Raw genomic sequence first — 114,691 nt, 5'->3', positions numbered from 1 at the left:
ATGTCCTCGCGGACCCGCGGCCCGGCGGCCCTCGCCGCCCTCGTCGCCCTCTTCACGGCCGGCTACCTCGCCCCGTACCTGCTGCCGACCGTCGTCGGCCGGCTCTCCGCCGGACTCGGCCTGACCCCCGCGCAGGCGGGTCTGGCCGGCTCCGCGCTGCTGCTCGGCTCCTCCTCGGCCGGCTTCACGCTGGCCGCGCGCGGGGACCGGATCGCACCGCGCACGGCGGCCCGCGCCGGCCTGCTCGCGATGGCGGTCGGCTACGGCTCCGCCGCCGCGACCGGCCTCGTACCGCTGGTGGTCGCGGGCGCGGTCCTCGGCGGCGTCGGCTCGGGCACGGCGACCGCGGTGGCGGCGGCCGGCATCGCCGGGCAGCGGGACCCGCACCGGGCCTCCACACTGGGCCTGCTGACGGTCTCGGCCACGGCGGGCGCCCTCTATCTGACCCTGCCGCACCTGGGCGGCGGCCATGCGGCGCCCCTGCTGGCGATCGCGTGCGCGGCGGCCCTGGTGTGGCCGCTGACGGGCCGGTTGCCGGGCACCACGCGCGCGCGGGACGGGCGGACGGCGCGGGGAACCGCGCGGGACGGGCGCGCTGCGCGGGGAACCGCGCCGACCGGCCCCCTGCCGTACCGGCGGGCCGGGGCCGTGCTCGCCGGGGGCATCCTGTGCTGGTCCCTCGCGCAGAACGCCCTGTGGGGCGTGAGCGGCCGCATCGGGCTCACCCAGGCCGGACTCTCCGAGGTCACCGTCGGCGCGGTCTTCGCGGCGGCGCTCGGCGCCGGGCTCGCCGGGGTCACGGCGGCGGGGGCGCTCGGCTCGCGCCTGGGCCGCGCGGTGCCGATCGGGGTGGGCACCGTCCTCATCGCGGCCTGCGTGCTGCTGAGTTCGGCCGCCGGGAGCCTCGCCTCCTTCGCGACCGGCGAGATCCTCTGGAACGCGGTCTACCCGGTCGTCCTGTCCTACCTGCTCGGCCTCGCCGCCTCCCTCGACCCGCGCGGCCGCTGGGCCGTCCTCGTCGGCTCCGCCTCCTCCCTCGGCGTGGCCTGCGGCCCGGTCGTCGGCAGCCTCCTCTCGGAGCACGCCGGATACCCGGGTATGGGCGTCGTCCTGTGCGCCCTGCTCGTCCTCGTCGCGGTCCCCATGACCGCGGTGGCCCGCCACGCCTCGGGCCGCCCCCTGGTCCCCGGCTCCGTCCGCCGCCGCGGCGGCGCCCCCGCCGCCGTCCTCGCCGGCACGGCCTCGGCGACTCCGGCGCTGGTTCCGCAGATGGGCGCTCCGGAACAGGAGGTCACCCCGATCCCCGTGCCGGCGGGGCGCCGCCGCCTTTCGAAGTCGGCGTACCGCTTGGCGCGGCCGAGCAGCAGGGGCTAGGGGCTTCCTTCCCCCGCCCCGCCCCTTCCCGTAACCGGGGCTCCGCCCCGGACCCCGCGCCTCACACGCCGGCGGGGCTGAACGTTTCGGGAAGGGGCGGGGTCGGGGGAAGGTCCGCCGCAGGCGCCTACGCCCCGCCACCACCGAACTCGTACGCCTCCACCTCCGCGAGGTACCGCGCCCGACGCGGCTCGTCGTCCTCCAGGAACGACGCCCGGAAGGAGTTCCGGGCGAGCTCGCGGAGCTCCTCCGCCTCCAGCGACAGCGCCTCCCGCACCCCGTCGAAGTTGTCGCCCACGTAGCCGCCGAAGTAGGCGGGGTCGTCGGAGTTGACGGTGACGAGAAGACCCGCCGCCATCATCGTGCGCAGCGGATGGTCGGCGAGGGTGTCGATGACCCGCAGCCGGACGTTCGACAGGGGGCAGAGGGTGAGCGGGACCCGCTCGCGGGCCAGCCGGTCGACGAGCTCCGGGTCCTCCATGCAGCGCAGCCCGTGGTCGATCCGCTCCACGCCCAGCACGTCCAGGGCCTCGCGGACGTAGGCGGCGGGGCCCTCCTCGCCCGCGTGGGCGACGCGGCGCAGGCCGAGCCGGGCGGCCTCCTCGTACACCTCGCGGAACTTGGCCGGCGGGTGGCCGACCTCGGCCGAGTCCAGGCCGACGCCGGTGATCCGGTCCAGGTACGGCTTCGCGGCCTCCAGGGTCGCGAGGGCCGACTCCGCGGACTCGTCGCGCAGGAAGCACAGGATGAGCCGCGTCGAGATCCCGTACCGCTCCTCGGCGCGGTCGAGGGAGGCGCCGAGGCCCTCGATCACGGTGCCGATCGGGACGCCGCGGGCGGTGTGCGCCTGCGGGTCGAAGAAGATCTCGGCGTGCCGGACGCCCTGGGCCGCGGCCCGCTCCAGATAGGCGTCGGCGAGCTCCGTGAAGTCGTCGGCGGTGCGCAGGACCGCCATCAGGCCGTAGTAGAGGTCCAGGAACGACTGGAGGTCGCTGAAACGGTACGCCTCGCGCAGGGCGGCGGTGTCCGCGTACGGCAGGGTGACGCCGTTGCGCGCGGCGAGCGCGAAGGCCAGCTCGGGTTCGAGGGTGCCTTCGATGTGGAGGTGCAGTTCGGCCTTGGGCACGGGCATGGGTGGTGCTCTATCTCTTCGGTACGGGGACCCTCATGAGGTCCTGGGCAATGCTCAGCTCGCCGTCGAACCCGGCGTCCCGCGCCTGCCGCTCGAACGCGGCGGGATCGGAGTAGCGCTGCGAGAAGTGGGTGAGGACGAGGTGCCGCACCCCCGCGTCCCGTGCGACCGCCGCGGCCTGTCCGGCCGTCAGATGGCCGTGGTCGGTGGCGAGGCGGACGTCCTCGTCGAGGAACGTCGACTCGATGACGAGCATGTCGGCGCCCTCCGCGAGCGCGTGCACGCCGTCGCAGAGGCGGGTGTCCATGACGAAGGCGAAGCGCTGTCCGCGCCGGACCTCGCTGACCTCGTCGAGCGTGACGCCGTCCAGGACGCCGTCGCGCTGGATCCGGCCCACGTCGGGCCCCTTGATGCCGTGCGCGGCGAGCCTCTCGGGCAGGATGCGGCGCCCGTCGGGCTCGATGAGCCGGTAGCCGTACGACTCCACGGGGTGGGAGAGCCGGCGCGCGTCGAGGGTGTACTCCCCGGTGACGGCCAGCGGCCCGTCGGCGGCGACGGGCGCCTCGGCCAGCTTCACCGTCTCGCGGTACGCCGTGGCGTACCGCAGGCGCTCGAAGAAGTGCTGCCCGCTCGCCGGGTAGTGGGCGGTGACCGGGTGCGGGACCTGGTCGAGGTTGATCCGCTGGATCACCCCGGCCAGGCCGAGCGAGTGGTCGCCGTGGAAGTGCGTGACGCAGATCCGGTCGATGTCGTGCGCGGCGACCCCGGCCCGCAGCATCTGGCGCTGGGTGCCCTCGCCGGGGTCGAAGAGGATGCCCTGGCCGTCCCAGCGCAGCAGATAGCCGTTGTGGTTGCGGTGCCGGGTCGGGACCTGGCTGGCGGTGCCGAGGACGACGAGTTCGCGTACGGACACGGGTTATCCGGGGGGCCAGTTGAGGCCGCGGCCGCCCAGCACGTGCGCGTGGGCGTGGAAGACGGTCTGGCCCGCGCCCGCGCCGGTGTTGAAGACGATCCTGAAGCCGTGGCCGTCGACCTTCTCCTGGGCGGCGACCTCGCCGGCCTCGCGCAGCACGTCGGCGGCGACGGTCGGCGCGGCGGCGGCCAGGGAGGCGGCGTCCGGGTAGTGCAGGCGCGGGATCACGAGCACGTGGGTGGGCGCCTGCGGGTTGATGTCACGGAACGCGACGGTGGTCTCGGTCTCGCGCACGATCGTCGCCGGCACCTCCCCTTCCGCGATCTTGCAGAACAGGCAGTCGCTCTGCGGCTCTCCGGCCATGGCCCGGGCCTCCTCGCCTCTGTCGGTCGGTACACGGGCATGCTATCGGCCGCCCCCGGCTCCGCCGCCTCCCCGGTCAGTCCTTCGGGGCGCGCCGGTTGAGAGCCGAGCGGCTCACCCAGTACGTGATGATCACGGCCCAGAACAGCGGTGTCCCGAACCCGCTCACCACGCCCGAGTCGAAGAACCACAGGACGAGCGAGGCGAGCGAGTAGAGGCCGAGGAGCCCGACGGCCCCGGCCATGAACAGCACGGGCCGGCAGTTGCGCGCCACGAGCAGCAGGGGCCGGCGCAGCCGCGGCGGCACCCGGCGGGCCATCCACACCGCCCAGCCGGTCCAGGCGCCGAGGAGCACGGCCCCGCCGGCCAGGAGCGGTCCGGCCGCGTCGGACCAGGTCGCGCCGTCGGGGATCCAGGCGATGGCGACGGCGGAGGCGATGAAGCCGAGCAGGGCCACCCAGCGGGCCCCGGCCGCGGTGTTCCACGCCATGGCCTCCAGGTTGTAGCGGGCCTTGCGGTCCTGGAGGTCGAGCGCGGCGGAGGCGACGAAGCCCTCGGCGGCCTGGGTCCAGGCACCGCGCCGGAACCAGCGGCGCCGCAGCCGCAGCAGCGACAGGTTGTTGTGGGCCTCGCTGCTCTGCGGGTTGAGCCGCAGCGTCGTCTCGTACGCCCGCTGCGCGGTGACCCGGTCGCCCCGGCGCTGGGCGGTCAGGCCCACCAGGAAGTGGGCCGCGTCCTCCTCGGGGGCCAGGGCGACGGCGGCCCGGGCCGCCTCGTACGCCTCGACGGTGCGCCCCGGTGTGCGGGCGTGCTCGCCGTGCTCCGCGAGGGCGGTGCCGAGCGCGTAGTGGGTGCCCCAGTACTGCGGGGCGAGGGCGACGGCGTGCCGGGCGGATGCCTCGGCCTCCGGGAACCGCTTGGCGGCGAGGAGGATGTGGACCCGCATCAGCCAGCCCCCGAGCAGCTCGGGCTCGGCCCGCAGCGCCTGGTCCACGGCGGTCAGGGCGGCGGGCCCGTCGCCGTTGCGGTGGTGGCAGCGGGCCAGCAGCACGAGGGCCTCGGCATCGTCGGGATCGGTCGCCAGGTACTGGGCGACGAGGGCCCCGGCCTGTGCGTACCGCCCGGTGTCGTACAGCGCCTCGGCGCGCAGCAGCGCGGTCGGGCCGCCCTGGCCGGTCACAGCTTGCGCTTCCGCTTGAGGTGGGCCAGGAGGTCGTCGTACAGGCCGCCCTCGTTGGCGAACATGGCGACGTTCCGGGCCGCGGCGAACCACGGCTCCGTCGACGGCTTGATCTGCTTGGCCGCGCCGAGCAGGTCCTTGGTGGTGATCAGCCGTACGGAGCCGGTGCGGGCGGAGTCGAGGAGCGCGACCTCGGCGGCCGACTCGCAGACGTGCGCGAGGTCGGCGCCGGAGAAGTCCTCGGTGGCCTTCACGAGCTTGCCGAGGTCGACGGCCTCGATGGGGCGCTCGCGCAGGTGGTAGCGGAGGATCGCCTCCCGGGCGGTGGCGTCCGGCGGCAGGACCAGCAGCGTGCGGTCGAGGCGGCCGGGCCGCCGCAGCGCGATGTCCACGTCCCAGGGCACGTTGGTGGCGGCGAGCACGAAGACACCCTCGTTGCCGGCGCCGCTCGCGATGCCGTCGAGCTCGGTGAGGAGCTGGTTGACGACATTGCGCAGGCCGCTGGAGTGCGTGCGGGAACGCTTGGCGCCGAGGGCGTCCAGCTCGTCGAGGAAGACGACGCAGGGGGCCTGGCGTCGGGCCGTCTCGAAGATGTCGTGGATGTTCTTCTCGGAGGCCCCGATCCACATGTCGAGGACGTCGGAGAGCGAGACGGTGAGGAAGTTCGCGCCCAGCTCGCCCGCGACGGCCCGCGCGATGAACGTCTTGCCGCAGCCGGGCGGCCCGTAGAGCAGCAGGCCGCCGCGGAGCGACTTGCCGTACAGCTTGCGCAGTTCGGGGTTGCGCATCGGCGCCAGGAAGGCGGCCTCCAGGCGGTCCTTGACCTCCTCCATGCCGCCCACGTCGGCGAGGCGCACGGCCCCCGGCGCGTCGACGTCCCACGCGGCGGCGTCCCCCACCGGCCCGTCGGCGCCCACGGCCTGCGGCTCCTCCAGGAAACGCGGCCCGACGAGGTCCTGGACCTGCTGCTCGGCGGCGGCCCAGTCGAAGGAGCCGTGATCGTTCCCGGCCGGCTCGGGCGCACCCTCCGCGGACGCGGGCACCTGCTCCGAGGAGGCCGGGGCGGGCGCGGGTCCCGGCTCCACGGCGGGGGCGGGCGCGGGCCGCGGGGGTTCCGCGGCGGGCGCGGGCCGCGGGGGTTCCGTCGGCGGCATCCCCATCGCCCGCATCATCAGCGCACGCGCGTCCGCGTCCCCCGGTGCGTGCTGGAGCGCGACCGCCGCCTCCGCGACGGCCTCGTCGTTGCGCCTCTCGGAGAGGAGGAGTTCGGCGAAGTGGAGGCGCAGGGGCACGTCGCCCGGGGCGGCGGCCACGGCGGCGCGCAGACTGCGGATCAGGGGGGACTCGTCGGCCATGCGGCCAGCCTAAGGATTCCCCGGGGGCCGCTGTCCACCGGGTTCGGCGGGGCGCGGCGCGCAGGGTGCGCGGCATGAGACGGGAGAGCGCGCCGCGCAGGCTGACCGTGGACGGCACCGCGTGGCTCCGGCACGTCCGGCACCGGCACCCCGGCTGCCGGACGGTGCTCTCGCTGCGCCGTGCGGAGCACCGCCACGCGCAGCTCCGGCCGGTCTTCCGGGACGGTCCGGGCCGCATCGTGGCCGGATACCCGTTCGGCCTGGGCGACGTGGCCTCGACCGGCGGCGCCGTCCTCGACCTCGACCGGCCGGGCGTCGTCCGCCGGTTCCTGGAGGAGGCCGCCGCCCGCAGCCTCCTCCCCACCACCCACGGCGTCCGCGAGGAGAACGCCTGGCCCCTCTACGACACCCTGACGGGGCCGGTCAGGGCTCAGCTCCAGCGGCCCGTGCGGCCGAGGACCAGGGCCGTCGCGGCCGTGCCCGCCGTGGAGGTGCGCAGCACGCTGCGGCCGAGCCGGTACGGCTTCGCGCCGGCCGCCTCGAACACGGCGAGCTCCTCGGGCGAGACGCCGCCCTCGGGTCCGACGACCAGCACGATCGAGCCCTTCTCCGGCAGTCCGGCGGTGGCGAGCGCCCCGCTGGGGTGGTCGCGGTCCTCGTGCAGGACGGCCGCGAAGTCGGCGCCCGCGAGAAGCGCGGCGACCTGCTTCGTACTCATCAGGTCGGCGACCTCGGGGAAACGGGTGCGGCGCGACTGCTTGCCGGCCTCGCGCGCGGTGGACCGCCACTTGCCGAGGGCCTTGAGGCCGCGGTCGCCCTTCCACTGGGTGATGCAGCGGGACGCCGCCCACGGCACGATCGCGTCCACGCCGGTCTCCGTCATCGTCTCGACGGCCAGCTCGCCCCGGTCGCCCTTGGGGAGCGCCTGGACGACGGTGATGCGCGGCTCCTCCGGGGCGTCCTCGTGCACGGACGAGGTCTCCACGGTCAGCCGGTCCTTGCCCTCCACGGCGGACACGACGCAGTCGGCCCAGCGGCCCCGGCCGTCGGTCAGGACGACGTCCTCCCCCGGCTGCAGCCGCTTCACGGAGACGGCGTGCCGCCCCTCGGACCCGTCCAGGACGAACAGCCTGGTGTCGGGGAGGGTGTCGACGACGAAGACGGGTGCGGTCATGGGGCGCTCCTGTGAGCCAGCTCGGAGAGGGCGGTGTCGAGTTCGGCGGCCAGCACCTCGACCAGCTGCCCGGCGGGGAGTTCGCGGGCGAGCCGGTGGCCCTGGCCGGCCCACAGGGCCATGCCCTGGGCGTCGCCCGCGGCGGCGGCGGCCTTGCGGATCGGGGCGGTGAGGTGGTGGATCTCGGGGTAGGCGGCGGGGGCGTACGGCCCGTGCTCGCGCATGAAGCGGTTGACGAGGCCGCGCGCCGGGCGTCCGGAGAAGGCCCGGGTGAGGGCGGTCCGGGTGAACAGCGGATCGGTCAGGGCCCGCTTGTGCAGCGGGTGGGCGCCCGATTCGGGGCAGCCGAGGAAGGCGGTGCCGAGCTGGGCGGCGTCGGCCCCGGCGGCGAGGACGGCGGCGATCTGCCCGCCGCGCATGATCCCGCCGGCGGCGACGACCGGCAGCGCGACGCGCTCGCGGACCTGGGCGACGAGGGCGAGCAGCCCGGTGCCGGGGGCGCCCTCGTCGGCGGGGTCGTCGCGGTAGGTGCCCTGGTGACCGCCGGCCTCGATGCCCTGGACGCAGACGGCGTCGGCGCCGGCCCGCTGGGCGGTGAGCGCCTCATCGGCGGAGGTGACGGTGACGATCGTGTACGTGCCGACGCGGGCGAAGGAGGCGAGGACCTCGGGCTCGGGGCAGCCGAACGTGAAGGAGACGACGCGGACCGGGTCCTCCCGGAGGATCGCCAGTTTGGCGTCGTAGCCGTCGTCGCGGCTGTCGTCGGTCTCGCCGAGCGGGGTCTCGTACCAGGTGGCCTCGCCCGCGAGCTGGTGGCGGTAGACCTCGACGGCGGCGGGGTCGGCGGGCCGCCCGTTCTGCGGCATGAAGAGGTTGACGCCGAAGGGGCGTGCGGTGAGCCCGCGTACCTGCTTGATCTCCTGGTACAGGCCACCGGCCGTCTTGTAACCGCCGGCCAGGAAGCCGAGCGCCCCGGCCTCGCAGACGGCTCCGACGAGCTCGGGACAGGAGGCGCCACCCGCCATGGGGGCCTGCACGATCGGGAACCGAGAGAGATCGTTCAGTGCGGTGGTGGACATATGGGCATCGTGTCATGCCCCTGCTTGCGGGCCGAATCCGTACGTCAGGTCCCGGAAGGAACGGTTCCGGAAACCGGGGAGGGGCGGAGCGGCCCTTCCGGAAACGGGAAAGGGGGGCGGAACCGCTCCTCCGGAAACGGGAAAGGGGCGGGCCGGCTCACCGCCGCCCCGCCCCTTCCCGTCGTCTCCGGATCCGGTCAGGTCCGCCCGTTGAAGGCGTCCTTCAGCCGCGAGAACAGCCCCTGCTGCCCCGGCTGGAACTGACCGGTCGGCCGCTCCTCGCCGCGCAGCTTGGCCAGTTCCCGCAGCAGCCGCTCCTGCTCCGCGTCCAGCTTGCCGGGGGTCTGCACCTCGACGTGCACGATCAGGTCGCCCCGGCCGTTGCCCCGCAGGTGCGTGACGCCGCGGCCGTGCAGCGGGATCGACTGCCCGGACTGCGTGCCCGGGCGGATGTCGATCCCCTCCAGGCCGTCCAGCGTCTGCAGCTGCACCTTGGTGCCGAGCGCGGCCGCCGTCATCGGGATGGTGACCGTGCAGTGCAGGTCGTCACCACGCCGCTGGAACGTGTCGTGCGGCGTCTCGTGGATCTCGACGTACAGGTCGCCGGCGGGGCCGCCACCGGGGCCGACCTCGCCCTCGCCCGCGAGCTGGATGCGGGTGCCGTTGTCGACACCGGCCGGGATCTTGACGGTGAGGGTGCGGCGGGACCGGACCCGGCCGTCGCCGGCGCACTCGGGGCACGGCGTCGGGACGACGGTGCCGAAGCCCTGACACTGCGGGCAGGGACGGGAGGTCATGACCTGGCCCAGGAAGGACCGGGTGACCTGGGAGACCTCGCCACGGCCGCGGCACATGTCACAGGTCTGCGCGGAGGTGCCGGGAGCGGCGCCCTCGCCCGAGCAGGTCGTGCAGACGACCGCCGTGTCGACCTGGATGTCCTTGGTGGTGCCGAAGGCCGCCTCGTTGAGGTCGATCTCCAGACGGATCATGGCGTCCTGGCCCCGGCGGGTCCGCGAGCGCGGGCCGCGCTGCGAGGCCGTGCCGAAGAAGGCGTCCATGATGTCGGAGAAGTTGCCGAAGCCACCGGCGCCGAAGCCGCCCGCGCCGCCTCCGCCGGAGGCCGACAGCGGGTCGCCGCCCAGGTCGTAGACCTGCTTCTTCTGCGGGTCCGACAGGACCTCGTAGGCGGCGTTGATCTCCTTGAAGCGTTCCTGCGTCTTCGGATCGGGATTGACGTCCGGGTGCAGCTCGCGGGCGAGCCTCCGGAAAGCCTTCTTGATCTCGTCCTGGGACGCGTCGCGGCGCACGCCGAGTACGGCGTAGTAGTCCGTGGCCACTTACGACTCCGCCAGGATCTGTCCGACGTAACGTGCCACTGCGCGTACCGCTCCCATCGTTCCGGGGTAGTCCATGCGGGTCGGTCCGACCACGCCGAGTTTGGCGACTGCCTCGCCGCCCGAACCGTAGCCGACCGAGACGACGGACGTGGAGCTCAGCCCCTCGTGGGCGTTCTCGTGCCCGATGCGTACGGTCATGCCCGATTCCTTGGCCTCGCCCAGCAGCTTGAGGAGCACGACCTGCTCCTCCAGGGCTTCCAGGACCGGCCTGATCATCAGGGGAAAGTCGTGTCCGAAGCGGGTGAGATTGGCGGTGCCGCCGATCATCAGCCGCTCCTCGTGCTCCTCGACGAGGGTCTCCAGGAGGGTCGCGAGCACGGTGGAGACCGTGGCGCGGTCCTCGAGCTCCTCGAAGGACTCGGGAAGGTCCTGCACCAGCTGCGGCACGTCGGCGAACCGGCGGCCGACGACCCGGCTGTTGAGCCGGGCCCGCAGGTCGGCGAGCGAGGTCTCGCCGAACGGCGCGGGGCAGTCGATGACCCGCTGCTCGACCCGGCCGGTGTCCGTGATGAGGACCAGCATCAGGCGGGCCGGGGCCAGCGAGAGCAGCTCCACGTGCCGGACGGTCGAACGGGTCAGCGACGGGTACTGGACGACGGCGACCTGACGGGTCAGCTGGGCGAGCAGCCGGACCGTACGGCCGACGACGTCGTCCAGGTCGACCGCGCCGTCGAGGAAGTTGTGGATGGCGCGCCGCTCGGGCGTCGACAGCGGCTTGACGCCGGCCAGCCGGTCGACGAAGAGCCGGTAACCCTTGTCCGTCGGGATGCGGCCCGCGCTGGTGTGAGGCTGGGCGATGTAGCCCTCCTCCTCCAGGACCGCCATGTCGTTTCGCACGGTGGCGGGCGAGACGCCGAGCTTGTGCCGCTCGGTGAGCGCCTTGGAGCCGACCGGCTCCTCCGTCCCGACGTAGTCCTGGACGATGGCGCGCAGCACCTCGAGTCTGCGTTCGCTGAGCATCGTGCGCACCTCCAGCTGTCGTCGTCGTTACGGTTGCTCCGCTTTTGGCACTCACCCGGTCCGAGTGCCAGCGATCCCCGGTCAGTGTACGGCGGCGGGCATCGCTCCTGGCAAGGAGGCGGTCCCCCCACCGGCTAGCGTCGCGGCATGAACGCGGATTGGGAAGCGCACGGATGGGAGCGTCTCGCGGACGGGGTGGGCCGGCGACGGCTGCCCGGCTGGGACGCCACGGTCGGACTGGTCCTGGGGGAACGGGGCGTGTTGCTGTACGACACGGGCTCCTCGCTCGCGGAGGGCGCGGAGCTGCGGGGACAGATCGCGGCCCTCACCGGCGGCCGGAGAGTGACACACATCGCACTCAGCCATCCGCACTTCGACCATGTTCTCGGCACGGCGGCCTTCGCCGGGGCGGAGGTCTTCGGGGCGGTCGGCTCGGACGTCCTCCTCGCCCAGGACCGGGAGCGGGAGGCGCTGCGCGGGGACGCGGTGGCGCAGGGGCTCGACCCGGCGGCGGCCGCGGAGGCGGTGGACGTCCTGGTGGCGCCGCGCCACGTGGTCTTCGGCGAGTGGACGCTCGACCTGGGCGGCCGGCAGGTCCTCCTGGCGAACGTGGGCCCCGGCCACTCGGGCCACGACCTGGCCCTGTGCGTCCCCGGCGACCGCGAGGTCGTCTTCTGCGGAGACCTGGTCGAGGAGTCGGGCGAGCCCCAGGCGGGCCCGGACGCGCTCCCGTCCCGCTGGCCGGACGCCCTGGACCGGCTGCTCGGCCTCGGCGGCCCGGACGCGCTGTACGTACCGGGGCACGGCGCGGTGGTCGACGCCGCGTTCGTGCGACGCCAGCGCGAGGAACTGGCACAGCGCTTCGAGGTGTCATAACGTCGCCCGAATGCGCAGCTACGACCCGGACCTGACGCCCTCCTGGAAGAAGCCGAAGGCCGTGCCCGAGATCCCGGCGGACCCCGACCTCGTCGTCGAGGAGGTGACGACGGGCTTCTGCGGGGCGGTGATCCGCAGTGAGGCCGGCACGGTGACCCTGGAGGACCGCTTCGGCAAGCACCGGGTCTTCCCGATGGAGCCGCGCGGCTTCCTCCTGGAGGGCCGGGTCGTCACCCTCGTCCGCCCGTCCGCCGCCCCGGCCCGCCCCACCCGTACGGCCTCGGGCTCCGTCGCGGTGCCGGGCGCACGCGCGCGCGTGGCCCGCGCGGGCCGGATCTACGTCGAGGGCCGCCACGACGCCGAGCTCGTCGAACGCGTCTGGGGCGACGACCTGCGCATCGAAGGCGTCGTCGTGGAGTACCTGGAGGGCGTCGACGACCTCCCGTCCATCGTCGCCGAGTTCGGCCCGGCCCCCGACGCCCGCCTCGGCGTCCTCGTCGACCACCTGGTCCCCGGCTCCAAGGAGTCCCGGATCGCCGCCCAGGTGACCTCCCCCGACGTCCTGATCGTCGGCCACCCCTACATCGACATCTGGGAGGCCGTGAAGCCCGCCTCCCTCGGCATCCCCGCCTGGCCCTCCGTCCCCCGCGGCCAGGACTGGAAGACCGGCGTCTGCCACGCCCTCGGCTGGCCCTCCGACAACACCGGCGCCGTCTGGCAGGCCATCCTCAAGCGCGTCCACTCCTACAAGGACCTCCAACCGGAACTCCTCGGCGCCGTAGAACACCTCATCGACCACGTAACAGCCCCATAGCCCGGCCCATCGCGGCCAATCGCCCCCCTGGCCCGGTCCCCACCCACCCCCGGCCGGCCGGTCCGGGCCCACCCCGTTGTGGGCATTCGTTCCGCCGGGGCGGTCCCCACCCCCGGCCGGCCCACCCCGTTGTGGGCAATCGTTCCGCAGGGGCGGTCCCCACCCACCCCTGGCCAGCCCACCCCGTTGTGGGCAATCGTTCCGCAGGGGCGGAACGGGTGGGCACAACGGAACGGCGCCCGTTGCCGGGCCTAGGCTTCCGCACTCGCACCCGCACCCGCACCCGCACCAGGGCATGCCACGGCACAGCACGGCGCTCTGCGGGTGAGGGCCAAGGCACAGGGGGGCGGCGGCGCAGCCAACGCCGCGCCCCTAATCCACCAGGTCCCGCACCACCGCATCCGCCAGCAACCGCCCCCGCAACGTCAGCACCGCCCGCCCCTCCCCGTACGGCCCCGCCGCCAGCAGCCCGTCCTCCAGCGCCTTCCGCGACGCCGCGAGTCCGTCCGGCCGCAGCAGCTCCAACGGGCACCCGTCCCGCAGCCGCAGCTCCAGCAGCACCCGCTCCACCCGCCGGTCCTCGTCCGACAGCAGCTCCCGCCCGGCACCGGGCGACTTCCCGCCGGCCAGCGCCGCCGCGTACGCACCGGGATGCTTGACGTTCCACCACCGCACGCCCCCGACGTGCGAGTGCGCCCCCGGCCCCGCGCCCCACCAGTCCGCGCCGCGCCAGTACAGCTCGTTGTGGAGGCAGCGCCCGGCCTCCGAGGTGGCCCAGTTGGACACCTCGTACCAGCTGAAGCCCGCCTCCTCGAAGGCCGCGTCCGCGATCAGGTACCGGTCGGCGTGCACGTCGTCGTCGGTCATCGGCACCTCGCCGCGCCGGATGCGCCGGGCCAGCTGTGTGCCCTCCTCGACGATCAGGGCGTACGCGCTGACGTGGTCGGGCCCCGCGCCGATGGCCGCGTCCAGGGACGCCCGCCAGTCGTCGTCGGACTCCCCGGGCGTGCCGTAGATCAGGTCCAGGTTGACGTGGTCGAAGCCGGCGGCCCGCGCCTCGGCGACGCACGCCTCGGGGCGGCCGGGGGTGTGGGTCCGGTCGAGGATCTTCAGGACGTGCTGCCTGGCGCTCTGCATGCCGAAGGAGATCCGGTTGAAGCCGCCCTCGCGCAGTTCGGCCAGGTACGCCGGGTTCACGGACTCCGGGTTGGCCTCCGTCGTCACCTCGGCGTCGTCGGCGAGCCCGAACTCGTCGCGGATCGCCCCCAGCATCCGTACGAGGTCCCCGGCGGCGAGCAGCGTGGGCGTGCCGCCGCCGACGAACACGGTCCGTACCGGCCGCGGGTCGTCCCCGAGGACCTTCCGGGCGAGCCGGACCTCCTCGACGACCTGCTCGGCGTAGTTGTCACGGGAGGCGAGCACACCGCCCGTACCGCGCAGCTCGCTCGCCGTGTACGTGTTGAAGTCGCAGTAGCCGCACCGCGTGGCGCAGTACGGCACGTGCAGGTAGAACCCGAGCGGCCGCTCCCCCGCCCCTTCCAGGGCGTGCGGGGGCAGCGCCCCGTCGTCGGGTACGGGCTCACCATCGGGCAGTACGGAAGGCATGAGCCCCATTGTCCCGTACTGCCCGGGGTGCCGGTCGGGTGCCGCCGGTCAGGACTCGCGCGAGCCCGTGTACATCTCCTCGATGAGGCCCTTGTACTCGCGCTCGACGACCGGCCGCTTCAGCTTGAGCGACGGGGTGAGCTCGCCGTGCTCGATGTCGAGGTCGCGGGGCAGCAGCCGGAACTTCTTGATCGTCTGCCAGCGCTGGAGGCCCTCGTTGAGGCGGTCGACGTAGCCCTGGATCAGCTTCTCGGTCCGCGGGTCGGCGACGATCTCGGCGTACGCCTTGCCGCCGAGGCCGTGCTCGGCGGCCCAGCCGAGGAGGGCGGGCTCGTCGAGGGCGATCAGGGCGGTGCAGAAGTTCCGGTCGGCGCCGTGGACGAGGATGTTCGAGACGAACGGGCAGACGGCCTTGAACTGGCCTTCGACCTCGGCCGGCGCGATGTACTTGCCGCCGGACGTCTTGATCAGGTCCTTCTTGCGGTCGGTGATCCGGAGGTAGCCGTCGGCGGACAGCTCGCCGATGTCGCCGGTGTGGAACCAGCCGTCGGACTCCAGGACCTCGGCGGTCTTCTCCGGCAGGCCGTGGTAGCCCTCCATGATGCCGGGGCCGCGCAGCAGGATCTCGCCGTCGTCGGCGATGCGGACCTCGGTGCCGGGGAGCGGCTTGCCGACGGTGCCCGTGCGGTACGCCTCGCCCGGGTTGACGAAGGAGGCAGCGGAGGACTCGGTGAGGCCGTACCCCTCCAGGACGTGGATGCCGGCGCCGGCGAAGAAGTAGCCGATGTCGGGGGCGAGCGCGGCGGAGCCGGAGACGCAGGCGCGCAGGTTGCCGCCGAACGCCTCGCGGATCTTGCCGTAGACGAGGGCGTCGGCGACCTTGTGCTTCGCCGTGAGGCCGAAGGGCGCGGAGGCGGTTCCGGTGCGGCGGAAGTTGTCCTGGGTGGCCTTGGCGTACTCGCGGGCGACGTCGGCGGCCCACTGGAAGATCTTGTACTTGGCGCCGCCGCCGGCGCGGGCCTTGGCGGCGACCCCGTTGTAGACCTTCTCGAAGATGCGCGGCACGGCGGCCATGTAGGTCGGCTGGACCACCGGCAGGTTCTCGATGATCTTGTCGACGCGGCCGTCGACGGCTGTGACGTGCCCGACCTCGATCTGGCCCGAGGTGAGGACCTTGCCGAAGACGTGGGCCAGGGGCAGCCACAGGTACTGGACGTCGTCGCTGGTGACGAGGCCGGTCGCGGCGATGGCCTTGGCCATGTACGACCAGTTGTCGTGCGGGAGGCGGACGCCCTTGGGGCGGCCGGTGGTGCCCGACGTGTAGATGAGGGTGGCGAGCTGGGTGGAGGTGATCGCCCCGACCCGCTCCTTGACGGCCTCGGGGTGCTCCGCCAGGTACGCCCGGCCGCGGGCCTCCAGCTCGGCGAGGGTGAGGACCCACTCGCCGTCGCTCTCGACGCCGGTGGCATCGACGACGACCACGTGACGCAGGTTCGGGAGGTCGGCGCGGCGCTCCACCGCCTTGGCGAGCTGCGCCGCGTCCTCGGCGATGAGGACCCTGGACTCGGAGTCCGAGAGGATGAACGCCGACTCCTCGGCGTTCGTCTGCGGGTAGATCGTGGTGGTCGCGGCGCCCGCGCACATCACGCCGAGGTCGGCGAGGATCCACTCGACCCGGGTGGAGGAGGCGAGGGCGACCCGCTCCTCGGACTGCACGCCGAGGTCGACGAGGCCGGCGGCGATCGCGTAGACCCGCTCGGCGGCCTGGCCCCAGCTGAGCGACTTCCAGTCGTCGGGACCGGCGCCGGAGGCGGCCACGGGATAGCGGTATGCCTCCGCGTCCGGGGTCCGCTCGACGCGCTCAAGGAAGAGCGCAGCCACGGAGGGCGGCCGGTTCTCGATCAGGGTCTGTGTGTCGCTCACGACGTCCTCCGGGCGGCGGCGGTGCCTTCTGGCGGTGCGTACTACGTAACCAAGGCGGTGCGTAACTACGTAACTAACTGGTGAGTAACCTTCAAGTCGGGATCAGAGTAAAGGCCCGGGGACCGGCGCGTAAGGGCTAGCAGGACGTCGCTTCATAACGAACGGGTCCACGCGCCGTCGGCGCGTGGACCCGTTCGATGCACAGCACAGCCAGGTGCCGTCCTGCCCGCTACTTCTTCTTGCCGGAGGACTCGTCGCTCGACAGGACGGCGATGAACGCCTCCTGCGGCACCTCCACCGAACCGACCATCTTCATGCGCTTCTTGCCTTCCTTCTGCTTCTCCAGCAGCTTCCGCTTCCGGGAGATGTCACCGCCGTAGCACTTGGCGAGGACGTCCTTGCGGATGGCGCGGATGGTCTCGCGGGCGATCACCCGGGAGCCGATCGCGGCCTGGATCGGCACCTCGAACGCCTGCCGCGGGATGAGCTCGCGCAGCTTGGCGACGAGCCGCACGCCGTAGGCGTACGCGGCGTCCTTGTGGGTGACGGCGGAGAACGCGTCCACCTTGTCGCCGTGCAGCAGGATGTCGACCTTGACCAGGCTGGACGCCTGCTCGCCGGTGGGCTCGTAGTCGAGGGAGGCGTAACCGCGCGTCTTGGACTTCAGCTGGTCGAAGAAGTCGAAGACGATCTCGGCGAGGGGCAGGGTGTAGCGGATCTCCACCCGGTCCTCGGAGAGGTAGTCCATGCCGATGAGCGTGCCGCGACGCGTCTGGCAGAGCTCCATGATCGCGCCGATGAACTCGCTCGGGGCGAGGATCGTGGCGCGCACGACGGGCTCGTACACGTCGTCGATCTTGCCCTCGGGGAACTCGCTCGGGTTCGTGACCGTGTGCTCGCTGCCGTCCTCCATGACCACGCGGTAGACCACGTTGGGGGCGGTGGCGATCAGGTCGAGGCCGAACTCGCGCTCCAGGCGCTCGCGGATCACGTCGAGGTGCAGCAGGCCGAGGAAGCCGACGCGGAAGCCGAAGCCGAGCGCGGCGGACGTCTCCGGCTCGTACACCAGCGCGGCGTCGTTCAGCTGGAGCTTGTCGAGGGCCTCGCGGAGGTCCGGGTACTCCGAGCCGTCCAGCGGGTACAGACCCGAGAACACCATCGGCTTCGGGTCCTTGTAACCGCCCAGCGCCTCGGTCGCACCCTTGTTCAGGGAGGTGATCGTGTCACCGACCTTGGACTGGCGGACGTCCTTCACGCCGGTGATCAGGTAGCCGACCTCGCCGACGCCGAGACCGTCGGACGCCGTCATCTCGGGAGACGAGACGCCGATCTCCAGCAGCTCGTGCGTGGCGCCCGTCGACATCATCTTGATGCGCTCGCGCTTGTTGAGCTGGCCGTCGACGACTCGGACGTACGTCACGACGCCCCGGTACGAGTCGTACACGGAGTCGAAGATCATCGCGCGCGCGGGGGCGTCGGCGACACCGACCGGGGCGGGAACGTCCCGAACGACCCGGTCGAGCAGCGCATCGACACCGACACCGGTCTTCGCGGAGACCTTGAGGACGTCCTCCGGCTGGCAGCCGATGAGGTTGGCCAGCTCCTCGGAGAACTTCTCCGGCTGGGCGGCCGGCAGGTCGATCTTGTTCAGGACCGGAACGATCGTGAGGTCGTTCTCCATCGCCAGGTAGAGGTTGGCGAGCGTCTGCGCCTCGATGCCCTGCGCCGCGTCGACCAGCAGGACCGTGCCCTCACAGGCCGCGAGCGAACGCGAGACCTCGTAGGTGAAGTCGACGTGCCCGGGGGTGTCGATCATGTTCAGGATGTGCGTCCGACCCTCACCCTGCCCGTCGGTGGGCGCCCAGGGCAGCCGGACCGCCTGGGACTTGATCGTGATGCCGCGCTCCCGCTCGATGTCCATGCGGTCGAGGTACTGGGCACGCATCTGCCGCTGGTCGACCACACCGGTCAGCTGGAGCATCCGGTCGGCGAGCGTGGACTTGCCGTGGTCGATGTGCGCGATGATGCAGAAGTTGCGGATCAGAGCCGGGTCGGTACGGCTCGGCTCGGGCACGTTGGTAGGAGTCGCGGGCACGCAGGGTCTCGTCTCGGGGCGATGTCGGATCGATACGTAGGCTCCATGGTCCCATGCCCGTCGCCCGGCGCCCGGTTTGGGCGGCCCCGAGAGTGACTGGTAGTGTGGACAGCTGTGTCTCGTGTGCCCTCTCAGCTCCCGAGATCACATCCAGAAGGAACATCGAACCTGTAAAGGCTCTTTTCGTGGCGAACATCAAGTCCCAGATCAAGCGGAACAAGACCAACGAGAAGGCGCGCCTGCGCAACAAGGCCGTCAAGTCGTCGCTCAAGACCGCGATCCGCAAGGCCCGCGAGGCTGTCGCCGCCGGTGACGTCGAGAAGGCCGTCGTGGCTTCTCGCGCCGCCTCCCGCGCGCTCGACAAGGCTGTCTCGAAGGGTGTCATCCACAAGAACGCCGCCGCCAACAAGAAGTCGGCGCTGGCCACCAAGGTTGGCGCCCTCCAGGGCTGAGCTCTGATGTAACCGGTCGTACGGGACCCAGCGGGCCCTCTCTCCCGCTCCCGCCGACCACCCGGACTCGCACGCGGACGCGTTCGCCACGCGGGTGCGAGCCCACCCTCAACACGCCGAAGGCCCCGCCGCCTCCTCCCCAGGAGCCGCCGGGGCCTTCGCCGTCCCCCCCACCCCCACCGGCCACACATTCCGGGAAGGTGCGGCGCGAAGCTACCGGACGGGGCCCGGGGCGCAGCACGGAAGCCGCCCACCGCAGGGGGCACGACCGAAGGCCCGGCGCGGCGCGAAGCTGCCGCACGGGGGCCCGGGGGCGCAGCCCCCGATAACCCCCTGCCTTCACCCCCACTAGCCCCCGGCAGGGTTTCGGGAAGGGGCGGGGTGGGGGCCCATGCTCTGACCCCAGATGACAACGCACCGCACCGCACAGTCACCGCCCCGCGCGCCACAAAGCCGCAGCAGGCCCGTGGCGCGGCGCCACGCATCACGGAGGGTGCGGCGCGCGAAGCCGCTGCAAGGGGACCGGGGCGCGGCCCCGGATACCCCACCCGCCAGCCCCCGGCAGGGTCCCGCGTCGCCCTCAGCCCCGGCTCAGCCGCGCCGCCCGAGCCACCGCGACGACCGCTTTCTCGAGGGCGTACTCGGGGTCGTCGCCGCCGCCCTTGACCCCCGCGTCGGCCTCGGCGATCGCGCGCAAGGCGAGGGAGACGCCGTCGGGGGTCCAGCCCCGCATCTGCTGGCGGACGCGGTCGATCTTCCAGGGCGGCATGCCCAGCTCGCGCGCGAGGTCGGCGGGCCGGCCGCCGCGTGCGGAGGAGAGCTTGCCGATGGCACGTACGCCCTGGGCGAGGGCGCTGGTGATGAGGACCGGCGCGACGCCGGTCGAGAGGGACCAGCGCAGGGCTTCGAGGGCCTCGGCGGCGCGTCCTTCGACGGCGCGGTCGGCGACGTTGAAGGAGGAGGCTTCGGCGCGGCCGGTGTAGTACCGCCCGACGACGGCCTCGTCGATGGTGCCGTCGACGTCGGACGTGAGCTGCGCGACCGCGGACGCGAGCTCCCGCAGGTCGCTGCCGATGGAGTCGACGAGGGCCTGGCATGCCTCGGGCGTGGCGGAACGCCCGAGCGTGCGGAACTCCTGACGGACGAAGGTCAGCCGTTCGGCCGGTTTCGTCGTCTTGGGGCAGGCGACCTCCCGCGCGCCAACCTTGCGCGCGGCGTCGAGGAGGCCCTTGCCCTTGGCGCCGCCCGCGTGGAGCAGGACGAGGGAGATGTCCTCGATGGGGTCGCCGAGATATGCCTTGATGTCCTTGACGGCGTCGGCGGACAGATCCTGCGCGTTCCGCACGACCAGCACCTTGCGCTCGGCGAAGAGCGAGGGGCTGGTGAGTTCGATCAGCGTCCCGGGCTGGAGCTGGTCGGAGGTGAGGTCGCGCACGTCGGTGTCGGCGTCGGCAGCGCGGGCGGCCGCCACCACCTCCTGGACGACGCGGTCGAGGAGCAGGTCCTCCTGCCCCACCGCGAGCGTCACGGGGCCGAGGAGGTCGTCGGGGGAAGTCTTTCTGGTGGCCATCGCGATCCAGCATCCCATGGGCCACTGACAGCGATGCCCGAGAATGGCGGGGTGACTGAACGACACGTACTGGTACTCCCCGACCGCGACGCCGCCGAGGAGGTCGCGGGCGAACTCCCCGACCGTTTCGGCGTCCCCGAGGTGCCGCAGCTCGTGCGGGACGCCCTGGCCGGGGAGGACGACGCCGAGGACGCCCAGTGGCTGGTGGTCGTGGAGGACCCGGACGGCCGACTCGACCCGGCGGCGCTGGACGCGCTGGCCGCCGAGTACGAGGGGTGGCTGGAGGCCCCGTAGGAGCCGGCCCCGGAGGTGGCCGAGGCCGGAGCTAGCCGGGGCCGGAGCTAGCCGGGGCCGGAGCTAGCGAGGACGGCAGTGGCCGGGCCGGAAGCAGCCAGGCCGGAGACAGCAAGGACAGCCGTGGCGAAGGCGGCGGTGGCAAGGGCGGCCGCCACGCGGTGGCGGAGGGCGCCGCGCCGCCTCAACCCTGCCGTGTCGTGGGGACGATCTGGATGTCGAGGTCGATGCTGATGCTGGACCCGACGGCCGCGATCCCGCGGGCGAGCAGCGTCTGCCAGGTGAGGGTGAAGTCCTCGCGGTGCAGTTCGGTGGTGGCCCGGCAGGCGCCCCGTGTCTCGCCTTCCAGGCCGCTGCCGAGGCCCAGGTACTGGGTGTCCAGCGTCACCGTGCGGCTCACCCCGTGGAGGGTGAGGGCTCCGGTGACGGCCCAGCGGCTGCCGCCCCGGTGGGTGAACCGCTCGCTGAAGAACTCGAGCGTCGGGTAGGCGCCGATGTCGAGGAAGTCGCCGGAGCACAGGTGGTCGTCGCGCATCTGGACCCCGGTGTCGATGGAGGCCGCGTCGATGACGACGTGCATCGCCGAGTCCTCCATGCGGTCGGCGATCCGCACCGCGCCGGCGAAGCTGTTGAACCGGCCGTGGATCCGGGCCAGCCCGATGTGGCGGGCGGTGAAGCCGATCTGCGAGTGCGTCGGGTCGATCTCCCAGTCGCCCGGCGCAGGCAGCTGGGGCGGCGGGGCCACCTGGAGCAGGACGTCGCCGAGGCCGGTGTGGCCGCCCTCGGCGACGACGGCGGAACCGTGGTGGGGCGTGTACCCCTCGGCGGTGACGGCGAGGCGGTAGTCGCCCGCGGGCACGGTCGCGAGCACCGTGCCGTACGGGTCGGTCTCCCCCGCCAGGACCTTGCGCCCCACGGCGTCGCTGACGACGAACTCGGCCTGACGGACGGGCTCGTGCACGGGGTCGAGCACCCGGCAGCTCAGTACTCCCGCCGTGGGCGGGACGGCGACGGCGGCGAGCGGTCCGCCCCGCGCGACGCCCGCCGCACGCTTCCCGAAGAGACGATCCAACATTCCTCACGCACCCCCGTGCGACTCGTTCATCATGCAACGAAGTCGCATTCGATCACCGTTGGGGGGTTCGAGGCAAACGGGGCAAGTGTTACCGAGGGTCCGAATTAGGAATTCCGCTTCTCCTGGATTCCTCCCCGTACGACCGGGAGCACGTCCAGCACGATGCCGAACAGGTCCCGGTACGCGTCCCGCACCTCCGCCTCGCTCTCCAGCTCCTTGTCGACGCGCTCCCCGTGGACGCGGGTGATCAGCTTCGGGTCGCTGAGGGTGACCCGGCCGTCCTCGGTCAGCAGGGAGCAGATGAGCGAACGCGGAAAGTGCGAGTCGGGCGAGGTCCGGTGGTACCAGGCCCCGGCCGTGAAGTCGGCGAGCTCGCGCGGCCGGGTCTCCAGGCGGTACTGCGGCTTCCCGTCCCGCAGCACGTCGAGGTCGCCGTCTGCGGCCTCCACGATCCGGAAGACACCGCCCGGGTCCTCCTGGTCGTCGCGCTCGTCGAAGGCCAGCGGGAAGTGGCTGTGGTCGCCGAACCCGACGTCGGCCAGCCACCGTTCCCCGTCGGCGGTCTCCACCAGCGACGCCATGTGGTCGTACGGGATGCCGGGCCTCCCCTGCGGGTCGATGACCCGCGCCTGGAGCAGCGACACCCGGTATCCGAGGCCCCGGAGGAGGACGGCGAACGTCGTGTTGATCTCGTAGCAGAAGCCGCCCCTGCCGGCGCCGACCACCTTGTCGAGCAGCGCCTTCTCGTCCAGGACGATGTCCTCGCCGAGGTGGATCGACAGGTTCTCGAAGGGCACGCTCCGCAGGTGCCTGAGGTGCAGTTCCCGCAGTGCGGCGGCGTCGGCCCGCTCCGGCCGCTCCGCGCCGATGCGCCGCAGGTAGGCGTCGACGGTGGACGGTGTGGGCACGAAGGGCTCGGGCGGGGCGGGCCGGGTCGGCTCTGCCGTCGGCGTCGGTCGTGTCGGTGGCATCGGTGCTGTCGTCATACCGGCAGTCTGCCGGTCGAGGCCGGCCGCTAGCCAACGGGTACCGACTCCCCTTCCCTCGTGGGGAGTTCCCGCATCCTCGGCAGCGGCGAGGGCAGCAGCCACAGGACGGCGAAGACGGCGCCCGCGGTGGCGATCCACAGTGTGGGACGCAGCCCGATGGCGGTGCCGAGCAGACCGCCGACGAGCGCGCCGAGCGGACGGAATCCGTGGTTGAGCGTCCGGTACGCGCCCATGACCCGCGCTCGCACGGCGTCCGGTATCAGCGCCATCTGGAACGACCCCGCGGAGATGTCCGCGAGCATCACGCCGACGCATGAGAGGAACTCCGCGGCGAACATGACGGCCACCACCAGGGGAAGCGGTCCGTCGGCCAGCGGTATCAGGAGCAGCGGCAGCGTGAAGCCGAGGAAGCCGACGACGAGCGTGGCCCCGACGCCGATCCTCCGGACGACCGCGCCGCCGCACGCCGCGCCGAGCAGGCCGCCCACGGCCCCGGCCCCGAGTATCAGGCCCAGCAGGCCCGCGCCGATGCCGAGTTCGGTGGTCGCGTAGAGCACGAAGAGGGTGTGGAACATGTAGTTGAAGAACTGGATGGTGCCGGACGCGGCGAACAGCGCGCGCATCGAGGGCTCCCTGAGCACCCAGCGCAGCCCCTCCGTGAAGTGCCCCTTGGCCACGGGGGCCGGCGGGGGTTCGACGGGCCTGATCCGGGCCAGGTACCCGGCGGACACCAGGTAGGTGAGGGCGTCCGCGACCAGGGCGAAGGGTGCGGTGAGCACCTGCACGAGGAGGCCGCCGATTCCGGGACCGGCCAGCCACGCCATCGAACGGCTGCCGTTGACCAGCGCGTTCGCCTGCACATATCCCTCGGTGGGGACGAGCGCCACGAGAAGCGTGGCGTTGCAGACCTCGAAGAGCACGGTGAGCGCGCCGATACCGAAGGCCACCACGTACAGCTGGCCGAGCGTCAGCGCGTCGAGGGCGTAGGCCACGGGAAGGGTCAGCACCAGCGCCGCCCGGCCGAGGTCGGCCGCGATCATGGCGCGTCTGCGGCGGGCCTGGCGGTCGGCCCAGGCGCCGAGCGGCAGGTTGAACAGGAGGGCGGGCAGCAGTTCGGCCGTCTTGAGCCAGCCCATCGCGGCGGCGTCGGCGCCGAGGATCAGGACGGCGGCGAGCGGGATGGCGATGAGCGAGATCTGGTCCCCGGCGAGGGAGACGGTCTGGCCGGTCCAGTAGCGGCGGAAGGTCCGCTCGCGGAGCAATGCCGGTACGCGTTCCACGAGGGCCATCTCCCTCACTCCTGTTCGCTGTCGGGGATTTCCTGGTCCAGGTAGGCGATCCGCAGGATGCTGATCTGCCGTGCGCCCTCGGGCCTGAGGGACGGGTCGGACTGGCGTGCCTCGTAGGGCCGGAGCAGCGCGTCCATCCGCTCTCCGAGGCCGGCCAGCTCCTCGGGGGTGAGGTAGAGCAGGGAGTCGCCGAACTGTTCGGCCTCCCGCCACTCCTTCGGCACCCGGTGACGGTTCTCCATCGCCCGCGTGACCCGCTCGAAGTAGCGCTCGGCGACGGCCGCGCTCAGCGCGTCGGCGGCTTCCGCGACCGTCGCGTCCTCGCTGTACTCGGGCCACTCCGTGTACCGCGCCGTGGCCCTCCAGGGCTTCTCCCGCCCCCGCCCGCCCGGCGCCTCCTCCACGAGCCCGTACTTGGCGAGTATCCGCAGGTGGTACGAGCAGCTGGCGACGGATTCACCGGTCAGCTCGGCCGCCCGGGTGGCGGTGAAGGGTCCGCTGCCGCGCAGCAGTCCCACCAGGGTCATCCGCAGGGGATGGGCGTAGGCCCGCAGGGCGCGGGGGTCGGTCAGTCGGATGCTGCGGGGCTGCTCGCCCCCGGACTCGCTGATCTCCGGCATGATGAAAAGATATCTTTAGAAAGACTCCTTTACAAGCCCCCTCACCCCCTCCTCACCCGCCTCTTCACCGGCTTCCTCGCCCACTTCCCCACCGGACTCCTCACCGGACTCCTCACCGACCTCTTCACCAGCCTCTCGGCACGGCCACGAGCCCCCTCCCCGCTCCCGCCACCGCGATCGCCCCGTCCCGGTCCGTCCGGAGCACCCGCGCGCCGCCCGCCCGCAGCGCCCGCACCGTCCGGGGCGAGGGATGCCCGTACGGGTTGTCCCGTCCTGCCGAAACCAGCGCGAGCCGCGGCCGTACCGCGCCCAACAGCCCCGGGTCCTGGTGCGCGGATCCGTGGTGCGCGACCTTGAGCACGTCCACCGGAGCCAAGCCGGGATGGGCGCGCAACAACTCACGCTGCGACGGCGGCTCCAGGTCGCCGAGGAGCAGCAGACTCACCCCTCCCCCGGTCCGGACGAGCAGCGTGACACTGGCATCGTTCGGCCCCGTCCGCGACGCGCCTGAGGCGGCCGCCGCTTCATCCGCCGGAGGCCAGAGCACCCGCCACTCCAGAGCCCCCACCCGCCGCTCCTCCCCCGGCCCCGCCCGGACCAGGGGCACCCGCGCCGCTGCGGCCGTCCGCCGCACGAACGCCGCCTGCCCCGGCGGCTCTTCGAGCCCCGTGGTCTGGATCGCCCCCACCGAACGCCCCCGCAGCACGCCCGACAGCCCGGCCACGTGGTCCGCGTGGAAGTGGGTGAGAACCAGCAACGGCACCCGTATCACCCCGAGTTCCCGCAGACAGCGGTCCACCGCCACGGGGTCGGGACCCGCGTCCACCACCACCGCGGCGTCCCCGCCCGCCGCGAGCACCGTCGCGTCCCCCTGCCCCACCTGACACATCGCGAACACCCACCCGGGCGGCGGCCACCCGGTGGCCCACCGGGCCAGCGGCGCCGGCCGCACCACCACGACCAGGAGCAGCGCGGCGAGGAGCACGGCGACAGGCCCCCGGTACCGCAGCCTGCGCGCCCCGAGCACCACCAGGGCCGTGAGCAGCGCGAGGAAGAGACCACCCCACCACCCGCCGGGCCAGGCCAGCTCGGCCCCCGGCAACGCGGCCCCGCCACGGGCCACCCGCGCGATCCACCCGGCCGGCCACCCCGCCACCCACGCCAAGCCCTCCGCGCCCGTCGCCCACACCGGCGCGAGGGCGAGCGTGGCGAACCCGAAGACCGTCGCGGGCGCGACCGCCAGCTCGGCGAACAGGTTCGCCGGGATCGCGACCAGGCTCACGCGTCCGGCGAAGACCACCACGACCGGAGCGCACACCGCCTGCGCGGCCAGCGCCGCCGCCAGCGCCTCCGCGAGCCGGCCGGGCACCCGGCGCCGCCGCAGCGCCTCGCTCCACCGCGGGGCGACCGTCAGCAGGGATCCGGTGGCCAGGACGGAGAGCAGGAATCCGTAACTCCGCGCGAGCCAGGGATCGTAGAGCACCAGGAGGAGGACGGCGGCGGCCAGCGCGGGGATCAGCGATCTCCTGCGGCCGGTACCGATCGCGAGCAGCGCGACACCTCCGCAGGCCGCGGCGCGCAGCACGCTCGGATCGGGCCGGCAGACGATCACGAAGGCGAGCGTCAGCGCTCCCCCGGCCAGCGAGGTGACCCGCAGCGACATCCCGAGCCGGGGCGCGAGCCCGCCCCGCTCCACCTGGTGCGCCCGCCCGGGACGCCCGATGAGCAGCAGCAGGACGATCGACAGATTGCTGCCGGAGACCGCCAACAGGTGCGTGAGATCGACGGCTTCGAAGGCGTCCCGCAGTTCGGGGCCGATCCGGGAGGTGTCCCCGACGACCAGGCCGGGCAGCAGGGCCCGCGGGTCCGGACCGAGCCCCTCGGTCGCCGTCCGCAGACCGGCGCGCAGGTCCCCCGCCGCCCGTTGCAGCGCGCTCGGTGGGCCGACGATCCGCGGCGGTCCCGCCCTGTCGACCTTCAGCACCGCGGCGAACGGTTCTCCGGGCCGCAGCGGCGGGGCGAGCCGGGCGCCGACCCGCAGCCGGGTCGAGGGGAGCAGCCTCAGCCATTCCTCCCGTCCCTCGCCCGACGGCACGATCAGCAGGACCGGCGCCCGGGTCCGGTGGACCGAGCCGTCCGACCGCTCGACCCGGGTCACCTCGCCGTCCAGGACGACCGAGACCGGCGCCATCGCGTTGCCCCGCACCCGGGGCCTGGTGAGCCGCGGATCGGACGTCACCGTCACCTCGGCCTGCGCCCGCCCGTACTCCCGCGCCACCGCCGGTACGGGCCCTCGCCGCAGATCCGCCGCGTGCAGCCCCGCCGACGTGGCCCCGGCCGCCGCGCACAGCAGCACCCCGGCGCACGCGGTCGCCCGCAGCCGCCACCCCGGCGAGACCCGCCGCCCCCGGCCCGCACCCGCCGCCGGCGCCCTCCTGGCCGCCGGCGCCCCACCGACCCGCCTCTCCGACACCGGAACCGGCACCGGCACCGGCACCGAGACCGACACCCACACGAACGCGGCGCCCACCAGGCAGACCACGACTCCCGCCACGGTCCACCACCCCGTGGCCCCCACGGCCCAGGCGGCCGCCGCCCAGGCCGCCCCCGCGAGCGGAACGAGCCGGAGATCCGGCGGTCCGTCCTCCCCCGGACCCGCGTCCCGCCTCATGGCCGGACCAGCGGTTCGAGGTCGGCGAACCGGCGTTCACCGATGCCGTTGACCTCCCGCAGCTCGGCGACGGACCGGAAGCCGCCGTGTTCGGCGCGATGGTCGACGATGTGCCGGGCGAGAACGGGACCGACCCCCGGGAGCGTGTCGAGCTGCTCCGCCGTGGCCGTGCTGAGGCTCAGCGGCACCCCCGGCCCACCACCACCGCCGCCACCTCCGGCACCGGCACCGGCACCAGAGCCGCCCGATGGCATCCCCGGCAGCCCCACGAGCACCTGTTCGCCGTCGAACAGGACACGGGCCCGGTTGAGTCCGGTGAGGTCGGCGCCGGGACGCACCCCGCCCGCGGCCCGCAGGGCGTCCGCCACCCGCGAGCCCGCCGGCAGGGTCAGCACCCCGGGCCTGAGTACCTTGCCGCCCACGTCGACGACCACCTTCGCCCCGGACGCCGCCGGCGCCTCCCCGGGGCCCGGCCTCGCCCCCGGCCGGGTCCGCCCGGCGGGTGCGGCGGGTGGCTTCGCCGCCACACGGGCGGCACGGACGAGCTCGGGTGCACGGACCGGCTCCGGCCGCCCCGTCCAGAAGTACCCGCCCGCCAGACCCACGGCGACGACGAGGAGCACCGTCAGCGCGGCCAGCGCCCTCGGTTCGAGCCCGCATCTCGTCTGCACCCAGACCGGCGTCCGCTCACGGACGGCGGCCACCAGCCGGGCTCCTACCCCGGGCGGCGAGCCACGCTCCGGCGCCGCCGGTTCCTCGCGCAGCACCGGTGGCGCCCAGGTCCCCGGCCCCGGGGGCACGAGGGACGGCACCGCTGCCGGTGCCGGTGCCGGTGCCGCCGCCGCCGCCGGGAACATGGCCTCACCGCGCCGCCGTACGGCAGCCCCGGGCCCTGCGGCGACCCGTCCGACCCGGGCGTGCCCCCGGGCCCGGCCGGGCCCCGTACCGCGTCCGCCGGGGCGGCCGCGTCCGTCAGATCCCGGCGGCCTCCCGGGGCCGCTGGTCGACGTGCCGGTGGAGCCCGCGGTCCCCGGGGCGGTCGATGCGATGCGTGTGCGAAGAGTCATGATCGTGACGGTAGGAGTCACGACCGGGCCGTGCCGGGCTCACTCTTGTTTCGTGGACGGAGCACCCGCTGTGGACAACTCCGTCACCCTTCCGGGGGGGGCGGCTTGGCTCAGCGCGGCGAGACGACCACCGCGAGGAGTCCGGGGCCCGTGTGCGCGCCGATGACCGCGCCCACCTCGCTGACCTGGAGTTCCTCGACCCCCGGCACTCGTTCCCTGAGCCGGTCCGCGAGGGCGGCGGCTCGCTCCGGTGCGGAGAGATGGTGCACGGCGATGTCGACGGGGCCGGAGCCGGCGCGCTCCACGGCGATCTCCTCCAGGCGTGCGATGGCCTTCGAGGCCGTCCGCACCTTCTCCCGGAGTTCGATGCGCCCCTTGTCGAGTTCGAGGAGCGGCTTGACCGCGAGCGCGGACCCGAGCAGCGCCTGCGCGGTGCCGATGCGTCCGCCCCTGCGCAGATAGTCGAGGGTGTCGACGTAGAAGTAGGCCGAGGTTCCCGCCGCGCGCTTCTCGGCCGCCGCGACCGCCTCGTCGAGCGAGCCGCCCGCCTCGGCGACCTGCGCCGCCGCCAGGGCGCAGAAGCCCAGCGCCATGCCCATCATGCGGGTGTCGACCACCCGCACGGGAAGGGGGGCGTTCTTCGCCGCAAGGACGGCGGCGTCGTACGTTCCCGAGACCTCGGCGGAGAGGTGGAGCGAGACGACGCCCGTCGCCCCGGCCTCTGCGGCCTCGCGGAACGCGGCGGCGAAGACCTCGGGGTTCGGGCGCGACGTGGTGACGGGCCGCCTCTTCTGCAGGGCCTCGGCGAGGGCCACGGCCGAGATCTCGGTGCCCTCCTCCAGGGCGCGGTCGCCGATGACGACGGTCAGCGGGACCGTGGTGATCGCGTGCCGCTCCCTCGTCTGGCGTGGCAGATAGGCCGTGGAATCGGTGACGATCGCGACATGCCGGGACATGAGCGGGAGGTTACCCGCCGAGGCCGCCGCACGGCAGCCCGGCCCCCCTCGCCGCACGGGCCGCCGTTCCGTCAGGTGGTCGTCTCCGGCCTGGCCGACTTCTCCCAGGGGTAGGCGGTCCGCCGGGGATCGGGCGCGGTGATCGCCGACGGCTCGCTCCCGGACGCCGGCCCGGGAGCCCCGCCGTGCGTGGCGGCACCGGGAGCGGCCCCCGGCGCGGCGGCCTCCGGCTCGGTCCAGTGGCGCAGGGCGCCCGCCTCGACGTCGATCTGGGCGCTGAGCGCCGACAGGTCGTCCTCGGCGAACCTGACGGCCCGGTCCCGGGCCGCGCGGCGCAGCGCGTCGGCCGAGCCGGTGATCCGCTCGGTCCGCGCGGCGAGTTCGGGGAGCTGCCCGGCGACCCAGGCCCGGTCGGGCTCCCGCTCCAGACGCTTGAGGTCCCCGTCCAGTTCGAGGCCGTGTGCGCTGAGCCGGTGGAAGAGGTCCAGCGACTCCTTCAGCGAGGCGTCCTCGACGGCACCCGCCTGCAGCGCCTCCTGGGTGGCCCGCATCGAGGTGCGCAGCGCGAGTCTCAGCCGGGCCAGCTCGCTCGGCACCCCGGCCTGGCCGAAGCTCTTGGCCCGCAGCGTCGTGTCCTCGACCGTGCGCCGGGCCTGGTCCAGGGTGCGGTCGACCCCGCGCTTGGCGGCCTTCGCGACCTTCACGGTGGCATAGACCCCGAGCGCCACGAAGGCGAAGAAGAGCAGCGCCATGATCGTGATAATCGTGGCTTCCATGTGCGCCCCTCCGGCGTCTGTCGAATCCCCACGGCTGTGGTTCTTCCACGGTAAACGGAACAGGCAGGCCAGGGGTTCCATTGGAACCCCCAACCTGCCCGTAGGGGAAACCCCTATGTGCCGCTAGCCGGCGACGATGTTGACCAGCTTCGGCGCGCGCACGATCACCTTGCGGATCTCCGCGCCGCCCAGCGCCGCGACGACGTGCGGGTCGGCGAGCGCCAGCGTCTCCAGCTCCGCGTCCGTGATCGACGGGGAGACCTCCAGGCGGGCCTTGACCTTGCCCTTGATCTGCACGACGCAGGTCACGGTCTCGTCGACGACGTACGCCGGGTCGGCGACCGGGAAGTCCTGGTGGACGACCGAGCCGGGGTGGCCCAGCCGGCGCCACAGCTCCTCGGAGATGTGCGGGGCCAGCGGGGCGACCAGCAGGACCAGCTGCTCGGCGACCGGCCGGGAGATCGCACCGCCGGACTTGGTCAGGTGGTTGTTCAGCTCGGTGATCTTGGCGATGGCGGTGTTGAAGCGCATCGCCGCCATGTCCTGCGAGACACCGTCGATCGCCTTGTGCAGGGCGCGCAGCGTGTCCTCGTCGGGCGCGTCGTCGACGACCGTGACCTCGCCGGTCGACTCGTCGACGATGTTGCGCCACAGGCGCTGCAGCAGGCGGTACTGGCCGATGACCGCGCGGGTGTCCCAGGGACGCGAGACGTCCAGCGGGCCCATCGCCATCTCGTACAGGCGCAGCGTGTCGGCACCGTACTCGGCGCAGATCTCGTCGGGCGTCACCGCGTTCTTCAGGGACTTGCCCATCTTGCCCAGGACGCGGCTGACCTTCTCGCCCTGGTACCAGAAGCCGCCGTCGCGCTCCTCGACCTCGGCCGCCGGCACGGCGATCCCGCGCGCGTCCCGGTAGACGAACGCCTGGATCATGCCCTGGTTGTACAGCTTGTGGAACGGCTCGGCCGAGGAGACGTGGCCCAGGTCGAACAGCATCTTGGACCAGAAGCGCGCGTACAGCAGGTGCAGCACGGCGTGCTCGGCGCCGCCGACGTACAGGTCGACGCCACCGGTCGGCATGCCCTCGCGCGGGCCCATCCAGTACTGCTCGACGGCGGGGTCGACCAGCTGCTCGGAGTTGTGCGGGTCCAGGTAGCGCAGCTCGTACCAGCAGGAGCCGGCCCAGTTGGGCATGGTGTTGGTCTCGCGGCGGTAGCGTCGCGGGCCGGCGCCGTCGCCCAGGTCCAGGGTGACGTTGACCCAGTCCTCGTTGCGGGACAGCGGGGTCTCCGGCCGGGTGTCGGCGTCGTCCGGGTCGAAGGTGCGCGGCGAGTAGTCCTCGACCTCGGGCAGCTCCAGCGGCAGCATCGACTCGGGCAGCGAGTGGGCGACGCCGTCCTCGTCGTAGACGATCGGGAAGGGCTCGCCCCAGTACCGCTGGCGGCTGAACAGCCAGTCGCGCAGCCGGAAGTTGACGGTGCCCTCGCCGATGCCGCGGTCGGCCAGCCAGGCGGTGATCTTCGCCTTGGCGTCGACGACGCCCAGGCCGTCCAGGGAGATCTCGTCGTTGGCGGAGTTGACCAGCTTGGCCTCGTAGGAGGCGAAGGCGTCGTCCCACGCGGCCGGGTCGGTGCCGCGGTCGTCGGAGGGCTCGACGACGCAGCGCATCGGCAGCTCGAAGGCGCGCGCGAACGCGAAGTCGCGGGTGTCGTGCGCCGGGACGGCCATGATGGCGCCGGTGCCGTAGCCCATCAGCACGTAGTCGGCGATGAAGACCGGGACCTGCTCGCCGCTGACCGGGTTGGTCGCGTACGCGCCGGTGAAGACGCCGGTCTTGTCCTTGGCCTCGGCCTGGCGCTCGACGTCGGACTTGGAGGCGGCCTGCTTGCGGTAGGCGTCGACGGCCTCGGACGGGGTGGCGTGTCCGCCGGTCCACACGTCGTGGGTGCCCTCGGGCCAGGCGGCCGGGACGATCTTCTCGATCAGGTCGTGCTCGGGGGCCAGGACCATGTAGGTGGCGCCGAACAGGGTGTCCTGGCGGGTGGTGAAGACGGTGATCGCGCCGGTGTCGCCGACCTGGAAGTCGACGCGGGCGCCCTCGGAGCGGCCGATCCAGTTCCGCTGCTGCAGCTTGATGGCCTCGGGCCAGTCCAGCCCGTCCAGGTCGTCCAGCAGGCGGTCCGCGTAGGCGGTGATCCGCATGTTCCACTGGCGCAGCTTGGACTTGAAGACGGGGAAGTTGCCGCGCTCGGAGCGTCCGTCGGCGGTGACCTCCTCGTTGGCCAGGACCGTGCCCAGGCCGGGGCACCAGTTGACGGGCGCCTCGGAGGAGTACGCCAGGCGGTACTCGCCCAGGACGTCGGAGCGCTCGGTGGCGGTCAGCTCGCTCCACGCGCGCGTGGAGCCGGGGACCTCACGCGTGCCGTTCTCGAACTGCTCGATCAGCTCGGCGATCGGACGGGCCTTGCGGGCCTCGTCGTCGTACCAGGAGTTGAAGATCTGCAGGAAGATCCACTGGGTCCACTTGTAGTACCCCGGGTCGATCGTGGCGAACGACCGGCGCTTGTCGTGGCCCAGGCCCAGCCGGCGCAGCTGGACCTTCATGTTCTCCATGTTGGCCTCGGTGGACACGCGCGGGTGCGTGCCCGTCTGCACGGCGTACTGCTCGGCCGGCAGGCCGAAGGCGTCGAAGCCCAGGGTGTGCAGCACGTTGTGGCCGGTCATGCGCGCGTGGCGGGCGAAGACGTCCGTGGCGATGTAGCCCAGCGGGTGGCCGACGTGCAGGCCCGCACCCGAGGGGTACGGGAACATGTCCATGATGAACTTCTTGGGCCGGGCGGCGACCGCGGGGTCGCCCGCCAGGTCACCGGTGGGGTTCGGCGCCTCGTAGGTGCCCTCGGCGTCCCAGAAGTCCTGCCAGCGTGCCTCGATGTCGGCGGCCATGGCTGCCGTGTAGCGATGCGGGGCCACCGTCTCGGCGGCCGTATTGATCTCGGTCATGGTCCTTGAAGCTCCATCGATCGTCTCTGCCCACGGCCACTGACTGCCCGAAATGAAAAATCCCCTCGCACAGGAGGGGATGCCGCGCCGACTCCGACGGGTTGTCTGTCATCCGTCGGGACTGGTCAGCGCGGCTCGGTAAGCAGGAGGCGTACGGCACGCATGGCGTCAGGGTACCGCAGGGCCCGCACGGGCCGCACCGGCGTTCCAGGGACGGGCGGGCCGGGGAAACGAAGAAGCGGGCCACCCGATCCGGGTGACCCGCTTTCTCTTCTGTGGAGCTAAGGAGAATTGAACTCCTGACCTCCTGCATGCCATGCAGGCGCTCTACCAACTGAGCTATAGCCCCTTGTTGTTTTCCGTCTCCGTTTCGGTTTCCCTCGCGGCGACAGACAGAACATTAACCGGCTCCCGGCCAGATCTCCAAATCCATTCCTCCGACCCCTCTGACCTGCCGGGTAGGGTCGCCGACTGTGTCCGTCTCCGTGCTCTCGAAAACCCGCGCCCGGCCGTGGCCCCTGGTCACCGCCGCGGCGGTCTGCCTGCTCTCGTTCGCGGCCTTCTGGGTGGCGCAACGCCTCGCCCACGTGAACATGCTCGACGTCATGGTCTACCGGGCCGAGGGCGAGACCGTGCGGGCGGGCGGCGACCTCTACGCGATGCGGGCCACGTCCGCGAACCTCGGCATGACCTACCCGCCCTTCGCGGCGCTGCTGTTCGTCCCGCTGACCCTGGTGGGCGTCCCGCTGATGCGGACGCTCACCACCGCGGGCAACCTGCTCCTGGTCGTCGCCCTGGTCCAGTTGTCGCTCCAGCTGGTCCGCCCGTCGCTGTCCCGTACGGACCTGTGGCGTACGACCCTGTGGGTCGCCGCCGCCGTCGTCTGGTGCGAGCCGGTGTGGACGACGCTGCGGTACGGCCAGATCAACCTGCTCATAGCGGTGGCGGTGCTCTGGGACCTCACCCGCCGCGAGGGAAGCCGCTGGGCCGGCCTGGGCATCGGCCTGGCGACCGCGGTGAAACTCACACCGGGGCTCTTCGTGGTCCTGCTGTTCGCCGCCGGCCTGCTGCTGTGGCGCCGGGACCGGGGCTGGAACCAGTGGCTGCGCACGGCGGTGACGGCGACCGGGGTGTTCCTGGGAACGACGCTGGCCGTGGCGCTGGCGCTGCCGGCGGACTCGAAGCGGTTCTGGACGCAGACGCTGTTCGAGACCGGCCGGGTCGGCTTCGCCGAGGAGACGGCCAACCAGTCCATCCGCGGGGTCCTGGCCCGGCTGATGCACACCGACGACCCGGGCATGTGGTGGGCGGTGGCGGCGGCCGTCCTGGGCGGCGCGGCGATGGTCCTCGCGGTCCGGGCCGCGGTGCGGGGCGACAAGGCGGTGGCCGTGATCGTCTGCGCGTTCACGGCCCTGATGATCAGCCCGATCTCGTGGTCCCACCACTGGGTCTGGTGCGTGCCGCTGCTGATCCTGCTGGCGGACCGCGCCACGCGCGCGTGGCCGGTGACCGGGGCGGTCGCCCTGGTCTTCGTCTCGTTCGCCCTGTGGTGGGTTCCGCACGACCCGGGCCGCCCCGAACTGGACCAGAACGCGGGGCAGATGCTGCTCTCCGCGGTCTATCCGCTGACGGCGACGGCGCTGCTGGTGGGGTACGCGGTAACGCTGCGGCGTCAGGCCGTGGCGAAGGAGTAGAACCGCTTGAGGGTGCAGTGCTCGTCCAGGAGCCGGCCGTAGATCGGCTCACCCTCCAGCTCGCGGTACGTCTCGATCGGGTCGCCTTTTATGATCAGCGCCCGCGCGCACTCCTCGCACCAGTACTGGAACCCGGTGTTGACGGGGTCCATGTCCCGCACGATGGGCGTGCCGCTGCCGCACCAGTCGCACTTCCGCCTGTGCGCACCCACTCAATCAGCTCCAGCCGTGGCCGCAGGCCGTGCACCCATAGGACACCCCGCCGTTGTCGCGGAGCACTCGGGTCACCCTCCCGTCCGGAGCCTCGTCCCCCTCCGGCCGTCCGATTCTGCCATGGCCCCGCAAGAGGGTCAGCGTGCTCGGCGCGGCAGTCCCGCGGAGGCGGCGCCCACGGCCGAGGCTGTGGCCAGGGCGAGGGTGGTCACCCACAGCGCGTCGGCGGAACCCTGTGCTCCGGGGCCGCCGAGCCGGCCGAGGAACAGGGTGCCGAACGTGGCGACGCCGATGAGCTGGCCGAGCTGTGTGACGGTGGCGAGCAGTCCGCTGGCGTCGGCCGCGTCCTCGGCCCGTACGGTGGCCAGCGCGCCGGTCAGGGCCGGACTGAAGGCCAGCGAGATGCCCGCGCCCAGCGCCCCCAGGGCCGGGTAGAGCCCCCAGCCGCCCGAGGTGCCGTCCCCGAGCAGCCCGCCGACGGCGAGGGCGGCCGCGGCCGCGATCAGGAAGCCGCCCGGGACCAGCGTCCGGTGCAGCCGGGCCGGCCAGCGCCGCCAGGTCAGCCCGACGGCGCCGAAGACCACGGCGGCGGGACCGAAGGTGAGTCCGGCCCGCAGGGCGCTGTGGCCGAGCCCACCCTGGAGGTGCAGGGTGAGGGTGAACAGGAAGCCCGCGTTGACGCCCATCGCCACGGTGATCCACAGGACGGCCCGCCCCATGCCGGGGATGCGCAGCACCCGCGGGGCGATGAGCGGCGCGCCGCCGCGGCGCGCGAGCCCCGACTCGTAGGCGCCGAAGACCGCGAGGAGCACCAGGGACCCGCCCAGGGAGAGCCAGGACCACAGCGGCCAGTCCTGCTCCTGGTCGAGGACCAGGGGGACGGTCAGCAGGGACACGGCGGCGGCGAGCAGGAGCAGGCCCGGCAGGTCGAGGGCACGCGCCCGCGTGGGGCCGCCCCGGGCGTCGCGGGGCAGGACGCGGGCGCCGAGGACGAGCAGGGCGAGGCCGATGGGGACGTTGACGAGGAAGACCGGCCGCCAGCCGGTGCCGAAGAGGTCGGCGCTCACCAGGACGCCGCCGACGACCTGCCCGGCGGCGGCGCCGGTGGCCAGGACCGCGGAGTAGGCGCTGAGGGCCCGGACCCGGTGCTCGCCGGTGAAGTTGCGCTGGATGAGGCTGAGCACCTGCGGGATCATCAGGGCCGAGCCGGCGCCCTGGACGAGCCGGAACGCGATCAACTGGCCGGTTCCCGCGGCGAGTCCGCAGGCCAGCGAGGCCGCGGTGAAGAGCGCGAGGCCGCCGAGGTACATCCGCCGGTGCCCGAGCAGGTCGCCGAGGCGGGCTCCGGTGATCAGCAACACCGCGTAGGCGATGGTGTATCCGGCGATGACGAGCTGGAGGGCGGCGCCGGAAGCGTCGAGTTCGGCGCGCATGGTGGGGGCGGCGACGTTGACGATGAAGACGTCGAGGAGTGCCATGAACTGGGCGGCGAGCACCACGCCGAGCAGTACTCCGGGGCGGTTGTCGGTGCCACGGTCTTTACTGAGTACGGGACGTGTCGTGGTCGGGGTCATGCGACGAGCGTGACGGCGATCCGATACGGGTAACGAGAGCCCGCTGATGCTGGTACTGACAGCACCTGGCAACGGCGGGACGGGGACTCGACCATGGGGGTGTGACGATGGTGGCAGCAGTACCGACGCAGCGGCGCCGACGGCCGGAACTGGCCGCGTTCCTGCGCAGCCGCCGGGCCAGGGTGACGCCGGAGGACGTGGGCATGCCCCCGGGCCTGCGCCGCCGCACCCCCGGGCTGCGCCGCGAGGAGGTCGCCCAGCTCTCCGGGGTCGGCGTCACCTGGTACACCTGGCTGGAACAGGGCCGGCCGATCAACGCCTCCGCGCAGGTGCTCGACGCGGTGGCCCGCACGCTCCGGCTCGACCGGCCCGAGCGCGAGCATCTCTACCACCTCGCCGAGGTGCCGTACGCGCCGGACCGGGCGGCCGCGGACGCCGAGGTGGTCAGCCCGGAGATCCAGGGGATCCTCGACGCCCTGGACCCGCACCCCGCCGTGCTCTACAACGCGCGGTACGACGTACTCGCGACCAACGCCGTGTACGAGCGGCTCCTGATGCAGGACGGACAGGGCCTGGACACCGGCCCGTTCGGCATACGCAACGTGCTGTGGGCGCTGTTCAGCGTGCCGGACCCCAAGTGTCCCGTGGTCGACCGGAAGAGGGAGCTGCCGCTGATGGTGGCCCAGCTGCGCGGCGCGTACGGACGCCATGTGGGCGAGCCCGCCTGGGAGGAGTTCGTACGGCGCCTCGCGGAGGCCAGTACCGAGTTCGCCCGGCTCTGGCGGAGCGGTGACGTGGTCCCGCCGGGGACCCGGGTGAAGACCTTCCGTCACGAGCGGGTGGGCGAGGTCCGGTTGACCTCGGTCTCCCTCTCCGTCAACGGGATGCCGGAGTGCCGGATCGTGGCCTACACGCCGAACGACGAGGAGAGCCGCCGAGGGATCGAGTCCCTGAGCCAGGGGGCATGACGACGAATCCCGCCCCCTTGCGGGGACGGGATCCGGTGATTGTGGAGCTAAGGAGAATTGAACTCCTGACCTCCTGCATGCCATGCAGGCGCTCTACCAACTGAGCTATAGCCCCTCGTGTTCTTCGTGTTCTTCGCGCTCTGCGCTGCGAACAAGAAGAACTCTAGCCTGTGACCTGCCGGAAAGTGAAATCCGGGTCCGTCAGGCAGGCCGCGGGCCTCAGTCGTCGTCGCCGAGGACCGGCTCGGGCAGCGTGCCGGCGTTGTGCTCGGTCAGGCGCCAGCCGCGCGCGCCCTCGCCGAGGACCGACCAGCAGCAGTTCGAGAGGCCGCCCAGGCTCTCCCAGTGCTGCGCCTCCAGCCCCAGAAGCCGGCCGATGGTGGTGCGGATCGTGCCGCCGTGGCTCACCACGACGAGGGTGCCGTCCTCGGGCAGCTTGTCCGCGTGGCCCAGGACAACCGGGGCGGCCCGGTCGGCCACCTCGGTCTCCAGCTCGCCGCCGCCCCGGCGCACGGGCTCGCCGCGCTTCCAGGCGGCGTACTGCTCGCCGTACCGCGCCACGATCTCGTCGTGGGTCAGCCCCTGCCACTCCCCCGCGTACGTCTCGCGCAGCGCGGAGTCGTGGACGACGGTGTGGCCGGTGAGCGTGGCGAGCTCGGCGGCGGTGGCCGCCGCCCGCTTCAGGTCGGAGGCCACGATGGCATCCGGCTTCAGCGAGGCGAGCAGCCGCGCGGCGCGGCGTGCCTGAGCGACGCCGGTCTCCGTCAGCTCGATGTCGGTCGAGCCCTGGAAACGGCGCTCCAGGTTCCAGGAGGTCTGGCCGTGGCGCCAGAGGACGATACGGCGGCCGCTGCCGCCCTTGGTGGTGCTCAGCTCAGCTCACCGTCCACCTCGTCGGGCAGACCGGCGGCGTGGTCGGAGAGGTCGACACCGGTCAGCTCGGCGTGCTCGGCACCCTTGCCCCGGGTCTTCTGCGCGTCCTCGGGGAGGGTCAGCTCGGGGCAGTCCTTCCAGAGGCGCTCCAGAGCGTAGAAAACGCGCTCCTCGCTGTGCTGGACGTGGACGACGATGTCGACGTAGTCCAGCAGGATCCAGCGCGCGTCGCGGTCGCCCTCACGGCGGACCGGCTTGGCGCCGAGCTCCTTGTTCAGACGCTCCTCGATCTCGTCGACGATCGACTTGACCTGGCGGTCGTTGGGCGCGGAGGCGAGCAGGAAGGCGTCGGTGATCGACAGCACGTCGCTGACGTCGTACGCGATGATGTCGTGCGCGAGTCGGTCTGCGGCCGCCTGTGCGGCGGCGTTGACGAGCTCGATGGAACGGTCCGTGGCGGTCACAAGCAGGCTTTCGTCGGCGGTCAAGTACCCCTCCAGGGTCTCACGGACCGCCGACGACCCCGCCAGCGAATTCCCGGGCGTCGTTACGAGGCGCCCGGGACCTTGTAGTCCTGGCCGAGGATCACGGCGACCGCGGCCCCTCCGACCAGCTTGCCCTTGGTGACCGAGCCCGTCGGCAGCCCCAGCGTCTTGGCCACCTCGACCGCCGTGGCCTTCTGGGCGTCGTCACCGTAGAGGACCTGCGACTTCTCCTGGGTGCCGGCCGTGGTGCCGCCCACGAAGGCGTAGCCGCCGTTGATCAGGACGACCCGGGCGGCCTCCGTGGCGTTCTTGCCGGAACCGTCCCGGACCGACACCCGGGGCACGTCGCCCGCCGCCGGCGGGGTGACCTTTCCGCCGAGGATGTCCTTCACCACACTGGCGCTCGCGGCCTCGGTCAGTGTTCCGTCCTGCCCGACCGGGAGCAGGGCCGTCTTGTAATCGCCGATCTTGGCGTGCTCGGCGAGCTTGGCCAGGGAGGCCGCGAGGTCCTTCTCCGGAAGCGAGGGGTCGAGGATCTGCTGGAGGGTCTCGACGGTGACCGTGGCGACCTCGGGGTCGGAGGAGATCTTCCGCAGCACGCCGTACATGACCTGGCCGAAGCGCTGGAGCTGCTTGGCCTCGGCCTCGCCGGGCGCCCGGTAGGTGGCGTAGGCGACGGCGGCGCGGCCGTTCAGGGTCTGCTTCTCGCCCTTCCTGACCAGCGGCTCGGCGCCCTTCTTCGTGTCGGGCACGTCCGTGTCGGTGTCCGTCTCGATGCTGCTGACGGCCTCGACGAGGTTTTCCAGGAAGGGGGTGTCCAGCCGCCAGGTGCCGGTGATCTTCGTGCCGAGGAGGTTGTCGATCGCCTCCCGGGTGCCGCCGGAGCCGTCGTCCTCGACCGACTTGCCGAGGGTGGTCGCGGCCCCCTCGTCGTCGGCGACCACGATGGAGTTGGGGAGCAGGATCGTGGTGCCCTGGCGGGTGGTCGTGTTGTCCACCAGGAGAGCGGTGGACGTGCCGCCGCTCTTGATGTCGTGGAGGTGGACGACGATCGCGTCGCGCTTCTGCGGGCCGGTCGCGGTGCCGCCCTTCTGCTCCGGGGCGGACGTCCCGGGCAGCTTGCCGGCCGACCAGAGGTAGCCGACGCCGCCGACGGCGGCGAGCACGAGGACGACGACGAGCGCGACGACACGGTTGCGGCCGCGGCGCTTGGCCTCCTCGCGCCGCTCCGAACGGCTCTCGGTGAACTTGAGCCAGTCGATGACGTCCTCGGAGTCCTCGTCGGGCTCCTCGATGAACGAGAACTGCTCGGTGCGGTACTCCCGGTCGTCCTCGGCCTGCCGTGACGGCGCGGGCCGCTCGGAGGCGGGACGCTGGCCGGGGACGCCGGCCGGGGCGGCGACGGGCGCCGCCGGAGGCACGGGGGCGGCCGGGGCGGCCTGCGCCGGGGCGGGCTCGGCCTGGGCGGCCCACTGCTGCCCGGTGTCGTAGGACGGGTAGGCGTAGCCCTGCTGCCCGTACGGGTCGTGCCGCGCCTCGTACTGCGGGTCGTACGGGGGCTGCTGAACCTGCGGCTGCTGGGCCTGCTGCTGGGCGTAGGGGTCGTAGCCGTACGACTGCGGGGGTTGCTGCTGCTGGGGTTGCTGCTGCTGACCCGCGTACGGGTCGTAGTGCTGCGCGGGCTGCTGGTACACCGGCTGCCCGTACTCGTCGTAGCCGATGATCTGCGGCTGCGGATAGTACGGGTCGTACGGATGCTGCTGATCGTTCACCGGTGCCCCTCCCCGAAGCTCACTCGCCGCGGTACAACTGGCGCTTGTCGATGTAGCGCACCACGCCGTCCGGCACCAGGTACCAGACGGGATCGCCCTGCGCGACCCTCGCCCGGCAGTCGGTGGAGGAGATGGCGAGCGCGGGAACCTCGACCAGCGAGACCCCGCCCTTGGGCAGTCCGTCGTCGGTGAGGTCGTGGCCCGGCCGGGTGACGCCGATGAAGTGGGCGAGCGAGAAGAGCTCCTCGGCGTCGCGCCAGGTGAGGATCTGCGCCAGCGCGTCGGCCCCGGTGATGAAGAAGAGGTCCGAGTCGCTGTTGAGAGAGCGCAGGTCCCGCAGGGTGTCGATGGTGTACGTCGCGCCGCCGCGGTCGATGTCGATGCGGCTGACCGAGAACTGCGGGTTGGACGCCGTGGCGATGACGGTCATCAGGTACCGGTCCTCGGCCGCCGAGACCGCCTTGTGGCCCTTCTGCCACGGCTCCCCGGTCGGTACGAACACCACCTCGTCCAGGTGGAACAGGGCGGCCACCTCGCTCGCCGCCACCAGGTGTCCGTGGTGGATCGGGTCGAAGGTTCCGCCCATCACGCCGACTCGGCGCTTCCCGCGCCCGCCAGTAGGCACTTCCTGCTCTCCCATGCGTGCAGAGCCTACTGGCACGGCAGCGGGCACCTGATCGGTGGTCGCCGGATCAGCGGTCGCGGTTGAAGCGCGTGGTGATCCACAGCAGCAGGAGCAGGGCGCCGAAGGCACCGAAGCCGGTGAGGTAGGGGCTGAGGCTGTCGTGGTTGCCGCCGTGCTCGGCGCCCTCGGCGAGCGTGACCAGGTTGGCGGCGGTGCTGTGGAGGCTCATCTTCAGCAGACCTATCGATCGGGGATGGGAGCGGAGACTTCGCGCACATCGTATGCGGGCCGTCCGGACCGGCTCACGCCGACTCAGGCGTTGGCGTCACGGTCCATGTCGCGGTCCGTGCCGCCGCTCGCGCCGCGGCCGGCCTCGTCGGCGGCGTCCGTGTCGTCGGTGCGGTAGCCGCGCAGCAGGAACCAGGCGAGCAGGACGCCTCCCACGATCGAGACGAGCAGCACGATCCGCAGCGTGTCGCCCGGCCCCTGGGCGGCGGCGTCGGCGAGCAGGGCGGCGGCTGCGTCGGTGGTGTCCGGCATGTCGGTCGTGCTCCTAGGTCGTCCTCGGTGCCCGAGTTATCCACAGGCCCCGGCACACGGTAACGCCAGCGCCTAGGGTGGGTTCCGTCAGGGGGACGAGCATCGACTCGTACGAACAGGGGGCATCCATGACCGGAAGCGACCAGGGGAACGTGCCGAGCAGGCAGCGGAAGCGGTTCCCCGGCATCTCCTCACGGGCCTACGAACATCCGGCGGACCGCTCGGCCCTGGTGGCCCTGCGCAAGCTCAGCGGTTTCGACACCGTCTTCAAGGCGCTCAGCGCGCTGCTGCCCGAGCGCAGCCTGCGGCTGCTCTTCCTCTCGGACTCCGTCCGGGTGAGCGACGCGCAGTTCAGCCACCTCAACGACATGCTGCGGGACGCCTGTTACATCCTGGACCTGGAGAAGGTCCCGCCGATGTACGTGGCGCAGGACCCGAAGCCGAACGCGATGTGCATCGGCCTCGACGAGCCGATCATCGTGCTCACCACCGGCCTGGTGGAGCTCCTCGACGAGGAGGAGATGCGGGCGGTCGTCGGCCACGAGGTCGGGCACGCGCTCTCCGGCCACTCCGTCTACCGCACGATCCTGCTCTTCCTCACCGGCCTGGCCGTGAAGGTCGCCTGGATTCCGCTGGGGAACGTCGCGATCATGGCGATCGTGACGGCGCTGCGCGAGTGGTTCCGCAAGTCGGAGCTCTCCGCCGACCGGGCCGGCCTGCTCGTCGGGCAGGACGTCCAGGCGTCGATGCGCGGTCTGATGAAGATCGCCGGCGGCAACCACCTGCACGAGATGAACGTGGACGCGTTCCTCGCCCAGGCCGACGAGTACGAGAAGGCCGGGGACCTGCGGGACTCGGTCCTGAAGATCCTCAACGTGCTGCCGCGCTCGCACCCGTTCACCACCGTCCGGGCGGCGGAGCTGAAGAAGTGGTCGGAGAACCGCGACTTCCAGCGGATCATGGACGGCCACTATCCGAAGCGCTCGGAGGACAAGGACACCTCGGTCACGGACTCCTTCCGCGAGTCGGCCGGGCACTACGCCGAGACGGTGCGGACCAGCAAGGATCCGCTGCTGAAGCTGGTCGGGGACATAGCCGGCGGCGCCGGTGATCTGGCGGGCGACCTGGGCGGCCGGCTCCGCAACCGCTTCGGCACGGGCGGCCAGGGGCCGAAGAAGCCGGACGCAGGCCCGGACGCAGGCCCGGAAGCCGGGGACGGCGGCGGAGACGCCGGCGACGCGGGCACCGCGGGCGGTCAGAGCGCGGGCTGAGCGCTCGGCGCGAGGGCGCCGCAGAGCGCCGGGGCGGCGGGCCGGGCCGTGGCGTACGGGTCGGTGACCGCCGGTCCGCCGCCCGTGTCGGCCACCCGCGCCCCGGCCAGGAGCGGCTTCAGGGAGCCGGTGGTGTCGGCGCCGCACGCCTGCGGGCCGGCCTCCACCGTGCTGGTCAGCAGCTCGGCCCGGTGCATGCGCAGGTCGTCCCGGTCGAAGCGGAAGTGCACCTGGCGGTGGACGGTGAACAGCGACGCCGCGGCAACCGGCCCCGCGCCCTGGACGGCCGGGCGGAGCGCGTAGGTGTACGTGTGGTCCGCCGTGACCTCCAGCGTGTCGGGGCCGGTCTCCTCGAAGCGGAGGGTGCCCTGCACACGGGCGCCGGGGTCGGCGAGGACGACCTGCCGGGGGTCGAAGCGGACGAGCCAGCCGGCGAGGGCGTGGCGGCCGTCGTCGGCGGGCGACTCGACACTCCGGTCGAACTGCTCCAGCTGGTCCGGGTCGAGCAGCAGCCGTGCGGGCCGGACGGTCGCGCCGGACAGGACGTCGGGCTCCAGGGAGGACGCCACCAGATAGTCCTTGGCGATGCTGAGTGCGGTGACGACCTGGCTCTCGGCGAAGTGGGAGGTGCGCCCGGCGACGGGCAGGTTGATACCGGCGGCCCCGGTGCGGTACTCGGCGGCCGGACTGCGGGCGAAGAGCCGGGCGGGCGCGCCGCCGGGGACGGTCCCCTGGGGGGCGAGCGGGACCACCGTGGTCCGCAGCGGCTCGGCCCGCTGGTCGACGAGCGGCTGGTACGGATTGCGTACGCCCAGGTAGATGGCGGTGCCGAAGGCGAGGAGGATCAGCAGGACCAGCAGGACGGCTTGGCGGGAGCCGGTACGGCGCTCCCAGGGCGAGGGGCGGCTCCGGACGGCCCGGGCGTGCTCGCCCATCCGTTCCTGGGCCGAGAACTCCTGGAGGCGGGCAGCCCGGACGAACGCCTCGTCGAAGACGACGGATCGGTACTCGTCCTCACCACCGCCGGGGAACCCCTGGGGCGTCCCCTCAGGCGGGTCGCCACGCCCTGCCATACCTTCAGGGTAGGTCCGCGGGGGCTTCGGTAAACGCCGAGGTACACGACAAGTTCCGAAGAATTCCGCCGTCGGGGTGTACGGGGGCGGCGGGACCCGGGCCGGGGCAAGGCCGCAGCCGGGCCGGGGCATGGCCGCGGCTCTACTCGGAAGCGGCCGACCGGACCGTGGGCGCGTGGGCGGCGGGCGGGGCCGGGAGCGGTTTGGGCGTGTCGACGCCGGTGGTGGCCGGCGGCGGGACCTGGTCGTCATGGTTGGCGGCCGCGCCCCGGTAGACGGCGCTGAAGGCCAGGGCGACCATGCCGATCCCCATGACGAGGGCGAGGATCCAGGCGACCGGCCGGTGCCAGCGGGCGCTGCCCCGGTAGGGGCGCAGGGCGCCTCCGTGGCGCCCGTAGGGGCTGGCGTCGTCGCCGACGTCGTCGGGTTCGTAGGTGTGGCCGACGGGGTCGCGGCCGTCCTCGTAGGGGTCGTCGTCGCCCGCTCCGACGCCGGCGCGGGCGCGGGCCGCCTCGGCCTCCGCACGGGCCTGTGCGGCGGCCAGGAGCCGCTCCACGGCCGTGGGCTCGTGGATGGTGGCGGCCCGTACGAAGTCCTCGTCGAACACCACGTCGGCGTAGACCTCGTCGGCGCCTCCGCGGTCGACACGGTCCTCGGGGTCCCCGCCGTCCTGGAACGGCCTGCCCCCCACGTCGTCCGGCACGGATTCAGAGTAGACCCGCGAGGGGGTTTTGGGCAGGGAGAGTGCGAACCCTCCCCGCACGTACCGAAAGGAGGTGTTACCGCACGTGACCGTCACCCGTGACGATGTACTTGGTCGAGGTCAGCTCGGGAAGGCCCATGGGGCCCCGGGCGTGCAGCTTCTGGGTGGAGATGCCGATCTCGGCGCCGAAGCCGAACTGCCCGCCGTCCGTGAAGCGGGTGGAGGCGTTCACGGTGACCGTGGTCGAGTCGACCAGCTGGGTGAAGCGGCGGGCCGCGGCCTGCGAGGTGGTGACGATCGCCTCGGTGTGGCCGGAGGACCACATGCGGATGTGCTCCACGGCCTTGTCGAGGGAGTCGACGACGGCGGCGGCGATGTCGTACGAGAGGTACTCGGTCTCCCAGTCCTCGGGGGTGGCCGGTACGACGGTGGCCTTGGAGCCCTCGGAGAGGGCGAGGACGCGCTCGTCGGCGTGGACGGTGACACCGGCCTCGGCGAGGGCGGCGAGCGCCCTGGGCAGGAAGGCCGCGGCGACGTCCTGGTGGACGAGGAGGGTCTCGGCGGCGTTGCAGACGCTGACCCGCTGGGCCTTGGAGTTGATCAGGATGTCGACGGCCATGCCGAGGTCGGTCTGGGCGTCGACGTAGACGTGGCAGTTGCCGGTTCCGGTCTCGATGACCGGGACGGTGGACTCCTCGACGACGGTCCGGATGAGGGAGGCGCCGCCGCGCGGGATGAGCACGTCGACGAGACCGCGGGCGCGCATCAGCTCGCGGACCGATTCACGGGACTCGCCGGGGACGAGCTGGATGGCGTCGGCGGGCAGTCCGGCGCCGCCGACGGCGTCGCGCAGGACGGTCACCAGGGCGGTGTTGGAGGCGTACGCGGAGGACGAGCCGCGGAGCAGGACGGCGTTGCCGGACTTGAGGCAGAGGGCGGCGGCGTCGACCGTGACGTTGGGGCGGGCCTCGTAGATGATGCCGACGACGCCGAGCGGGACGCGGACCTGGCGCAGGTCGATGCCGTTGGGGAGCGTCGAGCCGCGGACGACCTCGCCGACGGGGTCGGGCAGCGCGGCGACGTCGCGGACGTCGGCGGCGATGGCCCGGACGCGCTCCGGGGTGAGGGTGAGCCGGTCGACGATGGCCTCGCTGGTCCCGGCTTCGCGGGCCTTGGCGATGTCCTCGGCGTTGGCCTCGACGATCTCGGCGGTGCGGACTTCGAGAGCGTCCGCGATCGCCAGCAGGGCGTCGTCCTTGGCCGCGCGCGGGAGTGGCGCGATTTCGGCGGCGGCACCACGGGCCCGGTAGGCGGCCCGGGCGACCGGGGAGAGGTTGTCGAGGGGCGTGAGCGAGGTCATGCCCGCAGGGTACTGGCACCCCTGCGGACATCCCTCACGTATCCCGCACTCCGAGACGTACCCCGGCACGGGGACGCGCCCGGTCTCCGGGCCGTCCCCCGGTCGCTCAGTAGGGGTGGACGCCGACCGGGGCGGCCGGCGGCGGGCCGTAGCCCTCCGCGATCCGCTGGTGGTAGGTCTCGCGGTCGATGACCTCGAGTCCGACGATCTCCCAGGGGGGCAGCTTGGCGGTCTGCCGGTGCTCGCCCCAGAGGCGCAGGGCGACGGCCGCGGCGTCGTGCAGGTCGCGGGCCTCCTCCCAGTACCGGATCTCGGCGTGGTCGTTGGCGTAGCGGCTGGTCAGCAGGAAGGGGTGGTCGTGGGCCAGCTGTTCGAGCCCGCGTCGCACTTCCTTCAGCGGCGACTCCACCCCCGACACGCTGAGGGTGATGTGCCAGAGCTTGGACTCGGGCTGTTCCTTGACGCGTGCGTCACGTGCCTCGCGTGCCTCACGTGTCTCGGTGGTGGTCTCGGTCTTCCTGTCCGTTGACCTGTCCCGTGCCTCGTCGAAGTCGGCTCCGGCCTCGACACTGGTCAGGGCGCGTTCGGCAGTCCCGCGGGGCGGTGCCCCTGGGCGCGCTCGTCTCACCGGCGGCCTCCTGTGTGATGCGTGTGGTGCTGTACCCCGCCTTGTCTTACCCCCGAGACAAAGTTGACCAGTCCGAGGCGGTACATGGGGCGGTTTTGGTAAACGTCCCTTCCGGATGGCCAGACTTTCAGCCGTTTCGGCGTGGACGGTCGACCGGGTGTGCCGCGGTCAGCCGATGACGACCAGATCGTCGCGGTGCACGACCTCGCGCTCGTACTCGGGGCCGAGTTCCCCGGCCAGTTCGGGGGTGGACCGGCCGAGCATCCGGGGGAGTTCCTTGGCGTCGAAGTTGACGAGGCCGCGGGCGACGGCCCGGCCGGCGGTGTCGCGCAGCTCGACGGGGTCACCGGCGACGAAGTCGCCCTCGACGGCCGCGACACCGGCCGCGAGCAGGGACTTCTTGCCTTCGACCACGGCGCGTACGGCTCCGTCGTCCAGGGTCAGGGAGCCCTGCGGGGTGGAGGCGTGGGCGAGCCAGAGGAGCCGGTCGGCGGAGCGGCGGCCGGTGCGGTGGAAGTAGGTGCCGGTGTCGCGGCCGGAGAGGGCGTCGGCGGCGCGGCTCGCGGAGGTGAGGACGACGGGGATGCCGGCGGCGGCGGCGATGCGGGCGGCCTCGACCTTGGTGACCATGCCGCCGGTCCCGACGCCCGCCTTGCCCGCCGAGCCGATCTCGACGTGGGCGATCGACTCGGGGCCGGTGACCTGCGCGATCCTCGACGTGCCGGGCTTGGCCGGGTCCCCGTCGTACAGCCCGTCGACGTCGGAGAGGAGGACGAGCAGGTCGGCTCGGACGAGGTGGGCGACGAGCGCGGCGAGCCGGTCGTTGTCGCCGAAGCGGATCTCGTCCGTGGCGACGGTGTCGTTCTCGTTGACGACGGGCAGCGCGCCCATCGCGAGGAGCTGGTCGAGGGTCCGGTACGCGTTGCGGTAGTGGGCGCGGCGGCTGGTGTCGTCGGTGGTGAGGAGGACCTGGCCGACGCGGACGCCGTAGCGGGCGAAGGAGGCGGTGTAGCGGGCGACGAGGAGGCCCTGGCCGACGCTGGCGGCGGCCTGCTGGCGGGCGAGGCCCTTGGGGCGGCGGGTGAGGCCGAGGGGGGCGAGGCCGGCGGCGATGGCGCCGGAGGAGACGAGGACGATCTCCTTCTCGCCGCCGCTGCGGACCTTGGCGAGCACGTCGACGAGGGCGTCGACGCGGTCGGCGTCGAGACCTCCGGAGGCGGTGGTGAGCGAGGAGGAGCCGACCTTGACGACGATCCTGCGGGCCTCCGTCACGTACTGCCTCGACACGTCCGTCTGCCCCGACACGTCCGTCTGTCCCGTCACCTGCGTCGCCACCTGCGTCGTCCTCACTCGGCCTCACGGCCTCACCCGGCTGTCCCACCGCCGCGTGCTCCCCGCCGCGGCTGCCAGGCAATCTACGCGAGCCGGGAGGGCTGCCGCTCGTCCGTTTCGCTCCCTGGACCGGGCCTCCCGGGGCCGTGTCCGGCGCTCCGGGGCACCAGGATCCGCTGGGAGATCAGGTAGGTGAAGGGGATCGCGACGACGGCGGCGACGAGTGGCGCGATCCTGTCGTCCATCCCCGCCCAGGTGACGAGCGCGTAGAGCCCGACGCTCTGCACCAGGTAGTTGGTGACGTTGGTGAGGGGGAAGAGGGCGAACTTCTTCCAGGTGGGGCGGGTGCGGTAGGTGAAGTAGGTGTTGAGGAAGAAGGAGCCGACCATGCTGAGGAGGAAGGCGAGGGAGTACGCGGCGAAGTACGGCATCCACGGGTGCAGCAGGAGGTAGCACCCGAAGAACGTGCCGGTGTTGACCCCGCCGACCAGGGCGAAGCGGAGTATCTGCGCGAGGCGCGCACGGCGTGACGGGCGGGACCCGGCACCGCCTCCCCCACGGGAATCGGCACCGCCTCCCCCGCCGGACCCTGCGCCTTCTCCCCCGCCGGACCCTGCGCCGCCTCCCCCGCCGCCCCGGGCCGTCATCAGCGCTCCCGGTCGGCGGTGACGACGCGGATCCGCTCGGCGGCGGCGCGCTCGGCGGCCGCGCGCCCGAAGGAGCGGTGGGTCTCCTTCACGAGGAAGTGCGGCCGGCGCTTGGTCTCGTAGTAGATGCGTCCGATGTACTCGCCGATCAGTCCCAGCATCACCATCTGCACGCCGCCGAGTCCCACGATGATCGCGACCAGGGTGACGTAACCGGGCGCGGTGACGCCCTGGGTGAGGGCGGCGGCGGTCACCCAGACCGCGTAGAGGACGGCGAGGCCGCTGAGCATCATGCCCAGCCAGAGGGCGATGCGCAGGGGGCGGTTGTTGAAGGAGATCAGCCCGTCCATGCCGTAGTTGAGCAGGGAGCTGAACTTCCACTTCGTCTCGCCGCCCTCGCGTGCGGCGTTCTGGTAGTCGAAGGTGACGGTGTCGAAGCCGATCCAGGAGAACAGGCCCTTGGAGAAGCGGTTGTACTCGGGCAGCGAGAGCAGCGCGTCGACGGCGGGGCGGGAGAGCAGCCGGAAGTCTCCGACGCCGTCGGTGAGTTCCACGTCGACCCAGCGGTTGACGGCCCGGTAGTACACGCGGCTGAGCGCCGAGCGGAGCTTCTTGTCGCCCTCGCGGGTGCGCCGCGCCATGACCTGGTCGTGGCCCTGGTGGTAGAGGTCGAGCATGCGGGCGAGCAGTTCGGGCGGGTGCTGGAGATCGGCGTCCATGATCACCACGGCGTCGCCGGTGGACTTGCGGAGGCCCGCGAGCATGGCCGCCTCCTTGCCGAAGTTGCGGCTGAAGGAGGCGTACTGGGTGCGGTGCGGGTGCCGGGCGGCGATCTCGCGCAGTTTGCCCAGGGTTCCGTCGGAGCTGCCGTCGTCCACGTAACAGATCTCGTAGCCGACCGGGAGGCCGTCGAGCACCTGGCGCATGCGCGCGTCGAACCGCTCGACGACGTCCTCCTCGTTGAAGCAGGGGACGACGACGGAAAGCCTGGTCATGGAACGGTCACTCCAGTGGGAGGGGCGAGAGTACGTCCTGAAGGACCGCCACCGGACTCTCCTGCGGGCAGCTCGGCCACGGTACGGAGCGGTGGTGACCACCGGGCGTCGCCCGAGTGACTGCTCCCGGTCGGCATGTCGTCCATGCGACAAAGCATGCGGGGAAGATAGTGATATACGTGGCATTTTCACCCATTCGTCACCCATTGAGACGACATGCCACGGACCCTGGCCAGCTGGAGCGATGACCGGTGAGTAGGACGACCATCTCGGAGCACGGTGACGCACGGATGCGGGACGAAGGGGAGGGCGCCGATCCCGCCGCGGACGCCCCCGGCGGGAGCGGAGGCGGTGACGCGGGCGGCGGGAACGGAGCGGACGGCCTGCGGCGGGCACTGACCTGGACCGGGCTCGTCGTCGCCGCCGGCGCCGCGGCCCTGCTCGCCGTCGGCGCCTTCCTCGGGCTCTACGTCCGCCCCACGTCGGACGACTGGTGCGCGCTGTGGAAGACGCGGGACATGGGAGCCCTGGGGATCGCCTCGGACTTCTACCGCACCCAGAACGGGCGGGTCACCAACGCCCTGGCGACCGGTGTCCTCTACACCGACGACATGCGGGGCCCGAAGCTGCTGCCCGCCCTCCTGGTGGTCGCGCTCTGCGCCGCCCTCTTCCTCCTCGGCCGCGCGGCCCTGCGCGCGCTGCGCCTGCCCGCGCCGCCGGCCGCCCTGCTCGCGGCCGCCGCCGCGCTGCTCGCCGCGCTGCTGTTCTTCGCGGGCACCCGCCCCTACCAGGTGCTGCTCTGGGCGCCGGCGACCATCTCGCACACCCTGCCGAGCCTGATCGGGCTCTGGGTGGTGCTCGGAGCCGTCCGGGCCGCGCGCAGCGCGCGCCGGTGGGCCAGGACGGCCGCGCTGGCCGGCGCGCTCCTGGCCGGCGTGGCGCTCGGCATGCTCAGCGAACCGTTCACCCTGGTCGCCGGCGTGTTCGCGGTCGCCGTCGGTCTGCTCTGCCTGCCCCGGTTCGGCTGGGCGAGGGACCGGTTCGTGTCGACGTGGTGCGCGGCGGCCTGCCTCGGGCTCGGCGTGGGCCTCACCCTGCTGTACACGTCGCCGGGCGCCCGGTGGCGGCGCGCCCAGCACCCGCAGGCCCCGATGTCGGCGGACGAGGTCGGCGAGACGTTCCACGACTGGTGGCGCGTCTGGCAGACCGCCGGCGGCCAGTGGGCGTACGCGGGAGCCCTCGCCGTCGGCGGGCTCGTGGGTCTCGGCCTGGCCCTCGCCCGCGGCCGCGCGCACGACCGCGGCCGCCCCGGCCCGCTCCCCCGGCCCCGGCGCCGGCCCCGGGTGGCCGGGGTCGCGGCCTTCCTGCCGCTGCCGCTGGTCGCCCTCGCGAGCCTGGCCGTGGTCTACGGCCTGCGCAGCGGGTACGGCGTGACCGGCTGGACCTACGCCCGCACCTGGGTGAGCTTCCTCGTCCCACTCCTGCTGACGCTCTGCGCGTACGGCACCTGGCTCGGTCTGGCGATCGGCCGCCGCCTCGCCGGCGGGCTCGGCGCCGGGATCGCGGCGGTCGCCGTGGCGGGAGTGGTGGCCGTCGCCTCCACCGTCGCCCTGGTGCCCGCGGTGCGGACCCTGACGACCACGACCGTGGCGCGGAGCCTCGCCTGGGACGCGCAGAACGCCCGCGTCCGCTCCGAGGTGGCGGCCGGCGCCCGGAAGGTGACGTATCACCCTCTGCCGATCGGGTACCTGGCCGAGCCGTTCTTCACTCCCGCGTACCCGCGGGACTGGGTGGCCCAGTGTGTCTCCCGTTACTACGGCGTGGAGCGGATCGAGCGCCCGTAGGGGGTCCCCCACGCGGGTGTGTTCCTGATCACCCCGCGCGGCGGAGTTTGTGGCGGTCTGCGGTAAATTCTGGCTGCATGTCCCGCCATCCGTGACATCACGCCCGCATGGGCGACTTCTCACCCGCCCCGCGGGTTGCAGGGAATTCCCTTCCGAACCAGTAACGATAGGGAAACAGGCCCCTCCGGAGCGGCCGGAGCCTCGGCCGAACGGGTTGCGAATACCAGGTAGCTTGGGTGTGTCTGAAGGAATGAAAAGTGGATCGAGGTGCCAGTGCCTGACGTCTCAGTGATCGTCATCGCCTACAACGACGCGGAGCGTCTTCCGGCGGCAGTCCAGTCCGTACTGGATCAAACCCTGAAGAGCGTCGAAGTGGTGATCGTCGACGACTGCAGCAGCGACGACACCTTCGCGGTCGCACAGAGTCTGGCAGCTGCGCACCCCGACCTGGTCCGTGCGTACCAGCTGCCCGAGAACAGCGGCGCGGGCGGTGAGCCCCGCAACGTCGGCATCGGCCACGCGCGGGGCCGCTACGTCATGTTCCTGGACAGCGACGACGTCCTGGAGCTCAACGCCTGCCTCAACATGGTCTCGGCCGCCGACGAGACCCAGGCCGACATGGTCTCCGGGCTCTGCGTGCGCCTCCACAAGGACACCGCCAACGAGAAGCGCGACGAGTGGTACTCCTGGATCTACCGCCAGACGCGCACCCTGGACTCGGTCGCCGAGCTGCCCGACCTCTTCGTCTGGGACACGCTCTCGACCAACAAGTGCTACCGCCGTGAGTTCCTCCTCGAGAACGACCTCCGCTTCCCGAAGGGCATGTTCTACGAGGACCTGATGTTCATCGCCGAGGCGTACCTCGCGGCGAAGAAGATCACCCTCATCCCGAACCAGGTGTACTTCTGGCACGTCCACCAGAACGCCCAGGTCAAGTCGGTGACCAACCGCCGGCACGAGATGACGAACTACATCCACCGGCTGGAGATCCACCGCCGGATCGACGCCCTGCTCGACGAGCACGGCATGGACGAGCTCCGCCGGGCCAAGGACGTCAAGTTCCTCAAGCACGACCTGGTCCTCCACCTCCGCGACCTGCCGTTCCGCGACGAGTCCTTCCGCCAGGAGTTCGCCGAGCTCTCCCGCGACTACCTCCAGGGCCTGGACCGCGAGGCGTACGCGAAGGCGCAGAAGATCCAGGCGATCTGCGGCTTCCTCCTGGAGAAGGGCGACTGGGACAACCTGCTGCCCGCCGTCGACACCCTGCTCCACCGCGACAAGGTGTCCACGCCGCTCTTCGAGCAGGACGACCGCGTCTACTGGTGCGCCGAGCACCTCGACGACGAGTTCGGCCGCAGCGTCCTGGACGTCACCGAGCTCGGCTACCACACCAAGCCGATCAACAAGCTCTTCCTGCGCAACGAGCTGACCTCGTACGAGGAGTCCGGCGGCACCGTCCGGCTCACCGGCCGGATCACCAACCCGCTCGGCGTGATCCCGCCCGGGGCACGGCTCGCCGGCCGCCTGGAGTTCAAGGCCCGCCGGCGCAGCCTGCAGACCTTCGTCTTCCCCGTGCAGACGGTCCGCCACGAGGGCCGGAGCATCCACTGGGAGGCCGAGGTCGACCTGAGCTCCGGCCTGCGCCCGCTCGGCATCATCGACTCCGTCTGGGACGTCCGGCTCGACCTCGACGTCGACGGGAAGCGCACCCGGACCCGGCTGACCGTCGGGGACCCCGACCTCGGCGGCGACCCGTTCCCGATCAAGCCCCGCCTGACCCGGCTGGTGGCCGACCGCATAGAGCCGCACGCCACCGTCAAGGGCCACCTCGCCTTCCGCCTGGTGTCCAGTCGGCAGAACGGCGACCGCATCGAGGAACTGATCCTGCGCGGTGTGCGCGGCACGCCCGGCAAGCTGGCCAAGTCCGGCTATCGCAAGGCCAAGGAGCTGCGCAAGACGCTCAAGTCCGACGACACGAAGCTGCGCCTGTACCACGACGTGTACAGCCGGCTGCCCGTGAAGAAGCGGACCGTCGTCTTCGAGAGCCACCTCGGCAAGCAGTACAGCGACAGCCCCCGCGCGATCTACGAGGAGATGCTCCGGCAGGGCCTCGACTTCGAGGCGATCTGGTCGTACACGGGGACGCCGACCGGCTTCCCCAAGGGCGTCGAGCTGGTCCGCCGCTGGTCGCTGCCGTACCTGAAGGCGCTGGCCCGGGCCGAGTTCTGGGTGGACAACCAGAGCTACCCGCTCCGCCTCGACAAGCGCCCCGAGACGACGTACATCCAGACCTGGCACGGCTCCGCGCTGAAGAAGATGGGCTTCGATCAGCCCTCCCTCAAGGCCAAGACCCGCCAGCAGCAGGCGGCGGACCAGAAGTACCTGGACCGCTTCGACCACTTCCTGGTGCGCTCCGAGCACGACGTGCGGACGCTGGCCAAGGCGTTCAACCTCGAGGACCGGGTGCTGCTGCGCTCCGGCTACCCGCGCAACGACGCGCTCGTCCAGACGCGTCAGCGCGAGCAGGAGACCGGCGACCGCGTGCGCGGACCGCTCGCCGCCGAGCTGGGCATCCCGCAGGACAAGAAGATCCTGCTGTACGCCCCCACGTTCCGTACGTCGGGCGCCAAGGCGAGCCACTTCGAGCTGCCGTTCGACGTGGAGGCGTTCGCCGAGGAGTTCGGCGACCGCTACGTCCTCCTGGTGCGCGCGCACTACCTCAACCACGTGGTGCTGCCGCCGAGCGTCGAGGGCAAGGTCATCGACGTCTCCAAGCACCACGACGTGATGCCGTTCATGGAGCTCGCCGACGCGCTGATCACGGACTACTCCTCCGTGATGTTCGACTACGCGCTGCTCGACCGGCCGATGCTCTTCTTCACGTACGACTACGAGAACTACGTCCACGAGGGCCGGGGCACCTACTTCGACCTGCTCGAGAAGGCTCCCGGTCCCGTCTTCCGCACGGAGGACGAGTTCCGTGAGGAGCTGCGGAACCTGGACGCGCAGGACCGGCAGTACGCCGACGTCCGCAAGTGCTTCGTCGCCGAGTTCGGCGAGTACGACCAGGGCACCGCCGCCAAGAGCATCGTCGATCAGTTCTTCTCGTCCCGGTGGAGCCGTTGATGACCAAGCCGACCAGCACCCTGACGACCGAACCCGCGACGGAGCGGAACACCACCGTCGCGCGGGACGTCTTCCTCGTCTCCAACAGCGTCGACGAACTGGGCGGCATCACCAGCTGGTCCCACCAGGTCGCCCGGCTGTTCGCGGAGCGCGGTCACACCGTCCACGTCGTGGGTGTCGTCCCGGCCCCCGAAGGCCGGCGCGCCGACCTCGGCGACGACCTGCCGTACACGACCACCACGCTGTACGACGTCCACCCGCCGAGCCTGAAGGCGCTCCGCGGCCTCAAGGGCAAGCTCGACCTGGCCGAGCGCCGGCGCCGGGCCGCCCGCGAGGCGGGCATGGCCGAGCAGGCCGCGAAGCTCACCCGGATGTTCCGGGCCGCCCGGCCCGGCGCCGTCGTCATCGTGACGCAGGTCTGGGCCATGGAGTGGGTCGCGCTCGCGGACACCTCCGGGCTGCGGGTCGTCGGCATGAGCCACGAGTCCTTCCAGACCTGCCGCGCGTCCTCCCGCTTCCAGCGCGTCAAGAAGTACTACCAGGACGTCGACCGGATGCTCGCGCTGACCCGCGAGGACGCCGACCTGTGGATCCGGCAGCGCTTCGACAACGTGGCCTCCATGCCGAACCCGCTCCCCTTCTTCCCCGAGGAGCCGTCGCAGCGGACCGCCAAGCAGGTGGTCAGCATCGGTCGACTGCACGAGGAGAAGGGCGTCGACATGCTCCTCGACGCCTGGTCCGAGGTCGCCCCGCGCCACCCCGACTGGACCCTGCGCGTCTACGGCTCCGGCGAGGAGGAGCAGGCGCTCAAGCGGCAGGCCGAGGAGCTGGGGCTCGGCAACTCGGTGGAGTGGATGGGCCGCACCAGCGACGTGCCCGGGGTGCTGCGGGAGAGCTCGCTCTTCGCGCTGTCCTCGCGGGGCGAGGGCTTCCCGCTGGCGCTCATGGAGGCCATGGCCACGGCCGTGCCGTGTGTCGCCTTCGATGTCGCTCCCGGTGTCCGCGAGATCATCACGGACGGCGAGAACGGCCTCGTCGTGGCGCCCGGCAACACCAGCGAGTTCGCGCGCAGGCTCGACGAGCTGATCTCGGACAAGGAGCTGCGCGACCGTATGGGCGAGCGCGCCCGCGTCGACATCCAGCGGTACTCGACCGACGAGATCATGGCCCGCTGGGAGAGCCTCTTCACCCTGCTCAACCGCTGACCGCCGGGTCGCGGGACGCACAGACGAGAAACGCTCGGCCGGGATGTCCCGGCCGAGCGTTCTTCGTATGAGCGGTGAGCGGTGCGCCGTGGGTACCGGTCACCGGCCCGTGCCGGTCAGCGGCCGGCGGGCACCCCGCGGTGGGCGACCCAGCCCTCCCAGGCCGAGGAGATCATGGAGCGGACGTCGTGGCGGGCCTGCCAGCCCAGCTCCGACTCGATCCGGTCGGCCGCGGCGACGACCCGGGCGGGGTCGCCGGGACGGCGCGGGGTGACGAGGGGCTCGGCGGAGTGACCGGTGATCTCGTTGATCAGCTCGACCATCTCGGTCACGGAGACGCCCTCGCCGCGGCCGATGTTGACCGTCAGGTCGCGCGGCTCGCCGGCCTCGGCCCACTCCGCGAGCTTCCGGGCTGCGACCAGGTGCGCCTCGGCCAGGTCCTCGACGTGGATGTAGTCGCGGATGCAGGTGCCGTCGGGCGTGTCGTAGTCGTCGCCGAAGATCCGCGGGGACTCCCCGGCGTCGAGACGCTCGAAGACCATCGGCACCAGGTTGTAGACACCGGTGTCGGCGAGCTCGGGGGTCGCCGCGCCGGCCACGTTGAAGTACCGCAGGCAGGCCGTCGAGATGCCGTGCGCCCGGCCGGCGGCACGCACCACCCACTCGCCCGCGAGCTTCGTCTCGCCGTACGGGCTGAGCGGCAGGCACGGGGTCTCCTCGGTGACGAGGACGACGTCGGGCATGCCGTAGACGGCGGCCGAGGAGGAGAAGAGGAAGTTGCGCACGCCCGCGGCGGCGACCGCCTCCAGGAGGACCGTGAGGCCGGTGATGTTCTCGCGGTAGTAGTGCAGCGGCAGCTCGACGGACTCGCCGACCTGCTTCTTCGCGGCGAGGTGGACGACACCGGTGACGCCGTGCTCGGCGATCGTCCGGTCCAGGACCTCACGGTCGAGCGTGGAGCCGACCACCAGGGGCACGCCTTCGGGCACCCGCTTCTCGTCACCCGTGGACAGGTCGTCGAGGACGACGACCCGCTCGCCCGCCTGCGTCATCGCGCGGACCACGTGAGAGCCGATGTATCCGGCGCCGCCGGTGATCAGATAAGTCATAGTGCCCCAAACCCTTTCACTGAGAACTGCGGGCAAGCCGACGGAGCCGGGCTCTGACCGCCCGGAACCCGTCCCGGGCACCGGGTGCGATCCGTACCGCGAGCGAGCCGTTCGCCGTGGCGTACTGCTGCACCAGGAGTACACCGTACCGGCTGCTCGGAAGCACGGAGCGCCGCTGCGAGCCGTCCGGCGGGCGCAGCGAGGTGGTGAACGACTCACCGTTCGCGCACGTCACCGTGGCGCCGACGTCCCACAGCTGGACGCCCTGGCGGCCGCGCCGGCGGCCGGTGCCGGCGAGTCCGGAGAACCGGACCGGGACCCGGGCCGACCAGCCGGAGCCGTCCGCGTCCGTCACGGCGCGCAGTTCGACCCGTTCGGTACGGGCCGGCTCGTCGTCGCCGCGCGGCAGGAACGACAGCTCGGCGGTGCGGGGGGCCGCCTCGGCGAGCCGCCCGTACAGGTCCCGGACCGTGAAGTGCAGTTCGCCGCCACCGCCGGTGCGCAGGACGGCGTCCACGACGAGCGGCAGCTCGCCGAGCGGCAGTTCGTCCATGCCGTCGAGACGGGCCTCCGGCAGGTCCTCGGACCACACGGCGGCGGTACGGGTGCCGGCGTACGGCGGCAGGAGCCGGGCCGGGTTGGCGGCGAGCCGGGACAGCCGCAGCAGGTCGCGCGGCTCCTTCGCGGCCAGCAGGAACCGGGCGATCCAGCGGGCCGGAGCGACGGCGGCGGCGATCTCCGCCTCCTCGAAGCCCGCCAGGTGGTCGCGGGTGGCCGCCCACCAGTCGGCGCGGTGGCCGGCGTCGCGCAGCCGCACGTCCCGGGCGTACATCCGCAGGTCGTGTTCGAGGAACTTGGTGCGGCAGGCGGCGGCCAGCTCGGCGCGTCCCGCCTCGGCGAAGGTCTCGACGGCCGCGCGGTGGGCGGCGATCCGGGCCTGCCAGTTGGAGACGCCGCCGCGGTCGAGGGAGATCGACAGCTGGGCGGCGGCCCGGCGGACGTGCCAGACGTAGACGGTGTCCGGGATCACCGCGACGCGGGGGGCGGCGGCGTACACCCGGGAGGTGAAGAGGAAGTCCTCGTAGACGAACCGGCCGTCGGGGAAGCGGATGTCGTGCTCGGCGAGGAAGGCGCGGTCGTAGACCTTGTTGACGCAGAGGGTGTCGTGGAGCAGCGGGCGCAGGTCCTCGGGGGTCTCCAGCACGGCCGGCTCCCGGTAGAGCCCGGGCTGCCAGCGGACGTCCCGGCCCTCGGGGAGCTCACGCCGTACGCAGACGCCGACGGCGACCGGGGTGCGGTGCCGTTCCGCGGCGGCCACCAGGGCCTCGGCGGCGCCGCCCGGCAGGATGTCGTCGCTGTCCAGGAACATGACGTACGGGGCGGTGGCCGCCCGGACGCCGTCGTTGCGCGGAGTGCCGCAGCCGCCGCTGTTCTCCGTACGGTGCACCACCCTCACCCGGGGGTGCAGGGCGGCCAGCTCGTCGAGAACCCGCGCCGTCCCGTCGCGCGAACGGTCGTCGACCGCCACGACCTCCGCCACCACGGGCCCCTGGTCGAGCGCCGACCTGATGGCCTCACCCACCAACGTCTCGTCGTTGTAGGCGATGACGACGACACTGAGCCTGCCGGCGGTCTCGGGCAGCGGAACGGTACTCACCCCAGGATCCTACGGGAGCCCCCCGACCCCCCTGACGAGGGCCGAGGAGCTTCCCGGACCCGCTAGAAGGGTTCGAACTCGTCGTACTCGCGCTCGGGGTCGTGGCGCTCCGCGTCGCGGTCACGGCGGCGCTGGGCGGCGGGGCGGGGCGCTTCGAGGCGGTGGTCCTCGCCGCGGCGGCCGAGCATCTCGGCGCCGGCCATCATGGTGGGCTCCCAGTCGAAGACGACCGCGTTGTCCTCGGAGCCGATGGCGACACCGTCGCCGGCCCGGGCACCGGCCTTCATCAGCCGGTCCTCGACACCGAGGCGGTTGAGACGGTCGGCGAGGTAGCCGACGGCCTCGTCGTTGTTGAAGTCGGTCTGGCGGACCCAGCGCTCGGGCTTCTCGCCGCGCACCCGGTACACGTCCTCGGCCTCGTCGTACACGACGGTGAAGCCCGCGTCGTCGACGGCCTTCGGGCGGATGACGATACGGGTCGCCTCCTCCACCGGCTTGGCCGCGCGCGCCTCGCCGACGATGCCGGCGAGGGCGAAGGAGAGCTCCTTGAGGCCCGTACGGGCGACGGCGGAGACCTCGAACACCTGGTAGCCGCGCTCTTCGAGCTCCGGGCGGATCATGTCCGCGAGGTCCTGGCCGTCCGGGATGTCGATCTTGTTGAGGACGACCATCCGGGGCCGGTCCTCAAGGCCGCCGTACTGCTTCAGCTCCTCCTCGATGATGTCGAGGTCGGAGACCGGGTCGCGGTCCGACTCCAGCGTCGCCGTGTCCAGGACGTGCACGAGGACCGAGCAGCGCTCGACGTGGCGCAGGAACTCCAGGCCCAGGCCGCGGCCCTGGCTCGCGCCGGGGATGAGGCCGGGGACGTCGGCGATCGTGTAGACGGTCGAGCCGGCGGTGACCACGCCCAGGTTCGGGACGAGCGTCGTGAAGGGGTAGTCGGCGATCTTCGGCTTGGCGGCCGAGAGCACGGAGATGAGCGAGGACTTGCCCGCGCTCGGGTAGCCGACGAGCGCCACGTCCGCGACCGTCTTGAGCTCCAGGACGACGTCGCCGCCCTCGCCGGGCTCGCCGAGGAGGGCGAAACCGGGGGCCTTGCGGCGGGCCGACGCGAGCGCCGCGTTGCCGAGGCCGCCGCGGCCGCCCTGGCCCGCGACGAAGGTGGTGCCCTGGCCGACCAGGTCGGCGAGGACGTTGCCCTGCTTGTCGAGGACGACGGTGCCGTCGGGCACGGGCAGGACGAGGTCCTGGCCGTCCTTGCCGGAGCGGTTGTCACCGGCGCCGGGCTGACCGTTGGTGGCCTTGCGGTGCGGCGAGTGGTGGTAGTCGAGCAGCGTGGTGATCGCCTGGTCGACGACCAGGATCACGTCACCGCCACGGCCGCCGTTGCCGCCGTCGGGTCCGCCGAGCGGCTTGAACTTCTCCCGGTGAACGGAGGCGCAGCCGTGGCCTCCGTTACCCGCGGCGACGTGCAGCTCGACGCGGTCCACGAAGGTGGTCATGGTGGTGCCTCCATTTGGATACGTGCGGAATGTCTATCTAGTAACACGCGAAAGGCGGACCCGCTTCCCGACCCGGGAAGTGAGGTCCGCCTCCGCAAAAGAACCGATCAGGCGACCGGAACGATGTTCACGACCTTGCGGCCACGGTGGGTGCCGAACTGCACCGAACCGGCCTGCAGGGCGAACAGCGTGTCGTCGCCGCCACGGCCGACGCCCGCGCCCGGGTGGAAGTGGGTGCCGCGCTGGCGGACCAGGATCTCACCCGCGTTGACGACCTGACCGCCGAAGCGCTTCACGCCGAGCCGCTGGGCATTGGAGTCGCGCCCGTTCCGGGTGGACGATGCGCCCTTCTTGTGTGCCATGTCTCAGTCCCTCTTACTTCGCAGCCGCGGGGATACCGGTGACCTTGATCGCCGTGTACTGCTGGCGGTGACCCTGGCGACGGCGGTAGCCGGTCTTGTTCTTGTAGCGCAGGATGTCGATCTTGGCGCCCTTGTGGTGGTCCACGACCTCGGCCGTGACCTTGATGCCGGCCAGGACCCACGGGTCGCTGGTCACGGCGTCGCCGTCGACAACGAGCAGGGTCGAGAGCTCGACCGTGTCGCCAACCTTGGCAGTGGAAATCTTGTCAACCTCAACGATGTCGCCGACAGCAACCTTGTGCTGGCGACCACCGCTGCGCACGATGGCGTACACGCGGATCTCTCTCTCACTCGGGATCGAAACCTCTGAAGCCAGCCACTCACACGGGCCCGGGGGCCCGCGGCGTTCCGGAATCGGACGAGCGGCCTCTCCCGACGGGCGGGAGGGAGGTGCTCAGAGGCGCGACGTGTCGATCAGACACGCCGACGGTCTAGGTTACGGGCGGCTGCCACAAGGGGTCAAATTCGCCCGAGCGGGTGCGGGCCGTCCCGTGGAGGGACGGCCCGTACCCGGTGGATCAGTCCTGGGCCGGAGCCGCGGTCTTCTCCGCCGCCTTCTTGGCCGGAGCCTTCTTGGCGGTCGTCTTCTTCGCCGCGGTCTTCTTGGTCGCCGCCGTCTTCTTGGTGGCGGCCTTCTTGGCCGTGGCCTTCTTCGCGGTCGTCTTGCGCGCCGCCGTCTTCTTGGCCGGCGTGGCCTCGGTCTCGGCCTCGGCCGGCGTCTCCTCGGCGACCTCGGCCGGAGCCGTGGCGACCACGACGACGGCCGCCTCCTCGGAGCCCGCGGGCGACCCGGCGGGAGCGGTGGCCTTGCGGACCACCCGGCGGCGGGCACGCGGCGCGGCGGCCACGGGGGCCTCCTCGACGACGGGCTCGGCCACCGGCTCCACGACGGGCTCCGGGGCGGCCTCGGCGACCGGCTCGACGACGACCGGCTCGACGACCTCGGCGACCGTCTCCGTGGTGGAGACGACCGGGGAGGTCACCCGACGGGTCGCGCGGCGACGGCCACGCGGGGCCGGTGCGGCCTCCTCGACGACGGGCTCGGGCTCGACGACGGCCACCGGCTCGGCGACGGGCGCGGGCTCCACGACCGGCTCCGGCCGGGCGGCCGGCGCGGGCTCGTACACGACGCTCTCGGTCTCCACGACCGGCGCCGGGGCGACCGGGGCGGACACCCGGCGGGTCGCGCGGCGACGGCCACGACCGCGCGTGGCGGCGGCCTCGGCCTCGGCGGCGGAGCCGTACAGCTCCTCGTCCGGGGCGATCGGCTCCGGCAGCGCGATCGGGGCGGAGAGCTCCGCCGCGACCTCGGCCTCGGTCTCGACCTCGGTGTCGGCCTCCGCGGCCTCCACCTGCTCGTGCTCGTGGACGTGCTCGGCGCCGCCGCGGCCGCGCTTCTTCGAGCGCTTGCCGCCGCCCCCGCCACCGGCGGTGGTCGGCTGCTCCATGTGCACGATGACACCGCGGCCGTTGCAGTGGACGCAGGTCTCGGAGAAGGACTCCAGGAGGCCCTGGCCGACCCGCTTGCGGGTCATCTGCACCAGGCCGAGCGAGGTGACCTCGGCCACCTGGTGCTTGGTCCGGTCACGGCCCAGGCACTCCAGGAGGCGGCGCAGCACCAGGTCGCGGTTGGACTCCAGGACCATGTCGATGAAGTCGATGACGACGATGCCGCCGAGGTCGCGCAGGCGCAGCTGGCGCACGATCTCCTCGGCCGCTTCGAGGTTGTTCCTCGTCACGGTCTCTTCGAGGTTGCCGCCCTGACCGGTGAACTTGCCGGTGTTGACGTCGACGACGATCATCGCCTCGGTCTTGTCGATCACCAGCGAGCCGCCGGACGGCAGCCAGACCTTGCGGTCGAGCGCCTTCATCAGCTGCTCGTCGATCCGGTACGTCGCGAAGACGTCGACCTCGCTCGTCCACTTGGACAGGCGGTCGGTCAGGTCCGGGGCGACGTGGTGGACGTAGCCGTGGATGGTCTCCCACGCGTCGTCACCGCTGACGATGACCTTGGAGAAGTCCTCGTTGAAGATGTCGCGGACGACCCGGACGGTCATGTCCGGCTCGCCGTAGAGCAGCGTCGGGGCGTTGCCGCTCTTCGCCTTCTTCTGGATGTCCTCCCACTGCGCCTGCAGACGCTCGACGTCGCGGCGCAGCTCGTCCTCGCTCGCGCCCTCGGCGGCGGTGCGCACGATGACGCCCGCGTCCTCGGGGACGATCTTCTTGAGGATGGTCTTGAGCCGGGCCCGCTCGGTGTCCGGGAGCTTGCGGCTGATGCCGGTCATCGAGCCCTCGGGCACGTACACGAGGTAGCGGCCGGGCAGCGAGACCTGGCTGGTCAGGCGGGCGCCCTTGTGGCCGATCGGGTCCTTCGTCACCTGGACGAGGACCGACTGGCCGGACTTGAGGGCGGTCTCGATGCGGCGCGGGCCGTGGCCCATGCCGAGCGCCTCGAAGTTGACCTCGCCGGCGTACAGGACGGCGTTGCGGCCCTTGCCGATGTCGACGAAGGCAGCCTCCATGGACGGCAGGACGTTCTGGACCTTGCCCAGGTAGACGTTGCCGACGTACGAGGTGGCCTGCTCCTTGTTGACGTAGTGCTCGACGAGCACGTTGTCTTCCAGGACGCCGATCTGGGTGCGCTCGCCGTTCTGGCGGACGACCATGACGCGCTCGACGGCCTCGCGGCGGGCGAGGAACTCGGCCTCGGTGATGATCGGGACGCGACGGCGGCCCTGCTCGCGGCCTTCGCGGCGGCGCTGCTTCTTGGCCTCCAGGCGGGTCGAGCCCTTGATGGACTGGACCTCGTCGGCGCCGGTGCCGGGCTCGGCCTTCTCGCGGGCCGGGCGGGGCTCGCGGACCTTGACGACCGTACGGACGCCCTCTTCCTCGGCGCCCTCGGCGTCGGCGGCGGCGTCCCCGCTGCGACGGCGGCGACGGCGACGGCGACGGGAGCTGCTGGAGCCGCCGGCGTAGCCCTCGGCCTCGTCCGACTCCTCCTCGCCCTCCTCGTGCTCGTCGGCCTCGTCCTCGGCGTGCGGCTCCTCGCCCTCCTCGGCCTCCTCGACCTCGGTGAGCTCACCGCGACGGCGGCGACGGCCACCGCGGCGGCGACGGCGGGACGGGCGGTCCTCGTACTCGTCCGCGTCCTCGGAGTCGTCGGCCTCCTCGGCCTCGTCGGCGACGGCCTCGACCTCGGGCTCGTCGGCGACGGTGGCCGGGACGGGCTCGACGGCGACGGGCTCGCCACGGCGGCGGCGACGGCGGCGGGAGCCGGCCTCGCCCCGCTCGGCGGGCTCGGCGGCCTCCACCGTCTCGGCCGCCTCGACGGTCTCGACGGTCTCGACCGTCTCTTCCTCCTCCTCCGGCTCCACCGCGACGGCGGCGGCGGCCGCGGCGGCGGTCTCCGGGGTCTGGAACATCGGCTCGGTGAAGACCGGGGCCTGGAAGACGGCGACGGAGGGGCGCGCGGCGCGGCGCGACTCCCGGGTCGGGGCCGGCTCGGAGGTGAACTGCGGCGAGGTGGCGCGGCGGCGGCCGCGGCCACGGGTGGCGGCGGTCTCGGCGGCGGTGACCTCGGCCTCGTCGGCGGTGATCTGCTCGACGGCGGCCTGCGGCAGCGACTCGCCGGTGGCGGCCGTCTCGGCAGCGGCCTCGGGCGAGGTGACCTTGCGGGTGGCCCGGCGGCGGGTGCGGGCCGGCGGTGCGGCCTCCTCCGCGACCGGAGCGGCCTCGACGGCCGGGGCGGTCTCCACGACCGGCTCGGCGGCGGGCGCCACGGCCACGGTCTCCTCGGCGGCGGGGGCGCCGGCCGGGGCGGTGGCCTTACGGGTCGCACGGCGGCGGGTACGGGCCGGCGGTGCGGCCTCCTCCACGACCGGAGCGGCCTCGACGGCCGGGGCCTCGGCGGGCTCCTCGGCGGCTGCCGGAGAGGTCACGGGCGAGGTGGCCTTGCGGGTGGCCCGGCGACGCGCGGGGCGCGCCGGAGCGGCCTCGGGCGCCTCCTCGGCGGCCGGAGCGGCGACCTCGGTCACGGCTTCGGCGACGGCCTCGGCGGCCGGAGCGGCGGCCTCGGCCGCGGTCTCCACGGCCGGGGCGGTGGCCTTACGGGTCGCACGGCGGCGGGTACGGGCCGGCGGTGCGGCCTCCTCCACGACCGGAGCGGCCTCGACGGCCGGAGCCTCGGTGGCCGCCGGGGTCTCGGCGGTCGCGCCCGTCACCGGCGGACCGGCGGGGCGGGAAGCGGCACGGCGCCTGCGGCGCGGCGGCAGCTTGTCACCGGGGGCATTGGTGTCTTCGTTGGACTCGAGCATGCGGGGTTCTCCCGTCACGCTCCCGGGCGCCGCGCCTTGTTCCGGTCCGGCGGCACGGTCGCGCCTGAGGCGCGGTGCCGCCGTCCGGGGCGCGGGCGCCGCACGGGAGCTCTGTGTCTGGCTCGCCGGTTCCGTACGCCCTGTGCGGACGGCCTGGCGAAAGTCTCCTGGTCAGTGCGCTGCCCGACCCAGGTGGCTCCCGAGTACCAGGGCTGCGCTACAACGACCGCTCCCTACGCGGTACCCGCACCCGGCGCCGTCGCAGAGGCGGTCTCGGCGGCCGTGGTAGAAGCGGCCTTGACTGCCTCGCGGTCGGGCGCGAGCGGGTCGGTCACCGTGCCGGACTCCTCGTCGAAGAGCCCCTGCGCCAGCCTGGTCACCGCAGCGGGGACCGGCGGCGCCAGGTCGGCCACAGCTCGGAGACCGGACAGGACGTCGTCGGGTCGCACGGCAGGTGTCACGTGCCGAACAACCAGGCGCAGTATCGCACAGGCGCTGTCCAGCGGCCTATCACCCTGGGGATCACCCTGGGGAGCGGCTGCCGTCAGCTCGCTGACCGCGGAGCGGGCGTCGAAGGTGCGGACGCCGTTCTTGGTCTTGCGCTGTACTTCCACCGTCTCGGCCGCGAGAAACGCCTCGACGGCCTTCGACGCGTCCTCGACCGTGACGCCTTCGAGCCGCAGCTCCCAGACGGAGGCGGTGAGCCGGTCGGCGAGCCCGGAGGTCCGGGCCTCGACCGCGTCGGTGATGTCGAGGCCGGCCGGCAGGGACTCGTCGAGCAGCGCCCGCAGCGTCTCGGGATCGCGCGTCTGGGTCAGCGCGATCTCCAGGTACTCGGCCTCGGAGCCCGTACCCGTCGGGGCGGCGTTGGCGTACGACACCTTGGGGTGCGGGGTGAAGCCGGCCGAGTACGCCATGGGCACCTCGGCGCGGCGCAGCGCACGCTCGAAGGCGCGCTGGAAGTCACGGTGGCTGGTGAACCGGAGGCGGCCGCGCTTGGTGTAGCGCAGTCGGATGCGCTGCACCGCCGGTGCGGGCGGCGGGCCTTCGGGCTGTCGCTTGCCCAGTGGTTCTTCTCCTCGGTGCGGGGCGGCGCGGGTGGCGCCGTCCACGAGATGTACGGGTCGCCCTGGGGGTCCCGCCCGGTTCACCCCCGCTTTCGCGGGGAGATCTCGGGGGCGGGCGCCGCGCCGGGGACGTTCGTTGTACTACCCAGAGTACGCGCCCGAGCCACCTTCGGTTCCCCGGGCCGGGTCATCGGGGTCCGCCGAAGAGTGCGACGCGCACCTCCCGGGCGGCGGCGCGGACGGCCCGGGCCACGGAGGCGACGGGGGCCCACACCCAGGTGCGCAGCCAGTGGCCGACGGGCGTGAGGATCACCCGGTACGTCCAGGCGAGGGGCCGCCCGATCAGATTCCACAGCACCCAGCCGAGCGCCCGGCCGACAGCTCGCGAGATCCGGCCGGCCACGTCCCAGGCCCAGGCGAGCGCGGCGCCGACCGCCCGGCCGACGGGCGCGAGCACGTACCGCCAGAGCCAGCCGAGCGGAGTGACGACGAGCAGGTCGACGACCCACCACAGCGCCTTGAGGACCGGGAAGAGGACCCAGCCCCAGAGCCACTTCAGCGGTGTGACGACGAGCAGGTCGATCACCCACCAGAGGGCCCGGCCGACCGGGACGAACACCCACTCCCACAGGAACCGCAGCGGGATCACGATCAGGTGGTGGATCAGCCAGCCGAGGGCTCGGCCGATCGGGGCGAGGACCCAGCGCCACAGCTGCTTCAGGCAGTACCCGAGTGCGTCCCAGACCAGCCGGACGGGCAGGACGATCACCAGGGCAATGACCCGCGCCACCCCGGTAAGGCAGCCGGCGGGCTCGCTTGGGGTCCGCGACCTGGTGTTCTCCGTGCTCATGCCCGGAATGACGCGACGGCCCGGCAAAGGGGTTCCCCTTCGCCGGGCCGTCATCCAAGCGTTACTGATTCACGACCGTCAGCGGCAGCAGTGTCTTGCCGGTCGGGCCGATCTGGATGTGGGTGTCCATCTGCGGGCAGACGCCGCAGTCGAAGCACGGGGTCCAGCGGCAGTCCTCGACCTCGGTCTCGTCGAGGGAGTCCTGCCAGTCCTCCCAGAGCCAGTCCTTGTCGAGGCCGGAGTCGAGGTGGTCCCAGGGGAGGACCTCCTCGTAGGTGCGCTCGCGGGTGGTGTACCAGGCGACGTCGACGCCGAAGTCCGGGAGGGTCTTGTCGGCGCAGGCCATCCAGCGGTCGTAGGAGAAGTGCTCGCGCCAGCCGTCGAAGCGGCCGCCGTCCTCGTAGACGGCGCGGATGACGGCGCCGATGCGGCGGTCGCCGCGGGAGAGGAGGCCCTCGACGATGCCGGGCTTGCCGTCGTGGTAGCGGAAGCCGATGGAGCGGCCGTACTTCTTGTCGCCGCGGATCTTGTCGCGGAGCTTGCGCAGGCGCTCGTCGGTCTCCTCGGCGGAGAGCTGCGGGGCCCACTGGAAGGGGGTGTGCGGCTTGGGGACGAAGCCGCCGATGGAGACGGTGCAGCGGATGTCGTTCTGGCCGGAGACCTTGCGGCCCTCGGCGATCACGTTCATCGCCATGTCGGCGATCTGGAGGACGTCCTCGTCGGTCTCCGTCGGCAGGCCGCACATGAAGTACAGCTTCACCTGGCGCCAGCCGTTGCCGTACGCGGTGGAGACGGTCCGGATGAGGTCCTCCTCCGAGACCATCTTGTTGATGACCTTGCGCATGCGCTCGGAGCCGCCCTCGGGGGCGAAGGTGAGGCCGGAGCGGCGGCCGTTCCTCGTGAGCTCGTTCGCCAGGTCGACGTTGAACGCGTCGACGCGGGTCGAGGGGAGGGACAGACCGACCTTGTCGTCCGTGTAGCGGTCGGCCAGGCCCTTCGCGATCTCACCGATCTCGGTGTGGTCGGCGGAGGAGAGGGAGAGGAGGCCGACCTCCTCGAAGCCGGTCGCCTTGAGACCCTTCTCGACCATCTCGCCGATGCCGGTGATGCTTCGCTCCCGCACGGGGCGCGTGATCATGCCGGCCTGGCAGAAGCGGCAGCCGCGGGTGCAGCCGCGGAAGATCTCGACGGACATGCGCTCGTGGACGGTCTCCGCGAGCGGCACGAGGGGCTGCTTGGGGTACGGCCACTCGTCGAGGTCCATGACGGTGTGCTTGGAGACGCGCCACGGCACACCGGACTTGTTCGGCACGACACGACCGATGCGGCCGTCCGGCAGGTACTCGACGTCGTAGAAGCGGGGGATGTAGACCGATCCCGTCTTCGCGAGGCGGAAGAGGACCTCCTCGCGCCCGCCGGGCCGGCCCTCCGCCTTCCACGCGCGGATGATCTCGGTCATGTCGAGGACGGCCTGCTCGCCGTCGCCGATGATCGCCGCGTCGATGAAGTCCGCGATCGGCTCGGGGTTGAAGGCGGCGTGGCCGCCGGCGAGCACGATCGGGTGGTCGACGGTCCGGTCCTTGGCCTCCAGCGGGATGCCCGCGAGGTCGAGGGCGGTGAGCATGTTCGTGTAGCCCAGCTCCGTGGAGAAGCTGAGGCCGAAGACGTCGAAGGCGCTCACCGGGCGGTGCGAGTCGACCGTGAACTGCGGGACCTTGTGCTCCCGCATCAGCTCCTCGAGGTCCGGCCACACGCTGTACGTGCGTTCGGCGAGGACGCCCTCGCGCTCGTTCAGCACCTCGTACAGGATCATGACGCCCTGGTTGGGCAGACCGACCTCGTACGCGTCCGGGTACATCAGCGCCCAGCGGACGTCGGCGGACTCCCACGGCTTGACCGTGGAGTTCAGCTCTCCACCGACGTACTGAATCGGCTTCTGCACGTGCGGGAGCAGAGCTTCGAGCTGCGGGAAGACAGACTCGGCAGCAGACATCTCGAACCTTCGTGAGCTGGCAGGGGGGCGACTCTCAAGCGTACCCCGGTGCTCAGCGGGTCAGTGCCGCCCTGAGTTCCGGGGCGGAGGCGCGGGCCCAGACCCTGGGCAGCTTCCGCTGGGCCGCTGCGGCGGCGGCTTCCTCACGGCCGTACAGAAGTCCCCAGGTGAAGGCCGGTTCGCCGACACCGTGTGCCGTGATCGCGAACTCGCGGAGGGCGGCGCGGGCGACGACGGCGTCCTGGTGTTCGCCGAGGAGTGACTGGACGGCCTTGACGCGTTTCGCGAGCCGCTTGGCGGGCTTGCCGAGGGTGGGCCGGGCCGCCTCGGTGGCGTAGCGGGCGCGTTTGGCCGCCTTGCGGGCGTCGTGGAGGGCGAGGTCGCGCTCGTGGCCGGGGGCGAGGGAGAGGGCGTGCTCGATCCGGCCGCCGAGGCGGGCGTGGTCCTTGCGGACGGCGTGGGCGAGGACGGTGCGGGCGTCGCGGCGGGCGGCCTTGCGCAGCGGCGGGGCGGCGAGGAGCGCGTCGAGGGTGTCGAGGAGGGCGAGGTGGCGGGCGGAGTCGAGGGCGGCGAGGGCCCGGCGCCGGGCGCTTCTGCCGAGGGCCGCGTTCCGGCGGCGGAGCCGGGTGTTGACGGGCCCGAGGGTGAGGTCGCGGGGCAGGTCCGCGACGCGGGCGCGCAGCCGTGCGTCGAGGACTTCCTGGTCGCGGGCGACGCCGAGCTCCCCGGCGAGCCATTTCAGCTCGTCGCCGACGGGGTCGGTGACGTCCCGGTCGAGGACCCGGCGGTAGGTCTTGAAGGCGCTGCGCAGCCGGCGGCAGGCGACCCTCAGCTGGTGGAGGGCGTCGGGCAGGTCGCGGCGTACGGCGGGGTCGAGGGCGACGATCGCGGCGGCCTGTTCCCGTACGTAGGCGAGGACGGCGGCGCCGGCGGTGCCGGGTTTCGCCGGGGTGCCGGGTTCCCCTGCGGTGGGGTCCGTCTCGGGCGCGGCGGCCGGCCCGGTCACGGCGGCGGCGGCCGGTTCCGGGCTCGTCTCGGCGAGGGCGCGGGCGAGTTTGGACGGGGAGTCGGAGGGGTGGATGCCGGCTTTCCGGAGGCGTTTCCCGACGGCGTCGAGGAGGGCCGGGTCGATGTCGTCGGCGAGTTCCACCTCGATCTCGGTCCAGGTGGCCGTCGGGCCGCCGGGCAGTCGTTCGGCGTGGACGGTGTCGACGGAGAGTTCGGCGAGGAGGGTGCCGTCGGCGGCGAGGAGGTGGCGGACGTCGCGCGCGGAGCGGAGCCGTACGACGGGGACGACCGTGCCGCCGCGGACGCGGGAACGCAGGAGCCCCGCGAGCTCACCCGGCAGGGTGTCGCTCAGCGGGGCCCTGATCTCGTCGCGGACGCCGGCGGCGACGGGGAACTTCACGTGCCAGCCGGCGTCGCCGCCGCCGGTGCGGCGGCGGAGGGTCAACGCGTCGGCCGCCAGGCGGAGGTCGGGGGTGTCGTAGTAGACGGCGTCCAGTTCCATGACGCCGCGGTCGACGGTCTCCGAGACTCCGGGGACCCGGGTGAGGTCCGGCAGCGGAGTCTCCCCGGTGGCTTCGTACTTCCGCTCGATCTCGCGTTTCGTCTCGGCCATACCTCGAATCTAGCCGCCGTCACGCCGTCATCGGGCGTTGTACGCGAATCGACTGGAGGAGGCCGATCGCCACCCACACGGCGAACATCGACGAGCCGCCGTAGGAGACGAACGGCAGCGGCAGGCCCGCGACCGGCATGATGCCGAGCGTCATGCCGATGTTCTCGAAGGACTGGAAGGCGAACCAGGCGATGATCCCGGCGGCGACGACCGTGCCGTAGAGCTCGGTGGTCTCGCGGGCGATCCGGCAGGCCCGCCAGAGGACGACGCCGAGGAGGACGAGGATGAGGCCGGCGCCGACGAAGCCGAGCTCCTCCCCCGCGACCGTGAAGACGAAGTCGGTCTGCTGTTCGGGGACGAACTGGCCGGTGGTCTGGGAGCCCTTGAAGAGTCCGGCGCCCAGGAGGCCGCCGGAGCCGATCGCGATCCGGGCCTGGTTGGTGTTGTAGCCGACGCCGGAGGGGTCGAGGTCGGGGTTGGCGAAGGCCGCGAAGCGGTTGATCTGGTACTCGTCGAGCATGCCGAGCGCGGTGACGAGGACGGCGCCGAGGACGCCCGCGCCGATCAGGCCGAGGACCCACCGGTTGGAGGCGCCGGAGGCGAGCAGGACGCCGAGCACGATGACGGCCATGACCATGACCGAGCCGAGGTCGGGCATCAGCATGACGATGCCCATGGGGAGGGCGGCCAGGGTGAGGGCCTTGGCGACGGTGCGGTGGTCGGGGTGGAGCTGGTCGCCGGCGTCGACCTTGGCGGCCAGCAGCATCGCCATCACCAGGATGATCGTGATCTTCACGAACTCGCTGGGCTGGAGGGAGAAGCCGCCGCCGACGACGATCCACGCGTGGGCGCCGTTGATGGTGGCGCCGAGCGGGGTGAGGACGGTGAGGATCAGCACGATCGAGAGGGTGTAGAGGATCGGCACCGCGCCGCGCAGGGTGCGGTGGCCGAGCCAGATCGTGCCGATCATCAGGGTGACGCCGATGCCGGTGTTGAGCAGGTGGCGCAGGAGGAAGTAGTACGGGTCGCCGTTGTTGAGCTCGGTGCGGCCGCGGGTGGCGGACCAGACGAGCAGGGCGCCGATGCCGGAGAGGGCGAGCGCGGAGAGCAGGATCGGCCAGTCGAGCCGGCGCACCACCGAGTCGCGGGCGGCCAGTTTGGCGAGGGTGCCGCGCTCGGGGGCGTACCGGGAGACGGAGAAGCCGTGGGGTGCGGTCATGGGCTCAGTCCCTCGTCCGGGCGGCGGGCGGGCCCGCGAGTGCCTGGTCGTCGTCGTCCGGCTTCTTCGCCGGGGTCGTCGCGTCCTGCTTCGGGGGCGCGTCGGGGTCGACCTTCTGGGCCTCGGGGTCGTACGGCTTGATCTTCGGGGCGTCGATGGAGCCGTCGGCCTCGATCTTCGGCAGGGTCTTCTGCGGCTGCGGCAGCAGGGCCCGCCTGAGGTCCTGGTTGCCGGCGTCGTCGAGTCCGTAGAGCGCGTCGTAGATGTTGCGCACGGCGGGGCCGGAGGCGCCGGAGCCGGTACCACCCTGGGAGATCGTCATGACGATCGCGTATTCCTTGGTGTACGTGGCGAACCACGAGGTCGTCTGCCTGCCGTAGACCTCGGCCGTACCCGTCTTGGCGTGCATCGGGATCTTGTCCTGCGGCCAGCCGCCGAATCGCCAGGCGGCGGTACCGCGGGTCGCGACTCCCGCGAGGGCCTCCTCTATCAACGCCTGGGTCTTGGTGTCCATGGGGAGCTTGCCGTGGGACTTGGGCTTGATCTCGGTGACCTTCTTGCCGTCGGGACTGACGACGGCCTTGCCGACGGAGGGGTTCCAGAGGGTGCCGCCGTTGGCGATGGCGGCGTAGATGGTGGCCATCTGGATGGGGGTGACGAGGGTGTCGCCCTGTCCGATGGAGTAGTTGACGGAGTCACCGGCGCGCATGAGGTTGCCTTCGAGGCAGTTCTCGTAGGAGAGCTGCTGCACGTAGGTGCCGCCGCGCTTGCCGATCTTGCACCAGTAGTCCTTGTTGGCCGCCCAGAAGTCCTGCTTCCACTTCCGGTCGGGGACGCGGCCGGTGACCTCGTTGGGGAGGTCGATGCCGGTCTCGGCGCCGAGGCCGAACTGATGGGCTGTCTTGTAGAACCAGTCCTTGGCGTCCTTCTTCGGCTTCATGCCGCCGTCGTTGAGCCACTGCTGGTGGGAGAGGGCGTAGTAGACGGTGTCGCAGGAGACCTCGAGGGCCTGGCCGAGGGTGATGGAGCCGTGGCCCTGGGACTCGAAGTTCTTGAAGACCTGGCCGCCGATGGCGTACGAGGAGGGGCAGGGGTAGTGCCCGTTGAACTCGTATCCGGCGTTGACGGCGGCGGTCGTCGGGATGACCTTGAAGATCGAGCCGGGGGCGGCCTGGCCCTGGATGGCCCGGTTGAGGAGCGGGAAGTTGGAGTCCTTGCCGGTGAGGGCCGCGTAGTCCTTGGCGGAGATGCCGCCGACCCAGGCGTTGGGGTCGTAGTCGGGCTGCGAGGCCATGGCGACGATCCGGCCGGTCTTCGTCTCCATGACGACGACGGCGCCGGCGTCGGCCTTGTAGTTCTCGCTGGTGTTCTTGTCGTACGTCTTGCGGGCTTCCTGCATCGCGTTGTACAGCTCCCATTCGGCGACCGCCTGTACGCGGGCGTCGATGGAGGTGACGACGTTGGAGCCGGGCACCGGGGGGTCGCTCTTGGCCTGGCCGATGACGCGGCCGAGGTTGTCGACCTCGTAGCGGGTCACGCCGGCCTTGCCGCGCAGTTCCTTGTCGTAGGTGCGCTCCAGGCCGGAGCGGCCGACCTGGTCGGAGCGGAGGAACGGCGAGTCGGTGTCCTTGGCCTTCTCGATCTCGGTGTCGGTGACGGGCGAGAGGTAGCCGAGGACCTGGGAGGTGCGGGACTTGCCGGGGGCCGGGTAGCGGCGGACGGCGGTGGGTTCGGCGGTGATGCCGGGGAAGTCCTCGGCGCGTTCCCGGATCTGGAGGGCCTGCTGGGTGGTGGCCTCGTCGGTGACCGGGATCGGCTGGTAGGGCGAACCGTTCCAGCAGGGCTTGGGCGTCTCGGAGTCGCAGAGCCGGATCTTGTTGATGACGTCGTCGGGCTTCATGTCGAGGACGTCGGCGAGCCGGGTGAGGACCGCCTTGCCCCGGTCCTTCATCTTCATCAGCTCGGTGCGGGACGCGGAGACCACGAGCCGGGTCTCGTTGTCGGCGAGCGGGACGCCGCGGGCGTCGAGGAGCGAGCCGCGGACGGCGGGCTGGACGACCTGCTGGACGTGGTTGTTCTTCGCCTCGTCGGTGTACTCCTTGCCGTTGCGGATCTGGAGGTACCAGAGGCGGCCCCCCAGGGTCAGCAGCAGCGAGAAGACGAGGATCTGGATGACGACGAGCCGGATCTGGACCCGCGGGGTCCGCCCGGTCTCGGGGATGTTGCTCATACCGCCGGTGCCCCCTCGGTCACAGTCGCTTGACTCCCTTGATGCGTCCGGCCCGTGAGGCGCGGCTTCGGGCGGCCTTCACGCGCAGGCCGCCGCGCTGGTTGCCGATCCGCAGGCCGGTGCCGGACGACAGCCAGCCGGACGCGACGTCGGCGCCGTTGCCCCCGCCGGCGTCGGCGAGCGGATCGTTCTCGGCGCGTCTGGCCAGGGCCATGATGAGCGGCACGGTGAACGGCGCCAGGAGCAGGTCGTAGACGGCCGCGGTGAACAGCAGGAAGCCGAGGCCGACATGGCGGGCGGCGGTGTCGCCGACGAGGGCGCCGACGCCCGCGTAGAGCAGGGTGGAGCCGACGGCCGCGGCGACGACGACGGCCATGGGCCCGGTCGCGGAGGTCAGCCGGCCGTTGTCGGGGCGGGCGAGGCCGACCAGGTAGCCGATGACGCAGAGCACGAGGGCGTAGCGGCCGGCGGCGTGGTCGGCGGGCGGGGCCAGGTCGGAGAGCAGTCCCGCGGTGAAGCCGATGAGCGAGCCGCTGACGGGGCCGTAGACGAGGGCGAGGCCGACGACGGTGAGGAGGACGAGGTCGGGGACCGCGCCGGGAAGCTGGAGGCGGGCGAGGACGGAGACCTGGACGACCAGGGCGACCACGATCAGGGTGGCGGAGAGGAGGATGCGGTTGAACTTCACGGTGTCGCGTCCCCCTGGTCCTGCGGTGCCTGCTGGTTCTGGTCGGGCTTCCGGCCCTGCTGGGCGCCGTCGGCGGCCTGCTGTCCGTCCGGTGGCGGTGGGGTGACCGTGACGGTGACGGTCGGCGCAGGCTTGGGCTTCTGCGGCAGCACCATGTCGCGGGGGTCGGAGCGGGGGGCCTGGACGACGACGCCGACGATGTCGAGCTTGGTGAAGCCGACGTACGGGCGGACGTAGATGTTGCGGGTCAGGCCGCCGCCCGCGGGGTCGACGCGGACGACCTCGCCCACCGGCACACCGGGCACGAAGGGCTTGTCGGCGCGCGAGCCGAAGGTGACGAGCCGGTCGCCGGGCTTGACCTTGGCCTTGCCGTTGAGGAGCTGGACGAGGAGCGGGCTGTCGCCCTGGCCGGTGGCGAAGCCGAGTTCGTCGGACTTCTCCATGCGGGTGCCGACGGTGAAGTCGGGGTCGTTGGCCAGGAGGACCGTGGAGGTGGAGGGGCCGACGGTGGTCACGCGGCCGACGAGACCCGAGCCGTTGAGCACGGTCATGTCCCGCTGGATGCCGTCCCGGGCGCCGACGTCGATGGTGACGGTCCAGGAGAAGCCCTGGGCCGCTCCTATGGCGATGACCTGCGCGCCCTTGATGCCGTACTGTCCGGCGCCGGCGGTCTTGAGCATGGTGTCGAGTTCGCGCAGCCGGTTGCGGTTGCGGTCGTCGCTGCCGAGCTCGGCCTTGAGTTCGGCGTTCTCCTTCTCCAGGGCGGCGATCCGGTTGTGCCGCTCCCCGGAGTCCCGGACCGCGCCTATGGCGTTGCCGATCGGATCGACGGCCGCCGCCACGCCGTTCTCGACGGGCCCGAAGACCGCCGCTGCGGCCTGCCGGGCACCGTCGACGGGTGACTCCTGACCGCCGCGGATGTCCACCGTGATCAGTGCGAACGCGATGGCGATCAGCAGCACCAGGAGCAGCCGGCTCTCTCGTGTGTCCCTCACGTGCGGCGGCCGTGCCTTTCCTCGTGGTTCGGTTGTTCGGTTGTGCGGTGTTCGGCTGTGCGGTGTTCGGCCGTGCGGGTGAAGCTCTTGCGCTAGCGGCGCGGCTGGGCGTCCAGGACCTGCTGGAGGGCCTCGAACTCCTCCACGCACTTCCCGGCGCCGAGCGCCACCGAGTCCAGCGGGTCCTCGGCGATGTGGATCGGCATGCCGGTCTCGCGGCGGAGCCGCTCGTCGAGGCCGCGCAGCAGGGCGCCGCCACCCGTGAGAACGATGCCGCGGTCCATGACGTCACCGGAGAGCTCCGGCGGGCACTTGTCGAGGGTGGTCTTCACCGCGTCGACGATGGCGTTGACCGGCTCCTCGATGGCCTTGCGGACCTCGGCGGCGGAGATGACGACGGTCTTGGGCAGACCGGAGACGAGGTCGCGGCCGCGGATCTCGGTGTGCTCGTCCTTGTCGAGGTCGTACGCCGAACCGATGGTGATCTTGATCTGCTCGGCGGTCCGCTCACCGAGGAGGAGCGAGTACTCCTTCTTGATGTGCTGGATGATCGCGTTGTCCAGCTCGTCGCCGGCGACCCGGATCGACTGTGCCGTGACGATTCCTCCGAGGGAGATGACGGCGACCTCGGTGGTGCCGCCGCCGATGTCGACGACCATGTTGCCGGTGGCCTCGTGGACGGGGAGGCCCGAGCCGATGGCGGCGGCCATGGGCTCCTCGATGATGTGCACCTGGCGGGCGCCGGCCTGGGTCGACGCCTCGATGACCGCGCGGCGCTCCACTCCGGTGATGCCGGAGGGCACGCAGACGACGACGCGGGGGCGGGCCAGGTAGCGACGCTTGTGGATCTTGAGGATGAAGTAGCGGAGCATCCGCTCGGTGATCTCGAAGTCGGCGATGACCCCGTCCTTGAGGGGGCGGACGGCGACGATGTTGCCGGGCGTGCGCCCGATCATCTTCTTCGCCTCGGAGCCCACCGCGAGGATGCCGCCGGTGTTGGTGTTGATCGCGACGACGGACGGCTCGTTCAGAACGATGCCCCGACCCCTGACGTACACCAGCGTGTTGGCGGTCCCGAGGTCGACAGCCATGTCACGGCCGATGAACGACATTGAGTTCCCCTTGATTTCCCATGGCTGAGAGTGGTGCGGCGATGGAGTTTTCCATCGTAGTGCCGCCCGCGCGGATGCCGCGCGTTGGTCCACCTCTGTACCTGGTGACGGCAGGACGCGGCGATCCGTTCCCGGGATTGCCGTTCATATGCCTGGGGGCGACCGAATTCCTTCGGTCGCCCCACAGGGTTGTGCTGTTCGGCTGACGCCTGGTCAGTCCCGGATCACCGGATCAGACGAGACCCGGGAAGAAGATCTTCAGCTCGCGGAGCGCCGACTCCTCCGAGTCCGAGGCGTGGATCAGGTTCTCGCGGACGATCGTGCCGAAGTCGCCGCGGATGGAACCGGGCGCGGCGGCGATCGGGTCGGTCGGGCCGGCGAGCTGACGGACGCCCTCGATGACCCGCTCACCCTCGACGACGAGCGCGACGACGGGGCCGGAGGACATGAAGCCCATCAGCGGCTCGTAGAAGGGCTTGCCCTTGTGCTCGCCGTAGTGCTGCTCCAGCGTCTCCTGGTCCAGCTCGCGCAGTTCCAGGGCCGCCAGGGTCCAGCCGGCCTTGCGCTCGATACGGCCGATGATCTCGCCGATCAGGCCACGGCGGACGGCGTCGGGCTTGAGCAGGACGAGCGTGCGCTGGCTCACGGGGGAACTCCTTCGGAAAAGCGGTGTGCGGGACCTCCGAGGCTACAGGTCCCGCACGTGCTCCGATTACGCAGCGTCAGGCCCTGCCGAGCCCTGGGCGGCCTCCGCCGCGGCCAAGCGGGCCTTCACGTCGTCGATCCGTCGCCCGTAGTGCACAGAGGCCCACCACAGGCCCGCGAAGACCGCGCCGAGGAAGAACATGGTCGGGACGACGAAGCCGCTGAGGACCAGGCCGATCTGCAGGGCCCAGCCGAGCTGCACCCCGCCGGGCCGGGTGATCATCCCGCACAGCAGCACCGAGAAGACCATCGCGACACCGCAGACCCACCACACGGTGGACATCGCGAGGCTGTCGTCCTTCATCGCGACCAGACCGGCGAAGCCGATGACGAAGAACTCGCCGATGAGCGTAGAGGAACAGAGCGTACGCATCGGACTCAGCCCCTCCGCAGCAGCAGCCGGGCGTCGCCGACCGTGAAGATCGAACCGGTGACGAGGACGCCCGCGCCGCCGTACTCGGCGTCTTCCTCCGCCAGGGTGATGGCGGCCTCGATGGCGTCGGGCAGCCGCGGCTCGACGACGACCCGGTCCTCGCCGAAGACCTCGACGGCGACCGCGGCGAGCGCGTCCACGTCGGTGGCCCGCGGGGTGGAGTTCGCCGTGATCACGACCTCCGCGAAGATCGGCTCGAAGGCTTCCAGGAGTCCCCTGGCGTCCTTGTCCCCGCTCGTGGAGACCACGCCGATGAGCCGCGAGAAGCCGAACGCCTCGCTGATGCCCTCCGCCGTCGCCCGCGCGCCGTGCGGGTTGTGCGCGGCGTCCAGGATCACCGTCGGCGAGGAGCGGACGATCTCCAGGCGGCCGGGCGAGGCCACCTGGGCGAAGGCCCGGCGGACCGTGTCCACGTCCAGCGTCCGGGCGTGCTCGGCGCCGATCCCGAAGAACGCCTCGACCGCCGCGAGCGCCACCGCCGCGTTGTGCGCCTGGTAGGCGCCGTGCAGCGGCAGGAAGATGTTCTCGTACTCGCCGCCCAGGCCGCGCAGGGTCATGAGCTGGCCGCCGACCGCGACCTCGCGGGAGACGATGCCGAACTCCATGCCCTCGCGGGCCACGGTGGCGTCCGCCTCGACGGCCTTCTTCAGCAGGACCTGCGCCGCGTCGACCGGCTGCTGGGCCAGGACCACGGTCGCGTCCTGCTTGATGATCCCGGACTTCTCGCCGGCGATCTCGGCGGTCGTGCCGCCGAGCCGGTCGGTGTGGTCCAGGTCGATCGGGGTGACGACGGCGACGGTCCCGTCCAGGACGTTCGTCGCGTCCCAGGTGCCGCCCATGCCGACCTCGACGACGGCCACGTCGACCGGGGCGTCCGCGAAGGCCGCGTACGCCATGCCGGTGAGGACCTCGAAGAAGGAGAGGCGGTACTCCTCGCGGGCGTCGACCAGCTCCACGTACGGCTTGACGTCCTGGTAGGTCTCGATGAACCGCTCGGCGGAGATCGGGGCGCCGTCCAGGCTGATCCGCTCGGTGATGGTCTGCACGTGCGGCGAGGTGTACCGCCCGGTGCGCAGCTCGAAGGCGCCGAGCAGGGCCTCGATCATGCGGGCCGTCGACGTCTTGCCGTTGGTGCCGGTGATGTGGATCGAGGGGTACGCGCGCTGCGGCTCGCCGAGGACGTCCATCAGGGCCGCGATCCGCTTGACCGAGGGCTCCAGCTTGGTCTCGCCCCAGCGGGTGGACAGCTCGGTCTCGACCTCGCGGAGCGCCTTGTCCAGCTCCGGGTCCTCGGGGCGGCCGGGCACGGGGTCGCCCTGGGCCGGGCCGCCCTGCGTGCGCAGGGTACGGCTGCCGGCCTCGATCACCGCCAGGTCGGGGTCGCGGTCTGTCTCGGTGTCGACGATGTCGTCGAACTGGTCATTCGGGTCGCTCGGCTCGCTCACGGGGCCAGTCTACGGAGCGGTACCGACAGGACCATGGACCCACCCCTTTCGGGACTTTCGGTCCACCGTCCGCCGGGGCCGCCCGGCAGACTTGGCGATCATGGACATAGGGATCGACCTCGGCACGGCCAACACGCTCCTCTACGCACGCGGCCAGGGCATCGTGCTCAACGAGCCGTCCGTGGTGGCGGTGCAGGAAGGCTCCCGGCACGCCCTCGCGGTCGGTGCGGAGGCGAAGGAGACCATCGGCCGCACGCCGGGCTCGATCACCGCGATCCGCCCGCTGCGCGACGGTGTGATCAGCGACTACGAGGCCGCCGAGGAGATGATCCGGCACTTCGTGCGCAAGGCCGTGCCGGGCCGCCGGCGGCCCCGTACCCGGATGGTGGTCTGCGTGCCCAGCGGGGTGACCCAGGTCGAACGGCGGGCGATCGTGCACGCCTCCCTGTCGGCGGGCGCCCGCGCGGTGCACCTGATCGAGGAGCCGATGGCGGCGGCGATCGGCGCCGGGCTGCCCGTCTCCGACCCGCGCGGCTCGATGGTGGTCGACATCGGCGGCGGGACGACCGAGGTGGCGGTGATCTCGCTCGGCGGGATCGTCACGGCCCAGTCGCTGCGGGTGGGCGGCGACCGCCTCGATGCGGCGATCACCGACTTCGTCCGCAAGGAGCACTCGCTGCTCATCGGCGAACGGACCGCCGAGGACGTCAAGGTCGCGATCGGCACGGCGTGGCCGGTGCCCGGCGGCGAGGAACTGGAGCGGCGCACGTTCACCGTGCGCGGCCGGGAGAAGGTCAGCGGACTCCCCCGGACGGTGGAGCTGACGGTGCCCGAGGTGCGGACGGCGCTCGACGAACCGGTCGAGGCCGTCATCGCGGCCGTCCGGGTGACCCTGGAGGAATGCCCGCCCGAGCTGTCCGGCGACGTGATGGAGCACGGCATCGTCCTCACCGGCGGCGGGGCGCTGCTGCCGGGCCTGGACCTGCGGATGGCCTCCGCGACGGGCATCCCGGTCTTCGTCGCGGACCGGCCGCTGGACTGCGTGGCGCTGGGCTCGGGGCGGTGCGTGGAGGACTTCGACGGTCTCCAGCGGGTGCTGGGGAAGGCGGAGACGGTCCGCTGACCCACCCCCGCGCGCGTGGCCTGCCGCGCGCGCGGCCATCGTTCGGGCGGCCTCTCGCGCGGGCGGCCTGTCTCGCGGCCTATCGCGCGAGGCCGGCCGGGAGCAGCGCCGTCACGACGTACGCGCCGCGCTCCCGGCGGGCGCCGAACGTGCCGCCCATGCTGGTGACCCGCTCCTCCATGGAGAGCAGACCGGTGCCGGTCGAGACGGGGGCCGGGTCGGGCGGGGTCGTGGGCAGCGGGTTGCGCACCTCGATCCGCAGGTCGGGCCCCTCGACCGTGATGGTGACGGTCACGGGCAGGCCGGGCGCGTGCTTGGCGGCGTTCGTCAGGCACTCCCGGACGACCCGGTGGACGGCCGCCTGGCGGAGCGGCGACAGCGCCTTGGCCTCCTCGGCGACCGTGAGCGTGACGGCGCTGCCCATCCGTCCGCTCTCCCCGGCGAGCGCGGCGAGTCCTTCGAGGCCGGGGGTGGCGGCGTCCCGGTCGGCGCGGCGCACGATCGTCTCGTTGAGCATGAGGTGGGCGCGCCGGGCGGTGTCCGCGAGCTCCTCGAAGTCCTTCTGGTACCCCTCGCCCCGGGACCGTACGGCGAGGACCTCGGCGCGGACGGCGAGGACGGTCAGCTCGCGGCCGACGAGGTCGTGGACGTCCCGGCCGACGGAGATCCGCTCCTCCTGGACGGCCTGCCGGGCGGCGGCGGCGCGGCGCTGGGCCTCCAGGGCGCGGACGAGGTCCTGCCGGTAGGCGGCGATGCCGACGCCCGCCGCGAGGACGCCGATGGGGACGACCAGGCTGAGGAAGTCGCTCAGGGTGTCGCCGTGCCGGGCGGGCCAGCCGGGCGTGAGGAAGAGGCCGTACGCCACGGCGACGTAGAGCAGGGTCGCGGCGATCGCGGCGCGGCGCCCGCGGAACCGGCCGATCGAGTACAACGCGAACTGGATCATGGTCAGTTCGTGCAGCCACCCCATGAGGCCGAGCGCCACGACGTACGGGACCCACGGCAGCCGCCGTCTGAGCACCAGCGTGGCCGCGCCGGCCGCGAGGACCAGGGTCGCGGTGACGCCGGTGAGGGAGTTGTCGGCGCGGGCCAGCCCCGGGACGTCCAGGACCATGAGGCCGAAGGCGCTGAGCGCGGCGACGACGTCGAGGGCGCGGGGCGAGACGGCCCACCGGTCCACGCAACGGCGCAGCGCTGGGACGGTGGGGAGGCGGGGCATGCCCTCCATCATCCAGGGTCTTTCGTCCCGGTGCCGTGGACCTGAAGTCCCGTCCGCTGTGAGTTCGGACACTTCGCCCCTATCGGGGCGGTTCCGGCATACGGGAAGGCGTGGGGAGGCATGTGGGGAGGCGCGCGGGAAGGCAGCGGGAAAGGCGTACGGGAAGGGGCCCGGAACCGTGGATCGGTTCCGGGCCCCTTCCGCCGTACGGATCAGGACTGCGGCAGGCTCGCCAGCTGGGTCTGGATCCGGGCGATGTCCTCGTCCGCCTTGGCCAGGCGGGTGCGGATCTTGTCGACCACGTTGTCCGGGGCCTTCGCCAGGAACGCCTCGTTGCCGAGCTTCCCGTTCGCCTGGGCCTTCTCCTTCTCGGCCGCGGCGAGGTCCTTCGCGAGGCGCTTGCGCTCCGCGGCGACGTCGATCGTGCCCGACAGGTCGAGCGCGACGGTGGCTCCGGCGACCGGCAGGGACGCGGTGGCGGAGAACTCCTCGCCCTCCGGCTGGAGGCGCAGGATCTGACGGATCGCCGACTCGTGCGCGGCGAGCGGGGTGCCGTCGAGCGTGAGGCGGGCGGGCACCTTCTGGGCGTCCTGGAGGCCCTGCTCCTTGCGGAAGCGGCGGACCTCGGTGATGACCCGCTGGACCAGCGCGATCTCCTGCTCGGCGGCCGCGTCGCGGAAGCCGCTGTCCTTCGGCCAGTCGGCGATGACCACGGACTCGCCGCCGGTCAGCGTGGTCCACAGCGTCTCGGTGACGAACGGGACCACCGGGTGCAGCAGGCGCAGCATGACGTCGAGGACCTCGCCGAGGACGCGGCCGGAGACCCGGGCGCCCTCGCCGCCGGCGAAGAACGTCGTCTTCGACAGCTCGACGTACCAGTCGAAGACCTCGTCCCACGCGAAGTGGTAGAGGGCGTCCGACAGCTTCGAGAACTGGTAGTCGTCGTAGAGGGCGTCGACGTCGGCGACCGTCTCGTTGAGCCGGGACAGGATCCAGCGGTCGGTCGCGGACATCTCGGAGGCGTCCGGCAGCGGACCCTCGACCGTGGCGCCGTTCATCAGGGCGAAACGGGTGGCGTTCCAGATCTTGTTGGCGAACTTGCTGGACGCCTGGACCCAGTCCTCGCCGATCGGGACGTCGACACCCGGGTTCGCGCCGCGGGCCAGGGTGAAGCGGACGGCGTCGGAGCCGTAGGTGTCCATCCAGTCCAGCGGGTTGACCACGTTGCCGAAGGACTTCGACATCTTCTTGCCGTTCTGGTCACGGACCATGCCGTGCAGGGCGATGGTGTGGAACGGCGGGGTGCCGTCCATCGCGTACAGACCGAACATCATCATCCGGGCGACCCAGAAGAAGAGGATGTCGTAGCCGGTGACCAGGACGGAGTTCGGGTAGAACTTCGCCAGGCTCTCGGTCCGCTCGGGCCAGCCGAGCGTGGAGAACGGCCACAGGCCCGAGGAAAACCAGGTGTCCAGGACGTCCGTGTCCTGGTGCCAGCCCTCGCCGGTCGGCGGCTGCTCGTCCGGGCCGACGCAGACGATCTCGCCGTTCGGGCCGTACCAGACGGGGATGCGGTGGCCCCACCAGAGCTGGCGCGAGATGCACCAGTCGTGCAGGTTGTCGACCCAGTCGAAGTACCGCTTCTCCATCTCCTGCGGGTGGATCTTGACCTTGCCGTCGCGGACGGCGTCACCGGCGGCCTGCGCGAGCGGGCCGACCTTGACCCACCACTGCAGCGACAGGCGCGGCTCGATGGTGGTCTTGCAGCGCGAGCAGTGGCCGACGGAGTGGGTGTACGGACGCTTCTCGGCGACGATGCGGCCGTCGGCGCGCAGCGCGGCGACGATGGCCGAACGGGCCTCCAGGCGGTCCAGGCCCTGGAAGGGGCCGTGGGCCGTGATGATGGCGCGCTCGTCCATGACGGCGAGGTTCGGCAGGTTGTGGCGCTGGCCGATCTCGAAGTCGTTCGGGTCGTGCGCCGGGGTCACCTTGACGGCGCCGGTGCCGAACTCCGGGTCGACGTGGGTGTCGGCGACGACCGGGATCGTACGGTCGGTCAGCGGCAGCTTGATCTGCTTGCCGACCAGGTGCTTGTACCGCTCGTCGTCGGGGTGGACGGCGACGGCCGTGTCACCGAGCATCGTCTCGGCGCGGGTGGTCGCGACGACCAGGGAGTCGTCACCCTCGCCGTACCGGATGGAGACGAGCTCGCCGTCGTCGTCCTGGTACTCGACCTCGATGTCGGAGATGGCCGTCAGGCAGCGCGGACACCAGTTGATGATGCGCTCGGCGCGGTAGATCAGCTCGTCGTCGTAGAGCTTCTTGAAGATGGTCTGGACGGCCTGGGACAGCCCCTCGTCCATGGTGAAGCGCTCACGGGACCAGTCGACGCCGTCGCCCAGGCGCTTCATCTGACCGGAGATCTGGCCGCCGGACTCGGCCTTCCACTGCCAGACGCGCTCGACGAACGCCTCGCGGCCCAGGTCGTGGCGGGACTTGCCCTCCTTGGCGAGCTCGCGCTCGACGACGTTCTGGGTGGCGATGCCGGCGTGGTCCATGCCCGGCTGCCACAGCGTCTCGAAGCCCTGCATGCGCTTGCGGCGGGTGAGGGCGTCGATCAGCGTGTGCTCGAAGGCGTGGCCCAGGTGGAGCGAACCGGTGACGTTCGGCGGCGGGATGACGATCGTGTACGGCGGCTTCTCGCTCTTCGCGTCCGCCTCGAAGTACCCGCGCTCTACCCAGCGCTCGTACAGCGGCCCCTCTACCTCGGCCGGCGCGTACTGGGTCGGCAGTTCGGTGGTGGGCGCTGTCTGCTGCTGAGTGTTCTCGGTCACGGGCCCAGTTTAGGGGTGTCCTCGCCTTGTCCTGAAACGCTTTGGTTCGGTAACGGTGTGGCCCCCGCCGCACTTCCGCCCCCGCGGTTCCGCCAGGATGTTCGGTAGGCATAAACATCCTGTGAGGGGAACCTGTCGATGAGCTACAACCAGCCGGGCCCGTACGGCGGCCAGCCGCCCCAGCAGCCCGGGCCGTACGGCCAGCCGGGCCCCTACGGCCAGCAGCCGCAGCAGCCCGGCCCGTACGGGCAGCCGCAGGCTCCCCAGCCGGGTTACGGCTACCCCCAGCAGGCCCCACAGGGCGTCCCGCCGCAGCAGCCTCCGTACGGCTACCCGCAGCAGCCCCAGCAGCCCGGCCCCTACGGCCAGCAGCCGCAGTACGGCGCCCCCCAGGGCCCCGGCGGCTACGTCCCCCACCCGCCCGCCCCCAAGAAGTCCAAGGCCGGCTGGATCATCGCCGCGGTCGCGGTCGTCGCGGCGATCGGCGTGGGCGCGTACTTCGTGATCGGCGGCGGCGGTGGCGCCTCGGTCGCGGACGACGGCCCGCACAAGCTGATCACGCCGGCGACGGTGCTGACCGAGTACAAGAAGGCCCCCGACAACGGGAAGGCGAGCGGCGAGGACTCCCTCAAGGAGGCCGAGCAGAACGGCGTCAAGAACGCCCAGCAGGTCCGCGCCTCCTACCAGGTGGAGAACAAGGCCAACCCCCTGGCGAGCAAGATGCTCTCCTTCAACGGTCTCTACGGCGAGATCGACGACCCCGAGAAGGTCGTCGACGCCATCTTCGCCACCGCCAAGGTCGAGGCCGAGAAGGACGCCGGCAAGGGCGAGTCGCCGCAGATGGAAGGCAGCCCCCAGGAGTACAAGCCGGCCGACCTCGACGGCGCGGTCCTCAAGTGCCAGCAGGCCAAGACCAAGGCCGACCCGGCCACGAGCACGCCCGCGTTCGCCATCACGATGTGCGTGTGGGCCGACCACAGCACCGTGGGCTTCGTGGTCCCGGTCGACATGGCCTCCATGATGACGGGCAAGGCAGGCTCCGCCGAGGACGCCGCCGCCATCACGGCCAAGCTCCGCAAGGAAGTCCGCGTCAAGCTCTGACCCGCGACCGGTGAACGGAGAAGGGGCGCCCCGCCGGTCGGCGGGGCGCCCCTTTCATGTCCGTACGGCTCAGGCCGACTTCTCGTGCCTGCCGTCGTTCTTCACGATCCGCGGGACCAGCGTCGGGTTGACGTTGTTGCGGACGACGTCGGCGGTGATGACGACCCGGGCCACGTCCTTGCGGGACGGGACCTCGTACATCACCGACTGGAGGACTTCCTCCATGATGGCGCGCAGACCGCGGGCGCCGGTGCCGCGGAGGATCGCCTGGTCGGCGATGGCCTCCAGGGCCGGGCGGTCGAAGTCCAGCTCCACGCCGTCGAGTTCGAAGAGACGCTGGTACTGCTTGACCAGCGCGTTGCGCGGCTCGACGAGGATCTGGAGGAGCGCCTCGCGGTCCAGGTTGTGGACCGAGGTGAGGACCGGGAGACGGCCGATGAACTCCGGGATCATCCCGAACTTCACCAGGTCCTCCGGCATGACCTCCTGGAACTGGTCGCTCGCCTCGATCTCGCGCTTGGAGCGGATGGTCGCCCCGAAGCCGATGCCCTTGGCGCCCGCCCGCGACTCGATGATCTTCTCCAGGCCGGCGAAGGCGCCGCCCACGATGAAGAGCACGTTCGTCGTGTCGATCTGGATGAACTCCTGGTGCGGGTGCTTCCGGCCGCCCTGCGGCGGCACGGAGGCGGTGGTGCCCTCCAGGATCTTCAGCAGGGCCTGCTGCACGCCCTCGCCGGAGACGTCACGCGTGATCGACGGGTTTTCGCTCTTACGGGCGACCTTGTCGATCTCGTCGATGTAGATGATCCCGGTCTCGGCCTTCTTGACGTCGTAGTCGGCCGCCTGGATCAGCTTGAGCAGGATGTTCTCGACGTCCTCGCCGACATAGCCGGCCTCCGTCAGCGCCGTCGCGTCGGCGATGGCGAACGGGACGTTGAGCATCCGGGCCAGGGTCTGCGCGAGCAGCGTCTTCCCGGAGCCCGTGGGGCCGAGCAGCAGAATGTTGGACTTCGCCAGTTCGATGGCGTCGTCCCGGCCCTGCGCGCCGCCGTTCTCGCCGGCCTGGACGCGCTTGTAGTGGTTGTACACCGCGACCGACAGGGCCTTCTTCGCGGGCTCCTGCCCGACGACGTACCCCTCGAGGAACTCGTAGATCTCGCGGGGCTTCGGGAGTTCCTCCCAGCGCACCTCGCTCGTCTCCGCGAGTTCTTCCTCGATGATCTCGTTGCAGAGGTCGATGCACTCGTCGCAGATGTACACACCGGGTCCCGCGATGAGCTTCTTCACCTGCTTCTGGCTCTTTCCGCAGAACGAGCACTTGAGCAGGTCGCCGCCATCACCGATGCGTGCCACGAGGTGCTTCCCCTTCGCCTGGGAGTGCTTGGTTCAGCGACTCCTGGTGCCTCATATTCGACGGTACCTTGCCGGGCCCCTCGTTCGGGCCCCCCTTGGCACGGTTCACATGGTCGCGATTCGGCCACACGGACCGTGCCAGGGGAAGGTCGGGCGTCAGCGCTCGGCGGAGGCCGTGCTCTTGCGGGTCGAGACGATCTGGTCGACCAGGCCGTACGCGAGGGCGTCCTCGGCGGTCAGGATCTTGTCGCGCTCGATGTCGTCGCGGATCTTCTCGATCGGGGTCGAGGAGTGCTTGGCCAGCATCTCCTCCAGCTGGCTGCGCATGCGCAGGATCTCGCGGGCCGCGATCTCCAGGTCGGAGAGCTGCTCACGGCCGGTGCCGCCGGAAGGCTGGTGGATCAGCACGCGGGCGTTCGGCAGGGCCATCCGCTTGCCGGGGGTGCCGGCGGCGAGCAGCACGGCCGCGGCGGAGGCCGCCTGGCCCATGCAGACCGTCTGGATGTCCGGCTTCACGAACTGCATCGTGTCGTAGATCGCCGTCAGCGCGGTGAAGGAGCCACCGGGGCTGTTGATGTAGATCGAGATGTCGCGGTCCGGGTCCATCGACTCCAGGCACAGCAGCTGCGCCATGACGTCGTTGGCGGAGGCGTCGTCGATCTGCACGCCGAGGAAGATCACGCGCTCCTCGAAGAGCTTCGCGTACGGGTCGTACTCGCGGATGCCCTGCGAGGTGCGCTCGACGAAGCGCGGAACGACGTAGCGGTTGTCCATCGGCGCGCCGGTGTAGAGGCCGCTCGCGGAGAGGTTGTTGTGCATCGGGGTGTTCACCGTCCTGGTGGCGTTCGGCGGGGGGCTGGGGCTCTTCGGCGGCTGACGGCGCTCAGGCGCCCGTGCCGCCGCCGCCCGGAACACCCGCGGCGTGCGTGATGATGTCGTCGATGAGGCCGTACTCCTTGGCCTCGTCCGCGGTGAACCAGCGGTCGCGGTCGCCGTCGCGGATGATCGCCTCGACCGTCTGGCCGGAGTGCTGCGCGGTGATCTCGGCCATGCGCTTCTTGGTGCGGAGCAGGTACTCGGCCTGGATCTTGATGTCGGAGGCCGTGCCGCCGATACCGGCGGAGCCCTGGTGCATCAGGATGTCGGTGTTCGGCAGCGCGAAGCGCTTGCCGGGGGCGCCGGCGGTGAGCAGGAACTGGCCCATGGAGGCCGCCATGCCCATACCGATGGTGACGACGTCGTTCGGGATGAACTGCATGGTGTCGTAGACGGCCATGCCGGCCGTCACCGAGCCGCCGGGGCTGTTGATGTACAGGAAGATGTCCTTCTCCGGCTCGGCGGCCAGGAGGAGCATCTGGGCGGTGATCTTGTTGGCGATCTCGTCGTCGACCTGCTGGCCGAGGAAGACGATGCGCTCACCGAGGAGCCGGTTGTAGACATGGTCGCCGAGGCCGCCGCCGATGGACGGCTCACCCGCGGCGTAAGGCTTCAGATTCGTCACGTATCCACCTGCTCGTCTCCGACGGCCAGGGCCGTCTCAGCGTCTCGTTCAGAGGGCACTGCCCTCGTATTCATGGACCCTAACGCGCAGGTAGGACAACGCCATCCCGGTTCCCGAACTGTTCGCTGGGAGCGCAAGGTAGTTGGGGGCGTGTAAGGGGGTCCGGGTACGTCCACGGGCCCGTACGCACAGGAGTGCGTACGGGCCCGTGGAGCAGGGTCCGCGTGAGCGGGGGCCCTTACTTGTCCTCGGAGACCTCGGCCTCGCCGGTGACGGCCTCGACGGCCTCGGCGGCGGTCTCGACCTCGTCCTCGTCGTCGGAGAGGTCGACGACCTCACCGTTGGTGTCGACGACCTTGGCGGCCTCGACGACGACCGCGAGGGCCTTGCCGCGGGCGACCTCGCCGACGAGCATCGGCACCTGGCCGCCCTGGGCCACGGCCTGGGCGAACTGGTCGGGGCTCATGCCGGAGGAGGCGGCACGGCGGAACAGGTGCTCGGTGAGCTCCTCGCGGGAGACGTCGAGCTTCTCCTTGTTGACGAGCTCATCCAGGATGAACTGCGTCTTGATGCCCTTCTCGGCCTGCTCCTGCGTCTCGGCCAGGAACTCTTCCTCGGTCTTGCCCTGGATCTCCAGGTACTTCGCGAGGTCGAGGCCCATCTGGCCGAGCTGGTGGTGCTCCAGGTTGTGCTTGCGGGTGTTGATCTCGTCCTCGAGAAGCTTCTCGGGCATCGGGACCTCGACCAGCTTGAGGAGCTCGTCGAGGACGCGCTCCTGGGCCTGGGTGGCCTGGTCGAACTGCTTCATGTTCTCGAGGCGCTTGCGGCTGTCCGCCTTGAGCTCGTCGAGGGTGTCGAACTCCGACGCCAGCTGGGCGAACTCGTCGTCCAGCTCGGGGAGCTCACGGGCGGCGACGGTGGTGACCTTGACGGTGACCTCCGCGTCCTTGCCCTCGGCGGAGCCGCCCTTCAGCTGCGAGGTGAAGGTCGCCTCGCCGCCGGCCTCCAGGCCCTTGACGGCCTCGTCGATGCCCTCGAGCAGCTCGCCGGAACCGATGGTGTACGAGACACCGTCGGCGACACCGTCGGGCAGGACCTCGCCGTCGACCTTGGCCTCGAGGTCGATCGTGACGACGTCGCCGTCCTGGGCGGCGCGCTCGACCGGGGAGGTCGACGCGAAGCGCTCGCGCAGCTGCTCCACGGACTTCTCGACGTCCTCGTCGGTGACCTCGACCGCGTCGACGGTGACCTCGATGCCGGAGTAGTCCGGGATCTCGATCGTCGGGCGGATGTCGACCTCGGCGGTGAAGGCCAGCAGCTCGCCGTCCTTCAGCTCCGTGATGTCGACCTCGGGCTGACCCAGCGGGTTGACCTCGGCCTCGTTGACGGCCTCGGTGTAGAACTTCGGGAGCGCGTCGTTGACGGCCTCCTCCAGCACGGCGCCGCGGCCGAACCGCTGGTCGATCACGCGAGCCGGGATCTTGCCCTTACGGAAGCCCTTGACCGTGACCTGCTGGTTGATCTTCTTGTACGCCGCGTCGAGGCTGTCCTTGAGCTCCTCGAAGGGCACCTCGACAGTGAGCCGAACCCGAGTCGGGTTCAGGGTCTCCACGGCGCTCTTCACGGTTCGGTCTCCTTGTGGCTGATTCCTGGAATCCGCCGATACCGCGTGTAGCGGCTTCGGCGGCTCGGCCCGGTCAGAAAGACACACGGGCACGCAGCTTGCATAGTAACCGCAAGCGGGATGACGCCCACAACGTGATCAAGCACGTGCGAGGTGAGCGCGTGATCGTCATGGTCGGGGTGGCGGGATTTGAACCCACGGCCTTCCGCTCCCAAAGCGGACGCGCTACCAAGCTGCGCCACACCCCGTCGGTGCGACACGTAGGGTACATGGACGGAGACTCTGCGGCGCCCCCTGTTTTTCGGGGTGTGCGAAGAACGCTCCCGACCGGCTACCATGCTCCTCGTGCCGCGGTCCCCGTGACCTGCGGCGCGATGCTGTGCGGGTGTAGCTCAATGGTAGAGCACTAGTCTTCCAAACTAGCTACGCGGGTTCGATTCCCGTCACCCGCTCTTCTGAAGAAAACCCCAGGTCACCTGGGGTTTTCTTCGTTCCTGAGCCGGTCCGACCGGCTAGCCGCGCCCGGCCACCGGCGTGCCCCCGAGGGGCTCTGCAGCGCGAACGCGATTCGCCGGCGACCGCACGCGCGCACGCGACGGGCCCCCGCCGGGATCGGCGGGGGCCCGTCGTCGATTCAGAACTTTATGGAGGCGACCGTCTGCGTTATCGAGTCCAGGAAGCGCTGAATGTCGTCGGCCATGCCGGTGGAGGCGAGGAAGAAGCCGAAGAGGACGGCGACGACAGCCGGGCCGCCCTTGAGGTTCCCCCCGCGGATCAGCACCACCAGGATGATTGCCAACAGCAACACCACAGACAGTGAAATGGCCACAACTGATCACACCCTCGGTCGGTCCCACGTTGCCCACCAGGGAGCCCGTGTCCCGGAACACCCCCCGCTACCTCCATCGTGCCACCAACCCCCTTGCCCTCGCTGCCGGGTGACGAATCGTCGTGGAGAAGATCACTTCGCCCGAGGGGGTGTTCGGTCAGATCGGGCGGGAGATCAGCAGCAGCGCGCGGTCGTCGTTGACGTCCTTGGCGACGGCTTCGATGAGGTGCCAGGCGACACCCTCGAAGCCGGCGGCGACGCAGCGGTCGGCCTCGCCGGTGAGGCGGTCGATGCCCTCGGCGATGTCCCGGTCGGCGGCCTCGACGAGGCCGTCGGTGAAGAGCATGAGGACGTCGCCGGGGCGCAGGGAGCCCTTGACGGGGTGGAACTCGGCGCCGTCGTAGACGCCGAGGAGGGGGCCTTCGGCGGCCTTCTCCTCCCAGCGGCCGCTGCCGGCGTGGAGCTGGAGGGCCGGGAGGTGGCCGGCGGAGTAGAGCTCGTAGTCGCCGGAGTCCAGGTCCAGGACGAGGTGGATCGAGGTGGCGAAGCCCTCGTCCCAGTTCTGCCGGAGCAGATAGCCGTTGGCCGCGGGGAGGAAGCCGTGCGGCGGGAGCGAGCCGAGGAGGCCGCCGAAGGCGCCGGAGAGCAGCAGGGAGCGGGAGGCCGCGTCCATGCCCTTGCCGGAGACGTCGGTGAGGACGACCTCCAGGGTGCGGCCGCCGTGGGTGCGGGCGGCGACGACGAAGTCGCCGGAGAAGGACTGGCCGCCGGCCGGGCGGAGCGCCATCTCGCGGTGCCAGCCCTGTGGCAGCCGGGGCAGGGCGCTCTGCACGCGGATGCGTTCGCGCAGATCGAAGAGCATGGTGCCGCCGCGCCGCCAGGGCACGCCGACGCGCGCCCGGAACTGGGCGATGAGCAGCCCGAAGAGGCCGCAGGCGGCGACGACCAGGACGGTGCCGGGGGTGACCCGGGCGGGGCCCTGGGTGTACGGGCCGAGGACGACGGACTCGACGATGAGGGCGCCGGCGGCGGTCGCGTACAGACCGAGCAGGCTGGCGGGGCGCAGCAGCAGTCCGCCGGCCACGATCGGCAGGACGAGCGCGGAGGGCGCGCACCAGACGGGGTCGAGGATCGTCCCGCAGGCGATGGCCGGGATCATGAGGAGGAGGCCGGCGAAGGCGAGCCAGTCGGAGCCGTCGCCGCGGAAGTAGTCGACACCCGACTTGCGCAGCGCGATGCGGGCCCGGCGGGCGCGCCTGCGCGTCCGGGCCGCGTACGTGTTCACTCCGGCGCGGTGTCCCATTGGCCTGGACCCTATCCACACGGTCCGACATCGCGCAGGGGTACCCCGGTGACAATGTGCGTGAAATCGGGTCGCCCCGGGCGCACGCCGCTGATATCGATGGCATATGACGACTGAACTGCGCGTGCTCGACCCTTCCGACTGGGACCGTTGGTTCGGGGTTCTGGACCTCGCGTTCGGGGGCCTTCACGAGCCGCCGGACTCGCGCGCCCTGTGGCGGGACCTGACGGAGTGCGAGCGGTCGCTCGGCGCCTGGGACGGGGGCCTGTGCGTGGGGACGGCGGGCGCGTTCTCGTTCCGGCTGACGGTGCCGGGCGGGGCGCTCGTACCGGCGGCCGGCGTGACGATGGTGAGCGTGGCGGGCACGCACCGGCGGCGCGGGATCCTCAGCTCGATGATGCGGCGGCAGCTCGACGACGTACGGGCGGCGGGTGAGCCGCTGGCCGTGCTCACGGCCTCCGAGCCGGTGATCTACGGGCGGTTCGGCTACGGCGCCGGGACGTGGGCCGAGCGCGCGACGATCGACACGAACCGGGTGCGGCTCTCGGTGCCGGACGGCACGGACGGGGTGACCCTGCGGCAGGCCGACCTGACGGAGTCGTCGGCGATCTGCGAGGAGGTGTACGCCCGGCTGGTGCCGCGGCGGCCGGGAATGGTGGCCCGGGGGCCCGGCTGGGAGCGGCTGCCGCTGCTCGACCCGGAGTCGGAGCGCGAGGGCGCCTCGCCGCGGCTGTGCGTGCTGGCGGAGCGGGACGGGGAGGTCGTGGGCTTCGCGCACTACGCGATCAAGCCGAACTGGTCGTACGCGGGGGCGGACGGTTCCGTGGGGGTGCAGCAGCTGCTCGCGCTCGACCCGGTGGCGGAGGCGGCGCTGTGGCGGTTCCTGTGCTCGGTGGACCTGGCGGCGACGGTACGGATCCACAGCAGTCCGGTGGACGGCGCGTGGCGACACCTGGTGTCGGACGTGCGGCGGTGTGAGCCGACGGCGCGGGAGGTGCTGTTCGTCCGGCTCGTGGAGGTGGGCGCCGCGCTGGAGGCGCGGACGTACCAGGCGCCGGTGGACGTGGTGTTCGAGGTCGAGGACGCGTTCTGCCCGTGGAACGAGGGGCGTTGGCGGCTCACGGGTGACGCGAAGGGGGCGACCTGTGTGCGTACGGGGGACGCGCCGGACCTGGCTTTGTCCGTACGGGAGTTGGGGGCGGCGTATCTGGGTGGGACGTCGCTGGTGTCGTTGGCCGCGGCCGGGCGGGTGCGGGAGCTTCGGGAGGGTGCGCTGGTCGAGGCGTCCGTCGCCTTCGGGTCGCCTGTCGCGCCGTGGCTGCCGCACGGGTTCTAGGCCGCGTCCGGGAAGTGGCGCCGTCCGACCCCGTTCCGGCCTCGGCGGACGTATGCCCGCGACGCGGCCGGCGGGTCGCGGCGCGTCAGCGCTTCTGGCAGTTCGGGCACCAGAAGAGGTTGCGGGCGGCGAGGTCGGCGGTGCGGACGGGCGTCGCGCAGAGATGGCAGGGCTGGTGCGCGCGGCGGTAGACGTAGACCTCGCCGCCGTGGTCGTCGACGCGGGGCGGGCGGCCCATGGCCTCGGGGGTGTGCTCGGGGCGGACGGTGTCGATGCGGTTGAGGCGGACGCCTTCGCGCATCAGCGCCGCGAGGTCCGTCCAGATCGCGTCCCACTCCCCCGGCGTGAGGTCCTTGCCGGCGCGGTACGGGTCGATGCCGTGCCGGAAGAGGACCTCGGCGCGGTAGACGTTGCCGACGCCGGCGATGACCTTCTGGTCCATGAGGAGGGCGGCGACGGTCGTCCGGGACTTCGCGATGCGGCGCCAGGCCCTGGCGGGGTCGTCGCCCGCGCGGAGCGGGTCGGGGCCGAGTCGGTCGTGTATCGCCTGCTTCTCGGCGTCGGTGAGGGTGGCGCAGGTGGTGGGGCCGCGCAGGTCGACGTACGCGTCGGGGGCGGCGAGCCTCAGCCGGACGGTGTCGGTGGGCGGCGGGGCGGGGGCGTCGCCGAAGTTCACCTTGCCGAAGAGGCCGAGGTGGATGTGGATCCAGCCTCTGTCCCCGAAGCCGAGGAAGAGGTGTTTGCCGTGGGCCTCGGTGGTCTCCAGGACGGCGCCGTCGAGCAGGGCCGCCGAGGCGGCGAACCTGCCCTGGGGGCTGGAGACGCGCACGGACCGGCCGCCGAACCGTTCCCGGTGGTCGGCGGCCAGTCGGTGGATGGTGTGCCCTTCGGGCATCAGGCGGTGGGCTCCTGCGGGTGGTGGGCCGGGATCGGGGGGAGCTCGCCGGTGTTCTCGTACGCGGTGAGCATGTCGATCCGGCGGGTGTGACGCTCGTCACCGGAGTACGGGGTGCTCAGGAAGATCTCGACGAACTTGGTCGCCTCTTCCTGGGTGTGCATCCGGCCGCCGACGGAGATCACGTTGGCGTTGTTGTGCTCGCGGCCGAGGGCGGCGGTCTGCTCGCTCCAGGCGAGGGCGGCGCGCACCCCCTTCACCTTGTTCGCGGCGATCTGCTCGCCGTTGCCGGAGCCGCCGATGACGACGCCCAGGCTGTCCGGGTCCGCGGCCGTCTTCTCGGCGGCACGCAGGCAGAACGGCGGGTAGTCGTCGAGGGCGTCGTAGATGTGGGGGCCACAGTCGACGGCCTCGTGGCCGTGTCCGGTGAGCCACTCGACGAGGTGGTTCTTCAGTTCAAAGCCGGCGTGGTCGGAGCCGATATAGACGCGCATGATGCCGAGTGTGGCACGCCTGGGCCCGGGTAGCAGGCAGCGGGGTCGGGACCTTCACCCGACCTGGTATGGACCTTCGACTCTCGCGAGGTCGTCCGTACAACGATCCGGAATGAGGACTTCCGATCATCCCCGCTCACGGGGTTCAATGCTCGGGCTCGCGACCCGAGCGCCCCCCACACACGAGGAAGCGTCGATGAACACGCAACCGACCCTGCCGAAGGACGACCAGGCGACCGGCACCCCCGGAACCCCGCAGTCCTCCGACGGCCTCAAGGCCGGACTCAAGAACCGTCACCTGTCGATGATCGCCATCGGCGGGGTCATCGGCGCCGGACTCTTCGTCGGCTCCGGCTCCGGCATCGCCGCGGCCGGCCCCGCGATCCTGCTCTCGTACGCACTCGTCGGCGCCATGGTCGTCTTCGTGATGCGGATGCTCGGCGAGATGGCCGCCGCCCGGCCGTCCTCCGGCTCCTTCTCCGCCTACGCGGACCAGGCCCTCGGCCGCTGGGCCGGCTTCAGCATCGGCTGGCTCTACTGGTTCTTCTGGGTCGTCGTCCTCGCCGTCGAGGCGACCGCGGGCGCCAAGATCCTGGAGAGCTGGGTCCCGGCCGTCCCGCAGTGGGGCTGGGCGCTCATCGTGATGGTGGTCCTCACCGTCACCAACCTCGGCTCCGTCGCCTCCTACGGCGAGTTCGAGTTCTGGTTCGCCGGCATCAAGGTCGTCGCCATCGGCGCCTTCGTCGTCATCGGCCTGCTCGCGGTCTTCGGCGTACTGCCCGGCTCGGACAACCCGGGCGCGGGATTCGCGCACCTCACCGACAGCGGGGGCTTCTTCCCGATGGGTGCGGGAGCGGTCCTCACCGGTGTGCTGATGGTCGTCTTCTCCTTCATGGGCAGCGAGATCGTCACGCTGGCCGCCGGTGAGTCCGAGAACCCGCAGAAGGCGGTCACCAAGGCCACCAACAGCGTGATCTGGCGGATCGGCGTCTTCTACCTGGGCTCGATCTTCATCGTCCTCACCCTGCTGCCGTGGAACGACAAGTCCATCGTCGAGAAGGGCTCGTACGTCGCCGCCCTCGACTCCATCGGCATCGCGCACGCCGGCCAGATCATGAACGTGATCGTCCTGACGGCCGTCCTGTCCTGCCTGAACTCGGGTCTCTACACCGCCTCGCGCATGGCCTTCTCGCTCGGCCGGCGCGGCGACGCGCCCAAGGCGTTCGCCAAGGTCAACAAGCGGGGCGTGCCGACGGCCGCGATCCTCGGCTCGGTCGTCTTCGGCTTCGTCGCGGTGTTCTTCAACTACAAGTGGCCGGACACCGTCTTCGCCTTCCTGCTCAACTCCTCCGGCGCGGTCGCGCTCTTCGTCTGGCTGGTCATCTGCGTGACCCAGCTGCGCATGCGCGGCATCATCCTGCGCGAGTCGCCGGAGAAGCTCGTCGTGCGGATGTGGCTCTTCCCGTACCTGACGTGGGCGACCATCGTCATGATCGTCGGCGTCCTCGGCTACATGGTCTACGACGGCGGCAGCAACCGCGACCAGGTCGTGCTGTCCCTGCTCGTCGCCGCGCTCGTCATCGCGATCTCGCTGGTCCGGCAGCGCTTCGGCAAGGCCGACCGGCCCGCGGAGGTCTCCGAGCGCCCGTGACCCCATAGGCGCGTATACGCGAGAGGGCCCGCCGTTCCCCGGGGAACGGCGGGCCCTCCTCGTGCGTCCGCGGGGCTCAGCCCTTGCGGCCGGCCAGCTTCCAGGCGGCGGGGAGGACGCCCATGGCGAGGGCGGCCTTGAGGGCGTCGCCGATGAGGAAGGGGGTGAGGCCCGCGGCGACGGCCTGGCCGAGGGTCATGCCGGTGGCGAGGGCCAGGTAGGGCACGCCGACGGCGTAGATGATCGCGGAGCCGAGGACCATGGCGCCGGCGGTGCGCAGGACGGAGCGGTCGGCGCCGCGACGGGCGAGGGCGCCGACGACGGTCGAGGCGAGCAGCATGCCGAGGATGTAGCCGAAGGACGGCATGCCGTAGCCGGAGGTGGCCTGCGCGAACCACGGCACGCCCGCCATGCCGGCCACGGCGTACAGCGCGAGGGCGAGGAAGCCGCGGCGGGCGCCGAGCGCGGTGCCGACGAGCAGTGCGGCGAAGGTCTGGCCGGAGACCGGGACCGGGGAGCCGGGGACCGGGACGGAGAGCTGCGCCGCGAGGCCGGTGAGGGCGGCGCCGCCGACGACCAGGGCGATGTCGCGGGCGCGGCTCGCGGGGAGCAGGTCGGCGAGGACGGTGCCGGCACGGAGGGTGCGGGCGGGGGCGGCGGCGGTGCTCATCGGTACTCCGCGAGGGTGAGGGTGGGAGGGACAGCTTGACGGTATGCCAGGAGTGAACGCCCGATCACCGTCAGCCGCCGACAAAGGGAGAGCCGACCGCTTCATGGGGTTCCGACAAAGGACGGGTTTCCCGCTTCGCGCTACGTGACCCTCGTCACTGGCGGATCGCTGTGAGTCGCCCCTTTTGCGCCAAGGGGAGGCAAACAGAGAGACTGTGGGGTCTCCATAAAGTGTCACCTCTCCGAGAGCGCGAGCCCCCACCATGCGCGACGCCCCGCCGTCCCCCTCCCTCACCGAACCGGAGCCTCTGTCCCACGGCCTGAAGCAGCGTCATCTGACGATGCTGGGCCTGGGCGGGGTGATCGGCGCCGGGCTGTTCGTCGGCTCGGGTGCGGGCATCGCCGTCGCCGGGCCCGGCATCGTGGTCTCGTATCTGATCGCGGGCGCGCTGGCGATGCTGGTCATGCGGATGCTGGGCGAGATGTCGGCGGCGATGCCCGCGTCGGGTGCCTTCTCGGTGCACGCCGAGCGGGCGCTCGGCCGGTGGGCCGGTTTCTCGGTGGGCTGGCTGTACTGGTTCCTCCTCGTGGTGGTGCTCGCGGTGGAGGCGACGGGCGCGGCGCGGATCGCGCACGGCTGGGTGCCGGGGGTCCCGCAGTGGGGCTGGGTGCTGGTCTTCATGGTCGTGTTCACCCTCGCCAACCTCGCGGCGGTGAAGAACTTCGGCGAGTTCGAGTTCTGGTTCGCCGCGCTCAAGGTCGGCGCGATCGTGCTGTTCCTGGCGCTCGGGGTGCTCGCGATCGCGGGTTGGCTGCCCGACACGGATCCGGTGGGGCTCACGAACCTGACCGGGCAGGGCGGCTTCCTGCCGAACGGCTGGGCCGGGGTGGTCTCCGGGGTGCTGGCGGTCGTCTTCGCCTTCGGCGGTCTGGAGGTCGTCACGATCGCGGCGGCCGAGTCCGACGACCCGGCGCGGAACGTGGCGCGGGCGGTGCGCAGCGCGGTGTGGCGGATCCTGCTGTTCTACGTGGGTTCGATGCTGGTCATCGTGACGCTGCTGCCGTGGACCGCGATGAAGCCCGGGGAGTCTCCGTACGTGGCGGTCCTGGACGCGATCGGGGTGCCGGGGGCCGGTCAGATCATGAACGTCGTGGTGTTCGTGGCGCTGCTCTCGGCGCTGAACGCGAACCTGTACGGCTCCTCGCGGATGGTGTTCTCGCTCGCCGAGCGCGGGGAGGCGCCGAAGGGGCTGCTGCGGATCTCCGGCGGAGGGGTGCCGCGCCGGGCGGTGCTCGCGTCGGTGGCCTTCGGCTTCGTCTCGGTCCTGCTCAATCTGAAGTGGCCGGATTCCGTCTTCCTCTACATGCTGAACGCCGTCGGGGCGGTGCTGCTCTTCGTCTGGGCCCTGATCGCGGTCTCGCAGCTGCGGCTGCGCCGCCGGATCGAGCGGGAGGCGCCCGAGACGCTGACGCTGCGGATGTGGGGCTTCCCATGGCTGACGTGGGTGGCGCTGGCGGCGATGGCGGCGGTGCTCGTGCTGATGCTGTGCGACGACGGGGCGCGGCCGCAGGTGCTGTGGTCGGCGGCGGCGACCGCCGCGGTGCTGCTGGTGGCGGGGGTGCGGGAGCTGCGTACGAAGCGGGCATGATCCTTCACCTTGTGTGAAGGTCGTGCCCGTATAGCGGACGTGTGTTCCCTCTGAGCGGTGCGCCCGCCCAGACTGTGGCGCGTTCCCCCGTCTCAGCCAGTGAACAGGGCGGCCCATGTCCCGGACCACCGCGCCCGCGTCCGTCGACCGCGAGGACGACGCCGCAGCCCCCGCCGAGGGGCTCTCCCACGGCCTCAAGCAGCGCCATCTCTCGATGATCGCCCTCGGCGGCGTCATCGGCGCCGGACTCTTCGTCGGCTCCGGCGCCGGCATCGCCGCCGCCGGCCCGTCGATCGTGATCGCCTATGCCCTCTCCGGCGTCCTCGTGATGCTGGTGATGCGGATGCTCGGCGAGATGTCGGCGGCGAACCCGGCCTCCGGCTCCTTCTCCGTGCACGCCGAGCGCGCCTTCGGCTCGTGGGCCGGCTTCACCTCGGGGTGGGCCTTCTGGTTCCTGCTCTGCGTCGCCGTCGGCCTGGAGGGCATCGGCGCCGCGAAGATCATGACCGGCTGGTTCCCCGGCAGCCCCGAGTGGGCCTGGGTCGCGCTCTTCATGGTGGTCTTCTGCGTCACCAACCTGGCGGCCGTGAAGAACTTCGGCGAGTTCGAGTTCTGGTTCGCCGCGCTCAAGGTCGGCGCGATCGTCCTCTTCCTCGGCATCGGCGTGCTGGCGATCGCCGGCGTCCTGCCCGGTACGGACGCTCCCGGCACCGCGAACCTCACCGGTGACGGCGGCTTCTTCCCGCACGGCTCCGAGGGGCTGATCGTGGGCCTGCTCGCCTCGGTCTTCGCGTACGGCGGTCTGGAGACGGTGACGATCGCGGCGGCCGAGTCCGAGCACCCGGTGCAGGGCGTCGCCAAGGCCGTCCGTACGGCGATGTGGCGGATCGCGCTCTTCTACATCGGTTCGATGGCGGTCATCGTGACCCTCGTGCCGTGGGGCGACGGGGCGGTCGTGGAGAAGGGCCCGTACGTCGCGACCCTGGACCACCTGGGCATCCCGGCGGCCGGCCAGATCATGAACGTCGTCGTGCTGGTCGCCCTGCTGTCGGCGATGAACGCCAACGTCTACGGCGCCTCCCGCATGGCCGGCTCGCTCGTCGCGCGCGGTCAGGGCCCGAAGGCGCTGGGCCGCCTCTTCGGCGGCGTGCCCCGCCCGGCCGTGCTGGTCTCCTCCGTGTTCGGCTTCGGCTGCGTGCTGCTGAGCTACTGGCGGCCGGACGACATCTTCATCTGGCTGCTGAACACGATCGGCGCGATCATCCTGGTCGTCTGGTTCTTCATCGCCGCCTCGCAGCTGGTGCTGCGCCGCCGCACCGAGCGCGAGGCGCCCGAGAAGCTGGTCGTGCGCATGTGGGCCTTCCCCGTGCTGACCTGGGTGGCGCTGGCCGGCATGGCGGCGATCTTCGTCCTGATGGCCCGCGAGGAGGGCACCCGCGTGCAGCTGTTCTGGACGGGCGGGCTGACGCTGCTGCTGGCCGCGGTCGGCCTCGTACGCCAGAAGGCGGCAGCGGGCCGGACTTCCTGACCGCACCCGACTCCGCCGGCGAAACCCCCGAACCCCTTCCGGGTACGGGGGTTTCGCCGTGCCGGGGACGTGCGACCCAGGACGAAGGGCTGATCAACTAATGTGTGCACCTACTGTTACCCTGCACCTGCATATAGGTTGCAATAAGCAGGAGCAGTCGAAGGGGCCGGGCACATGGCGATCTACACACTTCCTGAGCTGCCGTACGACTACGCGGCGCTGGAGCCGGTGATCAATCCGCAGATCATCGAGCTGCACCACGACAAGCACCACGCCGCGTACGTCAAGGGCGCGAACGACACCCTGGAGCAGCTGGAGGAGGCGCGCGACAAGGACCAGTGGGGCGCCGTCAACGGCCTGGAGAAGAACCTCGCGTTCCACCTCTCCGGCCACATCCTGCACTCCATCTACTGGAACAACATGGACAGCCCGAAGGACGGGGGCGGCGGCGAGCCGCTGGCCGCCGACGGCGTCGGCGACCTCGCGGACGCCATCACCGAGTCCTTCGGCTCCTTCGCCGGGTTCAAGGCCCAGCTGACCAAAGCGTCCGCGACCACCCAGGGCTCCGGCTGGGGCGTCCTCGCCTACGAGCCGGTCAGCGGCCGGCTCATCGTCGAGCAGGTCTACGACCACCAGGGCAACGTCGGTGTCGGCTCGGTCCCCGTCCTCGTCTTCGACGCCTGGGAGCACGCCTTCTACCTCCAGTACAAGAACCAGAAGGTCGACTTCATCGAGGCCATGTGGCAGGTCGTCAACTGGCAGGACGTGAGCAGGCGCTACCACGCCGCCAAGGCTTCCGTGCCGCTGATCTCCTTCTGATCCGAGCCCGACAGGGCTCCCCCGTCGTCCTGCTCGTGATCGTCTTCTCAGCCTTCACCTGCGGACGGATGAAAGAAGAACCCCCGTGATGACGTGCATCACGGGGGTTCTTCCCTGCGCCGGGGGACTACTCGAAGCTGGGCGCCGCCGTCCGGGTGCGCTTGATCTCGTAGAAGCCCGGCGTCGACGCCACGAGCAGGGTGCCGTCCCACAGCCGGGCCGCCGCGTCGCCGCGCGGGGTCGGGGTGACGACGGGGCCGAAGAAGGCGACCTCGTCGCCCGTCGGGCCGGGCACCGCGATGACCGGGGTGCCGACGTCCTGGCCGACCTTGTCGATGCCCTCCTGGTGGGAGGCGCGCAGCTCGGTGTCGTAGGTGTCCTTGTCGGCGTACTCGACCAGGTCCTCGGGCAGGCCGACATCGGCCAGGGCGCCGGCGATCGCGTCGTGGGTCGGGCCCTCGCCGTTGTTGTGGAAGCGGCTGCCGAGGGCCGTGTAGAGCTTGCCGACGACCTCGTCGCCGTGCAGCTGCTGGGCGGCTATGACGACCCGGACCGGGCCCCACGCCTGGGTCTCCAGCATCTCGCGGTACTCGGCCGGGACCTCGTCGAGACGGTTCTCGTTGAGCACGGCCAGGCTCATGACCTTCCAGCGCACGTCGACCGGGCGGACCTGCTCCACCTCCAGCATCCAGCGGGAGGTCATCCAGGCCCAGGGGCACAGCGGGTCGAAGTAGAAGTCGGCGGTGGTCCTGCTCTCGGACATGTCACTCCTCGGTACGGCCGCGGGAAAAACAAGAAGGTGGTGCGCCGAAAGGAGGGAACCCGCGCGCGCCCGGGCGCATTCCCGTGTCCCGGGTGTCAGCTGCACATGGGAGGATCGGTGCTGTTTCGAACGCGCCACGAAGGAGTGACCGTGCCCGGTGAGAATCTGTCCCGCGACGAGGCCCAGGAGCGGGCCGAGCTGCTGTCCGTCGACGGCTACGAGGTCTTTCTCGACCTCCGCTCGGCCGTCGGCGACTCCGCCGAGGCGGTGCGCACCTTCCGTTCGGAGACGACGATCCGTTTCCGCCGCACCGGCACGGGCACGAGCACGTTCGTCGACCTGATCGCCCCGTCCGTGACCGCGGTCACCCTCAACGGGCGCTCCCTCGACCCGGCGGTCGTCTTCGACGGCTCGCGGATCACGCTCGACGGCCTCGCCGACGAGAACACCCTCGTGGTGGACGCGCAGTGCGCCTACAGCCGGACCGGCGAGGGCATGCACCGCTTCGTCGACCCGGAGGACGGCGAGGTCTACCTCTACACGCAGTACGAGCCGGCCGACGCCCGCCGGGTGTACGCCGACTTCGAGCAGCCCGACCTCAAGGCCCCGTACCGCTTCTCGGTGACCGCCCCCGAGGGCTGGACGGTGTGGTCCAACGGCGCCGGGGAGCAGGACGCCGAGGGCGTGTGGCGGTTCGCCGAGACCGCGCCGATCTCCACGTACATCACCTGCGTGGTGGCGGGCCCGTACCACTACGTGACCGACAGCTACCGGCGCGGCGACCTGGAGATCCCGCTCGGCGCGATGTGCCGGAAGTCGCTGGCCAAGCACTTCGACGCGGACGACGTCTTCCTGATCACCAAGCAGGGCTTCGACTTCTTCCACGACAACTTCGACTACCCGTACCCCTTCGGGAAGTACGACCAGGCTTTCGTCCCCGAGTACAACCTCGGCGCGATGGAGAACCCGGGCATGGTGACCTTCCGCGAGGAGTACATCTACCGGGGCAAGGTCACCCAGGCCGCGTACGAGAGCCGGGCCAACGTCATCCTGCACGAGATGGCGCACATGTGGTTCGGCGACCTCGTCACCATGGTGTGGTGGGACGACCTGTGGCTGAAGGAGTCCTTCGCGGACTTCATGGGCTCCTTCGTGAACGCCGAGGCCACCCGCTTCACCAACAGCTGGGTGACCTTCGCCAACAACCGCAAGTCCTGGGCGTACCGCGCCGACCAGCTGCCGTCCACCCACCCGGTCACGGCCGACATCCGCGACCTGGAGGACGCCAAGCTCAACTTCGACGGCATCACCTACGCCAAGGGCGCGTCGGTGCTCAAGCAGCTCGTCGCGTACGCCGGCCGGGACGCGTTCCTGGAGGGCGCGCGCCGCTACTTCAAGCGCCACGCGTACGGGAACACGCGGCTCGCCGACCTCCTCGCGATCCTGGAGGAGACCTCCGGCCGCGACATGCGGTCCTGGGCGAAGTCCTGGCTGCAGACCTCCGGGGTGAACTCCCTGACGCCGGCCGTCACCTACGACGCGGAGGGCCGGATCACCGAGCTCGCCGTCGTCCAGGAGGGCGACGAGCTCCGTCCGCACCGGGCGGCCGTCGGCCTCTACCGGCTCTCCGGCGGGGAGCTCACCCGGTACGCGCGGGCCGAGGCCGACATCACCGGCGCCCGGACGGTCGTCTCCGAGTTGGCGGGCGAGGAGAAGCCCGACCTGGTGCTCGTCAACGACGACGACCTGACCTACTGCAAGATCCGCTTCGACGAGGGCTCGCTCGCCACCCTGCGCGCCCACCTCGGCGACATCACCGACCCGCTCGCCCGCGCCCTGTGCTGGTCGGCGCTGTGGAACCTGACCCGCGACGGGCTGATGCCCGCCCGGGACTTCGTCGCCGTCGCGCTCGCCTCGGCGGGCCGCGAGACCGACATCGGCGTACTCCAGATGGTGCACGCCTGGACGAAGTCGGCCGTCACCCACTACGCGGCGCCCGAGTGGCGCGAGGAGGGCGGGCGGCAGCTCGCCGAGGGCGGGCTGCGCGAGCTGCGGGTCGCCGAGCCGGGCAGCGAGCACCAGCTGACCTGGGCGCGGTTCTTCGCGGCGACGGCCTCGTCCGACGCCGCCTTCCAGCTCCTGGAGGGGCTGCTCGACGGCACCGCGAAGATCGACGGGCTCGACGTCGACCAGGAGCTGCGCTGGGCGCTGCTCTCCCCGCTGGCCGCGCACGGCCGCGCCGACGAGGGCCGGATCGGCGAGGAGCTGGCCCGGGACGACACGGCGACGGGCAAGCGCCACCAGGTCCGGCTGCTCGCCTCGCGGCCCTCGGCCGAGGTCAAGGCGCAGGCGTGGGCGCAGGTCGTCGAGTCGGACACCCTGTCGAACGCGCTGGTCGAGGCGACCATCGCGGGCTTCGTCCAGCCCTCGCAGCGGGCGCTGATCGCCCCGTACGCGGAGAAGTACTTCGCCTCGATCGAGCGGCTGTGGGCCGAGCGGTCGATCCAGATCGGCATGGACGTCGTCCGGGGGCTGTTCCCGGGGCTCCAGGACGACGCGGCGACCCTGGCCGCCACGGACGCCTGGCTGGCCGCGCACGAGTCGGCCGCGCCGGCCCTGCGCCGCCTGGTCCTGGAGGCGCGCGACGACCTGGCGCGGGCACTGCGCGCGCAGGACTGCGACCACCTGGCGGAGTAGCCGTCACGTCCTCGGGGCGGCGGGGGTCGCGGGCTTCGGCTCGCGGCCCCCGCCGTCGCATGGGCGGGGGGGGTCCGGCCGCCGGCTTCGTACGGCGCGGGCGGCTTCACCGCCGTCGCACGGGCGTCGCGGGTGCGGCCCCTCATCGGCAGTCGAACGTGCGTACTTTAGGGCGAGGTTGTCCCCAATTGTCGACGAGCGTGTAACAGGGGTTAGGGGAGCCTTCGGAAGCGGAAGACCCCCGGCATGAACCACAACACCCCCATCACCCCCCGCCCCCTCCCCCTCTCCCCCCGCACCGGCGCGGCACAACGCCTCGCGTCCGCCGACCAGTTGAGGGCGCAGGGGATGCCCGCCGCCGACGTGGCCGCGCACTGCCGGCCCGGCGGCTGGCAGCAGCTGCTGCCCGGCGTGTTCCTGCTCCACCCCGGACCGCCCACCAGCGAGGACCGGCTGCACGCCGCACTCCTGTACGCCCGCAGGGCCGGGGCCGTACCCCCGCAGGGGCCGGACGCGATGATCACCGGTCTGGCCGCCCTGACCCTGCACCGCTTCTCGTCCGCTCCCCCGCTCACCGCTCTGGACCGGATCGACGTCCTGGTGCCGCGCACCCGGCGGCTGCGCTCCACGGGGTGGGTGCGGGTGGTGCGCGCGGCCGAGGCGCCCGAGCCGGTGGAGCTCACGGGCGTCCCGGTCGCGCCGGTCGCCCGGGCCGTCGCCGACGCGGTGTCGGGCCTCCCGGACGCGGAGACCGTACGCAGCCTTCTCACCGAGGCGGTCCGCGGCGGCCACTGCGAACCGGGCGTGGTGGTACGGGAGTTGAACCGAGCCCGGCTGCTGACCCGGCCGCACGTGGTGGACGCGGTGGACGCGCTGCTCACCGAGGGGCGGTCGCTCTCCGAGGAGCGGCTGTACGAGATGGTGCGGGAGTTCGGCCTGCCGGACCCGCTGTGGAACGTGGACCTGCGGCTGCCGGGCGGCCCGCACCTGGGCGGGGTGGACGCCTACTGGCCGGACCAGGCGGTCGCCGTCGAGCTGGACACCCGGGCGCCACGGCAGGACGACGACGCGCTCTGGTCCGAGTACACCCGCAAGCGGGAGCACCTGGAGCGGCTCGGCATCACGGTCGTCCACCTCACCCCACGCAAGCTGCGCGAGGCGTTGGACCAGCAAGCCGCCGTGGTCCGTACGGCCCTGATGGCCTCGCCGGACCGGCAGCCCGCCGCCTACGTCGTCGTCCTGCCGCGGTGAGGCTACTTCTGCGGGGCGGCCGTCCCGCAGAACTCGGCCTCGACGACCTTCTGGGTGTCGCCCGTCCAGTCGGCGTTGAAGTTGCCGGCGAGGGAGTGCTCGCCGTCACGGGTCACCTGGGCCAGCGAGGAGGAGCCGTGGATGCCGCCGCCGTGACCCCAGACCTCCGTTCCGCAGCTGAGCTTCTCCTTCATGAGCCCGAGGCCGTAGCTCACGTTCGGGTAGTCGGGTGAGATCGTGACCGTGGTGGTCATCTCCTTCAGGCCCTCCTTCGTGAGGAGCCGGCCCTTGAGCAGGGCCCGGTAGAAGGTCTGCAGGTCGCGGGAGTCGGAGATGATCTCGCCCGCCGCGCCCGCGATGCTCGGGTTGAGCGCGGACACCTCGTGGACGGGGCTGTTCGGGTCGCGGGAGAGCTTGGAGTACGCCGGGCTGCTGGGCTCCGGCATGGCCGAGCGGGTCCCGGGGACGGTGGTGGCGCGCAGCTTGAGCGGCTTGATGATCCGGTTCTCGACGGCCTTGCCGTACGTGCGGCCGGTGACCTTCTCGATCACCATGCCGGCGAGGACGAAGTTGGTGTTGGAGTAGTTCCATGCGGTGCCGGGGGTGAAGTCCGGCCGGTGGGCCATGGCGACTCCGACGAGCTGCCGCGGGGTCCAGGTGTCGTAGCGGTGCTCCAGGAAGCCGGGGCCGAACACCTTCTCCTGGAAGGCGGGGTCCTCCGTGTAGCTGTAGATGCCGCTGGTGTGGTTGAGCAACTGGCGGACGGTGATCTTCCGGCCGTCGTGGCCGTTGCCCCGGACGACGCCGGGGAGCCACTTCTCCACCGGGTCGTCGAGGTCGATGCGGCCCTCCGCCTGCAGCTGGAGCAGGACGGTGGCGGTGAAGGTCTTGGTGATGGAGCCGACCCGGTAGCGGTCGTTGCCCTTCCGCTCGCCGGCGGTGCCGGTCCAGCGGTCGCCTCCGTCACGGGCCTGGGCGACGGCGCCGGGCACGCCCTCGGCGACGGCCGCGTCCAGGGCCTGCTGGGTGGCCGCGTGGTCCTGCCGGTGCGCCGGCGCCGCGAGGGCGGGCGTGGCGAGGGCGGTGGCGGCGAGACCTGCCACCAGGGTGGCGGCGACGACGGTGCGTGCGGCTGACATGCGGGGCTCCCCTGATCGTTTGCTGCGGTCGGGGGAAGGGACCACGAGGCGGAGCCGGAGGTTGACCCCGCTCGCGGTGGTTGAGCCGTTTTCAGCCTTCCGGCGGCACGGTCAGCCGTTCGCGGGATCGGTGAGGTGCGAGTGGCCCACGGGCGGCCGGTCGCGCCAGAGCTGAAGTCCGATGTCGACCAGTTCGACACGCGTGAGGGAGGGCACGGAGCCGAGCGGGTGCCAGGCGGCGAGGTCGGTGGAGCCGCCCTCCTCGTTCCGCAGGGCGCCGCCGGTGATCCGTGTCTCGTAGATGATCCGCAGCCCCTGCCAGTCGCCGGGGCCGCCGAGCCGGCGGAGCCAGGAGCGCCGGATGGAGTCGATGCCGAGGAGGGAGGTGGGCTCGGTCAGATAGCCGGTCTCCTCCTCGACCTCGCGGACGACGGTACGGACGGGATCCTCGCCGTGGTCCATGCCGCCGCCCGGCAGGGTCCACCGCTTGGTGCCGTCCTTCGCGACCCAGCGGGCAAGGAGCACCTCGTCGTCCCGGACGCACACGGCGTAGGCCGCCACCCTCAACTCCTGCTGCATGGAACGAGGTTAGAACCAGTACACGGGATACGTCCGCCCCGTGACACGGCCCGCGCCGAGCCCGACGGCGACCAGGAGGAGCGAGGCGAGCGCGAGAAGGCCGAGAAACGACCAGAACGGCGGTGCCTGGAGGGCGACGATGACGGCCGTCGCCGCCGCGGGCGAGTGCGGGGTACGGGCGAGCATCATCACGCCGAGGGCGAGACCGCCCGCGACGGCTGCGCCCCACAGGCCCGGTCCGGCCGCCGCGAGCACCGCGAAGCCGGTGAGGGCGGAGAGCAGCTGGCCGCCGACGACCGAGCGCGGCTGCGAGAGCGGCAGGTCGGGGGCGCCCGCCACCAGCGCCATGCTCGCGGCGAGCGGCGGGACGAGCAGCGGCTGGTGCAGGAGAGTGCCCACCGCGACCAGGAGAAGGAGCGCGGTCACGCTCGCGGCGGTGGACGCCAGCACGATTCGCGGACGGGGACGGGCGGGCGGCCTGCGGCGGGCGGGCGGCGCGGGGTCGGGTGCGGAGGCGGGGACCGCGGGTGCGGGCGCCGCCGGGGGCGCCGGGGTCGCTTCCGCGGCGGGCGCTGGGGCCGGGGTGGTGGTCACGGGTGGTCCTCGGGTGTCGGCGGGCAGGCGGGGACGGGCGGGTGGCGCCACGGCGGGCCGGGGCGTGGCAGGCCGGCAGGGCAAGGCAGGACGGCCGAGGCGAGGCGAGGCGACGGGCCGGGCCGGGGCGGGGCGGACGCCCGGGGCAAGGCCATGGGGCCGGGGCGAGGCAACGGGCCGGGCGAGGTGGCGGGCCTCGGTCAGGCGGTGGGCCTTCGTCAGGGGGTGGGCGGGTTGGAGGGCGAGTACTCCGGCGGCGACCAGCGCAGGGGGCTGCCGGCCGGGGTCTCGACCGTGCGGTCGACGCGGAAGCGGGTGACGCGGCCCTCGGGGCCGTACTCGGTGTGCGCGAGGCCGCTGAGCTGGAGGGTCGTGCCCGTCTCCCAGTCGAGGAAGAGCAGGCCGGCCCGGCCGTCGGACTCCAGGTTGCCCAGGGTCAGGAACATCGCGTTGCCCGGGTAGTCGCGCCAGCTGAGTTCGCGGGGCCCGGCGGCCCGGACGAAGCCGGGGTTGCCGCCGCGGTGGCTGGTGTCGACACCGTCGGGGGCCGCGGTGGAGACGAAGAAGGTGTCGGCGGCACGGACGCGGCGCAGCTGGTCGGGGGTGAGGGCCTCGCCGTGCCGTGTGGCACCGGCCCCGGGGCGGTGGGCGGGATCGGAGCCGTACAGCTCCCGCTTCTGGAGGTACTTGGGGCAGTTGGAGAAGACCTGCTCGGCCTCGATCGTGAAGCCGCGCGCGCTGGGCCGCGCGATGCCGTTGAGACGCATGCGGCGGCGGGTGCGGGGGTCGAGGGCGAGTGTGCCGATGGGGGCGCCCTCGGGCGTGCCCTCGGGGAGGGCCGCGGCCACGGAGACGGTGTGCGGGCCGGTGGCCCGGACGAATCCCGGTGCGCCGGTGAGCAGGGTCGACCAGACGCGGCCTTCGTGGTCGGCCGCGCCGATCATCAGCATCGGCTGCGCCTCCAGGAAGGCGGCGGCGACGGGGCGGATGCCGGGGGTGATGGAGCGGCCGACGTGATCGGCGAGCTGCCGGACGCCGAACCGCTGCTGTACGGCCAGGGAGCCGGAGTGGTACGCGGTGTTCACGGGGACCTCCGGAAGTGCGGGTTCGGTGGGTGCGGGGTGGCCTCGGGGCGGGGGCGCGCGACCTGGGTTCGGCTAGAAGAAGCCACAGGTGGGGGCCGTCGCCGAGGGGGCGTGGGCGTCTTCCAGGCCGGTCGGGACGGAGATTTCGAGGCGGGTTCCGTCGGGGTCGTGGAAGAAGATGCCGCCCGAGGTGGCGCCTTCCCGGTGGGCGACGACGCCGTCGTGGGCGAAGGAGGCGCCGCGGGCGGTGAGCGCGGCCTCGGCGGCGCGGACGTGTGCGAGGGACCGCGCCTCGAAGGCGAGGTGGTGGAGGCCGGGCCGGCCGGAGTCGTAGGCGCCCTCGGCCTGTTGCCAGAGGGTGAGGACCAGGCGGCCGTCCTGGCCGAGGAAGGCGTAGCGGCTGTCCTTCTCCTCGCCCTCGCCGAGGACGTCGAAGCCGAGGACGTCGCCGTAGAAGGCGAGTGAGCGTGCCAGGTCGGTGACGTTGAGGCCGACGTGGTGGGTGGCGAGTGTGCCGATCGCGGACATGGGCGTTCCCTCTCTGGCGTGGCAGCCCCCTCGGGCTAACCTCTCATTTAGACTTTAGAGGTTAGAGGCAGAGCGAGTCAACCGCTCACGTACTCTTGAGGGGTTAGTTCACCGAGAAGGGTGCCCGCCATGACCGCCATCGACCCCCGGCCGCTCACCGGCGAGCCCGTCTCCCTTGACCTGCTCAACACCCGCTGGAACGAGGAAGGCGTCCGCCAGGACCTGCTGACGGACGTCGGGGGTCTCGCCGTCTGGCTCGGCGCCAACGGCCTGGCGGAACGGTTCACCGCCGACGCCACCACCCTGCGCCACACCCTCGCCGCCCGGGACGCGCTCGCCGCGCTCGTCGACCGCCCCGGCGACCCCGACGCCACCACCCGGGTCGACACGGTCCTCGGCCGCGGCCGCATCCGGGCCACCCTCACCACCGACGGCCCCGGCGAGGAGGCCGAGTTCGCCGACCCCGCCTGGGGGCCCGGCTGGACCGCCGCCCGCGACTACCTCGACCTGCTGCGCACCGCCCCCGACCGGATCCGCGCCTGCGCCCACGAGGCGTGCATCCTGCACTTCTTCGACACCTCGCGGAACGGCACCCGCCGCTGGTGCTCGATGGCGATCTGCGGCAACCGCGCCAAGGCGTCCCGCCACTACGCCCGGACGAAGGAGAACTGACCCGCCGGGACCTCGAACTCGCCCCGGTTGGGGCGGGTTCGTCCCGTGTGGCGCATCGGCACCCCTGGCGGGTTTGCGCCGCGGCGGCAACCCGGCACCGGGGAACTCTCCACAAACCCCTGTCTCTTGCGAAAGGCTGAGCGGTCATCCGGCACCGAAATCCGGACCCTCTCCTTTCACAAACAGGGATGTAGATGACCACCCCCGAAACTCTGAGCTCCATACCCGGACGCTCGACGCACGGGCGCAGACGTGCGGCGCGCATTGCCGCCGCCACCGGTCTCGTCGCCGCGCTCGTCGCGACCGGGGCCGCGCCCGTGCTCGCCGCCGCCGCCCCGGAGAGCACTCCCCCGGTCAAGGCGTCGAACCCCGCCGACAAGCTCGGCGCCATCGACGCGCAGCGCCTCACCGAGGCCCAGGCCGGCGGCGAGAAGAACGTCACCGTCCTCGTCGCCACCGCCCCCGGCGCCACCGAGCAGGTCACCGGCCAGCTCGACGCGGTCCCCGGCGCCTCCGTCGGCAAGCAGCAGGACGCGCTCGGCTACGTCCGCGCCACCCTGCCGATCGCCAAGGCCGCGGCCGCGATCAAGGCCGCCACGGAGCTCTCCTCCGTCCAGTCGATCGACCTCCAGGCCGAGATCCCCCTGGACGACCCGACCCCGGACGCGGGCGCCGCCACGGGTGCCGCCGGCGGCACCACGGTCACCACGGCCTACCCGGCCCCGGGCCGTGACACCCCGGCGAAGAACCCGTACAACCCGTCGCACGAGACGGGCGCGGTCGACTTCGTCAAGGAGCACCCCAAGGCCGACGGCCGCGGCGTGACCATCGGCATCCTGGACTCCGGCGTGGACCTCGGTCACCCGGCCCTCGCCAAGACCACCACCGGCGAGCGCAAGATCGTCGACTGGGTCACCGCGACCGACCCGCTGACCGAGGGCGACGCCACCTGGCGCGCCCAGATCACCCCGGTCACCGGCCCCGTCTTCACCGCCTCCACGAAGAGCTGGACCGCCCCGGCGGGCTCGTACCAGTTCAGCCGCTTCACCGAGGCGGTCACCGCGGGCGGCGACCCCAAGGGCGACATCAACCGGGACGGCGACACCACCGACGTCTTCGGCATGCTGTACGACCCGGCCGCCGGAACCGTCCGTGTGGACACCGACCAGAACAACGACTTCACGGACAACGCGCCGATGAAGCCGTACAAGGACGGGTTCCAGATCGGCTACTTCGGTACCGACAACCCGGCGACCGAGGTCGTCGAGAAGACCCCGTTCGTCGTGGAGATCCGCAGGGACGTCCCGATGGACCCGCTCGGCGGGACCTGGGTCGGCCAGAAGCGGGACTTCGTCAACATCGGTCTCGTCGAGTCCTCGCACGGCACCCACGTCGCCGGCATCACCGCCGCCAACGGCCTCTTCGGCGGGAAGATGAGCGGCGCCGCCCCCGGCGCGAAGATCGTCTCCGCGCGTGCGTGCACCTGGTCCGGCGGCTGCACCAACACCGCCCTCACCGAGGGTATGACGGACCTCGTCGTCAACCGCGGCGTCGACATCGTCAACATGTCGATCGGCGGCCTGCCGCAGCAGAACGACGGCGACAACGTCCGCTCGCGCCTCTACACCCGCCTGATCGACCAGTACGGCGTCCAGCTGGTCATCTCGGCCGGCAACGAGGGTCCCGGCATCAACACGATCGGCGACCCCGGCCTGGCCGACAAGGTCATCTCGGTCGGCGCCGCGGTCTCCAAGGAGACCTGGGCCGCCAACTACGGCTCCGCCGTCGAGAAGAAGTACGCCATGTTCCCCTTCTCCTCGCGCGGCCCGCGCGAGGACGGCGGCTTCACCCCGACCCTCACCGCTCCCGGCTCCGCCGTGAACACCATCCCGACCTGGCTGCCGGGTGCCGGCGTCGCCGAGTCGGGCTACCAGCTGCCCGCCGGCTACGGCATGCTCAACGGCACCTCGATGTCCTCGCCGCAGGCGGCGGGCGCGAGCGCGCTGCTGATCTCGGCCGCGAAGCAGAAGGGCATCGCGCTCTCCCCGCTCACCCTGCGGACCGCGCTGACCTCGACCGCGAAGCGCATCCCCGGTGTCGCGGCGCACGAGCAGGGCGCGGGCCTCATGGACATCGAGGAAGCCTGGGAGTCGATCAAGGACGGCGCGACCGCGCACGACTACAAGGTCGAGGCCCCGGTCGACACCGTGATCTTCCCGGCCCCGCACACCGGCACCGGCGTGTACGACCGCGAGGGCGGTCTCAAGGTCGGCGAGAAGCGGACCTACGACGTCACCATCACGCGCACGAGCGGCCCGAACCGGCCGATCGAGCACGAGCTGGACCTCAAGTACAACGACGGCACCTTCCGCATCCTCGGCGACGACGAGATCGATCTGCCGCTGAACAAGCCGGTCACCGTCAAGCTGCAGGCCCGCGCGGCCACCGCCGGCGCGCACAGCGTCATCCTGGAGGCCGACGACGAGCGCACCGAGGGCGTCGACAAGCAGATCCTCGCCACCTCGATCGTCGCGAACGACCTGGTCACCCCGGGCTACGGCTTCTCCGCCACCGGCTCGGTGCAGCGCAACAGCAGCAAGTCCTACTTCGTCACCGTGCCCGAGGGCGCCAAGACGCTGGAGGTCTCCCTTGCCGGTCTGAAGGAGAAGAGCCAGACCCGGTTCATCTCCATCCACCCGGTCGGCGTGGGCATCGAGGACAGCGCCACCACGCAGTGCTACCCGCACTACAACCCGGCCAACACCTGCCGCCCGGACCTGCGGTCCTACGCGGACCCGACGCCCGGCGTCTGGGAGGTCGAGGTCGAGGCCCGTCGCACGTCGCCGGACCTGGACAACCCGTACACCCTGGGCGTCACCGCCCTCGGCGCCGACTTCGACCCGGCCGTGCAGACGGTCCCGGAGGCGAAGATCGGCACCCCGGCCGCGGTCCAGTGGACGGTCACGAACCGCTTCGCGGGCCTCGCGGGCACGCTCAAGGGCGGCTCGCTCGGCTCGCAGAAGAGCGAGACGCCGACCATCCAGCACCACGAGCAGCACACCCGGACCGTCACCATCGGCGAGGGCGTCGAGCGGCTCGACATCGGCATCGGCAACACGTCCGACAAGGCCGCCGACCTCGACCTCACGGTCCTGCTGGACGGCGAGCAGGTCGGCCAGTCCGCCGACGGCGACTCGGAGGAGTCCGTCTCCCTCGTGAACCCGGCGGCCGGCACGTACACCGTCGTCATCGACGGCTACTCGGTCCAGGCCGCGGGCGGCACCACGTACGACTACAAGGACGTGTACTACTCGTCCGCGCTCGGCACCGTGAAGGTCGACGGCTCGAAGCCGGTCACCCTCGCCAACGGCGCCTCCGCCCCGGTCTCGGCCGAGGTCGTCGTCGCCGGTGCGGCTCCCGAGGGACGCCAGTTCTTCGGCGAGGTCCAGCTCCTCAACGCCCGCGGCACCGTCGCGGGCACCGGCAGCGTCCTGATCGGCGCGGTCACCCCGTAGCACCGTACGAGTGAGGGGGCGGGCACCGAATCCGGTGCCCGCCCCTTCGCATGCGCCTCTCGGGAGCGGATGCCGCCGAGGTCGATCCCCCACCAGGCGGCAGCGGTCCGGAACGTTCGGTCCCGACCCTTGGACAATGGATTGGACAAGGCGCCCGGGGACATACGCATCATGGACCGGCAGCACCCTGCACATACGTACGGAGGAGTCCCCGTGAAGGTCGGAATCGTCGGAGCCACCGGTCAGGTCGGCACAGTCATGCGGAAGATCCTCGCCGAGCGGAACTTCCCGGTGGACGAGCTGCGGCTGTTCGCGTCCGCGCGTTCCGCCGGCACCGTCGTGGACGGGGTGACGGTCGAGGACGCCTCCACCGCCGACTACACCGGCCTGGACATCGTGCTCTTCTCGGCCGGCGGCGCCACCTCCAAGGCCCTCGCCGAGAAGGTCGCCTCCCAGGGTGCCGTCGTGATCGACAACTCCTCCGCCTGGCGCCGTGACCCCGAGGTCCCGCTGGTGGTCTCCGAGGTCAACCCGCACGCGATCAAGGACCGCCCCAAGGGCATCATCGCGAACCCGAACTGCACCACGATGGCCGCCATGCCGGTCCTCAAGCCGCTCCACCAGGAGGCCGGCCTGACCGCGCTGATCGCCA

The 114,691-nt window shown here is 71.9% G+C and carries 95 protein-coding genes and 4 tRNA genes (1 of these 99 running past the window's edge); 24 read left to right on the top strand and 75 right to left on the bottom strand.

The genetic code is table 11. The annotated features are described in order from the left end of the window. Entirely contained in the window at positions 1-1,374 is a 1,374-nt protein-coding gene (locus ACFVZH_RS05000) for an MFS transporter (protein WP_384893283.1), read from the top strand. Positions 1,375-1,501: 127 nt separating this feature from the next. On the opposite strand, the gene ACFVZH_RS04995 is transcribed toward ACFVZH_RS05000, so the two are convergent. The 9 genes from ACFVZH_RS04995 to hrcA form a co-directional block, all read right to left on the bottom strand. After that, positions 1,502-2,506 (bottom strand): adenosine deaminase, encoded by a 1,005-nt coding sequence (locus ACFVZH_RS04995; protein WP_384893280.1) that lies wholly within the window; start codon positions 2,504-2,506, stop codon positions 1,502-1,504. A 10-nt stretch (positions 2,507-2,516) separates the two neighbouring features. Then, positions 2,517-3,419: a ribonuclease Z gene (locus tag ACFVZH_RS04990; RefSeq protein ID WP_384893277.1), complete on the bottom strand. Its 903-nt coding sequence runs from the start codon at positions 3,417-3,419 to the stop codon at positions 2,517-2,519. 3 nt (positions 3,420-3,422) lie between these two features. After that, positions 3,423-3,782: a histidine triad nucleotide-binding protein gene (locus ACFVZH_RS04985; protein WP_384893274.1), complete on the bottom strand. Its 360-nt coding sequence runs from the start codon at positions 3,780-3,782 to the stop codon at positions 3,423-3,425. Between the two features lie 76 nt (positions 3,783-3,858). Continuing rightward, positions 3,859-4,962 carry a tetratricopeptide repeat protein gene (locus tag ACFVZH_RS04980; protein ID WP_384893271.1) on the bottom strand — a complete coding sequence of 368 codons (1,104 nt, stop codon included), beginning with the start codon at positions 4,960-4,962 and terminating at the stop codon, positions 3,859-3,861. Continuing rightward, positions 4,959-6,317 (bottom strand): ATP-binding protein, encoded by a 1,359-nt coding sequence (locus tag ACFVZH_RS04975; protein WP_384893269.1) that lies wholly within the window; start codon positions 6,315-6,317, stop codon positions 4,959-4,961. Before ACFVZH_RS04975 ends, ACFVZH_RS04980 begins: the two co-directional genes overlap by 4 nt. Before the next feature lie 430 nt (positions 6,318-6,747). Next, complete coding sequence (locus tag ACFVZH_RS04970; protein ID WP_384893266.1) at positions 6,748-7,491, bottom strand: 16S rRNA (uracil(1498)-N(3))-methyltransferase; 744 nt, start codon at positions 7,489-7,491, stop codon at positions 6,748-6,750. After that, positions 7,488-8,570 (bottom strand): nitronate monooxygenase, encoded by a 1,083-nt coding sequence (locus ACFVZH_RS04965; RefSeq protein WP_384893263.1) that lies wholly within the window; start codon positions 8,568-8,570, stop codon positions 7,488-7,490. Before ACFVZH_RS04965 ends, ACFVZH_RS04970 begins: the two co-directional genes overlap by 4 nt. Before the next feature lie 197 nt (positions 8,571-8,767). Then, entirely contained in the window at positions 8,768-9,907 is a 1,140-nt protein-coding gene (dnaJ, locus tag ACFVZH_RS04960) for a molecular chaperone DnaJ (protein ID WP_384893260.1), read from the bottom strand. Then, positions 9,908-10,927 carry a heat-inducible transcriptional repressor HrcA gene (gene hrcA / locus ACFVZH_RS04955; RefSeq protein WP_017239264.1) on the bottom strand — a complete coding sequence of 340 codons (1,020 nt, stop codon included), beginning with the start codon at positions 10,925-10,927 and terminating at the stop codon, positions 9,908-9,910. It abuts the gene before it with no gap. Between the two features lie 147 nt (positions 10,928-11,074). On the opposite strand from hrcA, the gene ACFVZH_RS04950 reads away from it, so the two are divergent. Next, positions 11,075-11,803 carry an MBL fold metallo-hydrolase gene (locus ACFVZH_RS04950; protein WP_384893257.1) on the top strand — a complete coding sequence of 243 codons (729 nt, stop codon included), beginning with the start codon at positions 11,075-11,077 and terminating at the stop codon, positions 11,801-11,803. Positions 11,804-11,813: 10 nt separating this feature from the next. Further along, positions 11,814-12,617: a DUF3097 domain-containing protein gene (locus tag ACFVZH_RS04945; protein WP_384893254.1), complete on the top strand. Its 804-nt coding sequence runs from the start codon at positions 11,814-11,816 to the stop codon at positions 12,615-12,617. A gap of 372 nt (positions 12,618-12,989) precedes the next feature. Here ACFVZH_RS04945 and hemW read toward each other — a convergent pair whose 3' ends face one another. The 3 genes from hemW to lepA all read right to left on the bottom strand — a co-directional run bounded on the left by hemW (position 12,990) and on the right by lepA (position 18,240). Continuing rightward, on the bottom strand, positions 12,990-14,222 hold the full coding sequence (gene hemW / locus ACFVZH_RS04940; RefSeq protein ID WP_384893252.1) for a radical SAM family heme chaperone HemW: 1,233 nt from the start codon (positions 14,220-14,222) through the stop codon (positions 12,990-12,992). A 48-nt stretch (positions 14,223-14,270) separates the two neighbouring features. Then, a complete protein-coding gene (locus ACFVZH_RS04935) occupies positions 14,271-16,145 on the bottom strand; it encodes an AMP-dependent synthetase/ligase (protein ID WP_384893249.1) in 1,875 nt (624 codons plus the stop codon). Positions 16,146-16,374: 229 nt separating this feature from the next. Beyond that, the gene (lepA, locus tag ACFVZH_RS04930; protein ID WP_384893246.1) at positions 16,375-18,240 is read right to left on the bottom strand and encodes a translation elongation factor 4; all 1,866 of its coding nucleotides are present in this window, start codon (positions 18,238-18,240) and stop codon (positions 16,375-16,377) included. A gap of 185 nt (positions 18,241-18,425) precedes the next feature. Between lepA and rpsT the strand changes: the two genes are divergently transcribed. Further along, positions 18,426-18,692, top strand: coding sequence for a 30S ribosomal protein S20 (gene rpsT / locus ACFVZH_RS04925; RefSeq protein ID WP_384893243.1), 267 nt, complete (start codon positions 18,426-18,428; stop codon positions 18,690-18,692). A 580-nt stretch (positions 18,693-19,272) separates the two neighbouring features. Here the strand turns inward: rpsT and holA are convergent. Continuing rightward, complete coding sequence (gene holA / locus ACFVZH_RS04920) at positions 19,273-20,262, bottom strand: DNA polymerase III subunit delta (RefSeq protein ID WP_384893240.1); 990 nt, start codon at positions 20,260-20,262, stop codon at positions 19,273-19,275. Between the two features lie 33 nt (positions 20,263-20,295). On the opposite strand from holA, the gene ACFVZH_RS04915 reads away from it, so the two are divergent. After that, a complete protein-coding gene (locus tag ACFVZH_RS04915) occupies positions 20,296-20,556 on the top strand; it encodes a hypothetical protein (RefSeq protein ID WP_384893237.1) in 261 nt (86 codons plus the stop codon). 184 nt (positions 20,557-20,740) lie between these two features. Here ACFVZH_RS04915 and ACFVZH_RS04910 read toward each other — a convergent pair whose 3' ends face one another. The 10 genes from ACFVZH_RS04910 to ACFVZH_RS04865 form a co-directional block, all read right to left on the bottom strand. Further along, positions 20,741-21,631: a YceI family protein gene (locus ACFVZH_RS04910; protein WP_384893234.1), complete on the bottom strand. Its 891-nt coding sequence runs from the start codon at positions 21,629-21,631 to the stop codon at positions 20,741-20,743. Between the two features lie 104 nt (positions 21,632-21,735). Then, the gene (locus ACFVZH_RS04905) at positions 21,736-22,617 is read right to left on the bottom strand and encodes an arylamine N-acetyltransferase (protein WP_384893232.1); all 882 of its coding nucleotides are present in this window, start codon (positions 22,615-22,617) and stop codon (positions 21,736-21,738) included. 29 nt (positions 22,618-22,646) lie between these two features. Continuing rightward, complete coding sequence (locus ACFVZH_RS04900; RefSeq protein WP_384893229.1) at positions 22,647-23,909, bottom strand: MFS transporter; 1,263 nt, start codon at positions 23,907-23,909, stop codon at positions 22,647-22,649. A 5-nt stretch (positions 23,910-23,914) separates the two neighbouring features. After that, on the bottom strand, positions 23,915-24,529 hold the full coding sequence (locus tag ACFVZH_RS04895) for a winged helix-turn-helix domain-containing protein (protein ID WP_384893226.1): 615 nt from the start codon (positions 24,527-24,529) through the stop codon (positions 23,915-23,917). Positions 24,530-24,653: 124 nt separating this feature from the next. Further along, entirely contained in the window at positions 24,654-27,200 is a 2,547-nt protein-coding gene (locus ACFVZH_RS04890; RefSeq protein ID WP_384893223.1) for a ComEC/Rec2 family competence protein, read from the bottom strand. Then, positions 27,197-27,904, bottom strand: a complete 708-nt coding sequence (locus ACFVZH_RS04885) for a helix-hairpin-helix domain-containing protein (protein ID WP_384893220.1) — start codon at positions 27,902-27,904, stop codon at positions 27,197-27,199. Before ACFVZH_RS04885 ends, ACFVZH_RS04890 begins: the two co-directional genes overlap by 4 nt. Before the next feature lie 473 nt (positions 27,905-28,377). Then, positions 28,378-29,223 carry a DegV family protein gene (locus tag ACFVZH_RS04880; protein WP_384893217.1) on the bottom strand — a complete coding sequence of 282 codons (846 nt, stop codon included), beginning with the start codon at positions 29,221-29,223 and terminating at the stop codon, positions 28,378-28,380. A gap of 71 nt (positions 29,224-29,294) precedes the next feature. Then, complete coding sequence (locus ACFVZH_RS04875) at positions 29,295-29,999, bottom strand: hypothetical protein (protein WP_384893214.1); 705 nt, start codon at positions 29,997-29,999, stop codon at positions 29,295-29,297. A 123-nt stretch (positions 30,000-30,122) separates the two neighbouring features. Continuing rightward, positions 30,123-32,999, bottom strand: a complete 2,877-nt coding sequence (leuS, locus tag ACFVZH_RS04870; protein ID WP_384893211.1) for a leucine--tRNA ligase — start codon at positions 32,997-32,999, stop codon at positions 30,123-30,125. A gap of 276 nt (positions 33,000-33,275) precedes the next feature. Further along, a tRNA-Ala gene (locus ACFVZH_RS04865) sits at positions 33,276-33,348 on the bottom strand. Positions 33,349-33,472: 124 nt separating this feature from the next. On the opposite strand from ACFVZH_RS04865, the gene ACFVZH_RS04860 reads away from it, so the two are divergent. After that, positions 33,473-34,693: a glycosyltransferase 87 family protein gene (locus ACFVZH_RS04860; RefSeq protein WP_384893208.1), complete on the top strand. Its 1,221-nt coding sequence runs from the start codon at positions 33,473-33,475 to the stop codon at positions 34,691-34,693. Here ACFVZH_RS04860 and ACFVZH_RS04855 read toward each other — a convergent pair. Next, on the bottom strand, positions 34,672-34,905 hold the full coding sequence (locus tag ACFVZH_RS04855) for a hypothetical protein (RefSeq protein ID WP_017239283.1): 234 nt from the start codon (positions 34,903-34,905) through the stop codon (positions 34,672-34,674). The genes ACFVZH_RS04860 and ACFVZH_RS04855 overlap by 22 nt on opposite strands. A gap of 138 nt (positions 34,906-35,043) precedes the next feature. After that, a complete protein-coding gene (locus ACFVZH_RS04850) occupies positions 35,044-36,480 on the bottom strand; it encodes an MFS transporter (protein ID WP_384893205.1) in 1,437 nt (478 codons plus the stop codon). Positions 36,481-36,587: 107 nt separating this feature from the next. On the opposite strand from ACFVZH_RS04850, the gene ACFVZH_RS04845 reads away from it, so the two are divergent. Continuing rightward, complete coding sequence (locus ACFVZH_RS04845; protein ID WP_384893202.1) at positions 36,588-37,448, top strand: helix-turn-helix transcriptional regulator; 861 nt, start codon at positions 36,588-36,590, stop codon at positions 37,446-37,448. A 42-nt stretch (positions 37,449-37,490) separates the two neighbouring features. Here the strand turns inward: ACFVZH_RS04845 and ACFVZH_RS04840 are convergent. From ACFVZH_RS04840 to ACFVZH_RS04810, 7 genes are all read right to left on the bottom strand, one after another. Then, a tRNA-Ala gene (locus ACFVZH_RS04840) sits at positions 37,491-37,563 on the bottom strand. Between the two features lie 104 nt (positions 37,564-37,667). Then, positions 37,668-38,321 carry a histidine phosphatase family protein gene (locus ACFVZH_RS04835; RefSeq protein ID WP_384893651.1) on the bottom strand — a complete coding sequence of 218 codons (654 nt, stop codon included), beginning with the start codon at positions 38,319-38,321 and terminating at the stop codon, positions 37,668-37,670. Then, positions 38,318-38,785, bottom strand: coding sequence for a ribosome silencing factor (gene rsfS / locus ACFVZH_RS04830; RefSeq protein ID WP_384893649.1), 468 nt, complete (start codon positions 38,783-38,785; stop codon positions 38,318-38,320). Before rsfS ends, ACFVZH_RS04835 begins: the two co-directional genes overlap by 4 nt. 83 nt (positions 38,786-38,868) lie before the next feature. Further along, entirely contained in the window at positions 38,869-40,578 is a 1,710-nt protein-coding gene (locus ACFVZH_RS04825) for an LCP family protein (protein ID WP_384893199.1), read from the bottom strand. Positions 40,579-40,597: 19 nt separating this feature from the next. After that, the gene (gene nadD / locus ACFVZH_RS04820) at positions 40,598-41,218 is read right to left on the bottom strand and encodes a nicotinate-nucleotide adenylyltransferase (RefSeq protein ID WP_384893197.1); all 621 of its coding nucleotides are present in this window, start codon (positions 41,216-41,218) and stop codon (positions 40,598-40,600) included. A 52-nt stretch (positions 41,219-41,270) separates the two neighbouring features. Next, positions 41,271-41,432, bottom strand: coding sequence for a hypothetical protein (locus ACFVZH_RS04815; RefSeq protein ID WP_015033566.1), 162 nt, complete (start codon positions 41,430-41,432; stop codon positions 41,271-41,273). A gap of 83 nt (positions 41,433-41,515) precedes the next feature. Then, on the bottom strand, positions 41,516-41,743 hold the full coding sequence (locus ACFVZH_RS04810) for a hypothetical protein (protein ID WP_384893667.1): 228 nt from the start codon (positions 41,741-41,743) through the stop codon (positions 41,516-41,518). 128 nt (positions 41,744-41,871) lie between these two features. Here ACFVZH_RS04810 and ACFVZH_RS04805 point away from each other — a divergent pair, with 128 nt between their 5' ends. Then, on the top strand, positions 41,872-43,014 hold the full coding sequence (locus tag ACFVZH_RS04805; protein WP_384893193.1) for a M48 family metallopeptidase: 1,143 nt from the start codon (positions 41,872-41,874) through the stop codon (positions 43,012-43,014). On the opposite strand, the gene ACFVZH_RS04800 is transcribed toward ACFVZH_RS04805, so the two are convergent. The 7 genes from ACFVZH_RS04800 to ACFVZH_RS04770 all read right to left on the bottom strand — a co-directional run bounded on the left by ACFVZH_RS04800 (position 42,999) and on the right by ACFVZH_RS04770 (position 49,752). After that, a complete protein-coding gene (locus tag ACFVZH_RS04800) occupies positions 42,999-44,087 on the bottom strand; it encodes a hypothetical protein (RefSeq protein WP_384893190.1) in 1,089 nt (362 codons plus the stop codon). The two genes, ACFVZH_RS04805 and ACFVZH_RS04800, sit on opposite strands and share 16 nt — an antisense overlap. 142 nt (positions 44,088-44,229) lie before the next feature. Next, positions 44,230-44,790: a hypothetical protein gene (locus ACFVZH_RS04795; RefSeq protein WP_384893187.1), complete on the bottom strand. Its 561-nt coding sequence runs from the start codon at positions 44,788-44,790 to the stop codon at positions 44,230-44,232. A gap of 76 nt (positions 44,791-44,866) precedes the next feature. Beyond that, positions 44,867-46,150, bottom strand: a complete 1,284-nt coding sequence (locus ACFVZH_RS04790) for a glutamate-5-semialdehyde dehydrogenase (protein ID WP_384893184.1) — start codon at positions 46,148-46,150, stop codon at positions 44,867-44,869. 106 nt (positions 46,151-46,256) lie between these two features. After that, entirely contained in the window at positions 46,257-46,778 is a 522-nt protein-coding gene (locus ACFVZH_RS04785) for a hypothetical protein (RefSeq protein WP_384893181.1), read from the bottom strand. 168 nt (positions 46,779-46,946) lie between these two features. Continuing rightward, entirely contained in the window at positions 46,947-48,050 is a 1,104-nt protein-coding gene (gene proB, locus ACFVZH_RS04780; protein WP_384893647.1) for a glutamate 5-kinase, read from the bottom strand. 143 nt (positions 48,051-48,193) lie between these two features. Then, entirely contained in the window at positions 48,194-48,616 is a 423-nt protein-coding gene (locus ACFVZH_RS04775) for a GtrA family protein (RefSeq protein WP_384893645.1), read from the bottom strand. A gap of 140 nt (positions 48,617-48,756) precedes the next feature. Further along, positions 48,757-49,752 carry a glycosyltransferase family 2 protein gene (locus ACFVZH_RS04770; protein WP_384893177.1) on the bottom strand — a complete coding sequence of 332 codons (996 nt, stop codon included), beginning with the start codon at positions 49,750-49,752 and terminating at the stop codon, positions 48,757-48,759. A gap of 251 nt (positions 49,753-50,003) precedes the next feature. Here ACFVZH_RS04770 and ACFVZH_RS04765 point away from each other — a divergent pair, with 251 nt between their 5' ends. From ACFVZH_RS04765 to ACFVZH_RS04755, 3 genes are all read left to right on the top strand, one after another. Then, positions 50,004-51,596, top strand: coding sequence for a DUF6056 family protein (locus ACFVZH_RS04765; RefSeq protein ID WP_384893174.1), 1,593 nt, complete (start codon positions 50,004-50,006; stop codon positions 51,594-51,596). Positions 51,597-51,869: 273 nt separating this feature from the next. Beyond that, positions 51,870-54,722 carry a CDP-glycerol glycerophosphotransferase family protein gene (locus tag ACFVZH_RS04760; RefSeq protein ID WP_384893171.1) on the top strand — a complete coding sequence of 951 codons (2,853 nt, stop codon included), beginning with the start codon at positions 51,870-51,872 and terminating at the stop codon, positions 54,720-54,722. After that, entirely contained in the window at positions 54,722-55,927 is a 1,206-nt protein-coding gene (locus tag ACFVZH_RS04755; protein WP_384893168.1) for a glycosyltransferase family 4 protein, read from the top strand. The genes ACFVZH_RS04760 and ACFVZH_RS04755 overlap by 1 nt, the downstream gene beginning before the upstream one ends. Before the next feature lie 116 nt (positions 55,928-56,043). Here the strand turns inward: ACFVZH_RS04755 and galE are convergent, their stop codons facing one another. The 18 genes from galE to ACFVZH_RS04665 all read right to left on the bottom strand — a co-directional run bounded on the left by galE (position 56,044) and on the right by ACFVZH_RS04665 (position 79,288). Further along, a complete protein-coding gene (galE, locus tag ACFVZH_RS04750; protein ID WP_384893165.1) occupies positions 56,044-57,036 on the bottom strand; it encodes a UDP-glucose 4-epimerase GalE in 993 nt (330 codons plus the stop codon). Between the two features lie 16 nt (positions 57,037-57,052). Continuing rightward, positions 57,053-58,693 (bottom strand): glycosyltransferase family 2 protein, encoded by a 1,641-nt coding sequence (locus tag ACFVZH_RS04745; RefSeq protein WP_384893162.1) that lies wholly within the window; start codon positions 58,691-58,693, stop codon positions 57,053-57,055. A 62-nt stretch (positions 58,694-58,755) separates the two neighbouring features. Then, positions 58,756-60,195, bottom strand: a complete 1,440-nt coding sequence (obgE, locus tag ACFVZH_RS04740; protein WP_384893160.1) for a GTPase ObgE — start codon at positions 60,193-60,195, stop codon at positions 58,756-58,758. Positions 60,196-60,302: 107 nt separating this feature from the next. Next, positions 60,303-60,557, bottom strand: coding sequence for a 50S ribosomal protein L27 (gene rpmA, locus ACFVZH_RS04735; protein ID WP_010041940.1), 255 nt, complete (start codon positions 60,555-60,557; stop codon positions 60,303-60,305). 13 nt (positions 60,558-60,570) lie between these two features. Further along, on the bottom strand, positions 60,571-60,891 hold the full coding sequence (rplU, locus tag ACFVZH_RS04730; RefSeq protein ID WP_015033583.1) for a 50S ribosomal protein L21: 321 nt from the start codon (positions 60,889-60,891) through the stop codon (positions 60,571-60,573). Positions 60,892-61,135: 244 nt separating this feature from the next. Next, the gene (locus ACFVZH_RS04725) at positions 61,136-64,930 is read right to left on the bottom strand and encodes a ribonuclease E/G (RefSeq protein WP_384893157.1); all 3,795 of its coding nucleotides are present in this window, start codon (positions 64,928-64,930) and stop codon (positions 61,136-61,138) included. A gap of 233 nt (positions 64,931-65,163) precedes the next feature. Beyond that, on the bottom strand, positions 65,164-65,955 hold the full coding sequence (locus tag ACFVZH_RS04720; protein ID WP_384893643.1) for a TIGR03936 family radical SAM-associated protein: 792 nt from the start codon (positions 65,953-65,955) through the stop codon (positions 65,164-65,166). Positions 65,956-66,184: 229 nt separating this feature from the next. Then, on the bottom strand, positions 66,185-66,787 hold the full coding sequence (locus ACFVZH_RS04715; protein ID WP_384893154.1) for a hypothetical protein: 603 nt from the start codon (positions 66,785-66,787) through the stop codon (positions 66,185-66,187). A 121-nt stretch (positions 66,788-66,908) separates the two neighbouring features. Further along, a complete protein-coding gene (locus tag ACFVZH_RS04710) occupies positions 66,909-68,840 on the bottom strand; it encodes a TIGR03960 family B12-binding radical SAM protein (protein ID WP_384893151.1) in 1,932 nt (643 codons plus the stop codon). 52 nt (positions 68,841-68,892) lie between these two features. Further along, entirely contained in the window at positions 68,893-70,461 is a 1,569-nt protein-coding gene (locus ACFVZH_RS04705) for a CHAD domain-containing protein (protein WP_384893148.1), read from the bottom strand. A gap of 19 nt (positions 70,462-70,480) precedes the next feature. Beyond that, complete coding sequence (gene rodA, locus ACFVZH_RS04700; protein ID WP_384893145.1) at positions 70,481-71,680, bottom strand: rod shape-determining protein RodA; 1,200 nt, start codon at positions 71,678-71,680, stop codon at positions 70,481-70,483. Between the two features lie 4 nt (positions 71,681-71,684). After that, on the bottom strand, positions 71,685-73,910 hold the full coding sequence (gene mrdA, locus ACFVZH_RS04695; RefSeq protein ID WP_384893142.1) for a penicillin-binding protein 2: 2,226 nt from the start codon (positions 73,908-73,910) through the stop codon (positions 71,685-71,687). A gap of 19 nt (positions 73,911-73,929) precedes the next feature. Next, the gene (mreD, locus tag ACFVZH_RS04690) at positions 73,930-74,598 is read right to left on the bottom strand and encodes a rod shape-determining protein MreD (protein WP_376486026.1); all 669 of its coding nucleotides are present in this window, start codon (positions 74,596-74,598) and stop codon (positions 73,930-73,932) included. Next, positions 74,595-75,593, bottom strand: coding sequence for a rod shape-determining protein MreC (mreC, locus tag ACFVZH_RS04685; protein WP_384893139.1), 999 nt, complete (start codon positions 75,591-75,593; stop codon positions 74,595-74,597). Before mreC ends, mreD begins: the two co-directional genes overlap by 4 nt. 92 nt (positions 75,594-75,685) lie before the next feature. Beyond that, a complete protein-coding gene (locus ACFVZH_RS04680; RefSeq protein WP_317873392.1) occupies positions 75,686-76,705 on the bottom strand; it encodes a rod shape-determining protein in 1,020 nt (339 codons plus the stop codon). A 232-nt stretch (positions 76,706-76,937) separates the two neighbouring features. Continuing rightward, a complete protein-coding gene (gene ndk, locus ACFVZH_RS04675; RefSeq protein ID WP_015033594.1) occupies positions 76,938-77,351 on the bottom strand; it encodes a nucleoside-diphosphate kinase in 414 nt (137 codons plus the stop codon). Positions 77,352-77,417: 66 nt separating this feature from the next. Then, a complete protein-coding gene (locus ACFVZH_RS04670) occupies positions 77,418-77,783 on the bottom strand; it encodes a DUF4233 domain-containing protein (RefSeq protein ID WP_384893135.1) in 366 nt (121 codons plus the stop codon). 5 nt (positions 77,784-77,788) lie between these two features. Then, positions 77,789-79,288, bottom strand: coding sequence for a bifunctional folylpolyglutamate synthase/dihydrofolate synthase (locus ACFVZH_RS04665; protein ID WP_384893132.1), 1,500 nt, complete (start codon positions 79,286-79,288; stop codon positions 77,789-77,791). Positions 79,289-79,388: 100 nt separating this feature from the next. Here ACFVZH_RS04665 and ACFVZH_RS04660 point away from each other — a divergent pair, with 100 nt between their 5' ends. Then, positions 79,389-80,411: a rod shape-determining protein gene (locus ACFVZH_RS04660; protein ID WP_384893129.1), complete on the top strand. Its 1,023-nt coding sequence runs from the start codon at positions 79,389-79,391 to the stop codon at positions 80,409-80,411. A gap of 79 nt (positions 80,412-80,490) precedes the next feature. On the opposite strand, the gene ACFVZH_RS04655 is transcribed toward ACFVZH_RS04660, so the two are convergent. After that, a complete protein-coding gene (locus tag ACFVZH_RS04655; RefSeq protein WP_384893126.1) occupies positions 80,491-81,630 on the bottom strand; it encodes a sensor histidine kinase in 1,140 nt (379 codons plus the stop codon). 212 nt (positions 81,631-81,842) lie between these two features. Then, the gene (locus tag ACFVZH_RS04650) at positions 81,843-84,464 is read right to left on the bottom strand and encodes a valine--tRNA ligase (RefSeq protein ID WP_384893123.1); all 2,622 of its coding nucleotides are present in this window, start codon (positions 84,462-84,464) and stop codon (positions 81,843-81,845) included. A gap of 138 nt (positions 84,465-84,602) precedes the next feature. Between ACFVZH_RS04650 and ACFVZH_RS04645 the strand changes: the two genes are divergently transcribed. Continuing rightward, a complete protein-coding gene (locus ACFVZH_RS04645) occupies positions 84,603-85,565 on the top strand; it encodes a hypothetical protein (protein WP_384893120.1) in 963 nt (320 codons plus the stop codon). A 69-nt stretch (positions 85,566-85,634) separates the two neighbouring features. On the opposite strand, the gene clpX is transcribed toward ACFVZH_RS04645, so the two are convergent. The 5 genes from clpX to ACFVZH_RS04620 form a co-directional block, all read right to left on the bottom strand. Next, entirely contained in the window at positions 85,635-86,918 is a 1,284-nt protein-coding gene (gene clpX, locus ACFVZH_RS04640; protein ID WP_015033605.1) for an ATP-dependent Clp protease ATP-binding subunit ClpX, read from the bottom strand. A 156-nt stretch (positions 86,919-87,074) separates the two neighbouring features. Further along, positions 87,075-87,737 carry an ATP-dependent Clp protease proteolytic subunit gene (locus ACFVZH_RS04635; protein ID WP_367828109.1) on the bottom strand — a complete coding sequence of 221 codons (663 nt, stop codon included), beginning with the start codon at positions 87,735-87,737 and terminating at the stop codon, positions 87,075-87,077. Positions 87,738-87,801: 64 nt separating this feature from the next. Further along, positions 87,802-88,419 carry an ATP-dependent Clp protease proteolytic subunit gene (locus ACFVZH_RS04630; protein WP_317873384.1) on the bottom strand — a complete coding sequence of 206 codons (618 nt, stop codon included), beginning with the start codon at positions 88,417-88,419 and terminating at the stop codon, positions 87,802-87,804. Positions 88,420-88,657: 238 nt separating this feature from the next. Then, a complete protein-coding gene (tig, locus tag ACFVZH_RS04625; RefSeq protein WP_384893116.1) occupies positions 88,658-90,043 on the bottom strand; it encodes a trigger factor in 1,386 nt (461 codons plus the stop codon). A gap of 171 nt (positions 90,044-90,214) precedes the next feature. Next, positions 90,215-90,291 (bottom strand) — tRNA-Pro (locus tag ACFVZH_RS04620). Between the two features lie 133 nt (positions 90,292-90,424). On the opposite strand from ACFVZH_RS04620, the gene ACFVZH_RS04615 reads away from it, so the two are divergent. Beyond that, a tRNA-Gly gene (locus ACFVZH_RS04615) sits at positions 90,425-90,495 on the top strand. Positions 90,496-90,677: 182 nt separating this feature from the next. Here the strand turns inward: ACFVZH_RS04615 and ACFVZH_RS04610 are convergent. Together ACFVZH_RS04610 and ACFVZH_RS04605 are read right to left on the bottom strand one after the other, a co-directional pair. Beyond that, positions 90,678-90,872, bottom strand: coding sequence for a hypothetical protein (locus ACFVZH_RS04610; protein ID WP_015033610.1), 195 nt, complete (start codon positions 90,870-90,872; stop codon positions 90,678-90,680). Between the two features lie 157 nt (positions 90,873-91,029). Then, a complete protein-coding gene (locus tag ACFVZH_RS04605) occupies positions 91,030-92,175 on the bottom strand; it encodes a PP2C family protein-serine/threonine phosphatase (RefSeq protein ID WP_384893112.1) in 1,146 nt (381 codons plus the stop codon). A gap of 106 nt (positions 92,176-92,281) precedes the next feature. On the opposite strand from ACFVZH_RS04605, the gene ACFVZH_RS04600 reads away from it, so the two are divergent. Beyond that, positions 92,282-93,511 (top strand): GNAT family N-acetyltransferase, encoded by a 1,230-nt coding sequence (locus tag ACFVZH_RS04600; RefSeq protein ID WP_384893109.1) that lies wholly within the window; start codon positions 92,282-92,284, stop codon positions 93,509-93,511. An 85-nt stretch (positions 93,512-93,596) separates the two neighbouring features. Here ACFVZH_RS04600 and ACFVZH_RS04595 read toward each other — a convergent pair whose 3' ends face one another. Continuing rightward, positions 93,597-94,406 (bottom strand): Fpg/Nei family DNA glycosylase, encoded by an 810-nt coding sequence (locus tag ACFVZH_RS04595; RefSeq protein ID WP_384893106.1) that lies wholly within the window; start codon positions 94,404-94,406, stop codon positions 93,597-93,599. Beyond that, positions 94,406-94,900: a ribose-5-phosphate isomerase gene (locus ACFVZH_RS04590; RefSeq protein ID WP_384893104.1), complete on the bottom strand. Its 495-nt coding sequence runs from the start codon at positions 94,898-94,900 to the stop codon at positions 94,406-94,408. The genes ACFVZH_RS04595 and ACFVZH_RS04590 overlap by 1 nt, the downstream gene beginning before the upstream one ends. Before the next feature lie 196 nt (positions 94,901-95,096). Here ACFVZH_RS04590 and ACFVZH_RS04585 point away from each other — a divergent pair, with 196 nt between their 5' ends. Next, positions 95,097-96,551 (top strand): amino acid permease, encoded by a 1,455-nt coding sequence (locus ACFVZH_RS04585; RefSeq protein ID WP_384893101.1) that lies wholly within the window; start codon positions 95,097-95,099, stop codon positions 96,549-96,551. A gap of 76 nt (positions 96,552-96,627) precedes the next feature. Here ACFVZH_RS04585 and ACFVZH_RS04580 read toward each other — a convergent pair whose 3' ends face one another. Further along, complete coding sequence (locus tag ACFVZH_RS04580) at positions 96,628-97,221, bottom strand: biotin transporter BioY (protein WP_384893099.1); 594 nt, start codon at positions 97,219-97,221, stop codon at positions 96,628-96,630. 262 nt (positions 97,222-97,483) lie between these two features. Between ACFVZH_RS04580 and ACFVZH_RS04575 the strand changes: the two genes are divergently transcribed. From ACFVZH_RS04575 to ACFVZH_RS04565, 3 genes are all read left to right on the top strand, one after another. Beyond that, positions 97,484-98,869: an amino acid permease gene (locus ACFVZH_RS04575; RefSeq protein WP_384893096.1), complete on the top strand. Its 1,386-nt coding sequence runs from the start codon at positions 97,484-97,486 to the stop codon at positions 98,867-98,869. 115 nt (positions 98,870-98,984) lie between these two features. Next, positions 98,985-100,397 carry an amino acid permease gene (locus ACFVZH_RS04570; protein WP_384893093.1) on the top strand — a complete coding sequence of 471 codons (1,413 nt, stop codon included), beginning with the start codon at positions 98,985-98,987 and terminating at the stop codon, positions 100,395-100,397. A gap of 174 nt (positions 100,398-100,571) precedes the next feature. Then, positions 100,572-101,216, top strand: coding sequence for a superoxide dismutase (locus tag ACFVZH_RS04565; RefSeq protein WP_384893090.1), 645 nt, complete (start codon positions 100,572-100,574; stop codon positions 101,214-101,216). A gap of 127 nt (positions 101,217-101,343) precedes the next feature. Here ACFVZH_RS04565 and ACFVZH_RS04560 read toward each other — a convergent pair whose 3' ends face one another. Further along, positions 101,344-101,979 carry a DsbA family protein gene (locus tag ACFVZH_RS04560; protein WP_384893087.1) on the bottom strand — a complete coding sequence of 212 codons (636 nt, stop codon included), beginning with the start codon at positions 101,977-101,979 and terminating at the stop codon, positions 101,344-101,346. A 150-nt stretch (positions 101,980-102,129) separates the two neighbouring features. Here ACFVZH_RS04560 and pepN point away from each other — a divergent pair, with 150 nt between their 5' ends. Together pepN and ACFVZH_RS04550 are read left to right on the top strand one after the other, a co-directional pair. After that, positions 102,130-104,676, top strand: coding sequence for an aminopeptidase N (gene pepN / locus ACFVZH_RS04555; protein ID WP_384893084.1), 2,547 nt, complete (start codon positions 102,130-102,132; stop codon positions 104,674-104,676). A gap of 246 nt (positions 104,677-104,922) precedes the next feature. Next, positions 104,923-105,927, top strand: coding sequence for a hypothetical protein (locus ACFVZH_RS04550; protein WP_384893081.1), 1,005 nt, complete (start codon positions 104,923-104,925; stop codon positions 105,925-105,927). A 2-nt stretch (positions 105,928-105,929) separates the two neighbouring features. Here ACFVZH_RS04550 and ACFVZH_RS04545 read toward each other — a convergent pair whose 3' ends face one another. The 5 genes from ACFVZH_RS04545 to ACFVZH_RS04525 all read right to left on the bottom strand — a co-directional run bounded on the left by ACFVZH_RS04545 (position 105,930) and on the right by ACFVZH_RS04525 (position 109,852). Next, positions 105,930-107,066 carry a serine hydrolase domain-containing protein gene (locus ACFVZH_RS04545; RefSeq protein ID WP_384893078.1) on the bottom strand — a complete coding sequence of 379 codons (1,137 nt, stop codon included), beginning with the start codon at positions 107,064-107,066 and terminating at the stop codon, positions 105,930-105,932. A 111-nt stretch (positions 107,067-107,177) separates the two neighbouring features. After that, entirely contained in the window at positions 107,178-107,645 is a 468-nt protein-coding gene (locus ACFVZH_RS04540; protein ID WP_384893075.1) for an NUDIX hydrolase, read from the bottom strand. A 9-nt stretch (positions 107,646-107,654) separates the two neighbouring features. After that, the gene (locus ACFVZH_RS04535) at positions 107,655-108,239 is read right to left on the bottom strand and encodes an HPP family protein (protein ID WP_384893072.1); all 585 of its coding nucleotides are present in this window, start codon (positions 108,237-108,239) and stop codon (positions 107,655-107,657) included. Between the two features lie 218 nt (positions 108,240-108,457). Further along, entirely contained in the window at positions 108,458-109,324 is an 867-nt protein-coding gene (locus ACFVZH_RS04530; protein WP_384893070.1) for a pyridoxamine 5'-phosphate oxidase family protein, read from the bottom strand. A gap of 72 nt (positions 109,325-109,396) precedes the next feature. Next, positions 109,397-109,852, bottom strand: a complete 456-nt coding sequence (locus ACFVZH_RS04525; RefSeq protein ID WP_384893067.1) for a VOC family protein — start codon at positions 109,850-109,852, stop codon at positions 109,397-109,399. A gap of 129 nt (positions 109,853-109,981) precedes the next feature. On the opposite strand from ACFVZH_RS04525, the gene ACFVZH_RS04520 reads away from it, so the two are divergent. The 3 genes from ACFVZH_RS04520 to ACFVZH_RS04510 form a co-directional block, all read left to right on the top strand. Next, the gene (locus ACFVZH_RS04520; RefSeq protein WP_384893064.1) at positions 109,982-110,524 is read left to right on the top strand and encodes a CGNR zinc finger domain-containing protein; all 543 of its coding nucleotides are present in this window, start codon (positions 109,982-109,984) and stop codon (positions 110,522-110,524) included. Between the two features lie 194 nt (positions 110,525-110,718). Beyond that, complete coding sequence (locus ACFVZH_RS04515; protein ID WP_384893061.1) at positions 110,719-114,039, top strand: S8 family serine peptidase; 3,321 nt, start codon at positions 110,719-110,721, stop codon at positions 114,037-114,039. A gap of 213 nt (positions 114,040-114,252) precedes the next feature. Next, on the top strand, positions 114,253-114,691 hold the start of the coding sequence (locus ACFVZH_RS04510; protein ID WP_384893058.1) for an aspartate-semialdehyde dehydrogenase. It continues 578 nt past the right edge of the window; 439 of the gene's 1,017 nt are visible here — the first part of the coding sequence; the start codon lies at positions 114,253-114,255; its stop codon lies off the right edge, out of view.

This window comes from Streptomyces sp. NPDC059534, assembly GCF_042743475.1.
Classification (GTDB): Bacteria; Actinomycetota; Actinomycetes; order Streptomycetales; family Streptomycetaceae; genus Streptomyces.
This window is presented reverse-complemented; position numbering and strand designations above follow the sequence as displayed.

Bases quoted from the DNA above. Each gene is read 5' to 3' on its own strand.
- ACFVZH_RS04915 (WP_384893237.1), top strand. From the start codon at position 20,296: ATGCCCGAGAATGGCGGGGTGACTGAACGACACGTACTGGTACTCCCC.
- ACFVZH_RS04770 (WP_384893177.1), bottom strand. From the start codon at position 49,752: ATGACCAGGCTTTCCGTCGTCGTCCCCTGCTTCAACGAGGAGGACGTC.
- ACFVZH_RS04900 (WP_384893229.1), bottom strand. From the start codon at position 23,909: ATGGCCCTCGTGGAACGCGTACCGGCATTGCTCCGCGAGCGGACCTTC.
- ACFVZH_RS05000 (WP_384893283.1), top strand. From the start codon at position 1: ATGTCCTCGCGGACCCGCGGCCCGGCGGCCCTCGCCGCCCTCGTCGCC.
- ACFVZH_RS04580 (WP_384893099.1), bottom strand. From the start codon at position 97,221: ATGAGCACCGCCGCCGCCCCCGCCCGCACCCTCCGTGCCGGCACCGTC.
- ACFVZH_RS04975 (WP_384893269.1), bottom strand. From the start codon at position 6,317: ATGGCCGACGAGTCCCCCCTGATCCGCAGTCTGCGCGCCGCCGTGGCC.
- galE (WP_384893165.1), bottom strand. From the start codon at position 57,036: ATGACTTATCTGATCACCGGCGGCGCCGGATACATCGGCTCTCACGTG.
- nadD (WP_384893197.1), bottom strand. From the start codon at position 41,218: ATGGGAGAGCAGGAAGTGCCTACTGGCGGGCGCGGGAAGCGCCGAGTC.
- ACFVZH_RS04540 (WP_384893075.1), bottom strand. From the start codon at position 107,645: ATGCAGCAGGAGTTGAGGGTGGCGGCCTACGCCGTGTGCGTCCGGGAC.
- ACFVZH_RS04605 (WP_384893112.1), bottom strand. From the start codon at position 92,175: ATGGGACACCGCGCCGGAGTGAACACGTACGCGGCCCGGACGCGCAGG.
- ACFVZH_RS04635 (WP_367828109.1), bottom strand. From the start codon at position 87,737: ATGCACAACAACCTCTCCGCGAGCGGCCTCTACACCGGCGCGCCGATG.
- ACFVZH_RS04945 (WP_384893254.1), top strand. From the start codon at position 11,814: ATGCGCAGCTACGACCCGGACCTGACGCCCTCCTGGAAGAAGCCGAAG.
- ACFVZH_RS04810 (WP_384893667.1), bottom strand. From the start codon at position 41,743: ATGCCGGACACCACCGACGCAGCCGCCGCCCTGCTCGCCGACGCCGCC.
- leuS (WP_384893211.1), bottom strand. From the start codon at position 32,999: ATGACCGAGATCAATACGGCCGCCGAGACGGTGGCCCCGCATCGCTAC.
- ACFVZH_RS04595 (WP_384893106.1), bottom strand. From the start codon at position 94,406: ATGCCCGAAGGGCACACCATCCACCGACTGGCCGCCGACCACCGGGAA.
- ACFVZH_RS04965 (WP_384893263.1), bottom strand. From the start codon at position 8,570: ATGTCCACCACCGCACTGAACGATCTCTCTCGGTTCCCGATCGTGCAG.
- ACFVZH_RS04800 (WP_384893190.1), bottom strand. From the start codon at position 44,087: ATGGCAGGGCGTGGCGACCCGCCTGAGGGGACGCCCCAGGGGTTCCCC.
- ACFVZH_RS04645 (WP_384893120.1), top strand. From the start codon at position 84,603: ATGAGCTACAACCAGCCGGGCCCGTACGGCGGCCAGCCGCCCCAGCAG.
- rodA (WP_384893145.1), bottom strand. From the start codon at position 71,680: ATGACCGCACCCCACGGCTTCTCCGTCTCCCGGTACGCCCCCGAGCGC.
- ACFVZH_RS04680 (WP_317873392.1), bottom strand. From the start codon at position 76,705: ATGTCGTTCATCGGCCGTGACATGGCTGTCGACCTCGGGACCGCCAAC.
- ACFVZH_RS04585 (WP_384893101.1), top strand. From the start codon at position 95,097: ATGAACACGCAACCGACCCTGCCGAAGGACGACCAGGCGACCGGCACC.
- rpmA (WP_010041940.1), bottom strand. From the start codon at position 60,557: ATGGCACACAAGAAGGGCGCATCGTCCACCCGGAACGGGCGCGACTCC.
- ACFVZH_RS04545 (WP_384893078.1), bottom strand. From the start codon at position 107,066: ATGTCAGCCGCACGCACCGTCGTCGCCGCCACCCTGGTGGCAGGTCTC.
- ACFVZH_RS04850 (WP_384893205.1), bottom strand. From the start codon at position 36,480: ATGACCCCGACCACGACACGTCCCGTACTCAGTAAAGACCGTGGCACC.
- ACFVZH_RS04995 (WP_384893280.1), bottom strand. From the start codon at position 2,506: ATGCCCGTGCCCAAGGCCGAACTGCACCTCCACATCGAAGGCACCCTC.
- holA (WP_384893240.1), bottom strand. From the start codon at position 20,262: ATGGCCACCAGAAAGACTTCCCCCGACGACCTCCTCGGCCCCGTGACG.
- ACFVZH_RS04725 (WP_384893157.1), bottom strand. From the start codon at position 64,930: ATGCTCGAGTCCAACGAAGACACCAATGCCCCCGGTGACAAGCTGCCG.
- ACFVZH_RS04570 (WP_384893093.1), top strand. From the start codon at position 98,985: ATGTCCCGGACCACCGCGCCCGCGTCCGTCGACCGCGAGGACGACGCC.
- ACFVZH_RS04710 (WP_384893151.1), bottom strand. From the start codon at position 68,840: ATGTCTGCTGCCGAGTCTGTCTTCCCGCAGCTCGAAGCTCTGCTCCCG.
- ACFVZH_RS04815 (WP_015033566.1), bottom strand. From the start codon at position 41,432: ATGAGCCTCCACAGCACCGCCGCCAACCTGGTCACGCTCGCCGAGGGC.
- ACFVZH_RS04575 (WP_384893096.1), top strand. From the start codon at position 97,484: ATGCGCGACGCCCCGCCGTCCCCCTCCCTCACCGAACCGGAGCCTCTG.
- ACFVZH_RS04905 (WP_384893232.1), bottom strand. From the start codon at position 22,617: ATGACGACAGCACCGATGCCACCGACACGACCGACGCCGACGGCAGAG.
- ACFVZH_RS04520 (WP_384893064.1), top strand. From the start codon at position 109,982: ATGACCGCCATCGACCCCCGGCCGCTCACCGGCGAGCCCGTCTCCCTT.
- ACFVZH_RS04550 (WP_384893081.1), top strand. From the start codon at position 104,923: ATGAACCACAACACCCCCATCACCCCCCGCCCCCTCCCCCTCTCCCCC.
- ACFVZH_RS04590 (WP_384893104.1), bottom strand. From the start codon at position 94,900: ATGCGCGTCTATATCGGCTCCGACCACGCCGGCTTTGAACTGAAGAAC.
- mrdA (WP_384893142.1), bottom strand. From the start codon at position 73,910: ATGAGCAACATCCCCGAGACCGGGCGGACCCCGCGGGTCCAGATCCGG.
- ACFVZH_RS04600 (WP_384893109.1), top strand. From the start codon at position 92,282: ATGACGACTGAACTGCGCGTGCTCGACCCTTCCGACTGGGACCGTTGG.
- ACFVZH_RS04515 (WP_384893061.1), top strand. From the start codon at position 110,719: ATGACCACCCCCGAAACTCTGAGCTCCATACCCGGACGCTCGACGCAC.
- ACFVZH_RS04560 (WP_384893087.1), bottom strand. From the start codon at position 101,979: ATGTCCGAGAGCAGGACCACCGCCGACTTCTACTTCGACCCGCTGTGC.
- obgE (WP_384893160.1), bottom strand. From the start codon at position 60,195: ATGACCACCTTCGTGGACCGCGTCGAGCTGCACGTCGCCGCGGGTAAC.
- ACFVZH_RS04790 (WP_384893184.1), bottom strand. From the start codon at position 46,150: ATGACCTCGCTCACGCCCCTCGACAACCTCTCCCCGGTCGCCCGGGCC.
- ACFVZH_RS04875 (WP_384893214.1), bottom strand. From the start codon at position 29,999: ATGGAAGCCACGATTATCACGATCATGGCGCTGCTCTTCTTCGCCTTC.
- ACFVZH_RS04755 (WP_384893168.1), top strand. From the start codon at position 54,722: ATGACCAAGCCGACCAGCACCCTGACGACCGAACCCGCGACGGAGCGG.
- hrcA (WP_017239264.1), bottom strand. From the start codon at position 10,927: ATGCTCAGCGAACGCAGACTCGAGGTGCTGCGCGCCATCGTCCAGGAC.
- ACFVZH_RS04910 (WP_384893234.1), bottom strand. From the start codon at position 21,631: ATGTTGGATCGTCTCTTCGGGAAGCGTGCGGCGGGCGTCGCGCGGGGC.
- ACFVZH_RS04805 (WP_384893193.1), top strand. From the start codon at position 41,872: ATGACCGGAAGCGACCAGGGGAACGTGCCGAGCAGGCAGCGGAAGCGG.
- ACFVZH_RS04890 (WP_384893223.1), bottom strand. From the start codon at position 27,200: ATGAGGCGGGACGCGGGTCCGGGGGAGGACGGACCGCCGGATCTCCGG.
- ACFVZH_RS04565 (WP_384893090.1), top strand. From the start codon at position 100,572: ATGGCGATCTACACACTTCCTGAGCTGCCGTACGACTACGCGGCGCTG.
- ACFVZH_RS04655 (WP_384893126.1), bottom strand. From the start codon at position 81,630: ATGCCCCGCCTCCCCACCGTCCCAGCGCTGCGCCGTTGCGTGGACCGG.
- ACFVZH_RS04880 (WP_384893217.1), bottom strand. From the start codon at position 29,223: ATGTCCCGGCATGTCGCGATCGTCACCGATTCCACGGCCTATCTGCCA.
- ACFVZH_RS04660 (WP_384893129.1), top strand. From the start codon at position 79,389: ATGGACATAGGGATCGACCTCGGCACGGCCAACACGCTCCTCTACGCA.
- ACFVZH_RS04895 (WP_384893226.1), bottom strand. From the start codon at position 24,529: ATGCCGGAGATCAGCGAGTCCGGGGGCGAGCAGCCCCGCAGCATCCGA.
- hemW (WP_384893252.1), bottom strand. From the start codon at position 14,222: ATGCCTTCCGTACTGCCCGATGGTGAGCCCGTACCCGACGACGGGGCG.
- ACFVZH_RS04950 (WP_384893257.1), top strand. From the start codon at position 11,075: ATGAACGCGGATTGGGAAGCGCACGGATGGGAGCGTCTCGCGGACGGG.
- ACFVZH_RS04970 (WP_384893266.1), bottom strand. From the start codon at position 7,491: ATGACCGCACCCGTCTTCGTCGTCGACACCCTCCCCGACACCAGGCTG.
- ACFVZH_RS04985 (WP_384893274.1), bottom strand. From the start codon at position 3,782: ATGGCCGGAGAGCCGCAGAGCGACTGCCTGTTCTGCAAGATCGCGGAA.
- ACFVZH_RS04670 (WP_384893135.1), bottom strand. From the start codon at position 77,783: ATGCGTACGCTCTGTTCCTCTACGCTCATCGGCGAGTTCTTCGTCATC.
- ACFVZH_RS04525 (WP_384893067.1), bottom strand. From the start codon at position 109,852: ATGTCCGCGATCGGCACACTCGCCACCCACCACGTCGGCCTCAACGTC.
- ACFVZH_RS04845 (WP_384893202.1), top strand. From the start codon at position 36,588: ATGGTGGCAGCAGTACCGACGCAGCGGCGCCGACGGCCGGAACTGGCC.
- ACFVZH_RS04705 (WP_384893148.1), bottom strand. From the start codon at position 70,461: ATGGCCGAGACGAAACGCGAGATCGAGCGGAAGTACGAAGCCACCGGG.